Origin of the sequence: Hymenobacter sp. B1770 (genome assembly GCF_049896385.1) — a bacterium.
Lineage (GTDB): Bacteria > Bacteroidota > Bacteroidia > Cytophagales > Hymenobacteraceae > Hymenobacter.
This window is the reverse complement of sequence record NZ_JAFCUF010000008.1, coordinates 1-110,831: the sequence shown is the minus strand read 5'-3', so window position 1 is coordinate 110,831 and position 110,831 is coordinate 1. Positions and strand designations below refer to the sequence as shown.

Annotated in this window: 110 protein-coding genes and 4 tRNA genes (1 of these 114 running past the window's edge); 54 read left to right on the top strand and 60 right to left on the bottom strand. The window is 59.5% G+C overall.

Features of this window, described 5'->3' with window-relative positions; genetic code table 11:
• The 15 genes from ACP7AJ_RS16475 to ACP7AJ_RS16405 form a co-directional block, all read right to left on the bottom strand.
• Positions 1–232 carry the 5' portion of a GIY-YIG nuclease family protein gene (locus ACP7AJ_RS16475; protein WP_426061304.1) on the bottom strand. Its footprint begins 59 nt before the window's first position, so only the first 232 of its 291 coding nucleotides appear in the window; its start codon is at positions 230–232; its stop codon lies beyond the left edge, outside the window.
• A gap of 140 nt (positions 233–372) precedes the next feature.
• The gene (rpoC, locus tag ACP7AJ_RS16470) at positions 373–4,728 is read right to left on the bottom strand and encodes a DNA-directed RNA polymerase subunit beta' (protein WP_426061303.1); all 4,356 of its coding nucleotides are present in this window, start codon (positions 4,726–4,728) and stop codon (positions 373–375) included.
• A gap of 388 nt (positions 4,729–5,116) precedes the next feature.
• Complete coding sequence (gene rpoB, locus ACP7AJ_RS16465; protein ID WP_426061397.1) at positions 5,117–8,986, bottom strand: DNA-directed RNA polymerase subunit beta; 3,870 nt, start codon at positions 8,984–8,986, stop codon at positions 5,117–5,119.
• Between the two features lie 276 nt (positions 8,987–9,262).
• Positions 9,263–9,643, bottom strand: coding sequence for a 50S ribosomal protein L7/L12 (gene rplL / locus ACP7AJ_RS16460; RefSeq protein ID WP_068191708.1), 381 nt, complete (start codon positions 9,641–9,643; stop codon positions 9,263–9,265).
• A 68-nt stretch (positions 9,644–9,711) separates the two neighbouring features.
• Positions 9,712–10,260 (bottom strand): 50S ribosomal protein L10, encoded by a 549-nt coding sequence (gene rplJ, locus ACP7AJ_RS16455; protein ID WP_426061302.1) that lies wholly within the window; start codon positions 10,258–10,260, stop codon positions 9,712–9,714.
• 15 nt (positions 10,261–10,275) lie between these two features.
• Complete coding sequence (rplA, locus tag ACP7AJ_RS16450) at positions 10,276–10,974, bottom strand: 50S ribosomal protein L1 (protein WP_426061301.1); 699 nt, start codon at positions 10,972–10,974, stop codon at positions 10,276–10,278.
• 19 nt (positions 10,975–10,993) lie between these two features.
• A complete protein-coding gene (rplK, locus tag ACP7AJ_RS16445; RefSeq protein WP_426061300.1) occupies positions 10,994–11,437 on the bottom strand; it encodes a 50S ribosomal protein L11 in 444 nt (147 codons plus the stop codon).
• Positions 11,438–11,558: 121 nt separating this feature from the next.
• Positions 11,559–12,125 carry a transcription termination/antitermination protein NusG gene (gene nusG / locus ACP7AJ_RS16440; protein ID WP_068191701.1) on the bottom strand — a complete coding sequence of 189 codons (567 nt, stop codon included), beginning with the start codon at positions 12,123–12,125 and terminating at the stop codon, positions 11,559–11,561.
• Between the two features lie 12 nt (positions 12,126–12,137).
• Complete coding sequence (secE, locus tag ACP7AJ_RS16435) at positions 12,138–12,332, bottom strand: preprotein translocase subunit SecE (RefSeq protein ID WP_426061299.1); 195 nt, start codon at positions 12,330–12,332, stop codon at positions 12,138–12,140.
• Between the two features lie 63 nt (positions 12,333–12,395).
• A tRNA-Trp gene (locus tag ACP7AJ_RS16430) sits at positions 12,396–12,466 on the bottom strand.
• A 151-nt stretch (positions 12,467–12,617) separates the two neighbouring features.
• A complete protein-coding gene (gene tuf, locus ACP7AJ_RS16425; RefSeq protein WP_426061298.1) occupies positions 12,618–13,808 on the bottom strand; it encodes an elongation factor Tu in 1,191 nt (396 codons plus the stop codon).
• Between the two features lie 167 nt (positions 13,809–13,975).
• A tRNA-Thr gene (locus ACP7AJ_RS16420) sits at positions 13,976–14,047 on the bottom strand.
• 15 nt (positions 14,048–14,062) lie between these two features.
• Positions 14,063–14,135 (bottom strand) — tRNA-Gly (locus ACP7AJ_RS16415).
• Between the two features lie 17 nt (positions 14,136–14,152).
• A tRNA-Tyr gene (locus ACP7AJ_RS16410) sits at positions 14,153–14,235 on the bottom strand.
• 170 nt (positions 14,236–14,405) lie between these two features.
• Positions 14,406–16,994, bottom strand: a complete 2,589-nt coding sequence (locus ACP7AJ_RS16405; protein WP_426061297.1) for a M1 family metallopeptidase — start codon at positions 16,992–16,994, stop codon at positions 14,406–14,408.
• 97 nt (positions 16,995–17,091) lie between these two features.
• Here ACP7AJ_RS16405 and ACP7AJ_RS16400 point away from each other — a divergent pair, with 97 nt between their 5' ends.
• The 3 genes from ACP7AJ_RS16400 (at position 17,092) to frr (ending at position 19,101) form a co-directional block, all read left to right on the top strand.
• Entirely contained in the window at positions 17,092–17,595 is a 504-nt protein-coding gene (locus ACP7AJ_RS16400) for a biotin/lipoyl-containing protein (protein WP_426061296.1), read from the top strand.
• A 42-nt stretch (positions 17,596–17,637) separates the two neighbouring features.
• Positions 17,638–18,438: a UMP kinase gene (pyrH, locus tag ACP7AJ_RS16395; RefSeq protein WP_426061295.1), complete on the top strand. Its 801-nt coding sequence runs from the start codon at positions 17,638–17,640 to the stop codon at positions 18,436–18,438.
• 99 nt (positions 18,439–18,537) lie between these two features.
• Positions 18,538–19,101 carry a ribosome recycling factor gene (frr, locus tag ACP7AJ_RS16390; RefSeq protein ID WP_426061294.1) on the top strand — a complete coding sequence of 188 codons (564 nt, stop codon included), beginning with the start codon at positions 18,538–18,540 and terminating at the stop codon, positions 19,099–19,101.
• Between the two features lie 92 nt (positions 19,102–19,193).
• On the opposite strand, the gene nadD is transcribed toward frr, so the two are convergent.
• The 6 genes from nadD to ACP7AJ_RS16360 all read right to left on the bottom strand — a co-directional run bounded on the left by nadD (position 19,194) and on the right by ACP7AJ_RS16360 (position 23,533).
• Positions 19,194–19,778, bottom strand: a complete 585-nt coding sequence (nadD, locus tag ACP7AJ_RS16385; protein ID WP_426061293.1) for a nicotinate (nicotinamide) nucleotide adenylyltransferase — start codon at positions 19,776–19,778, stop codon at positions 19,194–19,196.
• Positions 19,775–20,359: a guanylate kinase gene (gene gmk / locus ACP7AJ_RS16380; protein WP_426061292.1), complete on the bottom strand. Its 585-nt coding sequence runs from the start codon at positions 20,357–20,359 to the stop codon at positions 19,775–19,777. The genes nadD and gmk overlap by 4 nt, the downstream gene beginning before the upstream one ends.
• A 29-nt stretch (positions 20,360–20,388) precedes the next feature.
• A complete protein-coding gene (locus ACP7AJ_RS16375) occupies positions 20,389–20,688 on the bottom strand; it encodes a hypothetical protein (protein ID WP_426061291.1) in 300 nt (99 codons plus the stop codon).
• Between the two features lie 87 nt (positions 20,689–20,775).
• A complete protein-coding gene (locus tag ACP7AJ_RS16370; RefSeq protein ID WP_426061290.1) occupies positions 20,776–21,420 on the bottom strand; it encodes a sigma-70 family RNA polymerase sigma factor in 645 nt (214 codons plus the stop codon).
• Between the two features lie 284 nt (positions 21,421–21,704).
• On the bottom strand, positions 21,705–22,772 hold the full coding sequence (locus ACP7AJ_RS16365) for a glycosyltransferase family 9 protein (RefSeq protein ID WP_426061289.1): 1,068 nt from the start codon (positions 22,770–22,772) through the stop codon (positions 21,705–21,707).
• Positions 22,769–23,533, bottom strand: coding sequence for a glycosyltransferase family 2 protein (locus ACP7AJ_RS16360; protein ID WP_426061288.1), 765 nt, complete (start codon positions 23,531–23,533; stop codon positions 22,769–22,771). The genes ACP7AJ_RS16365 and ACP7AJ_RS16360 overlap by 4 nt, the downstream gene beginning before the upstream one ends.
• A 135-nt stretch (positions 23,534–23,668) precedes the next feature.
• On the opposite strand from ACP7AJ_RS16360, the gene ACP7AJ_RS16355 reads away from it, so the two are divergent.
• From ACP7AJ_RS16355 to ACP7AJ_RS16345, 3 genes are all read left to right on the top strand, one after another.
• The gene (locus ACP7AJ_RS16355) at positions 23,669–24,865 is read left to right on the top strand and encodes a hypothetical protein (protein WP_426061287.1); all 1,197 of its coding nucleotides are present in this window, start codon (positions 23,669–23,671) and stop codon (positions 24,863–24,865) included.
• A gap of 129 nt (positions 24,866–24,994) precedes the next feature.
• Positions 24,995–25,225, top strand: a complete 231-nt coding sequence (locus ACP7AJ_RS16350; RefSeq protein ID WP_426061286.1) for a hypothetical protein — start codon at positions 24,995–24,997, stop codon at positions 25,223–25,225.
• Positions 25,226–25,331: 106 nt separating this feature from the next.
• Positions 25,332–25,859 (top strand): GNAT family N-acetyltransferase, encoded by a 528-nt coding sequence (locus ACP7AJ_RS16345; protein ID WP_426061285.1) that lies wholly within the window; start codon positions 25,332–25,334, stop codon positions 25,857–25,859.
• Between the two features lie 40 nt (positions 25,860–25,899).
• Here the strand turns inward: ACP7AJ_RS16345 and ACP7AJ_RS16340 are convergent, their stop codons facing one another.
• From ACP7AJ_RS16340 to ACP7AJ_RS16330, 3 genes are all read right to left on the bottom strand, one after another.
• The gene (locus tag ACP7AJ_RS16340) at positions 25,900–28,047 is read right to left on the bottom strand and encodes an IPT/TIG domain-containing protein (protein ID WP_426061284.1); all 2,148 of its coding nucleotides are present in this window, start codon (positions 28,045–28,047) and stop codon (positions 25,900–25,902) included.
• 169 nt (positions 28,048–28,216) lie between these two features.
• Positions 28,217–29,197: a glycoside hydrolase family 43 protein gene (locus ACP7AJ_RS16335; RefSeq protein WP_426061283.1), complete on the bottom strand. Its 981-nt coding sequence runs from the start codon at positions 29,195–29,197 to the stop codon at positions 28,217–28,219.
• Positions 29,198–29,225: 28 nt separating this feature from the next.
• Complete coding sequence (locus tag ACP7AJ_RS16330) at positions 29,226–29,672, bottom strand: hypothetical protein (RefSeq protein ID WP_426061282.1); 447 nt, start codon at positions 29,670–29,672, stop codon at positions 29,226–29,228.
• Positions 29,673–29,885: 213 nt separating this feature from the next.
• Between ACP7AJ_RS16330 and ACP7AJ_RS16325 the strand changes: the two genes are divergently transcribed.
• The 3 genes from ACP7AJ_RS16325 to ACP7AJ_RS16315 all read left to right on the top strand — a co-directional run bounded on the left by ACP7AJ_RS16325 (position 29,886) and on the right by ACP7AJ_RS16315 (position 37,080).
• Positions 29,886–30,680, top strand: a complete 795-nt coding sequence (locus tag ACP7AJ_RS16325) for a S1/P1 nuclease (RefSeq protein WP_426061281.1) — start codon at positions 29,886–29,888, stop codon at positions 30,678–30,680.
• A gap of 541 nt (positions 30,681–31,221) precedes the next feature.
• Entirely contained in the window at positions 31,222–33,954 is a 2,733-nt protein-coding gene (locus tag ACP7AJ_RS16320; protein WP_426061280.1) for a T9SS type A sorting domain-containing protein, read from the top strand.
• 297 nt (positions 33,955–34,251) lie between these two features.
• Positions 34,252–37,080, top strand: coding sequence for a M36 family metallopeptidase (locus ACP7AJ_RS16315; RefSeq protein ID WP_426061279.1), 2,829 nt, complete (start codon positions 34,252–34,254; stop codon positions 37,078–37,080).
• 94 nt (positions 37,081–37,174) lie between these two features.
• On the opposite strand, the gene ACP7AJ_RS16310 is transcribed toward ACP7AJ_RS16315, so the two are convergent.
• Entirely contained in the window at positions 37,175–38,674 is a 1,500-nt protein-coding gene (locus ACP7AJ_RS16310) for an amidase (protein ID WP_426061278.1), read from the bottom strand.
• Positions 38,675–38,894: 220 nt separating this feature from the next.
• Between ACP7AJ_RS16310 and ACP7AJ_RS16305 the strand changes: the two genes are divergently transcribed.
• Positions 38,895–39,251: a glyoxalase superfamily protein gene (locus ACP7AJ_RS16305; RefSeq protein ID WP_426061277.1), complete on the top strand. Its 357-nt coding sequence runs from the start codon at positions 38,895–38,897 to the stop codon at positions 39,249–39,251.
• A gap of 333 nt (positions 39,252–39,584) precedes the next feature.
• On the opposite strand, the gene ACP7AJ_RS16300 is transcribed toward ACP7AJ_RS16305, so the two are convergent.
• The 5 genes from ACP7AJ_RS16300 to ACP7AJ_RS16280 form a co-directional block, all read right to left on the bottom strand.
• A complete protein-coding gene (locus ACP7AJ_RS16300; RefSeq protein ID WP_426061276.1) occupies positions 39,585–41,066 on the bottom strand; it encodes a pectate lyase family protein in 1,482 nt (493 codons plus the stop codon).
• 328 nt (positions 41,067–41,394) lie between these two features.
• Complete coding sequence (locus tag ACP7AJ_RS16295) at positions 41,395–41,838, bottom strand: hypothetical protein (RefSeq protein WP_426061275.1); 444 nt, start codon at positions 41,836–41,838, stop codon at positions 41,395–41,397.
• Between the two features lie 97 nt (positions 41,839–41,935).
• Positions 41,936–42,805, bottom strand: coding sequence for a TolB family protein (locus ACP7AJ_RS16290; RefSeq protein WP_426061274.1), 870 nt, complete (start codon positions 42,803–42,805; stop codon positions 41,936–41,938).
• 38 nt (positions 42,806–42,843) lie between these two features.
• On the bottom strand, positions 42,844–45,381 hold the full coding sequence (locus tag ACP7AJ_RS16285) for a zinc-dependent metalloprotease (protein ID WP_426061273.1): 2,538 nt from the start codon (positions 45,379–45,381) through the stop codon (positions 42,844–42,846).
• Between the two features lie 463 nt (positions 45,382–45,844).
• Entirely contained in the window at positions 45,845–46,585 is a 741-nt protein-coding gene (locus tag ACP7AJ_RS16280; protein WP_426061272.1) for a helix-turn-helix domain-containing protein, read from the bottom strand.
• A gap of 74 nt (positions 46,586–46,659) precedes the next feature.
• Here ACP7AJ_RS16280 and ACP7AJ_RS16275 point away from each other — a divergent pair, with 74 nt between their 5' ends.
• The 11 genes from ACP7AJ_RS16275 to ACP7AJ_RS16225 all read left to right on the top strand — a co-directional run bounded on the left by ACP7AJ_RS16275 (position 46,660) and on the right by ACP7AJ_RS16225 (position 56,059).
• Positions 46,660–46,902 carry a hypothetical protein gene (locus tag ACP7AJ_RS16275; protein WP_426061271.1) on the top strand — a complete coding sequence of 81 codons (243 nt, stop codon included), beginning with the start codon at positions 46,660–46,662 and terminating at the stop codon, positions 46,900–46,902.
• A gap of 37 nt (positions 46,903–46,939) precedes the next feature.
• The gene (locus ACP7AJ_RS16270) at positions 46,940–47,323 is read left to right on the top strand and encodes a hypothetical protein (protein ID WP_426061270.1); all 384 of its coding nucleotides are present in this window, start codon (positions 46,940–46,942) and stop codon (positions 47,321–47,323) included.
• Positions 47,324–47,376: 53 nt separating this feature from the next.
• Entirely contained in the window at positions 47,377–47,967 is a 591-nt protein-coding gene (locus ACP7AJ_RS16265; RefSeq protein WP_426061269.1) for a hypothetical protein, read from the top strand.
• Positions 47,964–48,755 (top strand): hypothetical protein, encoded by a 792-nt coding sequence (locus ACP7AJ_RS16260; RefSeq protein WP_426061268.1) that lies wholly within the window; start codon positions 47,964–47,966, stop codon positions 48,753–48,755. The genes ACP7AJ_RS16265 and ACP7AJ_RS16260 overlap by 4 nt, the downstream gene beginning before the upstream one ends.
• 6 nt (positions 48,756–48,761) lie before the next feature.
• Entirely contained in the window at positions 48,762–50,150 is a 1,389-nt protein-coding gene (dnaB, locus tag ACP7AJ_RS16255) for a replicative DNA helicase (protein ID WP_426061267.1), read from the top strand.
• 102 nt (positions 50,151–50,252) lie between these two features.
• The gene (locus ACP7AJ_RS16250; RefSeq protein ID WP_426061266.1) at positions 50,253–50,522 is read left to right on the top strand and encodes a hypothetical protein; all 270 of its coding nucleotides are present in this window, start codon (positions 50,253–50,255) and stop codon (positions 50,520–50,522) included.
• A gap of 53 nt (positions 50,523–50,575) precedes the next feature.
• A complete protein-coding gene (locus tag ACP7AJ_RS16245) occupies positions 50,576–50,926 on the top strand; it encodes a hypothetical protein (protein WP_426061265.1) in 351 nt (116 codons plus the stop codon).
• Between the two features lie 5 nt (positions 50,927–50,931).
• Complete coding sequence (locus ACP7AJ_RS16240; protein ID WP_426061264.1) at positions 50,932–52,110, top strand: PfkB family carbohydrate kinase; 1,179 nt, start codon at positions 50,932–50,934, stop codon at positions 52,108–52,110.
• Between the two features lie 60 nt (positions 52,111–52,170).
• Positions 52,171–53,361: an adenylosuccinate synthetase gene (locus ACP7AJ_RS16235; RefSeq protein ID WP_426061263.1), complete on the top strand. Its 1,191-nt coding sequence runs from the start codon at positions 52,171–52,173 to the stop codon at positions 53,359–53,361.
• Positions 53,362–53,504: 143 nt separating this feature from the next.
• The gene (locus tag ACP7AJ_RS16230) at positions 53,505–54,473 is read left to right on the top strand and encodes a hypothetical protein (RefSeq protein WP_426061262.1); all 969 of its coding nucleotides are present in this window, start codon (positions 53,505–53,507) and stop codon (positions 54,471–54,473) included.
• Positions 54,474–54,568: 95 nt separating this feature from the next.
• Complete coding sequence (locus ACP7AJ_RS16225; RefSeq protein ID WP_426061261.1) at positions 54,569–56,059, top strand: ATP-binding protein; 1,491 nt, start codon at positions 54,569–54,571, stop codon at positions 56,057–56,059.
• A 338-nt stretch (positions 56,060–56,397) separates the two neighbouring features.
• Here ACP7AJ_RS16225 and ACP7AJ_RS16220 read toward each other — a convergent pair whose 3' ends face one another.
• A complete protein-coding gene (locus tag ACP7AJ_RS16220; protein WP_426061260.1) occupies positions 56,398–57,354 on the bottom strand; it encodes an HNH endonuclease in 957 nt (318 codons plus the stop codon).
• Positions 57,355–57,631: 277 nt separating this feature from the next.
• Here ACP7AJ_RS16220 and ACP7AJ_RS16215 point away from each other — a divergent pair, with 277 nt between their 5' ends.
• The 3 genes from ACP7AJ_RS16215 to ACP7AJ_RS16205 all read left to right on the top strand — a co-directional run bounded on the left by ACP7AJ_RS16215 (position 57,632) and on the right by ACP7AJ_RS16205 (position 59,794).
• Positions 57,632–58,105 carry a LexA family protein gene (locus ACP7AJ_RS16215; RefSeq protein WP_426061259.1) on the top strand — a complete coding sequence of 158 codons (474 nt, stop codon included), beginning with the start codon at positions 57,632–57,634 and terminating at the stop codon, positions 58,103–58,105.
• A gap of 36 nt (positions 58,106–58,141) precedes the next feature.
• A complete protein-coding gene (locus ACP7AJ_RS16210; RefSeq protein ID WP_426061258.1) occupies positions 58,142–59,440 on the top strand; it encodes a Y-family DNA polymerase in 1,299 nt (432 codons plus the stop codon).
• 93 nt (positions 59,441–59,533) lie between these two features.
• Positions 59,534–59,794, top strand: a complete 261-nt coding sequence (locus tag ACP7AJ_RS16205; protein ID WP_426061257.1) for a hypothetical protein — start codon at positions 59,534–59,536, stop codon at positions 59,792–59,794.
• A gap of 426 nt (positions 59,795–60,220) precedes the next feature.
• Here the strand turns inward: ACP7AJ_RS16205 and ACP7AJ_RS16200 are convergent, their stop codons facing one another.
• Positions 60,221–60,721: a DUF6252 family protein gene (locus ACP7AJ_RS16200; RefSeq protein ID WP_426061256.1), complete on the bottom strand. Its 501-nt coding sequence runs from the start codon at positions 60,719–60,721 to the stop codon at positions 60,221–60,223.
• Between the two features lie 353 nt (positions 60,722–61,074).
• Here ACP7AJ_RS16200 and ACP7AJ_RS16195 point away from each other — a divergent pair, with 353 nt between their 5' ends.
• Positions 61,075–61,491: a hypothetical protein gene (locus ACP7AJ_RS16195; protein ID WP_426061255.1), complete on the top strand. Its 417-nt coding sequence runs from the start codon at positions 61,075–61,077 to the stop codon at positions 61,489–61,491.
• 127 nt (positions 61,492–61,618) lie between these two features.
• Complete coding sequence (locus ACP7AJ_RS16190) at positions 61,619–62,038, top strand: hypothetical protein (protein WP_426061254.1); 420 nt, start codon at positions 61,619–61,621, stop codon at positions 62,036–62,038.
• A 15-nt stretch (positions 62,039–62,053) separates the two neighbouring features.
• Here ACP7AJ_RS16190 and ACP7AJ_RS16185 read toward each other — a convergent pair whose 3' ends face one another.
• Both ACP7AJ_RS16185 and ACP7AJ_RS16180 read right to left on the bottom strand, forming a co-directional pair.
• A complete protein-coding gene (locus tag ACP7AJ_RS16185; protein WP_426061253.1) occupies positions 62,054–62,482 on the bottom strand; it encodes a hypothetical protein in 429 nt (142 codons plus the stop codon).
• Positions 62,422–62,802 (bottom strand): sigma factor-like helix-turn-helix DNA-binding protein, encoded by a 381-nt coding sequence (locus ACP7AJ_RS16180; protein WP_426061252.1) that lies wholly within the window; start codon positions 62,800–62,802, stop codon positions 62,422–62,424. Before ACP7AJ_RS16180 ends, ACP7AJ_RS16185 begins: the two co-directional genes overlap by 61 nt.
• Between ACP7AJ_RS16180 and ACP7AJ_RS16175 the strand changes: the two genes are divergently transcribed.
• Positions 62,777–63,091 (top strand): hypothetical protein, encoded by a 315-nt coding sequence (locus ACP7AJ_RS16175; RefSeq protein WP_426061398.1) that lies wholly within the window; start codon positions 62,777–62,779, stop codon positions 63,089–63,091. The genes ACP7AJ_RS16180 and ACP7AJ_RS16175 overlap by 26 nt on opposite strands.
• A gap of 28 nt (positions 63,092–63,119) precedes the next feature.
• Here ACP7AJ_RS16175 and ACP7AJ_RS16170 read toward each other — a convergent pair whose 3' ends face one another.
• Positions 63,120–63,683 carry a GAF domain-containing protein gene (locus ACP7AJ_RS16170; RefSeq protein ID WP_426061251.1) on the bottom strand — a complete coding sequence of 188 codons (564 nt, stop codon included), beginning with the start codon at positions 63,681–63,683 and terminating at the stop codon, positions 63,120–63,122.
• A gap of 385 nt (positions 63,684–64,068) precedes the next feature.
• On the opposite strand from ACP7AJ_RS16170, the gene ACP7AJ_RS16165 reads away from it, so the two are divergent.
• The 5 genes from ACP7AJ_RS16165 (at position 64,069) to ACP7AJ_RS16145 (ending at position 70,575) form a co-directional block, all read left to right on the top strand.
• Complete coding sequence (locus tag ACP7AJ_RS16165; RefSeq protein WP_426061250.1) at positions 64,069–64,794, top strand: GAF domain-containing protein; 726 nt, start codon at positions 64,069–64,071, stop codon at positions 64,792–64,794.
• Between the two features lie 142 nt (positions 64,795–64,936).
• Positions 64,937–68,326, top strand: coding sequence for a PAS domain-containing protein (locus ACP7AJ_RS16160; RefSeq protein WP_426061249.1), 3,390 nt, complete (start codon positions 64,937–64,939; stop codon positions 68,324–68,326).
• Positions 68,327–68,330: 4 nt separating this feature from the next.
• Complete coding sequence (locus tag ACP7AJ_RS16155) at positions 68,331–68,756, top strand: response regulator (RefSeq protein WP_426061248.1); 426 nt, start codon at positions 68,331–68,333, stop codon at positions 68,754–68,756.
• A gap of 108 nt (positions 68,757–68,864) precedes the next feature.
• The gene (locus ACP7AJ_RS16150; RefSeq protein WP_426061247.1) at positions 68,865–70,067 is read left to right on the top strand and encodes a PAS domain-containing sensor histidine kinase; all 1,203 of its coding nucleotides are present in this window, start codon (positions 68,865–68,867) and stop codon (positions 70,065–70,067) included.
• Positions 70,068–70,155: 88 nt separating this feature from the next.
• A complete protein-coding gene (locus ACP7AJ_RS16145; RefSeq protein WP_426061246.1) occupies positions 70,156–70,575 on the top strand; it encodes a response regulator in 420 nt (139 codons plus the stop codon).
• A 15-nt stretch (positions 70,576–70,590) separates the two neighbouring features.
• Here the strand turns inward: ACP7AJ_RS16145 and ACP7AJ_RS16140 are convergent, their stop codons facing one another.
• Positions 70,591–71,355 carry a sensor histidine kinase gene (locus tag ACP7AJ_RS16140; protein WP_426061245.1) on the bottom strand — a complete coding sequence of 255 codons (765 nt, stop codon included), beginning with the start codon at positions 71,353–71,355 and terminating at the stop codon, positions 70,591–70,593.
• Positions 71,356–71,442: 87 nt separating this feature from the next.
• Positions 71,443–71,781, bottom strand: a complete 339-nt coding sequence (locus ACP7AJ_RS16135; protein WP_426061244.1) for a PAS domain-containing protein — start codon at positions 71,779–71,781, stop codon at positions 71,443–71,445.
• A 241-nt stretch (positions 71,782–72,022) separates the two neighbouring features.
• Between ACP7AJ_RS16135 and ACP7AJ_RS16130 the strand changes: the two genes are divergently transcribed.
• A complete protein-coding gene (locus ACP7AJ_RS16130; protein ID WP_426061243.1) occupies positions 72,023–72,751 on the top strand; it encodes a GAF domain-containing protein in 729 nt (242 codons plus the stop codon).
• A gap of 176 nt (positions 72,752–72,927) precedes the next feature.
• On the opposite strand, the gene ACP7AJ_RS16125 is transcribed toward ACP7AJ_RS16130, so the two are convergent.
• Positions 72,928–73,251, bottom strand: coding sequence for a PKD domain-containing protein (locus ACP7AJ_RS16125; RefSeq protein WP_426061242.1), 324 nt, complete (start codon positions 73,249–73,251; stop codon positions 72,928–72,930).
• A gap of 445 nt (positions 73,252–73,696) precedes the next feature.
• Between ACP7AJ_RS16125 and ACP7AJ_RS16120 the strand changes: the two genes are divergently transcribed.
• The 3 genes from ACP7AJ_RS16120 (at position 73,697) to ACP7AJ_RS16110 (ending at position 77,256) form a co-directional block, all read left to right on the top strand.
• Positions 73,697–76,126: a PAS domain-containing protein gene (locus ACP7AJ_RS16120; protein WP_426061241.1), complete on the top strand. Its 2,430-nt coding sequence runs from the start codon at positions 73,697–73,699 to the stop codon at positions 76,124–76,126.
• Between the two features lie 54 nt (positions 76,127–76,180).
• Positions 76,181–76,603, top strand: coding sequence for a response regulator (locus ACP7AJ_RS16115; protein WP_426061240.1), 423 nt, complete (start codon positions 76,181–76,183; stop codon positions 76,601–76,603).
• 113 nt (positions 76,604–76,716) lie between these two features.
• A complete protein-coding gene (locus ACP7AJ_RS16110; RefSeq protein ID WP_426061239.1) occupies positions 76,717–77,256 on the top strand; it encodes a BLUF domain-containing protein in 540 nt (179 codons plus the stop codon).
• 87 nt (positions 77,257–77,343) lie between these two features.
• Here the strand turns inward: ACP7AJ_RS16110 and ACP7AJ_RS16105 are convergent, their stop codons facing one another.
• Entirely contained in the window at positions 77,344–77,493 is a 150-nt protein-coding gene (locus tag ACP7AJ_RS16105; protein ID WP_426061238.1) for an ATP-binding protein, read from the bottom strand.
• Between the two features lie 422 nt (positions 77,494–77,915).
• Here ACP7AJ_RS16105 and ACP7AJ_RS16100 point away from each other — a divergent pair, with 422 nt between their 5' ends.
• The 3 genes from ACP7AJ_RS16100 to ACP7AJ_RS16090 all read left to right on the top strand — a co-directional run bounded on the left by ACP7AJ_RS16100 (position 77,916) and on the right by ACP7AJ_RS16090 (position 80,222).
• A complete protein-coding gene (locus tag ACP7AJ_RS16100; RefSeq protein ID WP_426061237.1) occupies positions 77,916–78,833 on the top strand; it encodes an isoaspartyl peptidase/L-asparaginase family protein in 918 nt (305 codons plus the stop codon).
• Between the two features lie 297 nt (positions 78,834–79,130).
• Positions 79,131–79,271 carry a hypothetical protein gene (locus ACP7AJ_RS16095; RefSeq protein ID WP_426061236.1) on the top strand — a complete coding sequence of 47 codons (141 nt, stop codon included), beginning with the start codon at positions 79,131–79,133 and terminating at the stop codon, positions 79,269–79,271.
• Positions 79,272–79,382: 111 nt separating this feature from the next.
• Positions 79,383–80,222, top strand: coding sequence for a cyanophycinase (locus ACP7AJ_RS16090; RefSeq protein ID WP_426061235.1), 840 nt, complete (start codon positions 79,383–79,385; stop codon positions 80,220–80,222).
• Between the two features lie 106 nt (positions 80,223–80,328).
• Here the strand turns inward: ACP7AJ_RS16090 and ACP7AJ_RS16085 are convergent, their stop codons facing one another.
• Positions 80,329–80,799 carry a M15 family metallopeptidase gene (locus ACP7AJ_RS16085; protein WP_426061234.1) on the bottom strand — a complete coding sequence of 157 codons (471 nt, stop codon included), beginning with the start codon at positions 80,797–80,799 and terminating at the stop codon, positions 80,329–80,331.
• Positions 80,786–81,085 (bottom strand): hypothetical protein, encoded by a 300-nt coding sequence (locus ACP7AJ_RS16080; protein WP_426061233.1) that lies wholly within the window; start codon positions 81,083–81,085, stop codon positions 80,786–80,788. Before ACP7AJ_RS16080 ends, ACP7AJ_RS16085 begins: the two co-directional genes overlap by 14 nt.
• Before the next feature lie 1,157 nt (positions 81,086–82,242).
• Here ACP7AJ_RS16080 and ACP7AJ_RS16075 point away from each other — a divergent pair.
• The 5 genes from ACP7AJ_RS16075 to ACP7AJ_RS16055 all read left to right on the top strand — a co-directional run bounded on the left by ACP7AJ_RS16075 (position 82,243) and on the right by ACP7AJ_RS16055 (position 85,131).
• On the top strand, positions 82,243–82,680 hold the full coding sequence (locus tag ACP7AJ_RS16075) for a hypothetical protein (RefSeq protein ID WP_426061232.1): 438 nt from the start codon (positions 82,243–82,245) through the stop codon (positions 82,678–82,680).
• Positions 82,681–82,962: 282 nt separating this feature from the next.
• Positions 82,963–83,184, top strand: coding sequence for a hypothetical protein (locus ACP7AJ_RS16070; RefSeq protein WP_426061231.1), 222 nt, complete (start codon positions 82,963–82,965; stop codon positions 83,182–83,184).
• Positions 83,185–83,274: 90 nt separating this feature from the next.
• On the top strand, positions 83,275–83,589 hold the full coding sequence (locus tag ACP7AJ_RS16065; protein ID WP_426061230.1) for a DUF3846 domain-containing protein: 315 nt from the start codon (positions 83,275–83,277) through the stop codon (positions 83,587–83,589).
• A 64-nt stretch (positions 83,590–83,653) separates the two neighbouring features.
• Positions 83,654–84,349: a hypothetical protein gene (locus ACP7AJ_RS16060; protein ID WP_426061229.1), complete on the top strand. Its 696-nt coding sequence runs from the start codon at positions 83,654–83,656 to the stop codon at positions 84,347–84,349.
• 113 nt (positions 84,350–84,462) lie between these two features.
• A complete protein-coding gene (locus ACP7AJ_RS16055) occupies positions 84,463–85,131 on the top strand; it encodes a PD-(D/E)XK nuclease-like domain-containing protein (RefSeq protein WP_426061228.1) in 669 nt (222 codons plus the stop codon).
• A 42-nt stretch (positions 85,132–85,173) separates the two neighbouring features.
• Here ACP7AJ_RS16055 and ACP7AJ_RS16050 read toward each other — a convergent pair whose 3' ends face one another.
• The 7 genes from ACP7AJ_RS16050 to ACP7AJ_RS16020 all read right to left on the bottom strand — a co-directional run bounded on the left by ACP7AJ_RS16050 (position 85,174) and on the right by ACP7AJ_RS16020 (position 94,024).
• Positions 85,174–86,001 (bottom strand): PIG-L deacetylase family protein, encoded by an 828-nt coding sequence (locus ACP7AJ_RS16050; RefSeq protein ID WP_426061227.1) that lies wholly within the window; start codon positions 85,999–86,001, stop codon positions 85,174–85,176.
• Between the two features lie 104 nt (positions 86,002–86,105).
• Positions 86,106–87,347: a glycosyltransferase family 4 protein gene (locus ACP7AJ_RS16045; protein WP_426061226.1), complete on the bottom strand. Its 1,242-nt coding sequence runs from the start codon at positions 87,345–87,347 to the stop codon at positions 86,106–86,108.
• Entirely contained in the window at positions 87,344–88,231 is an 888-nt protein-coding gene (locus tag ACP7AJ_RS16040; protein WP_426061225.1) for a sugar phosphate isomerase/epimerase family protein, read from the bottom strand. Before ACP7AJ_RS16040 ends, ACP7AJ_RS16045 begins: the two co-directional genes overlap by 4 nt.
• The gene (locus ACP7AJ_RS16035) at positions 88,224–90,548 is read right to left on the bottom strand and encodes a YcaO-like family protein (RefSeq protein WP_426061224.1); all 2,325 of its coding nucleotides are present in this window, start codon (positions 90,546–90,548) and stop codon (positions 88,224–88,226) included. The genes ACP7AJ_RS16040 and ACP7AJ_RS16035 overlap by 8 nt, the downstream gene beginning before the upstream one ends.
• Before the next feature lie 48 nt (positions 90,549–90,596).
• Positions 90,597–91,652, bottom strand: coding sequence for a Gfo/Idh/MocA family protein (locus tag ACP7AJ_RS16030; protein WP_426061223.1), 1,056 nt, complete (start codon positions 91,650–91,652; stop codon positions 90,597–90,599).
• A 74-nt stretch (positions 91,653–91,726) separates the two neighbouring features.
• A complete protein-coding gene (locus tag ACP7AJ_RS16025) occupies positions 91,727–92,677 on the bottom strand; it encodes a hypothetical protein (RefSeq protein ID WP_426061222.1) in 951 nt (316 codons plus the stop codon).
• Positions 92,678–92,680: 3 nt separating this feature from the next.
• Complete coding sequence (locus ACP7AJ_RS16020) at positions 92,681–94,024, bottom strand: inositol-3-phosphate synthase (protein WP_426061221.1); 1,344 nt, start codon at positions 94,022–94,024, stop codon at positions 92,681–92,683.
• A gap of 149 nt (positions 94,025–94,173) precedes the next feature.
• Here ACP7AJ_RS16020 and ACP7AJ_RS16015 point away from each other — a divergent pair, with 149 nt between their 5' ends.
• Positions 94,174–94,299 carry a hypothetical protein gene (locus ACP7AJ_RS16015; RefSeq protein WP_426061220.1) on the top strand — a complete coding sequence of 42 codons (126 nt, stop codon included), beginning with the start codon at positions 94,174–94,176 and terminating at the stop codon, positions 94,297–94,299.
• Positions 94,300–94,311: 12 nt separating this feature from the next.
• Positions 94,312–94,749, top strand: a complete 438-nt coding sequence (locus tag ACP7AJ_RS16010; RefSeq protein WP_426061219.1) for a PD-(D/E)XK nuclease-like domain-containing protein — start codon at positions 94,312–94,314, stop codon at positions 94,747–94,749.
• Here the strand turns inward: ACP7AJ_RS16010 and ACP7AJ_RS16005 are convergent.
• The 7 genes from ACP7AJ_RS16005 to ACP7AJ_RS15975 form a co-directional block, all read right to left on the bottom strand.
• Entirely contained in the window at positions 94,746–94,934 is a 189-nt protein-coding gene (locus ACP7AJ_RS16005) for a hypothetical protein (RefSeq protein WP_426061218.1), read from the bottom strand. The genes ACP7AJ_RS16010 and ACP7AJ_RS16005 overlap by 4 nt on opposite strands.
• Positions 94,935–95,064: 130 nt before the next feature.
• Complete coding sequence (locus ACP7AJ_RS16000) at positions 95,065–96,369, bottom strand: PAS domain-containing protein (RefSeq protein ID WP_426061217.1); 1,305 nt, start codon at positions 96,367–96,369, stop codon at positions 95,065–95,067.
• A gap of 41 nt (positions 96,370–96,410) precedes the next feature.
• Complete coding sequence (locus ACP7AJ_RS15995; RefSeq protein ID WP_426061216.1) at positions 96,411–96,809, bottom strand: hypothetical protein; 399 nt, start codon at positions 96,807–96,809, stop codon at positions 96,411–96,413.
• An 86-nt stretch (positions 96,810–96,895) separates the two neighbouring features.
• Entirely contained in the window at positions 96,896–97,618 is a 723-nt protein-coding gene (locus ACP7AJ_RS15990) for a GAF domain-containing protein (protein WP_426061215.1), read from the bottom strand.
• Positions 97,619–97,779: 161 nt separating this feature from the next.
• Positions 97,780–98,142 (bottom strand): hypothetical protein, encoded by a 363-nt coding sequence (locus ACP7AJ_RS15985; RefSeq protein ID WP_426061214.1) that lies wholly within the window; start codon positions 98,140–98,142, stop codon positions 97,780–97,782.
• 116 nt (positions 98,143–98,258) lie between these two features.
• Positions 98,259–99,005 carry a hypothetical protein gene (locus ACP7AJ_RS15980; RefSeq protein WP_426061213.1) on the bottom strand — a complete coding sequence of 249 codons (747 nt, stop codon included), beginning with the start codon at positions 99,003–99,005 and terminating at the stop codon, positions 98,259–98,261.
• 67 nt (positions 99,006–99,072) lie between these two features.
• Positions 99,073–99,549, bottom strand: a complete 477-nt coding sequence (locus ACP7AJ_RS15975) for a thermonuclease family protein (protein WP_426061212.1) — start codon at positions 99,547–99,549, stop codon at positions 99,073–99,075.
• Between the two features lie 178 nt (positions 99,550–99,727).
• Here ACP7AJ_RS15975 and ACP7AJ_RS15970 point away from each other — a divergent pair, with 178 nt between their 5' ends.
• Entirely contained in the window at positions 99,728–99,922 is a 195-nt protein-coding gene (locus tag ACP7AJ_RS15970) for a hypothetical protein (RefSeq protein WP_426061211.1), read from the top strand.
• 193 nt (positions 99,923–100,115) lie between these two features.
• Positions 100,116–100,454: a TfoX/Sxy family protein gene (locus tag ACP7AJ_RS15965; RefSeq protein ID WP_426061210.1), complete on the top strand. Its 339-nt coding sequence runs from the start codon at positions 100,116–100,118 to the stop codon at positions 100,452–100,454.
• A 19-nt stretch (positions 100,455–100,473) separates the two neighbouring features.
• Here ACP7AJ_RS15965 and ACP7AJ_RS15960 read toward each other — a convergent pair whose 3' ends face one another.
• From ACP7AJ_RS15960 to ACP7AJ_RS15950, 3 genes are all read right to left on the bottom strand, one after another.
• On the bottom strand, positions 100,474–101,838 hold the full coding sequence (locus tag ACP7AJ_RS15960) for a hypothetical protein (protein WP_426061209.1): 1,365 nt from the start codon (positions 101,836–101,838) through the stop codon (positions 100,474–100,476).
• A gap of 312 nt (positions 101,839–102,150) precedes the next feature.
• Positions 102,151–103,476, bottom strand: coding sequence for a phage integrase SAM-like domain-containing protein (locus ACP7AJ_RS15955; protein WP_426061208.1), 1,326 nt, complete (start codon positions 103,474–103,476; stop codon positions 102,151–102,153).
• Between the two features lie 3 nt (positions 103,477–103,479).
• Positions 103,480–104,244: an XRE family transcriptional regulator gene (locus ACP7AJ_RS15950; protein WP_426061207.1), complete on the bottom strand. Its 765-nt coding sequence runs from the start codon at positions 104,242–104,244 to the stop codon at positions 103,480–103,482.
• Between the two features lie 360 nt (positions 104,245–104,604).
• Between ACP7AJ_RS15950 and ACP7AJ_RS15945 the strand changes: the two genes are divergently transcribed.
• The 4 genes from ACP7AJ_RS15945 (at position 104,605) to ACP7AJ_RS15930 (ending at position 108,838) form a co-directional block, all read left to right on the top strand.
• The gene (locus ACP7AJ_RS15945) at positions 104,605–104,934 is read left to right on the top strand and encodes a helix-turn-helix domain-containing protein (RefSeq protein WP_426061206.1); all 330 of its coding nucleotides are present in this window, start codon (positions 104,605–104,607) and stop codon (positions 104,932–104,934) included.
• Positions 104,931–106,280, top strand: a complete 1,350-nt coding sequence (locus ACP7AJ_RS15940; RefSeq protein WP_426061205.1) for a DUF3987 domain-containing protein — start codon at positions 104,931–104,933, stop codon at positions 106,278–106,280. The genes ACP7AJ_RS15945 and ACP7AJ_RS15940 overlap by 4 nt, the downstream gene beginning before the upstream one ends.
• Before the next feature lie 195 nt (positions 106,281–106,475).
• Positions 106,476–107,162, top strand: coding sequence for a recombinase family protein (locus ACP7AJ_RS15935; protein WP_426061204.1), 687 nt, complete (start codon positions 106,476–106,478; stop codon positions 107,160–107,162).
• A 131-nt stretch (positions 107,163–107,293) separates the two neighbouring features.
• Positions 107,294–108,838 carry an IS1182 family transposase gene (locus tag ACP7AJ_RS15930; protein WP_426061203.1) on the top strand — a complete coding sequence of 515 codons (1,545 nt, stop codon included), beginning with the start codon at positions 107,294–107,296 and terminating at the stop codon, positions 108,836–108,838.
• A 59-nt stretch (positions 108,839–108,897) separates the two neighbouring features.
• On the opposite strand, the gene ACP7AJ_RS15925 is transcribed toward ACP7AJ_RS15930, so the two are convergent.
• Together ACP7AJ_RS15925 and ACP7AJ_RS15920 are read right to left on the bottom strand one after the other, a co-directional pair.
• Entirely contained in the window at positions 108,898–109,293 is a 396-nt protein-coding gene (locus tag ACP7AJ_RS15925) for a hypothetical protein (protein WP_426061202.1), read from the bottom strand.
• A 97-nt stretch (positions 109,294–109,390) separates the two neighbouring features.
• Positions 109,391–109,777, bottom strand: coding sequence for a hypothetical protein (locus ACP7AJ_RS15920; RefSeq protein ID WP_426061201.1), 387 nt, complete (start codon positions 109,775–109,777; stop codon positions 109,391–109,393).
• A gap of 242 nt (positions 109,778–110,019) precedes the next feature.
• Here ACP7AJ_RS15920 and ACP7AJ_RS15915 point away from each other — a divergent pair, with 242 nt between their 5' ends.
• Positions 110,020–110,442, top strand: a complete 423-nt coding sequence (locus ACP7AJ_RS15915) for a hypothetical protein (RefSeq protein WP_426061200.1) — start codon at positions 110,020–110,022, stop codon at positions 110,440–110,442.
• A gap of 120 nt (positions 110,443–110,562) precedes the next feature.
• On the top strand, positions 110,563–110,831 hold a 269-nt coding region (locus ACP7AJ_RS15910; RefSeq protein ID WP_426061199.1), incomplete at its 3' end, for a bestrophin family ion channel.

Sequence of the window (110,831 nt, the reverse complement as noted above, 5' to 3'; positions counted from 1 at the left end):
ACGCGTTTTTCTTTGCTCTAGTCCATCCTTTTAATTGCTTTTCGCGGGCAATAGCTTGAGTGGTGTCAGGCAGTAGTTCAAAGTAAACCAGTAAATCAGCTTGGTAGCGGCCGGTGAATTTACTGACATCTCCATTGGCAGAGCGATGTTCATACAAGCGGCGAGTAAGGTCGTTGGTTACACCAATGTACAGAACCGTACGGCCCGAGTTAGTGAGAATGTAAACGTACATATCAATCAGGCGTTCGGTTAACGAAGCGGTAAAGATGCTTCGGCAAGCTCAGCATGACGTTCTATGTGGTTTGGCTCGTTGAAATAGAAAAGCCGACCGGGTTACCCCAGTCGGCTTTTCTATTACAAACCTACGGCAGATTACTCTGCCGATACTTCGCGCTTGCCAGCGCGGCTGGGCCGCTTGGCAGGCACCACTTCTTCGGCGGCCTTGGCGGCTTGCTGCGCAGCCTCCATTTCCTCTTTCGAGCCTACTACCTGACGCGTGTACTCGCGCAAGCCAGTACCGGCCGGGATGAGGTGACCAACGATTACGTTCTCCTTCAAGCCCAGGAGCTGGTCGGCCTTGCCACGGATGGCGGCTTCGCTCAGCACCTTGGTCGTTTCTTGGAAGGAAGCGGCCGAGATGAACGAGGCCGTACCCAACGAAGCCTGCGTGATGCCTTGCAGCGTCGGACGCGAAACAGCAGGTTGTGCATCGCGCACTTGCACGAGGGCAAGGTCGCGGCGCTTCAGGCTGCTGTTCTCGTCGCGAAGCTTGCGGGCGTTCACAATCTGACCGGGCTTCATGTTGGTCGAGTCACCGGCTTCGGTCACGACTTTCATGTCGATAATCATGTCGTTCTCGGCCATGAAGATGATTTTGTCAATCACCTGGTTTTCTAGGAACGACGTGTCACCGGCATCCAGAATCACAACTTTCTGCATCATCTGGCGAACTACCACCTCGATGTGCTTATCGTTGATTTTCACACCCTGCAAGCGGTATACTTCCTGAATCTCGTTCACGAGGTATTCCTGCACGGCACCGGGGCCCTGAATGCTCAGGATGTCCGAAGGCGTGATGGCACCATCCGACAGCGGCATGCCGGCGCGGATAAAGTCGTTGTCCTGCACCAGAATGTGCTTCGACAATGGCACCATGTACTTCTTCTTAACACCGTCTTTCGACTCCACGTAGATTTCGCGGTTGCCACGCTTCACGGTGCCGTAGGTTACTACGCCATCGATTTCCGATACCACAGCGGGGTTCGACGGGTTCCGGGCTTCGAAGAGTTCGGTAACACGTGGCAGACCACCGGTGATGTCGCGGGTTTTGCCCACGGAGCGCGGAATCTTAGCCAAGATGTGACCGGCCTTGATTTTATCGTTGTTCTCCACGTTCAAGTGCGAACCTACGGGGATGCTGTAGCCCTTCTGACCTTCAACATCACCCTTTTTGCCGGGGCGAACGATGATGGACGGGTTCTGGTCCTTGGCTTTCGATTCGATGATTACTTTCTCGCGGTGACCAGTCTGTTCGTCCGACTCCTCACGATACGTAATGCCTTCGGTGATGGCGTCGAACTGAACGGTACCATCGAACTCGGCCAAAATAACGGCGTTGTAAGGGTCCCAGTTGTTCAGCTCCTGGCCTTTCTCCACTTCCTGACCTTCTTCTACCAGCATAAATGAGCCGTAGGGAACGTGGTTGGTAGTGAACACTTTGCCAGTGCCTTTCTCCACGATGCGAATCTCGCCCGAGCGACCCATTACCACAGCACCTTTCACACCTTCCGGCGTGGTGGTAGCCACGGTACGAACGTCTTCGAACTCAACCACACCAGCGAATTTGGCTTTGATGTTGGCTTCAACCGCAATGTTGGAAGCCGTACCACCTACGTGGAAGGTACGCAGGGTTAGCTGCGTGCCGGGCTCACCAATCGACTGAGCGGCGATAACACCCACGGCCTCACCACGCTGCACCATGCGGCCCGAAGCCAGGTTACGGCCATAGCACTTGGCGCAGATACCGCGCTTGCTTTCGCAAGTCAGTACCGAGCGAATCTCCACCGACTCGATGCCGGTAGCATCGATGCGACGGGTCGTGTCTTCCTTGATTTCCGAACCGGAAGTTAGGATTACTTCGTCCGTATTGGGGTCGATGATATCGTGAACCGTTACGCGGCCCAGAATACGCTCCGACAGTGGCTCTACGATATCCTCGTTGTCTTTCAACGCGAAGGTTTCGATGCCACGCAGGGTACCGCAGTCCGGCTCGTTCACAATTACGTCCTGCGAAACGTCTACCAGACGACGGGTTAGGTAGCCGGCGTCAGCCGTCTTCAAAGCCGTGTCGGCAAGACCTTTCCGGGCACCGTGGGTCGAGATGAAGTACTCGATTACGTCCAGGCCTTCTTTGAAGTTAGACAGAATCGGGTTTTCGATAATCTCACCAATCGAGCCCTGCAGCGACTTCTGCGGCTTGGCCATCAGACCACGCATACCGCCCAACTGACGAATCTGCTCGCGCGAGCCACGGGCTCCCGAGTGCATCATCATGTAGATGGAGTTGAAGCCCTGGTTTTCACGCTCCAAACGACCCATCAGCGTTTCCGTGATTTGGTTGTTGATACGCGTCCAGATGTCGATAACCTGGTTGTAACGCTCGTTGTCGGTAATCAGACCCATCTGGTAGTTCTGGGTTACCGCCTTCACGTCGTTCTGTGCTTGCAGAATCAGTTCGTCCTTCTCTTTCGGAATCTGGATGTCGCCCAGACCCATGCTCAAGCCGCCTTTATAGGCCGACTGGAAACCAAGGGTCTTGATGTCGTCCAGGAACTGCGCGGTGCGGGCCATGCCCGTGCGCTTGAACACCGTCGAGATGATTTGCTGGAGCTTCTTCTTGGTCAGCAGCTCGTCGATAAAGCCCACTTCTGCGGGAATCATCTGATTGAAAAGAACGCGGCCGGCCACGGTGTCAACCACCTTGGTTACTAAGTCGTCGTTCTCGTCGCGAATCTGCGTACGCACCTTAATGTAGGCGTGCTTCGAGAGTTGACCTTCGTTTAGGGCGATTACCACTTCCTCATCCGAGTAGAACACGCGGCCTTCGCCCTGAATCTTCTCGTCGTCGGTGCTGCGCTTGCCTTTAGTTACGTAGTACAGACCCAGAACCATGTCCTGCGACGGTACCGCAATGGGCGCGCCGTTGGCAGGGTTCAGGATGTTGTGCGAGGCCAACATGAGCATGGAGGCTTCCAGAATAGCAGCCGGTCCGAGGGGAACGTGCACAGCCATTTGGTCACCGTCAAAGTCAGCGTTGAAAGCCGTACAAACGAGGGGGTGCAGCTGGATAGCCTTTCCCTCGATGAGGCGCGGCTGGAACGCCTGAATACCCAAGCGGTGAAGCGTAGGAGCACGGTTGAGCAACACGGGGTGGCCTTTTAGTACGTTCTCCAGGATGTCCCAAACCACGGCGTCCTTGCGGTCCACGATTTTCTTAGCCGATTTCACCGTCTTCACAATGCCGCGCTCGATGAGCTTGCGGATGATGAACGGCTTGAACAGCTCGGCCGCCATGTTCTTGGGCAAACCACACTCGTGCAGTTTCAGCTCAGGACCAACGACGATTACCGAACGACCCGAGTAGTCGACACGCTTACCGAGCAGGTTCTGACGGAAGCGGCCCTGCTTGCCTTTCAGCATATCGGACAGCGACTTCAGGGCGCGGTTGCCTTCGGCGCGCACGGCGTTCACCTTACGCGAGTTGTCGAACAAGGAGTCAACAGCTTCCTGCAGCATGCGCTTCTCGTTCCGCAGAATCACCTCGGGCGCTTTGATTTCAATCAGGCGCTTGAGGCGGTTGTTGCGGATGATAACGCGACGGTACAGGTCGTTCAAGTCGGAAGTAGCGAAACGGCCACCATCCAACGGAACGAGGGGACGCAATTCCGGCGGAATCACCGGCACCATGCGGATTACCATCCACTCAGGGCGGTTTTCCACGCGGGTAGCGGCGTCACGGAAAGCTTCTACTACACGCAGACGCTTCAACGCCTCAGCCTTACGCTGCTGCGAAGTCTCGTGAGCGGCGGAGTCACGCAGCGAGTAGCTCAACTCGTCTAAGTTGATGCGCTCCAGCAACATGTGCAGGGCATCGGCACCCATGCGGGCGATGAACTTGTTGGGGTCCTCGTTGGGCAGCATCTGGTTCTCCCGGGGGAGCTTGTCGATGATGTCCAGGTACTCGTCCTCGGTGAGGAAGTCGAGAATCTGCACACCTTCTTCCGCCAAAGTACCGGGCTGAACAACGACGTACCGCTCGTAATAGATAATCTGGTCGAGCTTCTTGGTGGGCAGGCCCAGCAAGTAGCCGATTTTGTTGGGCAGCGACTTGAAGTACCAGATGTGAGCAACGGGCACCACCAGTTCGATGTGGCCCATGCGCTCACGACGCACCTTCTTCTCGGTCACCTCCACGCCGCAACGGTCGCAGATGATGCCCTTGTAGCGGATGCGCTTGTATTTGCCGCAATGGCATTCCCAGTCCTTAACCGGACCGAAAATCCGCTCACAGAACAAGCCACCCATTTCGGGCTTGTAGGTGCGGTAATTGATGGTTTCAGGCTTCACCACTTCGCCGGTGCTGCGCTCCAGAATTGCTTCGGGCGAGGCCAGGGAAATAGTGACTTTGGAGAAGTCCTGAACCAGTTTCTTGTTTTTTGCGAAAGCCATTTGATTGGTTTTAAGCTGTTAGCTGTTGGCTTTGAGCTGTTGGGCGCCTCATTCTTCGCCAGAAGAATGCAAGAGTTCCCAACAGTTTGACTCTTAGAAAAGTGCCGCTACGGACCAGATAGGTATGATGCGCAAAAGCCTTTTAGAAGGTCGGGTAATCTAGTTGCCGGGCCAGCGGACGGATGGGAAGGCCTTCAGTTAGGAAACTCAGAGAGTGAATTGCTGTCCTGACCATATCTCGGAACAACCTCTCCTTTATCTGTCACCGAAGCGTTTTCGCACCCTTCGTTACATGAACTGCTCATTTAGCAGCTCGTATGGCTTGCCGGCAATTAAGCCACTTGCTGCGTGCGAGGCGTGGGCCCCACAAGCAACAAGCAGCTCGTAATTATTCCAGGGTGATTTCCAGTGCCAGACCACGGAGTTCGTGGAGCAACACGTTGAACGACTCGGGGATATTCGGCTTGGGCAGAACGTCGCCTTTTACAATGGCTTCGTACGCTTTGGCACGACCCACCACGTCGTCCGACTTCACCGTCAGGATTTCCTGGAGAACGTTGGAAGCACCGAAGGCCTCCAATGCCCACACCTCCATCTCGCCGAAGCGCTGGCCACCGAACTGCGCTTTACCACCCAGCGGCTGCTGCGTGATGAGCGAGTACGGCCCAATGGAACGAGCGTGCATCTTGTCGTCAACCAAGTGTCCCAGTTTGAGCATGTAAATCACGCCTACCGTTACCGGCTGGTCGAAACGGTCGCCCGTTAAACCATCGTGCAGGTAAGCACGGCCCCAATCGGGCAAGCCAGCTTCGGTCAACTCACGAGCAACTTCGTCTTCGGTAGCACCGTCGAAAATGGGGGTAGCATACGTGCGACCCATTTTCAGACCAGCCCAGCCAAGTACGGTTTCGTAAATCTGACCGATGTTCATCCGGCTTGGTACACCGAGCGGGTTCAACACGATGTCCATAGGCGTGCCATCGGGCAGGAAGGGCATGTCCTCATCGCGCACGATGCGGGCAACCACACCCTTGTTACCGTGGCGGCCGGCCATTTTATCACCCACCTTCAGCTTGCGCTTCTTGGCGATGTAAACTTTGGCGAGCTGCACGATGCCAGCAGGCAGTTCGTCACCAACTTCCAAGGTGAAGCGCTGACGCTTAAATTTCGCGGTGATGGTGTTGCGGCGCTTGGCGTAGTTACGCACCAGCTCCAGCACCAGGCCATTCACGCGGGCATCAGCCGTCCAGCCTTCCAGAATCAGGTCCTTAAACAGGTTCACTTCTTCGGGAACGGCGTAGTTGCTTTCGTCCTTATAAGGGTTCTTCTCGGGGAACATCCCTTCGTTGATGTTCTTGCGGTTGAACTTCACGCCCTTGGCAATCATTTCCTCGCCGAAGCGGTGCTTGATACCCTGCGACGTTTTGCCTTCCAGCAATTGCACCAACTTGTCAATCATGATGGCTTTCACGCCACGCAGTTCCTGCGCGTAGGTCGCCTTCAAGTCTTCCACTTCCTTCTTCGACTTGGCCCGGAGGTTTTTGTCTTTTTTAGGACGCGAGAAGAGCTTGGTGCCGATAACAACACCCTGCAAGGAGGGCGGCGCCTTAAGCGAAGCATCCTTCACATCACCGGCCTTGTCGCCGAAGATGGCACGGAGCAGCTTCTCTTCCGGAGTCGGGTCCGTCTCGCCCTTAGGCGTGATTTTACCAATCAGGATGTCGCCTTCCTTCACTTCAGCGCCGAGGCGGATGATGCCGTTGTCGTCGAGGTTGCGGACGGCTTCTTCGCTCACGTTCGGAATTTCCGAAGTCAGCTCTTCTTCGCCGCGCTTGGTCTCGCGCACTTCCAGCTCAAATTCCTCAATGTGAATCGAGGTAAAGATGTCGTCGCGAACCACGCGCTCCGAGATGACGATGGCATCCTCAAAGTTGTAGCCCTGCCACGGCATGAAGGCTACCTGCATGTTGCGGCCAAGGGCGAGTTCGCCTTGGTTTGTGCCATAACCTTCGCAAAGCGCCTGGCCCTTGGTTACCCGCTCGCCACGCTTCACAAGCGGCGTCAGGTTGAGGCAAGTGTCCTGGTTGGTGCGACGGAACTTGATGAGGTCGTAGGTAATCCGTTCAGCATCGAAGCTCACCATGATGTCGTCCTCCGTGAGGTCGTACTTCACCACGATTTTGTTGGCGTCAACGTAGTCAATAACGCCTTCACCTTCCGACATAATGAGGGTACGCGAGTCACTGGCAATGCGCGCCTCCAGACCCGTGCCCACAATCGGAGCTTCGGGGCGGAGCAGCGGAACTGCCTGGCGCTGCATGTTCGAGCCCATCAGTGCACGGTTGGCGTCGTCATGCTCCAGGAACGGAATCAACGAAGCAGCAACCGATACAATCTGGTTCGGGGCAACGTCCATGTAGGAGTACTCCGAAGGATTTACCACCGGGAAGTCACCTTCAAAACGGCCTTTCACCAGCTCCTGAGTCAGCTTACCGTCCTCATCAAGCAGGGAGTTAGCCTGGGCGATGTGGTGTGTATCTTCTTCCTCAGCAGTCAGGAACTTCACGTTCTCGCTCATGTCCACCTTGCCGGCTTTCACGTCGCGGTAAGGCGTCTCGATGAAGCCCATGGCGTTCACGCGAGCATGAACGCACAGCGACGAAATCAAACCAATGTTTGGTCCCTCCGGCGTTTCGATGGTGCAAAGACGACCGTAGTGGGTGTAGTGAACGTCACGCACTTCGAAACCAGCACGCTCACGCGACAGACCTCCTGGCCCAAGAGCCGATACGCGACGCTTGTGCGTCACCTCGGCCAGCGGGTTGGTTTGGTCCATGAACTGCGACAGCTGGTTCGTACCGAAGAACGAGTTGATTACGCTCGACAGGGTGCGGGCATTAATCAGGTCGACCGGCTTGAAGTCCTCGTTGTCGCGCACGTTCATGCGCTCTTTGATGGTACGCGCCATACGAGCCAGACCTACGCCAAACTGGGCATAAAGCTGCTCCCCTACCGTGCGTACACGACGGTTGCTCAAGTGGTCAATGTCGTCGACAATGGCTTTGGAGTTGATAAGACCAATCAGGTACTTCACAATCAGAACAATGTCCTGATTGGTCAATACCCGCGACTCCTGCTCCATGCCAATCTGCAGCTTCTTGTTGATGCGGTAGCGGCCTACTTCACCGAGGTCGTAACGCTTATCCGAGAAGAATAGCTTTTGGATGATGTCGCGGGCGGTTTCTTCGTCAGGAGCCTCCGTGTTACGGAGCTGGCGGTAAATCTGCTCAACAGCTTCCTTTTCCGAGTTGGAGTTGTCCTTTTGCAGCGTGTTGTAGATAATTGCGAAGTCCGCAATGTTTACATTTTCACGGTGCAGGATTACCGACTTAGCGCCGGCCTCCAAAATTACGTCGATGTCAGCATCTTCGATGGTAGCATCACGCTCGAGCAACACTTCGTTGCGGTCGATGGATACTACTTCGCCGGTGTCTTCATCCACGAAGTCCTCTGTCCAGGTGCGCAGCACCCGGGCAGCCAACTTGCGGCCTACGATTTTCTTAAGATTTTTCTTGTCAGCCTTTACTTCCTCTGACAGACCGAACAAGTCAAGAATGTCTTTGTCGGTACCATAGCCGATGGCGCGAAGCAGCGTCGTCACCGGGAATTTCTTCTTCCGGTCGATGTACGCGTACATCACGTTGTTCACGTCCGTGGCAAATTCAATCCAAGAACCTTTAAACGGAATAATACGGGCCGAATACAGCTTGGTGCCATTCGTGTGCTTGCTCTGGGCAAAGAATACACCCGGCGAGCGGTGCAGCTGCGATACAATAACGCGCTCGGCGCCATTGATAACAAACGAGCCCTTAACGGTCATGTAAGGGATGTTCCCAAGGAACACCTCCTGCTCAATCGTCTCGAAGTCCTCGTTGTCTTTATCATTGCAAATCAACCGGAGCTTGGCCTTCAGGGGAACCGAGTAGGTCAGGCCGCGGTCGATGCACTCATCAACCGAATATTTCGGTGGGTCGACGTGATAATCGATAAAGTTGAGCACGAAATTTTCGCGCGAATCCGAAATCGGAAAGTTCTCGGCAAACACTTTGAACAATCCTTCGTTAGAACGACGCTCAGCAGCGGTTTCCAACTGAAAGAATTCTTGGAACGAGCGAACCTGCACGTCCAGGAAGTCCGGATATTCAATAACCTTCTTAATCTTGGCGAAATTGATTCGCTCGGCGGCCGTTTTCTTCAGGGCGGCCGTCTTTGCTTTCGGTGTAGCCAATGCGATGGGGGTTAAAAGATGGACACAGAAGCGTAAAAAAGGAAGCCGGGGTGGCGGCTGGTCAGCAATGCAAGGCAGAACCTAGCACTCCCTAACGCGCACGTAAACAGTGACGTTAGCTGACGCAAAGAAGCGCGAACTAGAAAGCTCGCGCTTTTGACACACTACAAACAGGAAAAGACCTGGCTAAGTTGCCAGGTCTAATCCTTATTCGAAGCGAGTCCGGAGATGCTTCAGGAGCAGAAATTACTTAACTTCTACTTCAGCACCGGCTTCCTCGAGCTGCTTCTTCAGCGACTCAGCCTCGTCTTTGGTAACGCCTTCTTTCAGGGGCTTAGGAGCACCGTCAACCAGTTCTTTGGCTTCCTTCAGGCCGAGGCCGGTCAGGTCCTTCACCAGCTTAACTACAGCCAGCTTGGCACCACCAGCAGCCTTCAGGATAACGTCGAACGACGTCTTCTCTTCAGGAGCCTCGTCAGCAGCAGCAGCGCCGCCACCAGCCATCATCACGGGAGCAGCAGCAGCGGGCTCGATGCCGTACTCGTCCTTCAGGATGGTTGCCAATTCGTTTACTTCTTTCACCGTCAGGTTTACAAGCTGCTCAGCGAATGCTTTCAAATCTGCCATTTCTGTAGATTGTTAAAAAAATGTGTTGTTGAAAATTTATTGTTGAAGTCGAAAAAGAGAAGTGGCGCTTAGGCGGCCTCTTTTTCGGAAAGCGTTTTGAGGATACCGGCCAATTTGTTGCCACCGCTCTGAAGAGCCGAGATAACATTTTTGGCGGGCGATTGCAGCAGGCCGATGAGTTCACCGAGCAGTTCCTGCTTGCCTTTGATGGTGGTCAAACCTTCGAGTTGGTTGGAGCCAATGTAGATGCTAGCATCTACATAAGCGCCTTTCAGCACGGGCTTGGGCTCAACACCGCGGGGATAAGCCTGAGCTTTGTAGAAGTCACGCAGCAGCTTGGCGGGAGCCGAGCCGCTCTCTTGCGAGAACAACACGCCCGAAGAGCCTTTCAGCGCAGCATCCATCTCCGAAGTATCGTGGCCGAGGGTGTCCAGCGCCTTACGGATAAAGGTGTTTTTGTACACCTTGTATTCCATACCGCGGTTGAAGCACAGACGACGGAAATCGTTGATTTTCGCTACCGTCATTACCGAAGCATCGACGATGTAGAACGAGTTGTGCGATTGGAATTTTCCGCTCAACTCATCCACGAGGGCTTGTTTTTCTTCCCTGGTCATGTTTGGTTGGGTTAATTAGTTAGCGGAATTGACTTGGCTGTCTACCGGAACGGCAGGCGACATCGTGCTGCTGAGCGTGATGCTCTTGATATAAGTGCCTTTCGAAGAAGAAGGCTTCAAGCGGCCCAACGTCTGGATTACCTCCAAGGCGTTTTCAGCCAGCATCTTTTCGTCGAACGATACTTTGCCCACCGAGCAATGAATGATACCAGTCTTATCAACTTTAAAGTCGATTTTACCGGCTTTCACTTCCTGCACAGCCTTGGCTACGTCAGTAGTAACGGTACCAGACTTCGGGTTCGGCATCAGACCACGGGGACCGAGCACACGGCCCAGGCGACCTACCTTAGCCATTACGGCGGGCATGGTGATGATTACGTCGATGTCGGTCCAGCCTTTCTCGATTTTAGCGATATAGTCGTCCAGACCCACGAAGTCGGCGCCGGCGGCCAGAGCTTCGGCCTCCTTATCGGGAGTAACCAGAGCCAGAACACGCACAACTTTGCCGGTGCCGTGGGGCAGGGTGGCCACGCCACGAACCATCTGGTCCGCTTTGCGGGGGTCCACGCCGAGGCGAACGTCGATATCGACTGAAGCGTCGAACTTGGTGTAGGTAATGTCCTTCACCACTTTGGCGGCCTCAATGAGGCTGCGCACTTCCGTAAGGTCGTGCTTGGCAAGGGCTTCCTTGCGCTTTTTGCTGATTTTTGCCATCTGTCGTTTTTCCTTTTAATTATTCAGCAAAAGGAGAGTCGCCTTTGATGGTAATACCCATGCTGCGGGCCGTACCTGCCACCTGCTTCATAGCTGCTTCCACCTTGAAGGCGTTCAGGTCAGCCATTTTGGTTTCGGCGATGGTGCGGACTTGGTCCCACGTCACGGAGCCTACCTTGTTGCGGTTGGGCTCTTTCGAACCGCTCTGCAGCTTGGCAGCTTCCATGAGCAACACCGGAGCCGGTGCTGTCTTCACCACGAAGTCAAACGACTTGTCGGTGTACATGGTGATGAGTACAGGACAAATTTGGCCGGCTTTATCTTGGGTGCGAGCATTGAACTGCTTGCAAAACTCCATGATGTTCAAGCCTTTGCTACCAAGTGCAGGTCCTACCGGCGGCGAAGGGTTCGCGGCGCCTCCCTTTATCTGCAGACGCAGATAACCTCTGATTTCTTTGGCCATTTGATTGAGTTGGCTGTGGCTCCTGCGTCGTAACTCGCGCTTGCCTCAGTTTGTATAAACTCCTGTTTGGAAGCCCCGCCGACCCGGAGCAATTAGCCGGCGTGGTATAATCGATGGAGGCTTAAACCTCTTTTTCTACTTGGGTATAGCTGAGTTCTACCGGCTGCGAACGGCCGAAAATCTTCACGACTACATTGAGCTTCTTACGCTCCTCGAATACTTCGTCCACATTGCCGGAGAAGCCGTTGAACGGACCATCTACTACTTTAACGAGTTCGCCCACTACGTAAGGCTTGTCGAGGGTAGCGGTAGTCTGCTGCTCGGCTTCGTCCACAATGCCAAGGATGCGATTTACTTCGGAGATGTGCAGGGGGACGGGCTTGTTGTTGGCCGCGTCCTTCTTGTCTTTGTCGCCGAGGAAACCAATCACACCAGGCGTGCTAGTAATGATGTGGTCGACTTCACCATGGCCGAGGTCGGCGTGGATGATGATGTAACCGGGATACAGGTTCCGCTCGCGCACGCGCTTCTTGCCGTTGCGCATCTCAAACACCTTCTCAACCGGAATCAACACTTGCGGAACAAGCTCGGTCAGGTTGTGCCGGCCGAGCTCTGTTTCGAGGTAGTTTTTAGCTTTCTTCTCCTGGCCGCTCACTGAGCGAACCACGTACCATTTCAATTCGCCCATCTTGATTGCTGATTAGCGAAACGAGTTATAAAAAGCTTTGAGGACAGTTTCAAAGCCAACATCCATAATGCCTACCACCACGGCAAACACGAGCGAACCAATCAGCACGAGACCGGCGCTTTTTTGCAGTTCCGTCGTCGAAGGCCACGTTACGTTGTAGCGCATCTCCTCGATGGTAGTGCGGAAATAATTGCTCAGTTTGTCCATTGGTTAAAGAAAAATCAGCGGTGCCGCTGGAAACTTATGGAGCGGGCCAACTGGCCCAAATTGCACGAGTGGAGAGATTCGAACTCCCATCAAAGGTTTTGGAGACCTCTATTCTACCCTTGAACTACACTCGTTTGTTAACACTCCCGCTTAACGCATTTCGCCAAAGGGAGTGCAAAGGTAAGAGAAACAGCGGACAAAACAAATATTCCCTTCTGTTTCAGCGTAAAAAAGCCGCCCCCGAGTTGTCGGAAGCGGCCTTTTTTTTAACTGCTAAGCCGAAGCTTAGTCAAGTACTTCCGTTACCTGACCAGCACCTACCGTACGGCCACCCTCACGGATAGCGAAACGGAGGCCTTTCTCCATTGCCACCTTGTTGATGAGTTCAACGGTGATGGTGATGTTGTCGCCGGGCATTACCATTTCAACGCCCTCGGGGAGGGAGATGATGCCGGTAACGTCGGTGGTACGCAGGTAGAACTGCGGACGGTAGTTGTTGAAGAACGGCGTGTGACGGCCACCTTCCTCTTTCGAGAGAACGTACACCTCAGCCTTGAACTTCTGGTGGGGAGTTACCGAACCGGGCTTGCAGATAACCATGCCGCGACGGATGGCTTCTTTTTCAATACCACGGAGCAGCAGACCTACGTTGTCACCAGCTTCGCCACGGTCGAGGATTTTGCGGAACATTTCCACACCCGTAACCGTCGACTTCAGGCCGGCAGCAGCACCCATACCGAGGATGTCAACTTGCTCACCCGAGTTGATGATGCCGCGCTCGATACGACCAGTAGCAACAGTGCCACGGCCAGTAATCGAGAACACGTCCTCAACAGGCATCAGGAAGGGCAGGTCGGTCAGACGAGCAGGAATCGGTATGAACGAGTCAACCGCTTCCATCAATTCGTTGATTTTGGGAACCCAGTTGGCATCGCCGTTCAGGCCGCCGAGGGCCGAACCCTGGATAACCGGAATGTTGTCGCCATCGAAGTCGTAGAACGAGAGGAGTTCGCGGATTTCCATTTCCACCAGCTCGAGGAGCTCGGGGTCATCCACCATGTCCACTTTGTTCATGAACACCACCAGCTGAGGAACACCTACCTGACGAGCGAGCAGGATGTGCTCACGGGTCTGGGGCATTGGGCCGTCGGTAGCAGCTACCACGAGGATAGCGCCGTCCATTTGAGCGGCACCTGTTACCATGTTCTTTACATAGTCGGCGTGACCGGGGCAGTCAACGTGAGCGTAGTGACGGTTAACCGTCGAGTACTCCACGTGAGCGGTGTTGATAGTGATACCACGCTCTTTTTCTTCGGGAGCATTGTCAATCGAAGAGAAGTCACGCTTTTCGGCCAGGCCCTGGTTTGCCAACACCATGGTGATAGCAGCGGTCAGGGTCGTTTTACCGTGGTCGACGTGGCCGATGGTACCGATGTTTACGTGCGGCTTGGACCGGTCGAAATTTTCTTTAGCCATTGTAAAGAGTAAAAAAGAGGTGGTGAAGTGAATTTGAGGATAAATCCGACCCTACAACAAGAAAGCGAGACTCAGCCCCTACGAAATAGAAAACTGTGCGTCGCTTACCTGAGAGAACCGTGCCCGCAGCCCGAGAATATGAGCTGTAGGACTTGTAATGTAATCTGAGCCATTTATGGGATTTGAACCCATGACCTCTTCCTTACCAAGGAAGTGCTCTACCACTGAGCTAAAACGGCTTATGCTAAAAAATGAGCGGGAGACGAGGTTCGAACCCGCGACCTGCAGCTTGGAAGGCTGCCGCTCTACCAGCTGAGCTACTCCCGCAGTTGGCCTCAAAAAAGTGGGGAGAGAAGGATTCGAACCTTCGAAAGTTTACACTAACAGAGTTACAGTCTGTCCCATTTGGCCGCTCTGGAACCTCCCCAATTTGTTGCTTGCTGGCCGATTACCAGAAAGCGTTTCCCTTTTGTTTTGCCAGCTACCGAAGCAGTAGTGTTTCGTAAGGAGTCGCAAAATTAAGGGTTTTCTGACAAGGAGCAAGCATTAAAGCGAAAAAAGGTTAGACTTTTTTCTGAAAAAACTGCTCCCGCGCTCTTACATAAGGTTATAGAACGCCTTAAGCCGGTCGTCGGTTTCTTTGTCGCGGATGTTTTGGAGCACGGCTTTTAGGGTGGGCGTGGTGGGGGCAAGCAAAGCGAGGCCGCGATAAGCACCTAATCGCACTTCAAAGCGGGGCGCAGTGCGAGCGTATTCTTCCAGGACTTTCAGCCCTTTGTCACGCTCTACGGGGGGAATATGACTCATGAGGGTGCCGAAAGCCTGGAAGTAGGCGTACAGGTCTGCTTCCGCTACGTCGGGTAGACGGCGAAGGAACCAGCTGTATTGGTCGAGGCTGCCATTGGTGGCGTAGTAATTCGCCACTGCAAGGACGAGCGTGCTGCTGGTGGTATTATCGAGAGCAGCTACCTGCTGCCGGGAGTTCTCGCTCGGCTTTTTGGCGAGGGCTTCTACCGCCGCTGCCGCTACCAAGGCAGAACTGTCGTTGACAGCCGTGCCAAAAATGGGGCCAAAGGTGGCATCTGAGAAAGTAGCCAACGTGGTGATGGCCTGGGCCCGGACCCGGGGATTGGGGTCGGTGGTGGCGAGGCGCTGAATGTCTTTGCGCATCGCATCCGGCTCGGGGCCACGGTAGCGGCGCACGTGGTCGAGGGCGGCACGTCGCACGGCCCAGAACTTATCATTCATGGCGTTGCGCAGCATGCTACTCACTGTCAGCTCAGTGGTTTTGTTGTGGAGAAGCTCCATGGCCTCCGACTTCTGCTGGTAGCCGCGGGCGTGGTAGAACTGGAATATCAGTTCGTCTTGGGTCCGTTCTTCTTCAAACTGAGCCAAAAGCTGGCTTTCATTGTCGAATTTAACCAAGTTGGGCTTCTGGTTAGCGGGCAGCACAAAGGTCTGATTGGCCTTGGTGACCGTGATACGGTGCTCGGTTGGCTGGTTATTGTTGGTCCAGACTGCCACGGTGACAGGCAGGCGGTATACGGGCTGAAACAGGGTATCCTGCACCTGCTGCACGCGCAGGGTTACCTGGCCGTTGGTGTACGAATGGCTGATGCGCAGCTCCGGGTGGCCGCGCTGCATGAACCACTGGTTGAAAAACCAGGTGAGGTCCTCGCCGGTAATTTCCTCAAACGCGGTACGCAGCTTGGAGATTTCGACTGCGCTGTGCTTGTTCTGCACTAAGTAGCGGTTCAAGGAGGCGTAAAAAGCTTCGTCGCCTACCAATTTGCGAAGCATGTGCAACACGCGCCCGCCCTTATCATAGGAGTGGCGGTCGAACATATCTTCCCGGTTGTTGTAGCGGTAGCGGATGAGCGGTTCTCGCTTGGACAGTGCTTCTTCGAGATAGTTGTTGATTTTGGTTTCCTGCACGAGGCCGGCTTCATCGGCACCCAGCTTAAACTCGGCCCAGAGGAATTCGGAGTAATCAGCGAATGACTCGTTCAGGGGCAGGTTGGCCCAGGATTCGCTAGTGACGTAGTCGCCGAACCAATGGTGAAACAGCTCGTGGGCAATCGTTGACTCGCCGGATTGGTAGTTGGCATCAATCAACTCGCGGCGGGTAAGCTGAATGCTGGAGCCATGGGTAGTGGCCGTGGTATTTTCCATGGCGCCGCTCACGTAGTCGCGCACGGCCACCTGGGCGTATTTATCCCAGGGGTATTCTATGCCGAGCCGTTTAGAGAAGAAATCCATCATCTCGGGCGTGCGGCCGAAGATGATGCGGGCGGTGCTGGCATATTGAGGCTCGACGTAGTAATCGACGGGCTTGCCGTGCCAGGAATCATTCACCACGGTGAATTCGCCCACCACCATGGTGGCGAGGTAAGGCGCGTGGGGCTCGCTAAGTTTCCAAGTGTCGGTACGGGTGCCGTCGGCATTGGCTTTGGAGGAAGTCAGGGTGCCGTTGGAAAGCGTTTTAAACTGCTTTTCCACCGTCATGCTGATTTCCTGGGTCATCCGCTGGTTGGGCTTGTCGATGGTGGGGAACCAAGCGGAGTTAGCCTCGGTCTCGCCCTGGGTCCAGATTTGTCGGGGCTTATTTTTCTCCGTAACTAAGGGGTTGATAAAGTAGAGGCCTTTATCAGAGGTGATGGCGGCGGAGCCACCCTGGGGCAGTTCGTTGGGCTTGGCCACGTACATGATGCGCACCTGATAGGGAGTGGTGCGCGGGTACGGGCGGTCGAGGGCAATGACGAGCTTGCGCTTGTTGTAGTTATAAGTGAGGGTCTTGTTCTTCTTATCGCCAACTAGCTCGACCTTTTGAATATCGAAGCCTTTGGCATCGAGGGCAACTTCCGTTTGCGGGTAGAAATGAGAGCGCAACGTGAGGATGGCAGTGCCCAGGAGGTATTGCTTTTTGTAATCGAAGCGAACATCAAGCTTTGTGTCGAGGACATCGGTGAGGATGGTGGCGGCAGGTTGCAGCGGCGCTTCGGCAGGCAGCCACGAGGGCACTACTAGCCCAGCGACACGGGGTGCAGACTCAGCCGGCGCATCTGCCTTTTTATGCACGGGCGCCTTGGCCGCAGGCTTACGCGCACCTTGCCCCGACGATTGGGCCGCAGCCAGCAAGTGAACAAATAACAGCAGGCTGGTGAAGCCCAGGACCAAATATCTCATGCAAACGATAATAGGCGAAAAACGCCTCAATTTCTGAATTAATTTGAGATTTGACCTACCTTTAACCCCCACTTTCATCCCACCCCATCCGCTTCAGATGCTACAAATCAGCACCGGCCCCGAGCAACTCTGGGAAGTTGACTTCCGCGCCGCCGATACCATTACGCTCAACGGCGAGCCTTTTGCTTGGGACATAGCGAATCTGGGTGAAGGCCGGTTTCACGTGTTGCACGAAGGTCGTTCGTATAATGCGGAAGTTGTGTCAACCGACTTTGCTGCCAAGAATATTGTGCTGAAGATAAACGGACAGCGCATCGAACTAAACGCCAAAGACCGGTTCGACTTGCTGCTTGAGCGCTTGGGCATGAGCAACGCAACCGCTGCGAAAGTTAACGAGTTGAAGGCCCCAATGCCCGGTCTTATCGTAGACATCAGGGTAGAGCCCGGCCAAGCTGTACAAAAAGGCGACCCATTACTGGTATTGGAAGCCATGAAGATGGAAAATATCCTGAAAGCTCCGGCCAATGGCACTGTTGGCAGCCTCAAAGTGAACCTGCGCGACAATGTGCAAAAAGGCCAGGTGCTGGTGCAGTTCTCGTAGCACCCGTTATTAAATTATTCCGAACTACTCACCCACTTCGAATTGAAATACAATCGCATCCTTCTAAAGCTCAGCGGCGAAGCGCTAATGGGCCAGCAGCAGTACGGCATCGACGCCGAGCGGCTGATGCAATACGCGTCCGAAATTAAATCCGTGGCGGCTACCGGCGTGCAAGTGGCCGTGGTGATTGGCGGGGGCAACATCTACCGCGGCGTAGAAGCCGAAGCATTTGGCCTCGACCGCGTGCAGGGCGACTACATGGGCATGCTCGCGACGGTCATCAACTCCATGGCCCTGCAAAGCGCCTTAGAGAAGCTGGAAGTAAGCACGCGCCTGCTGTCGGGTCTCACCATTCAGCGGGTATGCGAGCCGTATATCCGGCGGCGTGCGGTGCGGCACCTGGAAAAGGGCCGCGTGGTCATTTTTGGGGCCGGCATTGGCTCGCCTTATTTCACTACGGACTCGGCGGCCTCGCTGCGAGCCATTGAGATTGAAGCCGACGTAGTGCTGAAGGGCACGCGGGTAGATGGCATTTACACGGCCGACCCGGAGAAAGACCCCACCGCGACTCGCTACGATGAGATTACCTTCGACGAGGTGCTGAGCAAGAATTTGAACGTGATGGACATGACGGCCTTCACGCTCTGCAAGGAAAATAATTTGCCCATCATTGTGTTCGATATGAACACGGCAGGCAACCTGCAGCGTTTGCTCGACGGCGAATCGATGGGCACGTTGGTGAGCGATGGCAACTCCAACATTCGCAACGCCCGCAAGCCCTTGCTGGACCCTAAGCAAAGCTTATTGCAGCCCCTGCTAGGCAATCAGCCAGAGCAAGCATAATTTTTAGTTGTCAGTTGCTGGTTGTCAGTTGTTAGTTTGTACTGAAAACTGGGAATCGGCCTGACAACTGACAACCACCAACTGACAACTAAAAACAAAATGGACGAAGAAATTCAGTTTTACCTCGACGAGCTTGCTGAATCGATGAGCAAGGCGCTGGCGCACGTAAACGTAGAAATGAGCCGCATCCGGGCGGGCAAGGCCTCGCCGACCATGCTCGACGGTCTGCGCGTGGACTACTACGGTACGTCGACGCCGGTTAGCCAGATTGCTACCATCACCGCTCCGGATGCCCGGTCGCTGCTCATCAAGCCCTGGGAGAAAAACATGATTGGCGAGGTATCCAAGGCCATCAAGAACAGCGACCTGGGCTTGAATCCGGTGACGGATGCTGAGGGCGTGCGCCTCAATATCCCGGCCATGACCGAGGAGCGACGTCGTGAGCTGGTGAAGCAAGCCAAAAACGAATCGGAAGCCGGCAAGGTGCGGGTTCGGGGCATCCGCAAGGATGTGAACGAGGCCCTCCGCAAATTGCTGAAAGAAGGAGCTTCGGAAGATGCCATTAAGAGCGCTGAAGAGAAAGTGCAGAAGACGACCGACACCTATATTGCCGAGGTTGATAAGACGCTTAGCAAGAAGGAATCGGAGATTATGACCATCTGATTTGATTGGTTTGAAAATAAAAAAGCCCCGGCTGCATCTGGCAGCCGGGGCTTTTTTGTGTGTCGGCGTTTCTCGCTGAAGTTCACTGAGACTTACGCAGAGGTTCGCTGGGTGACCAGCGATTCTTCGACGGCTGCAGGCACCAGGTAGCGGATGCTGCGACCGGTGCGCAGGCTTTCGCGGATGTAGGTAGCAGAAATATCCAGCAGGGGGGCAGCTATTACCCTGACACGCGGAAACGAGGACAGTTCGGGCAGTTCGGTGCCGGGACGCGGGTAAACGTAGATGTCAACCTCAGTGAGCAAGCGGGCAGACTCCTGCCACCGTGGGAGGCCCGGGAGGTTGTCGGCGCCCATCAGGAGCACGAAGTCGTGCGTGGGATGGCGCTGGCGCAGGCCGTCGAGCGTGGCAATGGTGTAGCTGGGACGCGGCAAGCTGAACTCTATATCCTCGGCACGGAGACGCTGGTTACCGGTCAGGGCCAGTTCAACCAGCCGCAGCCGCTCGGTGTCAGGCAGCAAGTCGGTTGCCTCCTTGAAAGGGCTGTGCGGCGACACGACGAACCACACTTCGGCCAAGTCGGTACGCGTGGCGAAGTGTTCGGCCAGAATAAGGTGGCCGATGTGCACGGGGTTGAACGAGCCGAAAAGCAGGCCTATTCGAACTCGGCCGCTCATACGATGGCCGGCTCGGCGCTGATGAATTGGCGCACCAGCTTTTCGGCGTGGGCTGTGGCCTCGTCGAGGTCGTCGTTGACTACGGTTACGTCGAACTCGTCTTCAAAACCGAGCTCAAAGTTGGCTTTGTATACCCGCGAAGAGATGCTGGACTGGGAGTCGGTGGCACGGGCCTGCAGGCGCTGCTCAAGGACTTCAATGGACGGGGGGCGGACAAATATTGCCAGGGCACGGTCCTTGTAAAACTCTTTGATGCTGAGCCCGCCTTTCACGTCGACATCAAGAATGGCGTGCTGGCCGCTATCCCAAATGCGCTCAATTTCGGATTTCAGCGTGCCGTAAAAAGCACCTTCGTACACTTCCTCCCATTCCACAAATTCGTCGTGACGAATTTTATCCTGAAAGTCCTGAACGGAAATAAAATAGTAGTCCTTTCCATTGGCTTCGGTGCGGCCGCGACGGTCACGGGTGCACGCTGAAATAGAAAAGCTTAGCTCGGGTATCCGCTCCATGAGCCGATGCACGATAGTGGTTTTTCCGGCGCCTGACGGCGCCGAAAACACGATGATTTTGCCTTGCATCACGCAAAGCTAACCAGTAGCAGCCGGTATTAGGCCACCTGGGCCCCTACGCGGGCCAAAATGGACTGCTGCAAGTTAGCTGGGCTCGACCGGCGAGATACGCCCTGATTCAGGAAGTTGATGAAGATGCGCTGCTTCTTGATGTCGTCGAAGCAGGGCGAGCAGTCGTTGGCGTGGTCGTAGAGGTAATCCTCGTCTTCCGCCGTCACGGGCTGGCCTTCGATGAGTTGGTCTAATACAATATTCACGCGCTCGCAGTCGGGGCCATTGTCAGGGGTGATGGCAATGGGAGCCGACGTATTGGTTTTAGTAGTAGTGGATTGGTCCATAGTTGTAATGTGCGAGTGACGCGAGAAAAGGGTGATAGACAATGACCTGCAAAGCAAAGCTACACGAGTGTGTGCTTTCTGGGGAGGTTAATTATTTTCAGGCTCGGTTAGTTCCGCCTCGTCGTCTATTGCTTCATTGCCATATCCCATTGATTGGGCATACCTCTCTAACTTATCCTTGAGGAAATTTCGGGCCCGGTGCAAGCGCGAACGGACGGTACCTATCGGAATATCAAGCACTTTGGCCATTTCCTCATATGTAAATCCTTCTAGGTCGCAGAGGATGATTACGGTGCGAAAATCTACCGGCAAAGAATTTAAGGCGCTGGCCACTTCGTCGCCAATTAAATCGCGGGCTGACTGCTGGCGCATATCGGACGACGAGGCCCCAATTTCTCCTTCGGCCTCTACATCGTCAGGGTTGTAATAGCCTTCTATCTCGCTGTAATCGACCTTGGCGGGCTGTTTGCTCTTCTTGCGGAAGTCGTTGATAAACGAATTCTTGAGAATGCGAAAAAGCCAGGCCTTGGCGTTGGTGCCGGGCTCGAAGTACTCGAAAAAGCGGTACGCCTTGAGGTAGGTTTCCTGCACCAAGTCGTTGGCATCATCCTCATCGAGGGTGAGGCGATAGGCAAAGTTGTAGAGCGGGTCGAGCACGGGCATGAGCTCGGCCTGAAAACGCCGGTCCTTTTCCTCTTTGCTCAGTTTAACCCGTTCGGGAGAATCGCTCATACAGGTGGCGGGGGAAATTGTGGGTCGAAACCTACGAAATAATAGCTGATTAGGACAAATCTGGCGAAAACAACTACACGGCCAAGGTGGCGAGCAAACGACTCATAGCATTCTATTTTCGTTGCTATAAACCGCTACTAACTGCCAATTGAGAAGCTTTCATCGGGCAGATACCTGCCCGTTTTGGCTCCTCTTAGCACGTGGAGTAATGCCCGATGTACGGATTTTGGCGCTGCGTAGGTTGCATCCTGCGCCTCGCGCAATAGACTAACGGGACAGAATAGCTATTGTTCGTTGCCTGAGGGCAATTCTTCATCTTTCGAAGCCAGCCGCTTCCAGGTCAGTACCCGCGCAGCTACTGCCAGTGGCTCGATGGCGCGAATGCAGCTGCAAGCAGCTGGCTGGGTACGGCAGGCTTCGCAGTTTGGCTTATCGAACACCATAAAGCCAGCATGGGGCCCCAGCGGCCCCCAACGCCCCGGGTGCATCGGGCGGATGGGTGGGTATAAGCCTACCGCATGGCGGCCTAGCGCAGCGGCCAAGTGGAGGGGGCCCGTGCTGCCCGCAACCAAGCCATCGGCGGCGGCAATGAAGGACAAGAACTGCGGCAGGACAAGCTGGCCCGTCATGTCGGCAGCGAGAAAGGCGGCGTGCTGCTTCAACCAATCGGCTAGCTCCTCCCCTTCTGCGGCGGTGCCCGTGACGAATACGCGATGCCCTGCTCGGTGGAGCAGCTGGGCAAGCTGGCCGAAGTTATCGAGGCCCCATTCGCGGGCGCTGCCACGGCTGCGGGGGTGCAGCACAACGTTGAGCTGACCCGTTTGGCGTGCTTGTAAAAGCTGCTGGAATTGTGCCGCTAAGGGCTCAACTGGCTCTAGACGCACCAATATGGCAACATCGAGTGGGCTGGGCACCTCCTTGAAGCCGAGCGGCTGGAGAAGCTGCAAGTTCAGCTGTGCTTCGTGCAGGGGCGAGTGGCGGCGACTTAGGGCAACCAAGCGGTTGCAGGTCAACCAGTGCTGCCAACGGTTGCGGGTGCCGATGCGGACAGGGATTTTGGCCTTCTGGGCCAAGCGCGCAAGGGTTTTATTGGGGAAGACATGTATGATGGCGGCGGCGGCATAGGCTTGCAGGGCTGCCAACTGCTCGGCTTCGGGCTTTTGAAGCAGCTCATCCAGATTCAGAAAATCATCGACCCATGGGCAGGCTGCCGCCACGGGTGCAGTGTAGGTGCGACCAATCAGCACTACCCGCGAACCCGGAAAAAGCTGCTTTAGCTGCCCAGCTACTGGCAGCGTCAGCACCACATCGCCGATGGCATCGGTGCGGGACACGAGGAAGGTCTGGCTCATGCTACGGCGCTTTCGGTGCGGGTTTTTAGCTTGGCGAATTTTAGGAATACGCCCCAGGCCGAGATGCCGGCGATGCAAAGGCCTGCGAAGCCATCGAGAAAGCCCAACCGGAAGAAGTAGCCGTGCATGAATTTCCAGAGCGGTTTCAGCAGCAGGTGGAAGAGGCTGACGTTGGTTTTGCCGCGAAGGGCCAGTTCCTGAGCGGTGATGCTGGTGAATTTGTTGAGTTGGCTGACGTGCTGCGCAATGGAGTGGTAGCTGTAGTGCAGGGCATCGCCGGCGAGCTGACCGGTGGTTTGACCAGGGCTCACTTCGTAGCGCTCGTGCAGGAGCAGGCCGGTCCAACGGCCCAGGCGGCGGTCGTAGAGGCGCAGCTTGCGGTCGGGGTACCAGCCGCCGTGGCGCACCCAGTGGCCGCAGTAGTTGGTGAGGCGAGCCAGGCTGTAGCCCGCGTACTGCCAGTGCTGCTTGGCGGCACGGATGGACTGGCGCAGCTCGTCGGTCAGCACTTCGTCGGCATCGAGCTGAAGGACGTGGTCGAACTGGGCCTGAGCGGTAGCATAGTTCTTTTGCTCTACGTAGCCAGCGAAAGCGTTTTGGATGACGCGGGCGCCGTGCTGCTGGCAAATTTCGACGGTATTATCGGTCGAGAAGGAGTCGACTACCAACACCTCATCCGCGACGTCGCCCAGCGCCTGGAGGCAGCGGGCGATATTAGCCGCTTCGTTGAAGGTGATGATGACGACGGAGAGGGAGACCACGCGGAAAAGCCAAAGGTGGGAGCAAGTGCCAACAAAGGTACACGGGTGATGCAAGGGAGGCGTCCATCATAGTATCTTGTGCGGCTTTGTCTCCGCAGGCCAACATTTCTTACTCCTACGTCTTCCTCCAATCCAATGCTGGCTCCTTCGCTGGATACCACAACCCAAGAATACCGCACGGCCAAAGGCTATCGCATCTTTATATACCTGCTGATGCCACCGCTAATAGTCCTTTTCCTAGCGTTGCCATTCCTACTCATGCGAGGCAAAAACCCATCGTTAGGCTTAGCAGTAGGGTTCGGGGTGCTCGGACTGGGTTTGGCGGCACTCCTGATGTATGGTTTGGTAGAAACGATTAAAGACCGGCTCATAATTCAGGGCGAAGCCGTAAGTCAGGTAGGAGTGTTCAAAACCAATACACTGGCGCTGGGTGAAATCAGCGGTTATCGAACCGATGATAAGTATACCCATATCTACCCACATGATAAACAGAAGCCGACCCTCAAAATCGGCTACACCACCGAGCGGTACGAGGAAATTCAACTGTGGCTAGCCGACCGGTACCCCGACCTCGACCAGGTAGAGACCGAGCAGGCGACGGATTTGCTTCTGGAAGACCACGACCTGGGCCGCACTCCCGAGGAACGGGCCGAAGCTTTGGCTCAGGCTAAGACGAAAGCGCGCGTGCTTAATGTTGCTGGAGTTGTGGCGGGCGCGTGGGCCATTTTTTACCCGCAACCCTACCAATGGGCGATTGGTGCGAGTATCTTATTTCCGGTAGCAGTGACAGTTGTGGTTTGTCTTTCTTCAACCACGCTGCGCATCGATGAGCAAAAGAATACGGGTTATCCTTCGGTGCTATACGCCCTCGTGGGTCCAGTCTTTGGCTTGATGATGCGGGCACTATTCGATTACGAATTGGTGAGCTATGAGCCACTATGGCCGCTAGTGGGCGCCACTACTACGGGTGCCGCTTTAATGCTGGCTATAGGAAGCCGCATTTTTTTGTTTCGCCGCAAATCGGCGCTGAGCGTAGGCTTTACCATCTTGTTTCTGGCGCTGATTTATGGCTACGGGGCCACTTCCGTTGTGAATGCAGTATACGACGAAGGGGAAGTGACAACCTACACGCCGCAGGTGCTGGGCAAGCATTACTCATCGGGCAAGCACACCAGCTACTATCTGAATGTGACGGCCTGGGGCCCGGTTGCCACAGCCGAGGATGTGCAGGTGAGCCGCGATTACTACCAGCAGGTGCAGGAGGGCCAAAAAGTTACCATTGCGCTAATGCCAGGGCGCTTGGGTGTGCCGTGGTTTACGGTTCTGGAATAGTCCGTGCTAGGCTCTTATTTACCAAATGGCTCAACTGCAATGCAGAGGGCTTCGTAGGAAAGAGTACAATTCTGCGTATCGCAACCCGGTCTCCGTGCGTAACTTGCGCCCATAATCGTTTTCCCACACATGAAAAAAACGCTCTTCCCTGGCCTGCTGGCCGCCGCTCTGATTGCCTTCACGCTGCCTTCGTGCGGTCCTTCGACGGGTGATACCAACGAAGACCTTGTAACCACCAAGCTGCCTCCCCTGCCCGCTGCCCCCGACACCACTGCCGGTGCCAAGCAGCCCGAAGCGTACCGGGAGCTAAATTCAGTGAATGCAACCGAAGACATTAAGAGGATGCAGCCGCAAATGTAATTCGCGGTTTATTGAACGTATTCAGGTTTACAGGTTGGGCCGTTGCTGCTGAGGCGGTGGCGGCCTAATTTCTTTTGGTGCTGCTTGGTCAGCACATTTTTTGTTTATGGAAAACAATATTGTGTTGCGCCGCGGGGCAGAAACTGACTTGCCGCAGGTACTAGCCCTTATTCAGGAACTGGCCGAATACGAGCGTGCTCCCGATGCCGTAACTAATACTCTGGCGGCCATGCAGCGGGACGGGTTTGGCCCCTCCCCCATCTTCAGCTTTTTCGTGCTTGAGAATCACGCGTCCGAAATCATTGGCTTGGCCTTGTTCTATACCGCGTACTCGACTTGGAAGGGCCGCATGTTGTACCTAGAAGACTTGGTGGTAACCGAGGCTGCCCGCCGCGGCGGCTTTGGCCGCCTCCTGTTCGATGCCGTGGTGGCCGAGGCCCGCGCTACCGGCGCTGTGCGCATGAAGTGGCAGGTGCTGGACTGGAACGAGCCCGCCATCGCCTTCTACAAGAAGCTAGGCGCTAACATTGAAGACGAGTGGTTGAATGGCAACTTGGACGAAGCCCAGCTGGCCAGCTACAGGATAGCCCCGGCGGCTGCGGTGGCGGCCACCCCAGCCGTCCGCAGCCTGTGAATGTCGATTTCCGGAACTGATTAGCTCCGGAGACGACGCGCTACAGCCGCACAAATTTGCCACTGCCGCTGGTGCCGTGGGTGTCCTGCCAGTTGAGTATGTACAGGCCCGGAATCAGGCTGCCAATTGGCAATTCAAGCACATTCAGGCCAGCTATAGTGGCCAGGCTTTGGGTAAGCACCCGGCGGCCCACGGCATCATAAAAGCGAAAAACGACTGCTCCTTCCATGGCGGCGGGGTATTGCAGCTTCAGGCTTTTGTCGGTGGCGGTGGCGGGGTTTGGGAAGATGGAAACGGTGGGATTACCGCCTTCGGTAGTGAGCACCACGGGCGTCACGCTATCGAGCGAGCCATCGGGCCGGGTTAGGCGCAGGCGGTAGTAAAACAAACCTGCGGGCACTTGGGCATCGAAAAACTGATAGGTGTTTGATGGCGGCCGGGTAGCAACTGTGCCAACCCGCGTCCAGGCGGTGGTGTCGCCGCTCACGCTGCGCTCTACGACAAAATTGGTCACGAAGCACTCGTCGCTGGTAGCCCACGACACGATAACGCCAGCCCCGCGCTCGGACCGGGCGCTAAAGCTGGTGAGTGGTGCCGGCAGCATGGGCGGCAGCGGGGTGCCTCCGGTGCAGCTAAAGCTTTTGAAGCTGCGCATCCGCAGTACTTGCCGGCCGCCTACCACGTCGCTGGCTGGGTTGAGTGACCGGGTGTTTTGGCCACGGCCAATGGCGTAATGCATCACGGCGCCGGGCAAAATAAGGTGGCTGAGCTGCTGGGCGTGGCCCAGTTCGTGCACGGCCACGGTTTCGAAATCAATTTGATTGAGCGCCCCCAACGGCGGCGCAGGCCCAAATTGAAACACAGCAGCATCGTCGTACTGCATGTCAATTTCTTTTACCCAAAATACTACCTCGCCGTTGCCTATCAAGCAGCCGCGGTAGTAGCTGGTGGTGCGGCCAAGCACGCGGTCGGGCAACTGGGTACCCACGTCAAAAGCTATCACGTTCTGGTTATCGTCGGCAATGGCATTGGAGGTAAACGTGGGGCCTACTTCCCAGTTGATGCCCGTTTGGCAGCGCCACGTGGCAATGGCACGCTGCTTGGCCGCAACGGCGGCGGCGTTGGCTGTGAAATTGGGGCTGAACCGAAACGTGATGCCCCCGGTGCTATTGAGGGCAATGTGGTTGGGCCGCTGCAGATAGGCACCGTCGGTACTTTCCACATTGGTGAGGGCATAGTTGATGGTAACCGAACCCGAGCTCTCGCCAGATTGTTGGTCGTTGGTGGTGACGCGCACAGTGCCGGAGCCGGCAGGATGTCCGTTGCTGGCCGGCTGGCCACCATTGGCCGAAGAAGGTACCCGCACTTGAATGCGCGTGTTGGTCCAGGAAACGTAGTCCCGCTCGCGAGCCTTTACACGGGTAGCGCCCCCGTCGTCGGCATTGCGGAATTCGACAAACCCATTGCCGCGGCTGCTGCCAAACCCGTCGCCGTTGATGGTAAGGACAGCTTCGGCGCCCGCGGGCAGGGTTTGAGGCGTGAAGTTGTTAACGACAGGGGCCAACGTGCCACGCTGCAGAGGTGCAGCAACTACGTCGGCGGGGCTGGCTTGCAGCACTCGCCGCGCCTGGCCCGTGAACCGGCTTACCTCCCGGTAGAAAGCTGCATCGATTGTTGGATAAGTGCGGAAAGGCTCGGAGGCGGTGCGCTCGGTCAGGTCGTATTCAATGAAGCCCTGCTCGCTGCCGTAGGGCGTCCAGCTGCGGCCTCCGGCCAAGGGCAGGCCGGCCCACGGGGCCCGGGCCAAAAAGAATACGCCCATCTGGCCAGGAGCCAGCCGCAGGGTATTGCTGAGTATCTGCTGGTCGAGGCCCAAGCGGCCACCTTCAGTGATTAGCACCAGCCCAGTGGTGTCGGCTACCTGGCCTTTAAGCAGCGAGAACACCCGCAGGTGGTGCCTAGTGAACAGCCGGGCGTGGCCAGCGTCCCAAAAGCTTTGCGCATCCAACACCTGGGCTTCCACCACCAGCCCCGACTGCTGCGCGCGGCGGGCAGGCTCCAAGGGTAGCATGAGGCATTGGGATTCGGGCAGGGGCACCTGCGCCAGCACCGGTTCAGCCGCAAGCAACCCTAAGACCGAAAACACTCCCAGCCGTTGGCCAAGAAAACGAAAGAGCGATAACGCCATCTGCATAGAAAAGGAAATAAAACGCGGGCTGCCGAAGGTACGGAAAACAGGCAGCCATTGGCTTGATTGAAAACAACTTTTGGCACCCGGGCCTTGATTTCCAAGACTGCACCTGGCAGCGGGCTGGGCGGAAGGGTGTTTCTGGGCAAGCAACTCACAGTTTGTCCGCTCACAGTTTGTCCGCGGGGGCGGGCATTGGTTGCCGCGAGGGCGAGCCGGCTACCACCACGGGCCAGCCATCGGCATACTCCAGCTTGTCGAGCAGCAAGATGCGGCGTGAATAGCCCTCCGAGTCGTCGATGGCGTCGAAGGTAAGCTGCCGGGGGTCGATGGCGTGGTATGCCAGCCAGTCCTGGCCCGCGGCGTCGGTTACCACGCAGTTGTGGCCCGGGGCCTGCCAGTGGGAGTTGGCCGCCAGCAGGGCGGCGTGGGGGTTGGCCGTGGCGGCGGCATAGGTTTCGAAGGGGCCGGTAGCGTGCCGGGCACGGGCGACCAGCACGGCGTAGTGAGCTTTGGCGCCACAGCAGTTGTCGCCCGAAAAGAACAGGAAGTACCACCCCTGACGGTAGTGTACCCAGGCAGCCTCTACCAGGCGGTGGTAGTCGTCCGGGTCGTCGGATACGCTGGGGTACATAATGGGCTGCGCCTCGGTGCCTGGCCGGAAGTGCAACCGGTCATCAGCCAGCTCGCGCACCCAGATGGGGCCAAACCCCGAGCCCCAATACAGCAGCCGCTGGCCGGTGGTGGGGTCGTCGAAGGCCATGGGGTCGATACAGGTGAACCCTGGACCCGGGAGCAGTGGGCGGCCACTGTCTACGAATGGCCCGGCGGGAGCCTCGGCCACGGCCACGGCCAAGCTAAGGTAGTCGGCACCATTGGGCCGGGCAGAGTAATACAGGAAATAACGTCCTTGGTGCTCGCTCACGTGCGGCGCCCATATTTTCTGGCTATCGGTGGCCCAGGCCGGCTTGTGGGGCAGCCCCTCGCCCAGGTGCTCCCAGCTGATTAAATCCTGAGAGCGCGCTACCTGAAGGTTGATGATGCGGCCGGCACGCTTGGTTTGAGTACCGTAGGCATAGTACCACCCGTCGGACGCGTGGATGATGGTGGGGTCCGGAAAGTTCTCGTCGATGACAGGGTTTGTATACATGCGGCGCGATGAGTGGCAACTATTATTCCTACTCCAGACGGCGCCTTACTGTTTGCTGTTTAGAGTACGTGCTCAGCGCCACCTGCTGTTGCTGTAGCCAGACGTAGGCCGAAGCGACGTCGTCGAAGGTGCCTACCCGGGGAGCTTCAATGGCATGCACAGTACTCTCGACGGATTGGCGGGCCAGCAGGTTCTGGGGCAGCACCCAGGCAATGTACTGCAGGCCGGCCAGCCGCATTTGTTCTACCCAGCGCACGCCCCACTGCGTGAGCTGCATATTGATGTGAGTAATGTTGGAGTTGTCGTTCAGGATTTTGGGGCAGGGCATTGCCCGCAGGCAGTCTAGCATCAACTCGCAGGCCGCCTGTGAAGAGAGCTGGTTATGCTCTCCTTTCCAGTCCACATATAGCCAACCATTTTCTGTATCGTAGCCAATAAATAGCTCGGGCAAGTCTAGAATAGCGTCCAACTGCATACGGGCACGGGGTCACCCACTGGATAGGGGTACATGAGCAGCCAAATTTACGCTGGCAAACCACCACCCTTGCAATCATTTTGTGGGCCTGCCGCAAACAAGTCCACGCATCGGAGGCAGCCAGGGCCCGGGAGCCCTAGCTTTGTGGCCCTGCTTTTGGGTAGCAGGCCGAACTTATTGGAAAGTCGTTCGCTCCTCCCTCATTGCCTCCTCATGCTCAGAAGATGTATTGCCCTGCTCGTTTGTTTTTGCGCGCCCATTAGCGTGTTTGCCTGGGGCACCATTGGCCACCGGGCCGTAGCTAAAATTGCCGAAAACCACCTCTCCTCGTCGGCCAAGCGCGAAGTAGCCCGCATTCTGGGCACCGAAACACTGCCGCTGGTGAGCACGTGGCCCGACGAGATTCGCTCAGACCCGCAGTACAAGGAAACGGGACCCTGGCACTACCTCAACGTAGTGCCCGGCCTCGATTTTCCGGCTTTCACGGCGCAGCTCACCGCCACTCCGGCCACACCGCCAGCCAATGCCTATACAGCCTTGCTGCAGGTGCGTCGGGACCTGAAAGACCACAAGAAGACAGCCGCTGAACGGCTATTTGCTTTGAAATTTCTGGTTCACCTAGTGGGTGATGTGCACCAACCCCTGCACGTGGGCCGCGGCGAAGACCGGGGCGGCAACAGCATTCAGGTGAGCTGGCGTGGCCGCGACACGAACCTGCACAGCATCCTGGACGGCGACCTAGTGGAATACCCTGGCTTCACTTACTCGGAAATGGCCATGGCCTACGACCAAGCTACCGCTGCCCAAATCAAGCAGTGGCAGAAAGATGACGTGGCCACGTGGCTGTTTGAGTCTTACCAGCTGTGCACGCCCCTTTACGCCGCGGCCGCTACCAACCCGAAGCTCGACTACCAATTTTATCCCGCCTTCGGCCCGTCCGTACAACAGCAGATTCTCAAAGCCGGTATCCGCTTGGCGGGCGTACTCAACGAGGTACTTGGCAAGTAAGAACACCAGACTGGCAACACCGCCATGCAAGTAGTCGACTAGTAATAAGCATTATATAAAACGGCTAGCAGAACTCCCCGTTTCCATGCTAATGAGCTCACCGAGCTGCTCAGCATGGAAACGGGGAGTTTATGATTTTAGCCAGCTATCGCCAACCATAATACAGCTTCTGCCCGCTACGGGTGTTTATGACAAAACCGATAATTAAAACCGGTTCGAGTGACAATGCTCCTCTTAGGCCCAACTTCTCTTCATGAGATAACTCTTAATCCAAAAAATGCTATAGCAGCACTTTTATTGAATAACCTTTCTAACAAGAGCGCACAAAGAACCTCTTAGCAAGCGGCGCTGTAATGTAAAGCTGCAGATTGAATTATCTATATCAATCCTATAGCCATTTAGCACAGATAATACTTGCTCTAACGCCCATTCTTTTGTTAAAAAATCGAGATATTGCAAGTCCAATGTTCTGGTCGGAATTCAACTTAATGGCAAAAGCACCGACTATTAGTGCTTTCTTCTTTTCATCTTTTCGTTTTTCATGACAAACTCCTACAATCAGGTATTCAAGGCTGGTAGTTTCCAAAAGCTAGGCTTGGTGGCCCTGCTACTGAGCGGAGCGGCTGTGGCTGCGCAAGCGCAAACGCTGAACTATGCCCCCGCAACTGCCACCAACGTAGCGGGTACCTACACCGACCTGGCTGCCACAGGCACGGCCATTGCCACGGCCAACACAGACGACGCCAACTCTGCAGCGCAGCCCATCGGGTTCACATTCACGTTCAACGGCACGGCTTTCACCGAATTTGTGCTGAATACGAACGGATTCATCAAGTTGGGAGCAACGGCCCCTTCAGTTGCCAACCTATATTATCGCACGGAAGTAACCATTGCCGGCGACCCTTTCACCAGCACCAACGCGGCCGATGTGAACATCGTCTCGCCTTTCAACGTGGATTTGCAGAGCGGCACCGGCACGGCGGAGTACCGGGTGTCCACCACCGGCACTGCTGGCAGCAGAGTTTGCACCATTCAGTGGAAGAACGTGAAGGACAAAGCCCTCACTAAAGCCGCGCAGTACGACAATTTCAGCTTTCAGGCCAAGCTGTACGAAAGCACCAATATTATTGAATTCGTGTACGGTCCAACGGTAGCTGCCACTACCGGAGCCGAGGACTTCCGTTTCGCCGCTGTCGGCATTAAAGGTGCGGGCAGCGGGGCTGGTCAAACGGTTTTGGCCAATAAACCGGGTTCTCTGGCGGCGTGGTCAACCACCGTTTTCATTACCGGGAGCTATAGCAGTTCGGCTCATAATTACCGTCGCAGCGTCCCCGCCGATGCCGGCCGTACTTACCGCTTCGCGCCGACCCCCAACAATGACGCGGCGGTACGGGCCATCTATACCTTGGGCAAAATTGCTACTCCTGCAGCCTTGCCTCAGACTGTACGAGCGGTGATAACCAACACGGGCCTCGCGGCTAAAACCAACTTGGACGTTACCCTGAACATATCCGGCGCCAACACTTTTACCGACACCAAGCGCGTGGCTTCGCTGGCGGCAGGCGCTTCAACTTTGGTTACGTTCACGGCACTGCCAGCCACGCTGGCCCTGGGCACCAATAGCGTAACCGTGACGCTGCCGGCCGACGACATTGCCTCCAATAATACCTCCACAGTTTCCCAGCTTGTCACCTCCGACCGCCTTAGCTACATTGAGCCCGGTAGAGCTACCAACGGTGCCTTCAGCGGTTTTGCCAACTCGACTACAGCTTTTGCTGTGAAGTATGCCGTTTCCGGCACGGTAGTGCTCACCGAGGAGGTACTCACATTCGCTGCTCTTAACCCAGCAAGTACCGTGGCTTTCCAGGCCGTTGTCTACGACGCAAGCGGCTCAGGCGGCCTTCCCGGCAAGTTGCTTTATACCTCGCCCACGCAGAACCGCCCAGCTGCTAGCGGCACGGTAACCGTTGCGCTGCCCTCCTTGCAGGTTACGGACGCTTTTTATTTAGGAGTAGTTGAAGCCGGCACCACTGGCATCGGCATTGCAACGCAATCGGAAACTCCCATCCGCGCTTCGACTTTCTATTTTTCGGCAGATGGTGCGACTTCTTGGACTGACTTTACGACGCAGACATCTGCGGGCCGACTGGCCATTGAAGCGGGCCTGGCGCCAGCCCCCAACTGCGCTCCCCCTACCGCCTTGGCCGTAACAAGCTCAACGCCCACCACAGCCACTGTAACGTTCGCCGACGCCAGCAATACCGGCAGCTACCAGCTCATCTACGGCTTGGTGGGCTTCCAACCGGCTACCAGCGGCACCACCGTTACGGCTACTGCCTCGCCCTTTACCCTCACGGGCTTGCAACCCGGCACCAACTACCAGGTGTACGTGCGCACCAACTGCAGCGCGGGCGGCACTAGCCTGCTCACGGGACCGATTAACGTCGGCACGCCTTGCGCCACGGTCACCTCCGTCGCCACCTTCCCCTATACCGAAAACTTTGACAACCTGCCCGCTGGCCTAGCTCTTCCCTGTGGCTACACCATCCTCAACGCCAACAACGACGGGGCTACTTGGGCGGTTACAAACACGAACCCCAACTCGGGGGCTAACACCATTCGCTACCGCGGGTTTACCTTGAACAATGTTGCTGCCGATGACTGGTTCTTCACTCCAGCCCTAACTCTGGCTGCCACCTCGCGCTACCAAGTAGCATTCCGCTACCGCGGCGAGGGCATCACCAACAGCCCTTCTACCTTCACTGAAAGCCTGGAAGTGACATCGGGCACGGCTGCCACCGTGGCTGCCCAAACCAATGTGCTGTACACGAACGCGGCCATCACCAACACCTCGTATGCGCTGGCCAACGGCGCCTCGACCCCCGCGGTAGCGCTGCTGCCGGCCGGTGCCAGCATCCAATACGTGGGCTTCCACATCAAGAGCGCAGCCAACCAGGGCAACCTCTACATCGACGACATTGCCATTACGGCCACCGCCGTCACCGCCAATTCGGAGGCGCTGCTGCGGGCCATCAGCGTGTTCCCCAATCCTTCGACCACGGGCTTGTTCGACCTCGAAATTCACGGGGCAAATGCCAAAGGCCGCCTTGGCGTGCTGGTGACTAACACCCTCAGCCAGCAGGTATACACTGGTTCGGCCCGCGACAACTACAACAACAAGCTCGACCTGAGCAGCCTCGCTCCGGGCATCTACTACCTGCAGGTGCGCAACGGCGACGAGCAAATGACCAGCCGGGTAAGCATTGTGAAATAACACGGGTTGCCGCAAAGCAACCCTGCTTGTTAAAAATATTGGTACCAAAGCCTTTTCAGCTTTCAACTGTAGGTGTTTCCCTTTTGCATAATCCCACCGGGACTACTCCCGGCAGGGCTCTCCCAGGGAGGAATGCTACAGTTAAAAGGCCTGCGCTTCGGTACCAATATTTTTAAACTCAAAGACTATTATTTTCTCAATAGAATAATCGGAATTTTTTCCGCACGCTTCCCGTCTTTCCTGGCAATAGCCAAAAGGACTGTTCCTCATGCTCCTTTTTCTCACTTTTCACTTTATATGACATTGATTCTTACTAATTTGGGCTACCGCAAGCTGGCCTTGGCCATTGCACTGGCCATGCCTGGTTTGGCGGTAGCACAACAGGGCACGCCAGTGGCCGAAGCGCTGGCTTCTTTCTCGGCCAGGGCGAAAGGGCAAAGCCACCTGAGCGCGGCCGACGTGGCCAACCCCTACGTGACCAGCTCCTATTTTGACCCCAGCACGGGCCTCACGCATACCTACCTGCAGCAGCGGGTAAATGGCCTGACCGTGTTCAACGCCAACGGCGCGGTGCATACCGACCGGAGTGGCAAAGTGGTATTTTTCAACCAGGACTTTTTGCCGGGTGCCGCAACCGTAGCTCCCTCAGCTACGCCCACGCTCACGCCCGAGCAAGCCGTGGTGGCCGCGGCCAAGAGCCTGGAGCTGCCTCGCCCCGTTGCGCTGCAGCGGCTGGTGGAGGCCCGGGCCGCCGACGGCATCGTGTTTAACAAAGGCGGCATCTCGGAAGAGAACATTCCGGTGCGCCTGATCTATATGCGCGTCGACAACAAGCTGGTGCTGGTTTGGAACGTAACCATTGCCCAACTCGACCAGCAACACCACTGGAACGCCCGCATTGATGCCCAAACCGGGCGCTCTGTAGACCGCAACGACTACGTGGTGAGTGAGCACACCTCTTTCCAGCAGCACGTGCTGGAAAGCAAGAAGCCGCAGCGCCAGCCAATGGCTACTTCGGTGGCGGCCCTTGCAGCCGATGCCAAGCGCTCGGTGCTGGGCACTAAGGGCACATCGGCTGCCAATAGCATGACCGTTATTCCGGTTCCTTTCGAAAGCCCCGACCTCTCGCCCCGGGTAGTGGTACCGTTTAGCTCGGCCAACCCGCTGTATTCGCCTTATGGCTGGCAGGTAGGCGAAGGCAAAGCCCCCAGCAACTTCTTTGCTGACACCTACTCGCTGCTATCGAGCGGCAAGCAGCTGACGCGCGGCAACAACGTGGCCGCTTACGATGACAACGCAACTACTGCGAGCGGCAACGGAAGCCTCACTTCCACCACCAACTCCCCCGATGGTGGCGCTACGCTGGACTTCGACTTCCCCTTCAACCAGAGCCTGGGCGCCCGCAATGCCGGCAACCTGGCGGCGGGCATCACGAACTTGTTCTACTGGAACAATATGCTCCACGACGTGATGATGAGCAAGGGATTTGATGAAGTATCGGGCAACTTCCAGTACAAGAACATTACCAACCTGGGCGCGGGCGAGGACCAAGTGCTGGCCGAGTCGCAAGACGGCAGCGGGCGCAACAACGCCAACTTCTCGACCCCGGTGGACGGCCGGCCCGGCCGGATGCAGATGTACCTGTTCGACAACCCGGCGTTAAACAACCTCGCCATTACGGCCCCGGCCAGCGCTGCCGGCAACTACAAATTTGCTGGTGCCAGCTTCGGGCCGATAATCCAGACGTTACCCAACGGTTTATGCGGCGATATCGTGGCTGTCAACGATGGCGTATCGGCGGATGGCGGCATTAGCTCCTGCGCCACACCTTATGTGAACGCGGCCGCTATGCAGGGCAAAATAGCCCTGATTAAGCGCGGTGGTTGCACTGCCCCTGCCACCAACAACTTTAGCGATAAAGTTAAATTTGCCCAGCTTAACGGGGCTATCGGCGCCATTATTTACGATTCAAACCCTACGGGCACCATCCCAGTGGTTCCAGGAGGCACGGATGCCACCGTTACTATTCCTACAATCGGCATTAGCGGGGTCGATGGAGAACGGTTAAAAGCCGCACTGGCAAATAACGCCGTAGCAACGGGCTGCGCCACCGTTGGCCCCGACTTCGACGGCTCGTTTGACAACGGAGTAGTATCGCACGAGTTAGGCCACGGCATCTCGAACCGCCTCACCGGCGGCCCGGCAAACTCCAGCTGCCTCAACTCGGCGACGGGCAACCAAACCATGGGCGAAGGCTGGAGCGACTTCTTTGCGCTGTGGATGACCACCCGCCCCGGCGACGATGGCCGCACCAATCGCTACATGGCAACCTACGACAATGGCCAGCCTTACGCTGTGGGTCCCGGCTTCCGCCGCAAGCCCTACAGCACCGATTTTGCTAAGAACAACTACACGTATGCCCAGCTGGGCAACGCTACCGACGCAACCGGCGCCTCCACCGGCAAGTACGACGCCACCCACTCCGTGGGTGAAGTATGGGCTACGGTGCTGTGGGATTTGAACTGGCAGTTCATTTACAAGTATGGTTACAATGCCGATTTCTTGAGCCCCAACGGCGGCAACAACAGGATGCTTAAGCTGGTGCTAGACGGCTGCAAGCTGCAGGTGTGCAACCCCGGCTTCCTCGACGGCCGCGACGCGCTGCTGCGCGCCGACTCCGTAACCAACCGGGCCGCCAACGCTGCCCTGATTTGGAACGTGTTTGCTCGTCGCGGCATGGGTGCCAGCGCCGTTCAGGGCGACCGGGTAAACGGGGCTCCCCGCGTCACGGGCATTGTACAGAGCTTCGACCTGCCCCCCGGGGCCCAAGTTATTGCCCTGTCCAATAAGAACGGCAACGTCGTGAGCAACACACTCGAAGCCTATCCGAACCCGGCCCAGGACAAGCTGACCGTGCGCACGCAGCTCAACAGCGCAGTGCCCATGCAAGTGACCCTGGTTGACCTGTTGGGTAAAGCGGTGCTGCGGTCCGCTTCCATCCCAGCGGCTCGGATGCAGCAGAACGGCCTGGAGCTGAACACCAGCTCGATTGCCACCGGCGTCTACGTGGTGCGGGTAACCACCAGCGAAGGCACGTTCACCACCAAGGTGAGCATTCAGCACTAAGTGCTCAACTAGCCTGATTATAAAAAAGCCCGGTCAAGACCGGGCTTTTTTTATGCTCTTCTGTTGCAAACCTGGGCTACTTGAAACGAGCTAATCACCCACTTGGCAAGGCAGGGCGCTTGGCAAACCACGGCTGGGCTTGCTCCAGCTGCCCAGCCAAGCGAAAAAGCACGTCTTCGGCCCCCAGCGGAGCAATGAACTGCACGCCGCAGGGCAGGCCGTCGGCGGTCCAGTGCAGGGGAACCGACATGGCCGGCTGCCCTGTGAGGTTGGCCACTTGGGTATAAGGTGTCTTTTCGAGGCTTTGCTCAGCCAGCTTCTCCACAATGCCGGACCGCCGGATGAGGCCGCCCAGGCCGAATGAGTTGACCAGCTTAAGCAGGGTTTGCTCAAGGGGTTTGGGTTGCAGCGCGCCTATGCGCACGGGCGGCGTGGCCAGTGTGGGCGTTAGCAACAGGTCGTAGGTGTGGTGGAAGCGACCCATGCGGCGGGCGCTGTCGTTCCAAGTGTGGCGAGCGGCGGCAAAGTCAGCGGCAGTGTAGGTGCGACCCAATAAGCCCAGCAGCCAGGTAGTGGGCTCCACATCGCTGGGCCGGGCGGGCCGGCCCAGCACTCTGGCTAAGGCGGCAATGCTGGCGCCTGTCTCGCCAAAATAGAGCATAAGGAAAGCCGCGGCCACCGCGCGGCCATCGAAGGGCAAAGTGACTTCCTCCACGGTGTGCCCCAGCGACTCGAGGAGTGTAGCAGCACCTCGCACGGCTGTGGCGCACTCCGGATGCAGGGCGCTGCCTAGCGGGTGCTCCAGGCTAAAGGCGATGCGCAAGCGGCCAGCCGGCCGGCTGACCTCTTCCAAAAAAGGCCGCACGGGGCTGGGCAAGAAATACGGCGCTCCCGCATCGGCGCCGTGCGTGGCATCGAGCAGGGCGGCGCTGTCGCGCACCGAGCGGCTGAGCACATGCTCTACGGCTGCACCTTGCCATTTCTCGCCCTGCTCGGGGCCAGTGGGGACCCGCCCCCGACTGGGCTTCAACCCAAATAAGCCACAACAGGCTGCCGGAATCCGAATGGACCCGCCGCCATCGCCGGCGCCGGCCACAGGCACAATGCCTGCTGCTACGGCTGCCGCCGCGCCGCCGCTGGAGCCGCCCGGCGTGTGGGCCAAGTGCCAGGGGTTGCGGGCCGGCCCGAATAGCGCCGGCTCGGTTATGCCCATGAGGGCAAATTCGGGGGTGTTGGTTTTGCCCATGATGTTGAGCCCCGCCACTTGCCAGCGGCGCACTAGCTCGGCATCAGCGGCGGGCACAAAATGGCGTAGCGCCCGGCTGCCCGAAGTGTGCGGCACGCCAGCATACTGCGCCCCAAAGTCTTTCAGCAAAAAAGGTACGCCTCCGAACGCGCCGGCCGGCAGCCCTCTGCAGGCTCGTTGCCGGGCAGCCTCATACAATGGCAGGACCACCGCATTCAGCCGAGGATTTACTGCTTCGGCGCGGGCAATGGCGGCCTCGCATAAGTCGGAAGCTGTGAGCTGGCCGGCGCGTACCAAGGCAGCCATTGCCAAGGCATCGAGCTGGGCGTATTCGGAAGCGGAAACCATGTCCTAAATGTAGCGAGGTTCTGGGCCAGCCTTTTTACGACTCCTGAAGATGAACCACAACAATTTATTCCGCCTTTATCTAAAAGGCAGATATTTAATACTTGTAACCAAGCTGTGCTTAAGCCATCGTATAAGGTTAACATATAAAGGTTATATACTATCGTACCTGGAATTGAGTACTACCTTTAATAACTTCGAAGATTCCACTTTCCCGACTCATATGGTAACACCTATATTCCACGTTTTTGACTATCAACAAGCTTACGAATTTTACATTGAGTGGCTAGGGTTTCACCTCGACTGGGAGGACCGGCCCGCCACCGGGCCACTGTACATGCAGGTATCGCGGGGCGACGTGGTGCTGCACCTTACCAGCCATCACGGCGACAGTTGCCCCGGTTCGAAGGCAATTGCTGAAATCAATGGGCTGGTGGCGTATCACTACAGGCTGGTGCAAAAAACGCATCCCTTTGTGCGCCCGGGGCTGGAGAAAACCAGTTGGAGCGAAAAGGTGATGCAGGCCGAAGTTATCGACCCCTTCGGCAACCGCCTGGTTTTTGTGGAGGCCTGCGCTTAGGGACTCACAGGCTGAGCAATTCCCGAAAGCGCACCGACTGCTGCCGCGAAACCTCTACCTCGGGTCCGTCGAGCAGGGTGAGGCGGGGGTGTTGCTGAACCACGGCTCGATGCTGGCAATCCACTTCAGGTTGATAATCTACTGGCTATTAACCCGGGCCAGGGCCGCGGCCGAGGAAACCTGATTTCAGACAAAGGTTACTCAGCCTGCTGAGCGGTCGGAAAACCAGTTGCATGGAATGCGGCAGACCACCCCAGAACGACACCGGCCCCCAAGGCTTCCGAAGAAGCCCTGAGAGCCGGTGGAGTGTGGGACGGCCGCGCTTAGTGCAGCTTACTTCTTTTTGGTTTTCGGCGCGGGTGCTTTCTGCACACCGGCTGCTGCCGCTGCCCGGCTATTCAGGTAGTTTTCTAGGTTAGTGTAGCCGTTGGCAGCAATGCTCTGGCGGTCGGCGGAGCTCTTAGGGTTCAAGCCGTTGGCTGTTTCCCAGGCATCGGGCATGCCGTCGTGGTCGGTATCGGTGGGGGCAGGCGCAGACTTTAACACGGGCCATGCCTGCTTGGTTATGCTGTAGGGGGTGCCGTGGGGGTAGTGGCCCTGCACGTCGATGATGGTGCCAGTTCCCGCCCGCACCTCACGCACAATGCGCTGGTCGAGCGTGTCGCGCCGCGGCCGAATGGCACCGGCGCCCTGCAGCACCGCCTCAAACGCCTCCGCTGCTGGCTGCAGCGCCAATTGTCCAATGGCAAAGGGCTGGTCGACTTTGGAAAGCACGGTATCGGCGGGGGTGCCGCCGTTCATCACCATGCCGCGCCAGTTGCGGGCCGTCACGGCGGGGGAGCCGGCCACGTAGTTGCCGGTCAGGTAAAACTTGCCATAGGGCAGGCGGCCTAGCTCCTTGTCTATCTTGTAAGGGTTCAGCACTTGAGCGCGCACTTTGGGGTCAGTGTTCGGGCCGGGCTTGTAGTAGTTATTCACCACGTTGTAATTGCCGCCCTCGCCGGCGTACACGTTGTTCTCGCCCCAGTTGTAGATGACGTTGTTGGCAAAGTCGCAGTTCTCAAACCCTGCCGGGTGGGTGTAGCGGCTCCCGTTGAAACGGGGCGTGCGGCTTTTGCAGTGCGCAAACAGGTTGTGATGAAACGACGCGTGCTGCCCCCCCCAAATGCCGCCAAAGCCGTGGCGCTCGAAGTCTTCGTCGCCCCTCTCGAAATGAAAAGAGTAGTTCAGCGGCTCCGCAATCAGGTTCCACTGCAGGGTGGTGCTGTCGCCCTCGTACACCGACATTGCTTCATCGGTGCTCCAGCTCATCGAGCAGTGGTCGACGATGAGATGTTTAATCCGCTGCGCCCCGAAGGCATCGTCGCCGCCCGCACCGTGCACAAAGCCTTGGTTCTGGTTTTTGTCGCCCATGCGGAAGCGAATGAAGCGCACTATAACATTGTTGGCTTTCACCGACACTGGGTAGTCGGCCAGGCAGATGCCGTCGCCGGGCGCCGTTTGCCCGGCAATGGTGGTATTGGGCTTGTTGACTTCGAGCGGAGAAGCCAAGTGAACGGTACCCGACACTCGAAACACCACTGTGCGAGCCGCCGCGGGCTGGCTTAGTGCATACCGCAAGCTGCCGGGCTTGTTGTCGTCCTTAAGGTTGGTTACTTCAAAGACCATGGTGGGCACAGCCACTGAACCCCGACCGCCCGAAGTGTAGCGTCCCGCACCTTCGGCCCCGGGAAAAGCCACCAAGCCTTGTGCCTGGCTCAGCGCCGGAGCCAGGCCCACCAGCGCCAGCGCATAACCCGACAATTTTGAACTCATGACCAAAGGGAAATTAATAGAGACACCTGACATAAAGCAGAAATAAATGAGAATTTACCATAACCGATGCACACCCATGGCTCGGTGGTAAAGCTCAACAAATAAAAACCGCGCCAGCTAATTGCGGCCAGCTTTCTTTCTGCCCTCCTAGCTCGGCTAGCTCGGCGAGCGTGGCAGCATGCAGGCTCCAGCGTTTCCTGCCGCTAGTTGCGGCTATTTTCGGAGGCGCTGTTTAGGACCGGGGTATGCCGGCAGCACCTGCTTCTCGGATAAAAAAGCACGCCATCAACACGCGATAAGGCTAACAAACCGGAAGACTAGAGCTTCGCTAGGCCCCAGCGCCGGCCGTGCGGCTGGTACGCAGCCACTCCATGGCGGCCTGCTCATCTGTGAAACGCTGCACTTGGTAGGGGCGGTGGTCAAAGTACGTGAGCGGAGGCACGGCCGCATCCTGCTCTATCTCATACAAGTGATTGGGCATAAACAGATAAGACATAAACACGGGCTTTCCCAAGTGCTGTGGTAACAGTGGCAGAAACGTTTCCATCATCCACGGGGTGCTTTGCTGACTGGCGTGGGAGCGCCGGCGGGCGTCTACCAGCCAGAAGCGGGCGTTGTAGGCTTGGGCCATTTCAAGCAAGTAGAAATATCCCTCTTGCAGTTCGGCCTCGGTAGGCTGCCGCAGCCAGCGGCCCACGAGCACGTCCAAATCGGGACGATACTGGCATTGCAAATAATTGAGGGCGGGTTTCGCAAACGCTGCGGGCTGCATAATAAACAATAACTAGGTCAGGTACTCGAAAAGCACGCTTTTTACCAAACTAAAATTAAAAAGTGAAATTAATATATTACAGCAATAATATTATAATTTAATCAGCAACCACCACTGCTAGTTTATCATTGGCGGCGTTGGTGGCCAGCCGACTCATTCTTTTTAAGGCTGGTGCTGCCCCTTTTATGGTAACGGGCTGCCAGCTTTGGCTGCTGCCGGGGCGTCGGCAGTAAATCTGCTCGCCGTTGCTCATCAGCATCAGGCCGTTGCGAGTCCAGGCTACATCTTCTGCTCCGGCCAGGGCCGGGCCGAGGGTTGTAACAGCCCGGGTTTGGGTGTCGAACCGCCGGATGAGCCACGTGCCTTCCGGCGTCTGCTCCAGAAAGCTGATAGCGGACTGGTTGGGGATGCGTTTGAGCGAGCGCCCGATGTTGCGGGCAACGACGGTGTCGAGCCCCGTCGCGAGGTCATGGTAGTGCAGCTCGTTCACGGGCGTCGCCAGCACGAATAGCAGCAGGCGGGTCTGGTCAATCCAGGCATGATACCCCACTTTGAGATTATCAATCAGCACAATGGGCGGGCCGCCCGCCAATGGGTATTTGCCCAGGTCCTGCTGCCCGTTGTCGCGCTGAATAATGCAGGAAAGAAACTGCTGGTCGTCGGTAAGTATCGGCGAATACTCCCGATCGGGCGTGCTGGTAAGCTGCTGGGTCAGGGCCGTGCGGTAATTGTACGACTTCAGGTCGGTGCGCCCACCCTCGCCGCTGGAAGTATAGTAGAGCACCGGCTGGCTGACGTGAAAAAAGGGTTGGTTGTCGTAGCCCGGGTGGGGCGTGACGTTGCGCGGCTTGGAAAGTACCACGGTTCCTGCTTTCACGGTCAGGTCAAAGAGGTAAATGTCCGTACTCGGCTGGGCCGCTGCGCACAGGGAAAGCAGGCAACAGCAGAAAACAATAAGTCTTTTCATAGTGAAAGGGGCAGTAACAAGCAGAAACAACGCCTGGGCTAGTCCACGAAGCCCAGGCCTGGCATCCCAATGGGGGCGCCGGGGGGCATATCCACCACTGGCGCTGGTGTAAACGTGGATGGGTTGGCCCGGAATCGCTCAATCTGCGACAAGCCGAACAGCAAGTTGGCTTGCTGGGGCGCTTTGCCGCGCTTCGCCTCTTTGAGCATCCACCGCTGTAGTCCTTCTACCGCGAGCAAGGCCTGCCCGCGCACGCTGGCCGGCGCTTTCGCATTGGCGGCAAGCTGCAGCAAGTGCTGCAGGGTCAGGTTGTTTACCACCGTTTGCAGCGCTCCGGCGTAGCCGGTTTCCGGCCGGACGCGCCACGTACGCGCCAGCAGCTGCTCCACCACCGGCAGAAAACCGGGTTGCCTGCTGTCCCGGGCCTGGTATTCAATCAGGCGGGCTGCCCGCTGTGGGTTCAGAATCGAGGCAATAGTGGGACCAGCCGCCGCCTCGGCAGCCGCCAGCGGGTCGAAGGTGGGCCCGGTGTAGCGGCCGAAGGTTTCCAGTGTAGCCGGATAGCCCGACGGCCGCGGCGGAATCTTGGCAATCAACGCCTCGGGCAGTTGCAACGCGGCTGGCGTTATGGTGGTAAGCAGGGCATCGAACGCCTGCCATTGCACGGCCGGGTCCACCATCTGCGTGGGAGCTTGGCCGTCATTTTTCACCGCGTGGGTGAAGTACTGCCCGCCAAGGGATTTGGCCACGGCTTCTACCTGGTAGCGGTGCAACAGATAAATAGGCACCAGCACTTCTTCCAGCGTGGCCATTGGCGCATCCGGGCGAATGGCTTTTTCGGAAAACTTATCGAGTATTTCCCGGCGCACCGTCATCAGCGTAGCCAGTTGCGCAACGGGGTTCTCGCCTTCGTCCCACTGGTTAGCGGCTGGGTGCGCGTAGCCGCCGATGTCGGGGATAAAGCGGTGCCCCTGCTGCAGAGTTTCCTGCATGATGCGGTCCAGCTCCTGCTTTTCGTCGGTGCCCTTCGGGAAGTCGGCGTATCCCCACAGCACTGCGCGTTTGTCCCAGCTGCCGATGCCGGTCGCGTAGGCCTGCGACACGTCGAGGCTACCATCGGGCTGCCTGGTGAAGCGCGGAAACGGGTAGTCCATCACCGAAGCCCGCTCTTTGGTGCTGGCCGTAAAATTGTGGTGCATCCCCAGCGTGTGACCAATTTCGTGGGCCGACAATTGACGGATGCGCGCCAGGGCCAGCTGCTCCATTTGGTCGGTCACGGGCTTGCCGTCCTCGTAGGGCTGTAGCAGGCCTTCCGCAATCAGAAAGTCCTGCCGGTGCCGGTCAGCGCCTAATGACACCACCCCTTTGAGGATTTCACCCGTGCGTGGGTCCACGTAATTGTATCCGTACGAATAAGCCCGCGGGCTACCAGACCGGTTAATCCAGTTAACCATGTTGTAGCGAATGTCCATGGGGTCGGCCCCAGCCGGCAGCTCTTTGATTTGGAGGGCATCCTTATACCCGGCTGCCTCAAAGGCCTGGTTCCACCAAGCACCGCCTTCCAGCAGCGCTTTTTTAATAGCCGGCGGGGCACCCCGGTCCACGTAGTACACTATGGGCTTCACCGCTTCACTAATTGGCGCGGCCGGGTCTTTCTTCTCAAGTCGGTGCCGCACAATAAACCGTTGCGCCAGGGGCTGGCTCATGGGAGCGGCAAAGTCTAGGTAGCTGAAATTCTGAAAGCCCGACCTGGGGTCAAACTGGCGTGGCCGGAAGTTCTTATCTGGCAGCTCAATAAAGGCCTGGTGCATCTGCACGGTTACAGCATTCGGGTCTGGAGCCAAAGATGGGTCGGAACCTCGGCCTGGAGTACTCGTGAACGTGACCATGGCCTCGAACTCCGAGTTTTTAGGAAAATTACGGGTGTTCTCCAGGTACACGGCCGAGCGCGATTCATCTACTCTATAGCTGCTTGCGGGGCCGCTTCCGGGTCCGCCCATCAGGCTGGCGCCGGGCCCTTGATAACCACTTCGGCCCAATCCTTCGGCGATTTTCTGGCTATCGCGCACCAGAAACGGTGTCAGGTCCACTAGCACCTTTGTGCCTTCGCTAGCCACTGGCACAAACCCCCAGATGACCGACTTAGCAAAAGCGTTGTCGACTGCCTGCTGTTCATCCGCATTGCCGTTCACGGCCCGGTAATCGTAATTGGGCTCAATCAGAAACACCTTCCCGCCCACCCGGATAAATTTGGCAATGGCCGCGTTGCTTTGCCCCCGCTCAATGCCCTTGCCTATGCTGCTGGCCAACGACCCGAAATACAAAAACTCTTGGTCAAACCGGTCTACTTCCAGCAGCACCTTGCCCGTTTTCTGCTCGTAGTAAAAGGGAAAGTAGCCGTCAAACTTCTGCATCCCTCTGGTCATTGTTCCCACCGTGCCCATGGTCTTGCCCGCAGCCGCATTACGGGCAGCTGAGGCAGCAGGCACCGCTCGTTGAGCAAGGGCCACAGGGCTAAACAGAGTTAAAAAGCCGGCTAGCACCGGAGCATATGGGTTTAGTAACATGTGTTTCATGCACGAAGGAGTAAGGAACGCAGCTAGGCAAGATTACAATACATTCAGCAATGAACCATGCCTAGATAGATTTGACTAGAATGCAGGCTCATTCTGTCGCTACAAGTAGCTGCTTGAATCTCACCCTTGGTGGCCTTCATCCCTCCTCCGGTTCAATCAACATTCTGCGCTTCGTGCAGCGCGCCTCCATCCCGCCCCTCCTCACCCTTTTGGCTTTGCTGTTAGTCAGGAAGAGCAAAAACGCGTAATGGTTGCGGCATAGCTGAAACTCAACGAGTAATGATGGCTGCGTCAACCCTGGTAAGCACAAAAAGAGAAAAGCCCCGTGAACAATATGTTCACGGGGCTTTTCTCTTTTTGTAGCGCTCCCTCCTGAGACCGCGTAAACCGCCCAAAGCAGCTTAAAAGGCATTTTCCACAATAATTGTCCCGGTTTATGTCCCGGTCTCACCCGCTCTCTCAATTATTCCACTCGTCCCCGAATAATATCCACCACCTTCCACAGCCCGCGAATATCCTCCCCCGCCACCGTCAGCATGCCGGCCTTGGGGTTGTCAGAATGCAGCACGAGCTGCCGCTTGGTGAGAAGGTCATTATCCTTAATCCGCTTCACCGTGAGCTGGTGCCCGAACGTGGCTACATACACCCCGCTCACCGTGTACTTAATATCCTCAAAGGGAATCGGCGTCACCGCCACCAGCATGCCGGCGCGTAGCTGCGGCTCCATCGAGTCGCCATCAATCTCAAACACCAGTGTCCCGGCTTTGCGCAGCTCAGGGCTCGGCTTGTAAATCCGCATCATCTCGAACTGGCCGTAGTCGCCCTCGCTGGCCACCAGCTCCACAAACCCCGCACGCACCGGTACTGGAATAAACGGGCAGTCGATGTACTCGGCATCCGCAAACTTGCCCAGCAGGATAACATTGCCGCCAGGAGCGCCGCCATCTTCCATTGGGCCGCTGTTAAACCACAGCCAGTCGCGGCTGACATTTAATTCCGTCACGATGGTTTCCAGCACCTCGTTACTCGGCTGGTGCCGCCCGCCTTCTAGCTGAGCTACGGTAGGCCGCGCCACATTCAGCAAGTCAGCCATTTGCTGCTGCGTCAGCCCACGCGCCTGGCGCACAACTTTCAGCCGCTCCGCCATGCTCAGTTCCGGCAACGGACTAACTGAGCTTATTTTTTTGCGTTCCAGTGTAGCCATTTTGTAACATTTGGTAACTATTACCTACATTTGAGTATTGACACCGTACCCAAAGGTAACAGAACAAAACTAAAATGCAACCACTTGAAACCATCCCTACGCCGGCCGACCTGCGAACGTTGCTGCCCCACGGCGCCATTTCCAGCATCGCCCGCTCGCTGAATATGTCCCACGCGGCCGTCTCGAAGGCCTTGCAGAAGGCCAAGCCCGCTCACCCTGCCGTGGCCCATGCCATCCGACTCATCAAGGAATCTGGCAGCCAGGCCGTGCAGCAAGACTTGGCCCAACTAGCCAGCCCCAGCGTCGGCTCTAACTGAGCCAGCAGCAGCTACCCATGCCAAGCCAGCCCCATCCATGACCGAGCTAACTACTACCACCCCCGACGGCCTGCACATCACCGTCCGCATGCCCGACAATCACGCGTGGGTCCGCGAGTCCCTGGAGCGTGCCTGCGCCGCCGAGGCCCGCCGCCAAATCGAAGAGGCACCCGCCCCGGACCCTGCCTACGCCGTGCCCCGCGCCGCTGACCTCCTCGACCTCCACCCCGAGACCCTGCGCGACTACATGCGCCTGCCCGACCATCACCCGCGCCGCCTACACTATGTGCCCGGTGAGTCCAGCCGCGGCGACCGCATTCTGCTTTCGCAAATCCACGACTGGCAGCGCCGTAACCGCACCGATGCCCCGCCGGCCGCCATTCCCGCGCCCCGAGTCCGCGGTCGCCGCCCCACTGCCTAGCAGCTCCCCATCAAGCTTTCCGGCCAACCCATCACCCCGCCCCTGCCACAACTATGTCCCAGCTACTCCCCATCGTAGGCCCCAACAGCCCAGAGGCCACCCCCTCCATCATCACCATCCAGCGGGCCAAGCTCAAAGACCAGCAACTTTCCTGCGAGTTCACCGAGCAGCGCACCGACGACGCCCCACCCCGCGCCTTCGCCCTCACTTGCGCCGAGCACGTCCACCCCGACCTTACCCACGCCCTTAGCCGCCTGGTCCCCCACCTCTGCCTGCTCACCGAGCAGCTAACCGAAACCGCCGACTACTGGCCCGACGAAGCCGAAGAACTCCCCGCCCTCTTCGAAAGCTTCAAAGTCACGGGCTTCTCCATGGGCCGCCACCAAAGCGGCGTCACGCTCATCGGCCAGCGCGAGCTCACCGGCGGCCGCGTGCTCAACCTCACCACGCCCTACCAGTCCTTCGACGACGAGCAAGGGAGCTACCCCTACACCGGCCTACTCGAAGCCACCCTGGCCACGGCCCTCGCCGAAGTCGAAGCCGCCCTGCGCGGCAAATGCACCGACTACCGTCAGCTCGACCTATTCGAGCAGCCCACCACGACCACCATCCTCCCATTTGTGCCCTCGCCACCGCTGGCATGAAGCTTCCCGCCATCCAATTCTACCCCGGCGACTGGCACAAAGACCAGGGCGTCCAGGCCCTCGACCTCGCCCAACGCGGGGCCTGGTTCGAGCTACTGTTGATGATGCACGACAGCGACGAGCGCGGCGTGCTCCTCGTCAACGGCCAGCCCATGCCCGATGCTGTCATCGCCCGCCGTCTCGGTTTGGATAACCAAACCGCCAACCAAATTCTAACCACCCTCCTAACCTACGGCGTGGCCAGCCGCCGCACCACCGACGGCGCCCTTTTCTGTCGCCGCATGGTCAAAGACGAGAAACTACGCCAGATACGCACCGAAGCCGGTCGCAAGGGCGGCAACCCCTCTTTGCTTAACCAAAACCCCAAGCAAAAGCCAACCACCCGGGTTAAGCAAAAAGCAACCCCTTCAATTTCATCTTCAATTACAACTTCAATAATAGAGAGAGGTGCGGCTGACGCCGCCACGCCCGCGCCTTTCTCTGAAAAGTTAGGCAGCAAGGCCACCAAAAAACCAGCCGCCGCACCGCCCACTCTTGCCGAAGTCCAGGCCTACGCCGCCGAGCAGCACCCCGCCAGCGCCGACGCTCAAACCGAAGCCGCCGCCTTCTTCGACCACTTCCAAAGCAACGGTTGGCGCGTCGCCGGCAAAACGCCCATGGCCGACTGGCAAGCTGCCTTCCGCAGCTGGATGCGTCGCCGCCCCCAATTCCAGACCGCCGGCACCACAACCACCCCAGCCCGCGCCCGCACCGCCCCCAAACCCGCCGACCCCACCCGCTGGAGCTAAGTCCCCATGTCCCAACAGCCACCACGCTTCCCCACTTCAGCAAGCACCAAGCCCAGCCACCTGCCGCCCCAGGCCCTGGAGCTGGAAGCCGCCGTACTCGGTGCCGCCCTGCTCGAAGCCGATGCCCAGCGTACCCTGCTGGCCACCCTGCCCACCGAGGAAGTATTCTACCTCGCCGCTCACCAGCAAGTCTACCTGGCCATCCGCGACCTGGTTCAGCTCGGTGACCACGCCGACCTGCTCACCGTCGTGCAGCAATTGCGCCAACGCGGCACCCTGCAGCGCATCGGCGGCCCTGCCTTCGTGGCCCAGCTCACTTCCAAAATCAATTCGGCCGCCCACTTTGAAACCCATTGCCGCCTCCTGCAGGAGCAGCACGCCCGCCGCGTCATCATTCGCGTCGGCACCGAGCTGGCCACCTACGCCTACGACGACAGTCGCGACCCACTTGAGCTGCTAGCCACCGCTCAAACCCACCTCACCGCCCTCCACCGCACCCTCGAAACCAAGCCCGGCCAAACCGCCGCCGCAGCCTTCGAACCCACCTTCGAACTCCTCAGCAAAGCCGTCGGCCAGCACGGCCTCACCGGCGTCCCCACCGGCCTCACCCAGCTCGACGGCCTCACCGGTGGCTGGCAGCCCGGCGACCTCATCATCCTCGCCGCCCGCCCCTCGATGGGCAAAACCGCTGCCCTGCTCCACTTCGCCCGCACTGCCGCTCTAGACCACGGCCAGCACACCGCCATTTTCAGCCTCGAAATGCCCACCTTGCAGCTCATGCAGCGCATGGTGGCCAGCGAAGTCCCCGGCTACAGCAACTCCGACCTGCGCCGCGGCAACCTTCCCGGCGGCCTCGAGCAAGTAGGCCACATCCGCCTCCAAGCCCAGCGCCTCCAAACCCACGGCCACCAGCTTCACATCGACGACACCCCCGGCCTGAGCATCCAGCAGCTGCGCGCTAAGTGCGCCCGCATCCACTCCCAGCACCCCCTCAGCCTGGTCCTGGTCGACTACATACAACTCATGCGCGGCGACACGAAAGGCAACCGCGAGCAGGAAGTCGGCAGCATCAGCCGCGGCCTCAAGGAACTAGCCAAGGAGCTCAACGCGCCCGTCATTGCCCTCTCCCAACTCTCCCGCGACGTAGAAAAGCGCGGCGGCGAGAAGCGCCCTTTCCTCAGTGACCTCCGCGAATCCGGCAGCCTCGAACAGGACGCCGACTGCATCGTCTTCCTCTGGCGTGGCGAATACTATGACATCACCGAGTACGAAGACGGTACCCCAACTACAGACACAGTCCTTTTCGACGTGGCCAAACACAGAAATGGGGCAGCTGATGAGGTCATAGCCGCCTGCTCCATGCGGCGTGGGTTATTCTCGGATTTGACTCAATAATTAAACATCATGGGACAGCTTATACCTGCCAATTCCCCTGCTGACCGCATACCATGAGCATGTATCAGTCGTATCATTGCACCCCACAAACTAAGACAGCATATGGCAAAGTCTAGACTTTCAGCACAGAACCTAACTGACGAAGAGGTTTTGAAAGAATTTGTTCGTCGGTTTGAATGTGACGGTGCTGTCTTAATCTATCTTGATTCAGGTGCAGAATTAGGAACCGCTGAGTGCGGGTTTGGTCGGTGGCGCAATTCAAAAGGGAAGCATTGGGTAGATGGTCTTTTTAAAAGAGTGAAGCAAGAAGTAGTTGTGCCTGCTGACAACTACGAACTTGACGGTGGAACAAGGATAAGTTTATCTGTATAGAATCAAATAGCTGTACTACCTTAACCGCTCTTTTCACTTCTACCATTCTTTTCATGAGTAAGCGCGGTAATTTCGACTCATATACTACTTACACTTCCTCCGGCATCCCTCCTGCCGATGGCTCAACCGATGATTGCGGGAATCTGAGCTTTCCAGCTGAGCTAAAAAGCCCACAGCAACCAGCCCTCAGTAAGGCGCAAGAGGGTGATGTATTTAAAATACAGTTGAATGCCGCAAGAATTCCTTGGGTGCTCAATAATGACGGGGAGCCATGTGGCATTGTTGTATCTCTGCAAAGCCAATCACTAGTCGATTGCCTGAGCAAAGGCAAACTCTTTAGTGCAGCCATTCTTAAAATTGATGGAGATGCCTGCTCTGTGTTAGTTCAGCCTGCCAAGCAGTAGACTGGATGCTTACCATTGTTGGTGGCACCTACTTGGAGCTATGTCAAGAACCGTCTTGGAAAGAACTGTATGGCTCTGGCTTGCGAGCTGCAGCAGCTTTAGCCGGTAACGTACCAAACATCAACTTTCATAGTTGCGTGGGCGAAGACTTTGCTGCCACAGCAGAGTTCAGTGCCGCCGCGTACGGTTTTAATGCCGTATTCGAGCGGATTCCTAAAACTGTACAATTCAGTTACCACCACCCGCTTGCGCAGCCATTGATTTATCCAGCAAGTGTCTTGGTGCAACCTAAGACGCAACTGCCTACTATCAGTGCTGATACAATATTGGTATATGGCCAAGTTGAAGCTAGCGTGAAAGTAGTCGGTAATTACGTGGTATATGACCCACAAAATCATATCCCATGGGGCGAGACCCATTCTACCGCCGAGCATTTAGCTTTAGTGCTAAACCGAAAAGAAGCATGGCTTATTTCAGGTCTGGAAGGGGAAAGTGACCTGCCTAAAGTGGGTGCGACTCTGCTCGCCAGCGAGAGAGCCGACGTTGTAATCATCAAGAACGGCTCACAAGGTGCTTGGGTCGTCGAGCGTTCGGGTGCTCAGCTTATTCCTGTATTCAAGACCAGCTCTGTTTGGTCCATTGGCTCAGGCGATATATTCTCAGCTGTTTTCGCATGGAAATGGGCGGTAGAGAGGTTAGCTGCATCCGAAGCTGCAATGTTCGCTTCAAAGTATACCGCCCAATTTTGTCAGAATAAGGTACTTCCTTTATCTGCCCAGCCGTTGAAATTGGAAGCTCTGCAACCAAAAGCATTCGAGCAGCTGGTCTACTTGGCAGGGCCGTTCTTCACAATGGCTGAACGTTGGTTAATCAACGAATTGCGGAGCAAACTCCTGGAGTTCGGCAATCGTGTTTTCTCTCCCCTTCATGACGTCGGCGAGGGCCCACCACACCAAGTTGTGGAACCCGACTTGGCTGGTATTCGTGATGCTGATGTGGTACTTGCTGTAGCTACTGGTCTCGATTCAGGCACCATTTTCGAAATCGGTTTTGCGAGAGCGTTAGAGAAGAGGGTGGTGGTGCTGGCGGAAAACACAACTGAACACGATTTGACCATGCTCATCGGGTCCGATTGCGAAATCACTAATGATTTCACTACCGCCGTTTACCAAACTTCTTGGTAAGCAACGACAATAATTTACGCCCAAGGAAAAACCACGCCGCACGTACTGGCTAACTGAGTTATGGAGAGAAAAGCCTATGTGGTAGTAGGATTGGGATTTGGTGACGAGGGAAAGGGCCTAGCAACGGATTATCTGTGCTCCTACGTCACAAATCCTCTGGTAATTCGCTTCAATGGAGGCCATCAAGCGGGGCATACTGTAGTTACTAAAAGCGGCCACAAACACGTTTTCTCCACACTAGGCGCTGGCACTTTGCGCGGAGTTCCTACTTACTGGTCCTCTTACTGCACCTTCTCTCCTGCTATTTTGCTACCAGAGTATAGCTCTCTTGGTATTCAAGCAAAGTTGTTCGTTGACAACAACTGCCCCGTTACAACCCATTATGATGTGCTCTACAACCGAGCCATGGAGGCTACCCGTGGCCTTGCTCGACACGGTAGTTGTGGCCTAGGATTTGGGGCAACAATAGAGCGCCATCAGTTACCAGAGTTACAGTTATTTCCGGCTGACCTTCTTTCCCCTGCCCTATACAAGGCAAAGCTTCAACTTATTAGAAGCCATTATCAAGCGAAAGTAGACCAAGAATCCAGCTATTCATTCAATCGATTTGACCACGATGCAGCTGACCATCAATTCGGTGTCGAAGCGGAAGAAGTAAGAAAACTATGCCAAGAAGGGACCATTCAACTCGTCAATGAAGACGAAATGTTTGCTCAAAATGCCTCTTGGCAATCCTTTATTTTCGAAGGTGCACAAGGCATTTTGCTTGATATGGATTTCGGCACTCCTCCTCACATCACCCGAAGCAATACTACCTCAAAGAATGCGCTCGAAATACTAAAGCGACAACTGCCAGCAACAACAGCTGAAATCATGTATGTCACACGGTGCTATCAGACCCGACATGGCGCAGGACCTTTGGCATCTGCTGATGAATCCCTCGAGCTAGTCAATAATGATTGTGAGTCTAATCAATACAATGAGCACCAAGGCCAGTTTCGGGTAAGCAACCTAAACCTTGATTCTTTAAACTACGCACTTAGTAGTGATGCTAATTTTTCCCGAGGATTAAAAAAGCATTTGCTGATTACTTGCTTAGACCAACTTGGGACTTCAGAAGTGCCCTTCTATTTAAATGAGACTCCTAACAGGGCACATTACACTCACCTTCCAAGTCTTCTACACTGCCAATTCGCCTCGCATAGATTCAGCTTTAATAGTTGTGCCGATTATCTCTCATCTGAGGGATAGCACTCAAATGGTTTTACAAAAAAGCAGCCTAAACAAGCTGCTTTTTTTCTGCTTTGCACCTACCAACCAGCAACCCATATTCTCTGAAGAGGGGTTACTCGAGAATACGCACCATTGCTCACTTAACCCTCTGCCAGTCAATAATGTCCTCCTTATCTGACCTAAAGCCAACAGTAATGCCTTTCGGGGTGTATGACTTTTTAGGCTATCTGCTTCCCGGCTTATTCTTTCTACTCATCATGCTTTTTGAGTACGACATGGGTAGGGCCATTTCGTCCTATTTAGACCACGCCCGCAGTTTTGATTTTGTGGCTAAAGAAGCAAGTCTATACAAGCTGCCCTATTTGATGAAGCTATTGGCATGGGAGCAAACCCCAAAAGACTTTAAGCTTATGCCTCTTCTATTGCTGTTGGTAGTGTGCTACTTATTTGGTCATGGGATTTCGGCTCTCTCAAGCGTCGTTATTGAAAAGATTGTGCTGTCTCGGACGTTCATGTACCCGGATAATAATTTATTTAGGCCCCTAATGCGCCGACAAGAACAGCACAAGCAAGTACGGCTCAGGCGCATGGGTACTCGGAAGGGATGGCAGGCGCGATGGGCTATGGTGCGCCTTAACAAACGCCAATTCATGTTCGGATGGAGAAGGGGCTGCCGGCTGTTTGCCTCCAGATACTGTCAGGACTTTGACAGGCCATTCATCACCGAATTTAAAAAGGTTGTGAATAAGCGTTTCGGCTTTGCCGTTAGAATTAATGATTACTACTGGCTCTGTTATAGTGATGTAGTCCACCATTTGCCAAACGCTTACCAGCGTGTTCAGCACTTTGTGAATTTGTATGGCTTCACGCGCAATGTCTGTATGACTTTTGTGCTTTATATCGTCGCACGTTTGTCATCAGTTACAGTATACGCCTACTTCAATATACCCTATGACCTTCGCGCTGCCAACAAGCTGATTCTATTAATCTATGGCTTTTTTGCCGTTGTGCTTTTCTGTTCTTATCTCAAACTCTACAGACGCCAGACAATAGAATTGTTCTACGCATTCTTCTCTTTGCATACTCTAACAAGTCTGCCAGCTTTGACTCCTGCAGCAGAAGGTGAATAGCACTAGCATAAGAATATCACATACTTCGCCTGTCTGCACTTCCTCTCCCGCTAGCTGCTTGACAAATGATGCTGTAGTCCAAACCAACTAAGATTATGTCCGCTGACCGCTCTCCAGAATATTTAGCAAGTCTCGTTGCTGAGCTACGCAAGCAGCCTCGGGAAACTGAGTGGTTGGAGTTCAAAACCAATAACTCAGAGCCGGCCGAAATTGGAGAGTACCTGTCTGCTTTATCCAACTCTGCTGCTCTGGCAGGAAAAACAACTGGCTATCTAGTATGGGGGATTGATGACCAGACCCACGACGTAGTAGGCACCAACTTCCAGCCCCAACAACGGAAAATCGGTGGCGAAGAGTTAGAAAGTTGGTTGCTTCGGATGCTCACTCCCAAAATCCACTTCACTTTCTATGAAGTACAGCTCAATGGACATGCAGTGGTAGTGCTCGAAATTGAACGAGCCTTTCGCCATCCGGTACGGTTCCAGAGCGAAGAATTCATCCGGGTAGGCTCTTACAAAAAGAAGCTAAAAGATTTCCCTCAAAAGGAGCGTGAATTATGGCGCATCTTTGACCAAACCCCTTTTGAGCAGGGTTTGGCAGCAGAACACATCAGCGCTGATGAGGTGTTACGCCTACTTGACTATCCTGCCTACTTTGAGCTACTGAAGTTACCGTTGCCAGGAGAGAAGCACGGTATTCTTCATGATTTACAGGAAGACAACCTCATTCTTCCTTCCGAGGCTGGATTGTGGAACATCACCAACATAGGGGCTTTGCTCTTTGCGAAACGGTTGAAGGATTTTCCAAAACTGAGCCGCAAAGCCATTCGCGTTATCCAATACCGGGATAATAGTCGCTTGGATACAACCCGTGAACGGGAGGGAAACCGCGGCTATGCTAGTGGTTTTGAAGGCTTGATTGGTTTCATCAACAACTTATTACCTGCTACCGAAGTCATAGGTCAGGCCTTGAGAGAGACGGTACCCATGTACCCCGAGTTGGCGGTTAGAGAGCTTGTTGCTAACGCACTTATTCACCAAGACCTCTTCGTTACTGGAGCTGGCCCAATGGTGGAAATATTCACTGACCGGGTCGAAGTCACTAACCCTGGTGCCCCTTTAGTCGATACCCAGCGCTTCCTAGACACGCCGCCCAAGTCCCGCAATGAAGGCATTGCCTCCCTCATGCGCCGCCTGGGCATCTGTGAAGAGCGTGGCAGCGGAGTTGACAAAGTAGTTGCTCAAACGGAAATCTACCGGCTTCCTGCTCCTCTCTTTGAAGCCCCACCTGAAGCCACCCGCGTTGTTCTCTTTTCACATCGTGCCCTGCGCGACATGGACCAGGCCTATCGTATTCGTGCCTGTTATCTGCATGCATGCCTGAAGTATGTCAATAGAGAATTCATGACAAATACTTCCTTACGCGAACGGTTTGGGATAGAGCCTCGCAATAGTGCTACTGCTTCTCGTCTTATCCGGTCTGCTCTAGATGCTGGTGCCATCGCCCCCTTTGACGCTACTGCTCCCTTCTCTCTTATGAAGTATGTTCCCTGGTGGGCTGCTCCTCCCTTACCCCGCCCCTCTTGACGGGCATTTGATTGGGACTCTTCTCTAAACTTCTAAACGTTCGATTCTACTCTACTAGACCTCATTCATATGGTCTAATAGTCTTGACACGCATTTGACAGATAGACTAGATAACACAGCCAGACAACTGACTTACTCCTAGTATACAAGTAGTTACCCTATTGATACATACTTGACGGGCATTTGACAGATATACTAGATACCTTAGACAGATAAAGTATCTAGTCTAAGTAATTAGACTTAAAAGAGCGAAGAGAGCAGTTGAGTCTATTAGCTTTCATATGGCCCCATGTTTTGGTTAAAGGTGAAAAACACCGTTGGATGTTTACCTCTATCTGCTAACCACGTTGCGCCGCCAAGTTCTCCACCCGCGGCCACCACGCCCGCACCTTCGGCAGCCGCAGCTGTTTTCCATTGAAGCGCTGCACCCCGTAGTCATGCCCGCCCAGCTCACCAAACCCATCCGCCACGCGTACCCGGTACTCATCATCAACCCAAAACAGGTGCCGGTCAAAAGCCCGGTGCAGGTTCGGGCATAGCGACAACCCATTGCCAATCGTATCATCGTGGCTCACCGACCAGGGCACAATGTGGCAGGCATCCAGCAGCGGCGCCGCCCCCGTGGTGCTCAGCAGCTGCAGCTCCGACACCGCACAAGTCGACTCATACGCCCGCAGCACCTCTCGTCCAAATACCGCGCTGCGCACCAGCACTTCCGTTTCATCGGCCACGTCCACCGTTCGGTTGTACACAGCCGCTGGCTCCTCAAGCATCTGCCGGCCCAGTTCGTCCAACTTTTCTTCCCCGGCCCGAGGCCGGAAGTAATGCCGCGTCAGCGGGAAGTAGCGCGCAAGCAAGGACTGCCTAACCTGTTCGCGGGCCACCGGCTGCTGCAGCAATTCCCATAAGGCCGCATCAAGCGAGGCATAAGCAATAACGTCGCGCAAGTGCCCAAAGCTGCTTATCGACTTTGACGACGTCAGCACCAACTCCCTCCCCGGCCGTGGGTTCAGGTGCCAAAATCCGCTACTCCTTAAGTGGAAGAACGGCATATGGAACGGACAAGCAGCATACTCCGGGCCTGGGCTTAGCAAACGGCAGTATGCTTTAAAAGCGGCAATCAGCTCCGGCGTAATCTCAATGCGGTTGTCCCGAATACCAGCCTCCTCAATCCCCTCCAGCACCGCCAGCAGCAACGCCGGCTTGTACGGCGACTCCAGTCGGACACCCCCGACAGTACGAATGTCTACTTTGAGTCTGGTGAGCTTCGGTAAATACTGCGGCAGGTAATCCACGAATAAAACGGGTAGATGATGGCCAAAAGTAACTGGGGCAGCGCTTTGCTCGCTGCACAACTTTAGTCACCCTCACCAAGAGCGGGCCCGGTGGCCCGCTCTTTTTTTATCCACATTTTTTCCACCATAAAAACCCCAGCCATTCGCTCCATTGGTGTCTCCTTACAACTATCCACATTAGTTACTAACATCGTTAGGTCAATATCTACTAACATTATTAGTAAGCGTGACGTTACTTGCAACCAAGTAATACTTCGTTCACTACTCTTAACCTCTTATGGATACCGTCGAAATCCTCCAAATTATCCGCGAACCCGTCTGGCTCCTGCAATGCGAAACCCCCATTCCCGCCGGCTTCCCCAGCCCCGCTCAGGACCACATGGGGCCCAAAATCGACCTCAACAAAATTCTGCTGCCCCACCCCGATTGCACCTACTTGGCCCGCGTCCGGGGCAACAGCATGGATGGTGCGCCCTCGCACATCGCCGACGGCTCCCTTATGGCCGTCGACTGCTCGCTCAAGCCCCAGCCCGGCAACATCGTCGTGGCCGCCGTCGACGGCGAGTTCACCCTCAAGCGCCTCGAAAAGCGCGGCAGCGTCTACTGGCTGGTACCCGACAACCCCGCCCACGAGCCCGTCGACACCAGCCGTCTCGGCCAGAGCTTCGAAGTATGGGGCGTCGTCACCCACGTCATCACCGAAATGATAAACGGCAAACTCCACGAGCACACCCGCACCCGTCGCATCTAGCCCACCATTCCCCGCACGATAAGCCGCTCCCCGCCCATGTTCGCCCTTGTCGACTGCAACAATTTCTACGTCAGCTGCGAGCGCGCCTTCCAGCCCAAGCTGGCCGGCCAGCCCGTTGTGGTGCTCAGCAACAACGACGGCTGCATCGTTTCCCGCTCCGCCGAAGCCAAGGCCCTCGGCCTCAAAATGGGTGAGCCCCTGTTCCAGGTGCGCCCCCTCATCGAGCAGCACCAAGTCAAGGTGTTCAGCAGCAACTACGCCCTCTACGGCGACATGAGCAGCCGCGTGATGAACTACCTCACCGACGTCGCCCCCGAAGTCGAAGTGTATTCCGTCGATGAAGCGTTTCTCGGCCTCCACGGCATGCAGCGCTATTTTGGCTCCCTGGAGAAGTACGCCCGTAACGTCCGCGCCGAGGTCCTTCAGCGCACCCACATTCCCACCTGCGTCGGCATCGCCCCCACCAAAACGCTCGCCAAGCTCGCCAACCGCGTCGCCAAGAAAAACACCTCCCTCGACGGCGTGCTCAGCCTCGAAGAACCCGACTGCCGCCAGTGGGCCCTAACCCAGGTACCCGTGGAGGACGTGTGGGGCATCGGCCGCCAGTACGCCACCAAGCTCTACGACCAGCGCATCACCACCGCTGCCGACCTCGCCCGCTGCTCCGAGTCCTTTGCCCGCAAGCACCTAGGCGGCGTCGTTGGCGCCCGTTTAATACGCGAGCTGCAGGGCTTCCCCTGCCACCAATTGGCCCCCAGCGAAGACGGCACCCTGGCGCGCAAAAGCATCGCGTGCACCCGCACCTTCGGCCGCCCCCTGCACCGCTTCGACGACCTGCTGGCCGCCGTCGCGGCCTTCACCTCCCGCGCCGCCGAGAAGCTGCGCCACCAAGGTTCCGTGGCCCACGTCCTCACCGTTTTCCTCAGCCAAAACCGCTACGGCAACACCCCGCCCCCGCACACCCGCTCCGCCCAAATCACCCTGCCCGCCGCCACCAGCAACACCCTCGACCTGGTGAGCTACGCCCACGCCATCCTGCTGCGCATCTGGCAGCCCGGCACCATTTACGTCAAAGCCGGCGTCGTTTTCGATGGGTTCGAAGCCGCCGGCCAGCCCCAGCTCAACCTCTTCGAGAAAGCCCCGGAAATCACCCGCCCCCAATCCGCGGCCCTGATGCAACAGCTCGACAAGCTCAACTCACGCTACGGCCGAGCCACCGTCCAGGTAGCTGCCGCCCTCTCACCCAAAGGCCAAACCGCCCCCTGGCAAGGCCAAACCCGACACCGTACCCCCGCCCGCACCACCTCATGGGACGAACTATGGGAAGTAGGCTAGCCCTAGCCAAACACCAAAAAAATGTCATGCTGAGCGTAGCCAAGCATTTCTACTGCAGCAGTAATCCATTACCCAGCACTTACCAACCCCGCCATGCAGCCCGAAACCAACGTCCGATTCCTCCTCGCCGTCAAACTCACTGCTCCCACCCCCGACGCCATCACCTTCACCTTCCAGCGCGACTTCCACGGCCGCGACCTTTATCCCCTCACGGTTCCCAGCCAGCAGCTCCACCTGCTTGGGATGGATGACTTCCTCGAATACGTCGCCGACACCTACCTCGCCCAGCAGCCCGCCGAGGCCTTGCGCGTCACCCGCTCCACCATCTTATTTGCCCTCGTCCACAGCACCTAACCCAGCACTTCAACTGCCCCCCGTGCAGCTCCGCGCCACCGTCGCCAAAGCCGGCGTCATGGCCGATGACGTCGAGCGGGAGTTACGCAGCACTGCTAAATAATTGTTGCCAGACTTCTAATATAAAAGCCCCGAGCACGTGTGTACCCAGGGCTTTTTATTGCAAAATTTCTGCACTTACTGTCGGTGGTCAAGAACCGCAGGTGCTTCTTACTCCGCTCCTAACTGTCCGAATATCCTTTGATAGTCAGCTATTTACACATCCGTACAACGGGTTAAAGTCGCTAATCTGCGCTTGAGCTGCCCACGCCACTAGATTGCGTTGAGCAAAGGTGGGCTCGGAAAACGCGGCCCCTACCTTCTTGAAGCAGAAAAGCCCGCATTGCCAATCAGGCAATGCGGGCTTTTCTGCTATGCGGCAATTCGTTATTGCACATTTACGCTGAACCTTCCATTGGAAACGGTTTTGGTAGCAGCGGAGCTAAGGTGTTGGGCTGTGAATTTGAACGTGCCCTTCATGGTGCCTTTGGTATAACTATCGACCGTAACGGTGCCGCTGCCGTACACCGTTCCGGCTTTAATTCCGGCATAGTACTTTTCCGTAGTGTTGTTTTGGGTGTTCGTCCCCGAGCCATACGTTGCGAAGCTAGCGCTACCAGCCGCCGGACTGGTCAGGTTGTAGGTGCCCACTGCCTTCGGGAATTTTAAACTGATGCCCAGGGAAGGAGCAGGCGCGGGCGGATAGATGGAAGTTCTTACGTAGATGCTATCGGGTAATGGAAATGCAGAAAGGTTTGCGGACCCATCATACACCGAGCCGTCAAGCGTAAAGCGCATGGTTTTCGCGGGAGCTGGAGTGCCGGAGCAGCTCAGAAAGGCATCCAGCAGAAAAGAACCCAGGTAAAAAGTGAGTAGTAATAGACGCATAGCAAATGAGAAAAGGGAGAATCAGGTAAAAATACGAGAACTGGTATCCACTGGCGCCCATCAACGAGCTCAACTCAGACCATACCCGTTCGGTCGCAGACGCTAATTACGGGCTGCTCCGCCATTACCTGAGCCCCGAGCAGCTTCGCGCCGCCGTCGCCAGAGCCGGCGTCATGGCCGACGACGTCGAGCGGGAGCTTCGCAACCGTGCCGCTTAGCTTCCCGTTACAGCCACACCTTTCTATCTATACCTTAAAGAATGCCCTTTCCCCATCGAAAAGGCTTTTCTTTTGCCCGGGCTCGCCATCCCTTCGCACCTTTGCCGTCGGCACCGCTACCTCTTTCTCTTCTCATTGTCCCCAGTTTTCCCTCGGCTTTACTTCGAAAACGCCGTGGGCCGCCTCTACGGGCACCCCGACGGCTACGCGCTGTGCCGGTTCCATACCGGCCCGCGCAAGTTCTCCGAGTTGCAGACGCTACTCACCCAAGTCCGCCGGCTGCTGGAACTCAACCGCTGGAACCGCTTCCTGACCGACCAACGCCTCCTCGCCCCCTATACCCCCGAAGAAGTCGCGTGGATAGTAGACCATTGGCGCAACGCCTCGACCGACCACCCCAATGGGTTGTACGGCGCCGTGGTCATGGCCACCGACGTCTTCACCCGCCTGGCCATGGGCCAGGTGGTGCAGCAGGTTAACTCCGCCGCCGTGCACTTCCGCCGCTTCGAAACCGAAGCGCAAGCCACCGCGTGGCTCCTGCAAGTAGCCTAAACCGCCCGAGCTTCGGCACCGTCTTAACTTCTGCCTGGCCCAGCCGTATTTTTGTAACCTATCCGCCAGCTATGCCAGCCGTAGCCTAGCTCAGTCTAAGCAGCCCGCCGGCACCGTTACCTCTATTATGATTCCACCCGCTACGCCGAAAATATACTTTGAAAACTCGACCGGCCGCGTGCTCGAGCACCCCGACGGCTTCGTCATTTTCCAGTACCACTCCGGCCCGCGCACATTTCACCACCTGCAGGCCCTGCTCACGCACACCCGCAACCTGCTCACGCGCCGCGGGTGGCACCGCATGCTCGGCGACCAGCGCCTGATGGCCCCCTTCACCGAGGAAGAAAGCCTCTGGATAGTAAACCACTGGCTCGACCCCGCCCAGCAAGGCCCCCGCGGCCTCTACGGCGCCATCCTGCTGGCCCCCGACGAGTTCGCCCGCCTTCCCAGCGCCCAGGCCCTGCAGGAAGCCAAAGCCGGGGCCTTGACCTACCGCGTCTTCGCCTCCGAAGAATCGGCCGTGGCGTGGCTGACGCAGGTGGCTTAGCCGCTGCGGGGCTCCCTAGCCCAGCAGCGGACTCAGCCAGCTCATGGCGCCCCCTTCATCGGCAAACAGCTGAATGTCGTACGGCCGCGCCGGGTCTGTGCTGTAGGCCACGTGCTGCTGCAGCTCTGGGTCGGTGCGAAAGGCCGCCGTCAGGGCCGGCGAGTTCAACACCGCCACGCGCAGCCGGCGCGGGCTCAGCTGCGCCACCGCTCCCGGGTAAAACGTCTGGCTCACCCAGGCGCTGCGCTCCACCGCGGCCCTATCCCGGCGGCGCACGTCCAGCAGCCAGTTGGTAAACCCGCTCGCCTCAGCCGCCGCCAGCATCGCGGCATAATCCGCCTGCACCACCGCAAAATCGGCCTGGGTGTGCCAGCGCACCACCATCACCTGCAGGTCCGGGCGAAAGGTAATGGTGCGAGAGGGAAGATTGATGGGGGAATGCATGGCCGCAAAAGTAAGCGGCCCCACCGTCCTTCCGCGCTTCCCTGCAGCAATTCCGCCCGCAACGCCCGCGCCCGGTGCAGATGGGCCTTCACCGAGCCCAGCGGTAGTTGCTGCTGCGTGGCCACTTCCCCGTAACTCAGCGCCTCGAAGTAGCGCAGCCGCACCAAGGTCACGTATTTGGCCGTTTGGAAACCAGGAGTGAATCGGAAGTGGTAGGCATAGAAGTAAGGGAAGGCTAGCCCGCAATCCAGCTTGTCAAGGGACCTGGCTCTTTTTTCTGGCACCCATAGCCGAGTGCAAAAAAAAGCCACCCACAGCATGGATGGCTTTTTTCGGCGTCAGGGGCCCGGGGAACCGTTGCTTATTTCCACAAAAGCCGTCTCCCCCGCTGAGGCCGTTCCCGTACTACGGATAAATAAGCGGCCGGTAGCCAAAGATGCCTCCCGCCAACGTCCCGAAGGCCTTCTCCGCGCCGTTCTACTGGCCCACGACGTCCTTGCCCGGCTCTCGATGGCACAGGTCATGCACGAAGCCAAAGCGTCCGTGCTCTCGTATCAATTCTTCGACACCAAAGCCAAGGCCGTGGCTTGGCTTCGGGAAGTGGCCTAAACGGAGGCCGTGGGCCCGGTTGGCTTTGTTAAGCCTGCTTCCGGGACAGCTCCAGTTCCCGTTCCAGCTCGGCTACCCGGCGCGTGCTGGCTGCCGTGGCCGTGCGGGCCGCCAGGCGCAGCTCTATCTCGTCCATGGCAATGGCGGCCAGGTCCTGCAGCATCCGCTGCTGCTCCTGGTTCAGGTAGCGGGGCCTCTGGTCGATGAGGCAGAACGTGCCCAGGCGGTGGCCGTCGTGCGTGGTCAGGGGCGAAGCGGCGTAAAAGCGCATCCCCATTTCCCCCACCACCATCGGGTTGGTCAGCGTGCGCGGGTCGCTGCGGGCATCTTCCACAATGTAGACGTCCTCCGACAGGATGGCCGAGTCGCACAGTCCCCCGCCCCGGTCAATCTGCTCCGCCTCCAGTCCGTGCAGCGACTTAAACCAAATCCGGTCTTCATCCACCATGCTGATGATGGCAATGGGCATGTTGAACATCTTCGAAGCCAGCGCGGTGAGCCGGTTCATGCTGCCGTCCGGCGGGGTGTCCAGGATGTCGTAGCGCTTCAGCGCCGCCAGCCGGGCGGTTTCGTGTGAGGTATCAGTTGTCATAGCAAAATTGATTAGTGGAAAGGAGTGGAGGGGCCGCAAAAATAATGCGAAACGCGTGCGTGCGGACACGCCGCCTCGCGAAACTATCGCTTTTCGCCCAGGCCAACTAGGCTGCGCTCCCCTAGGACGCCGCCTCATCGGGCATGGTTCATTGCATGCAGGCCCGCCCGCTCCCCCCTGCGCCCTCTATACCGACCACTTACTCAACACGCTAACGCAACCCCAGGCAACAAGCTACCCGGTTCCACGGCAGTTAGCCGGCGCTGACTGGTGGCCCTTCGTTCCCCAGACCCTTGGTAGCAAAACAACAAAGGGACGTCCCCCGGGTTGTGTATTTTGGCCGGTTCACGGTCGCTCCCTTCGCCCTCTTTTTTCTTTTCGCTTAATGGCTACCTCTCATCATCTGCTTGCTTCCAACGAAGCCCAGCGCCTGGCGGCCCTGCAAGCCTACCGCGTCACCGGCGACGCCCCCTTCTTCGATGAGTTTGTGCGCCTCACCGGCAAACTGTTTCAGGTGCCCATTGCCCTGGTTTCATTAGTGGAGGCCGACACCGTCTGGTTTCGCGGCAATTCGGGCCTGAACAAATCCCCCGAGCGGGTACCCCGCAACGAGAGCCTCTGCTCGGTGGCCATCCTGAGCGAGGAAACCACCGTGTTTGAAAACCTGGCCGACCAGCCCTGCACCCTCATCGACCCCACCGCCGTCGGCGACCTCGGCCTGCGCTTCTACGCCGGCTCCCCCCTGCAAACCGCGGGCGGCGCATCCGTGGGCACCCTCTGCGTCATCGACCGCAAGCCCCGCGTGCTGGCCCCCGACGAAACAAGGCTGCTGCGCGAGCTGGCCGACGTGGCCTTGCTGCTGCTCGACCTGCAGGCGGCCCTGGCCAGCACGTCAGCCCCCGCGCCGGCGGCGTTGTGGGCCGACGTGTACACCGCCATCGGCACGTCCCTCAGCCGCCTCGACACTCTGGCCGAGCTTCTGCAGTGGGAAGACGCGCCCGATACAACCGCGGCCCTGTCTTATCAGGTCTCCCGCCGGGAAGAAGCGGCTGTCGTAACCAAAACCCTGCAACAACAGATTCAGGCCGCCATTGAGCAGGTCAAGCGCTAACCCTAACGCGCACCTTAAAGCGGCCTCCCTTTCCCTAAACCAAAACGAGCGGACCCTCTAGTCCGCTCGTTTCTTTTTGCCCCAGCACCAATCATATACCTTCAATTCCCGTATTGCCAACCTCGACCCTATTGCTGCCTCAATGCCACCGCCCGACTCCCTGTCCATCTTTAACGCCCAGCCCGGCGCCACGCTGCTGCTCTCGCCGGACTGGGTGATTCTGGGTGCCAGCGACGACTACCTGGCCGCCACCCTCACCGAGCGGGCCGTCATCGTGGGGCAGTACATCTTCGACGCCTTTCCCGACAACCCCGAAATCCCCGAGGCGGATGGCGTAACCAACGTGCGGGCCTCGCTGGAAACCGTGTTGGCCACCCGCCGGCCCCACGAGATGGCCCCGCAGCACTACGACGTACCCGACCCGGCGCAGCCCGGCCGGTTCGTGGAGCGCCACTGGAAGCCGCGCCACACGCCCGTACTCGACGCCCACGGGCAGGTGCAGTTCATCATTCAGTCCGTGCAGGACATCACGGCCAGCCGCCTGGCCGAGCGGCAGCTGCGCGACAGCCAGGCCGGCGAGCGGGCGGCCCGCGCCGACGCCGCGCAGCAGCGCACCGAAATCCGGCACCTCCTCGAGCAAGCCCCCATGGCCGTGGCCGTGTACCACGGGCCCGAGTTCCGGGTGGAAATGGCCAACGCCACCACGCTGGCCATTTGGGGCCGCCCCCTCGACGCCGTGCTGGGCCGGTCCGTGTTCGAGGTCCTGCCCGAGGCGGCCACGCCCGAGGTCGTGGCCTTGTTCGAGTACGTGTACCGCACCGGCAACCCTTACACGGCGTCCGAGCAAGCCACCCGCATTCACCGCCACGGCCAACTGGAGGACGTGTACTGGAACTTCGCCTTTCTGCCCCAGCACGGGCCAGACGGGCGCATCCGCGGCCTGCTCACCGTCGGCACCGAGGTCACCGAGCAGGTGCGGGCCCGTCAGCAACTCCAGCAGCTCAACCAGGAGCTGGAAACCCGGGTGCAGGCCCGCACGCAGGCCGCGCTGGCCCTGCAAGCCGAGCTGCTGGCCGCCGCGCAGCAGCAGGTGCAGCAGCGCGACACGTTCTACCGGGTGTTCGAGGAAACCCCCGCCGCCATTTGCCTGCAGCGCGGTCCCGACCACCGTTACGAATATGTGAACGCGGCCTATCAGGCGTTTTTCCCCGGCCGCGCGTTTCTCGGCCGCCCGGTGGCCGAGGCCCTGCCCGAAACCGTGGACAGCGGCGTCGTGGCCCTGCTCGACCGCGTCTACCGCACCGGCGAGACCTACTTCGGGGAAGAGCTGCCCCTGCGCGTCGCGCAGCCCGACGGCGAACTCAAGCAGCGGTACTTCACCTTCACGTACCAGGCGTACCGCGAAAACGGCGCAATTGTGGGCATCTCCACCTTCGCCACCGACGTGACCCAGCAGGTGCTGGACCGCCGGCACAACAAAGCCCTGCAAGCCCAGGTGCTGGCCACCACCCAACGCCAGGTCCAGGAGCGCGGCACCCTGTACCAGGTGTTCTCCGAAACCCCCGCCCTTATTTGCATCCTGCGCGGGCCCGAGCACCGCTACGATTACTTCAACGCGGCCTACCAGCAGCAGTTCCCCGGCCGCGAGCTGCCCGGCCGCGCCGTCGCCGAGGCCCTGCCCGAGACGGTGGAGCAGGGCTTCATCACCCTGCTGGACCGCGTCTACCAGACCGGCGAAACCTACTTTGGCCAGGAGCTGGAACTCACCATTGAGGCCACCGCCGGCACCATGGCCCGGTCCGACTACTACAACCTGACCTACCAGGCCTACCGCGAAGACGGCCAAGTGGTGGGCGTGTGCGTCTTTGCCTATGTCGTCACCGAACAGGTGCTCGCCCGCCGGCACAGCGAAGCCCTGCAGGCCGACCTGCTGGTCGCCGCCCAGCAGCAGGCCGACCAGCGCGCGCTGCTCTACCAGATATTCGAGCAAACGCCCGCCGTGGTGGCCCTGCTGCGCGCCCCCGCCCACCGCTACGAGTACGTCAACCCCGCTTATCAGGCCCTCTTCCCTGGCCGCGAGCTGCTGGGTCGGGACGCGGCCGACACCGTCCCGGAAATGGCCGCACAGGGCTACATCGCCTTGCTGGACCAAGTGTACCAGACCGGCGAGACCTACTTCGGGCACGAGCAGCCCTTCGCGGCGCAGCCCGCCCCGGGGCACGAGCCGCGCCCCGGCTATTTTAACTTCACCTACCAGGCCTACCGCGAACGCGGGGAGGTGGCCGGCGTCTCCGTCTTCGCCTTCGACGTCACCGAACAAGTCCTCGCCCGCCAGCAGCGCGAAGCCGAGCGCCAGCAGCTCCACGCTCTGTTCATGGAGGCGCCGGCCCCCCTTGTCATCCTCGACGGCCCCCAGTTGGTGTACCAGCTCGTCAACCCGGCCTACCAGCGCATCTTCCCCGGCCGCGCCCTGCTGGGCAAGCCCCTGCTCGACGCCCTGCCCGAACTGGCCGATGCCCCCCTGCTCCTCGGCCAGTTGCAACGCGTGTACGACACGGGCGAAACCCTCGTGGCCCAGGAGCTGCCGCTGATGCTGGCCCGCCACGACGGGGGCCCCCTGGAGGAAATCTACTGGACCTTCACCTACCAGGCCCGCCGCGACGCCCGGGGCGAAGTGGACGGGGTACTGGTCTTTGCCCACGAAGTCACCGACCAGGTGCAGGCCCGGCGCGTGGTGGAAGAAGGCGGGGCGCAGGCCCGCGCCTTGGCCGCGGAGCTGGCGGCCTCCAACCAGCAGCTCACCCGCACCAACGTCGACCTGGACAATTTTATTTACACGGCCAGCCACGACCTCAAGGCCCCCATCTCCAACATTGAAGGCTTGCTCTACCTGCTGCAGGAAGAACTGCCCGCGGCCGTGGCCCACGACGCCGCCGTGGGCCCCACGCTGACCCGCATGCTGGATGCGGTCGAACGCTTCAAGCGCACCATCGACCACCTCACCGAGGTGTCCAAGCTGCAGAAAGAGCACGCGCCCGCCACCGCCCCGGTCAACCTGGCCGCCGTCATCGAGGACGTGCGGCAGGACCTGGCGCCCTTCCTGCACGCCGCCGGGGCCAAGCTGGTGGTCGACGTGCCGGCCTTGCCCGCCATCGAGTTTTCCGAAAAGAACCTGCGCAGCATCGTCTACAACCTGCTCAGCAACGCCGTCAAGTACCACTCGCCCGACCGCCCGCCCCGCGTCGACGTGCGGGCCCACGTGCGCGACGGCCACACCGTGCTCGAAGTCCACGACAACGGCCTCGGCCTCGCGCCCGCCCACGTGCCCAAGCTCTTCGGCATGTTCCAGCGCTTCCACGACCACGTCGAGGGCACCGGCATCGGCCTCTATATGATTAAGCGCATGGTCGAAAATTCCGGTGGCCGCATCGAGGTGCACTCCCAGCTTGGGGCCGGCACCACCTTCTTTGTGTTCCTGCCCCACGCCGCCAGTACCGACGGCGCCCCCTTCCCAGAATTCGTCCCCTCCTAAGTCCATGGCGTCCATTTCCTGCACCCTGCTCGTTGACGACGACGACACCACGAACTACCTCAACCAAGCCCTGCTCCGGCGCATGGCCGTCAGCGACGAAGTGCTGGTGGCCGTCAATGGCCAGCAAGCCCTCGACCTGTTGCACGCCCACTGCGAGCGGCCCACCTCGTCCACCTGCCCGGCCCTGGTGTTGCTCGACATGAACATGCCGCGCATGAACGGCTTCGAGTTCCTGCAAGCCTACGCGCAGCGGCCCGCATGGGAAAATCCCAAGGTGGTCATCATCATGCTCACCACCTCCCTCAACCCCCACGACGTGGCGCTGATGCAGGGCCTGCCCATCGCCGGCTACCTCACCAAGCCCCTTACCCGCGACAAAGTCAATCAGGTGCTGCAAGAGCACTTTTCACCGAGCCCGGCCGCGCAGTAGGTCCGCCGGCAGCTTACTTGCGGTAGCATGCTGCCCGAAGCGTTGGTCCATCCTACGCCCCGGGGTTTGCCGTTGCCTAATCCATCCCCTGCACACTGTTCCCGCCTTATGCCCAAAGCTTCCACCCCCGCCCAGCCTTCTGCTACGCCCGCCCCTGAAAAAAAGGCCGCGCGCCAGAAGCCCGACGCCCCCAAGCCAAAACGCACGACCCCCAGCCCGGCCGATGAGCGCTACCAGCAAAGTCAGGAGCGGTTCCGCACGGTGTTTGAAAACGCCCCGCTCGGCCAGAAAATCATCACCCCCGACCTGGTCATCCGGCAGGCCAACCCGGCCGTGGTCCAGATGTTGGGCTGCGCCAGCGTGAAAGACTTGGTGGGGCGCAAAATCATGGAGTTTTCCCACCCCGACCACCGCGCCGACTGGCAGGACCTGCAAAGACGCCTATGGGAACACAAACTGCCGGCCTTCACGCTTGAAACGTGCATGATACGCCAAGACGGCTCCTCGTTCTGGTGCCAGGTGCACTCGGTGTTGTTTCCCGACGAAGACGGGGAGCTGGGTTACACCATTCTCGAGGATATTTCCGACCGCAAAAACCTGGAGGAAAAGCTCAAGCGCGTCTACGACGCCCAGGAAACCATCCTGCAGCTGGCCACCCACGACCTGAAGGGGCCCATCGCCCACATCGAGCTGCTCACCGACCTGCTCCAGCGCGAAGTGGACAGTCGTGCCGGCCAGGCGCCCCCGCCCCCGGAAATGGTGCACTACCTGGGCCTCATCCGAAGCTCCTGCGCCCACGCCCACGCCCTGCTCGAAGACGTGCTTTACGTGGGCGACCTCGACGAGAACGGCCTGCAGAAGCGCCCCACCGACCTCAGCGCCTACCTCACCACGCAGTTGGACCTGCACCGCCTCGCCGCCCAGGAAAAAGGCATCGCGCTGGCCTTGGACCTGCCCCCCGAGCCTGTGCAGGTCAGCCTGCACCCCGAAAAGTTTGGCCGCGTGCTCGACAACCTGCTGCACAACGCCCTCAAGTTTACGCCCACCGGGGGCACCGTCACCGTGGGCGTCAATGAGCACGAAGGCAAGCTGCGCCTTACGGTGCAGGACACGGGCATCGGCATCCCCGGCAAGCTCCACAACAACCTGTTCGACAAGTTCAACCCCACCCGTCGCGCCGGCCTCAACGGCGAAGTCACCACCGGCCTCGGTCTGTTCATTGCCAAGCAAATCGTCGAGCTCCACGGCGGGGCCATCTGGCTCGAAAGCCGCGAAAAGGAAGGCACCACCTTTTTCATCGAACTGACCTAACCCGTGGGGCACTAGTTTTGCGCCCCGGGGTTAACCCACCCGGCGCCGTCCGGCCCACCTTTCCGGGACCCCGCGCTTCGCTCTGCCCATGATAAAACTCTCTAGCGTGCTGCTGGTCGACGACGACCCGCGCACCAACGACCTCAACGAACGCCTGCTCAAGCAACTCCAGGTCGCCGACCGCTACTTCGCCGCCACCGATGGCACCGATGCCCTGGCGGCCCTGCAAGACCTCGCGGCCGAGGCGCACCCCACCAGTCCGGTGCTGGTCTTGCTCGATGTGAAGATGCCCGGCATGGACGGCATGGCCTTTGTCGAGGCCTACCAGAAACTGCCAGAGGAACGCCAGCAGGCCGTGGTCATCGTCATGCACACCGCCTCCATGAACTCCGTCGACCTCGGCCGCATCGAATCCCTGCCCATTGCCGGCCTCGTCAGCAAGCCCCTCACCAAGGAAAAGCTCGATACCATCCTCAAGCTCCACTTCCAGCGCCAGTTTCGGGCGTAGCCCGCTTCGTTGAACTCAGTTCAGATCCATAAAAAAGCAGGTGCCCTCGCCCTCTCGGCTTTCCACCCACAGCTTACCGCGGTGCCGCTGCACTATCTGGCCGGTGATGAACAGCCCCAGCCCGGTAGCCGCCTCGCCCCCCACGCCGGCCCGGGCCGCGGGGCTAAACTTCTCGAACAGGCCGGGCTGCAGCGCCGCCGGAATGCCAATGCCGTTGTCCTGTACCGTCAGCAGCACGCGGCCTTCTTTTTCCTGCAGCCCCACGGTCACCCGGCCTCCGGCCGGGGTAAACTTCAACGCGTTGCTCACCAAGTTGTCCACTGCCCGCCCAAACAGGTCCCCGTTCAGGTTGGCCGGCTGCGGTGGCAGGGCCAGGGTCAGGTCCAGGCTTTTGTCCTGCGCGGCTAGGTGGTGCACCTGCAGCCGCGCAGCCAGGAAGGCGCCCAGGTCGGTGGGCTCCTTTTCCAGCGGGTGCGCCTCCAGGGAGCCCAGCAGCAGCACGTCGCGGAGCATCTTGTTGGCGTCGGAACAGGCCCGGCGGATAAGGGCCAGGTACTGGGCCGTGTCTTTGGCACTGTCCGTCACAAACGTAGCCGCGTCCACCTGACGCTGCAACAGGTCGGCCAGCAGCTGGATGTTTCCAATGGGCGCTTTCAAATCGTGCGTCACCACGTACAGAATGGTTTCTTGCGCGTCGTGTAGCCGCCTCAGCGACAGTTCCAGGGCCTTGCGGTCGCTGATGTCCTCCAGCTGCGTATAGCCCAGCTCCCCGTCCGGCAAGCGAATCGAGGTGACCTGGCACCAGAACGAAGTTCCGTTTTTGCGTACCAGGCAGGTTTCCAGCGTGAAGCTCGGCAGCTGGTGGCTCTACAGCCGCTCCTGCAAAAATGCCCAGTCCGCTTGGTAATCGGGGTGGGCAAACTCCTGAATTTTGTGCCCGACTAGGTCCGCTTCGCCGGCACAGCCCAGCATCTCCAGCACCGCTCGGTTGGCCTGCCGGATGGTCAGGTCTGGCGTAATGATTTTCTGCCCGAACGGCGAGTTCTCAAACACCGTCCGGAACCGTTCCCGCTGCTGCTCCTGGTCGTCCGACTCGGCCTGGTGCGCCCGCGCCACCACTTGCCCGGCCCCCAGCCGCCGAATTTCTTCGCGCAGGGCCGCGTTTTGCGCTTCCAAGGACAGAATTTTCTCAGCAGGCAGCGACATGGCAGGGGTTAAGTATTGCGCTATGGGCAGGGCGGCGCAAGTTACGGATTGTTAAATCCGTTGTCTAACCCGCACACTGCATTCCCCTCCTACGCCCTCACCGGTGGTCGGCAGCCCCCTGGCCGTTGGCGAGTCGCCCGAAGCAAACGCGCATCGGCCGAACAATCCCGGCTTACCCCCGGTATAAGTCCCTCCGTGCGGTCATTTCCCAGTACGGGTGGCCTGCCTCCCGCTTTTCTTTATGCCCACCCCTTCCCACCTGTTTGCCCCCAACGAGGGCCAGCGTCTGGCTGCCTTGCAAGCCTACCAAGTAGCTGGCGATGCCCCTTTCTTCGACGAGTTCGTGCGCCTCACGGGCAAGCTGTTTCAGGTGCCCATTGCCCTGGTTTCGCTGGTCGAGTCCGATACGGTCTGGTTTCGGGGCAACTCGGGCCTGGAGGGCGTCCCCGAGCGGGTGCCCCGCGACGAGAGCCTGTGCTCGGTGGCCGTTCTCAGCGACGAGACCACCATGTTCATGGACCTGGCCGACCGGCCCTGCACCCTCATCGACCCTACCGCCGTGGGCGCCCTTGGCCTGCGCTTCTACGCCGGTTTTCCCCTGCTCACCACGGCCGGCGAAGCCGTGGGCACCCTGTGCGTCATTGACCGGCAGCCCCGTTTCCTGGAGCCCGAAGAAGCCGTGCTGCTGCGCGAGCTAGCCGACGTGGCCTTGCTGCTGCTCGAGTTGCAGGCTGCCTTGACCGCCACGGCTGCTCCCGCCCCGGCGCTGTGGCCCACCATCTACGTCGCCATTGCCGATTCAATCAGCCGGCTCGACACCCTGGCCGAGCTCCGGAAGTGGGAAGAGACCGCCGACACCCCTGCCGCCCTCAACTACCAGGCCGCACGCCGGGAAGAAGCGTCCATGGTAGCCAAGACCCTGCAAAAGCAAATTCAGGCCGCCATTCAGCACCTCAAGCTCCAATTTTAACCGGCGGCTTGTCACTACCCACTTCTCCGTAAACGAGCGGACCATCTGGTCCGCTCGTTTCGTTTCCACCCTATACCTCAAAATGCGGCCGGTCCTTGAACCCCATTGAGCAACCTCGCCACATGCAAAAGGCCCGCTTTATGAACGGGCCTTTTGCATCTCGTTTGGTGGCCGGGTTAGGGCACAATGGTCACCTGCTTGCTGGTCGTCGATTCCTTGCTGTCGTTTTTAGCAGTCAGCTTAAGCGTGAACTGCCCCACGGCGTTGTACTTGTGCTTGGCCTTGGCCCCGGTCGTACTGAAGCCGTCGCCGAAGTCCCACACATACTGGTCGGCGTCGGTGCTGCAGGCCGCGCTAACCTCCACCTCGTCATTTATTTTGGAGCTGGGCTGGCCTTTTTCAATGGTAAAGCAGGCATCCGGCTTTTTCGAACAGCCGGCCAGCGCCATGCCCGCCAGCAGCAACACCACTGAAGCATTGCGGAGGAATAGGTTTTTCATGAGAAGCAATTGAGAATGGGAATTTGATTGGACAAGTTAAGGCCTCTGTAACAACTACCCGGTCACTTGGCCTTCAGGCCATATCACTTTATTAAGTTGACTGGATTGCCTTAGCCGACTTAATTAAACCAGAAGCCGACTTTAATCAGTTAAAACGTCCAATCTAGTTAGCCATAACCATTGCCTTGTTCTTTTCAAGTGCTGGTACTATTCCCATACGGCCGTTCCTAGCAAAAACGAGCAGACCATCTGGCCCGCTCGTTTCGTTTCCACCCTCAACCTCCAGACGCATCCAGTCTCTGCCACCCTCTATTTCCACCCCGCACCCATCCCCGGCCGCAACCCAGTCCCGCCCTACTCGTTTTCACCGCATCTTCGTTTACCAAAAGTTGCGCGCTGACCAACCGCCTCTCGTTTTGGTTGTCTCACCCCGCCGCTGTTGTCCATGCTTTCTCCCGCCGCTGCCGCCGTTGCCCCCGACTCCGTCCTGTTGCGGGAGCTGCTCGCCGTCTCGCTCACCGGCATCATACTCTACACGCCCGTCTACGACCCAGCCGGCTCGGGTGAAATCGTCGACTTCACGTTCGAGTACCTCAACCCCGTGGCCCAGCGCATGATGGCCATGCCGGAGGTGCCCACCGTCACGCACAACCAGCAATGGCCCCACAGCATCGCCCACGGCACCTTCGCCTTCCACGTCGATGCCTTTGTCAGCGGTGAGCCCCGCGAGTACAACATCAACTACCAGGCCGACGGGTACGACAACTACTACCGCCTGGCCGCCCGCCGCGCCGGCGACGGCCTGCTCGTCAGCTTCACCGACACCGCCGACCAGCCCCGCTCCCCCGTGGAAGAGGCCTTGCGCGCCGCCCAGGCCGCCGAAAAAGCGGCCCGGGCCGATGCCGAGGAGCAGCGGGCCGCGCTCGGCCGCGCCTTCGAGCAGGCCCCGGTTTCCATCGCCATTCTGCGGGGCCCCGAGTTTGTCGTGGAGCTGGCCAACCCCTCGCTCGGCGTGCTGTGGGGCCGTCCGGTCGGGCCGGCGCTCGGCCGCCCCCTGTTCGAAGCACTGCCCGACCTGGCGGGGCAGGGGCTGGAAGAACTGCTAACCCAGGTGCTGCGCACCGGCGAGCCGCTGCTCTTTCAGGAGCGCCCGACGCGGCTGGCCCGCCATCCGGGTGGCCCGCCGACGCTGGGCTACTACAACTTTACCTACCAGCCCCTGCACGACGCGCAGGGGCTCGTCACGGGCCTCATCACGGTGGGCCTGGACGTCACCGAGCAGGTGGTGGCGCGCCAGCAGGTGCAGCAGCTCAACCAGGAACTTGAAGCTCGCGTGCAGGTGCGCACCCGCGAAGCCCTGGCCTTGCAGGCCGACCTGCTGGCCGCGGCCCAGCGCCAGGTGCAAGAGCGGGAGCAGTTTTATCAGATTTTTGCCCAAACCCCGGCCGCCATCTGCGTGCAGCGCGGCCCGAAGCACCGCTACGAATACGTCAACCAAGCTTACCAGGACTTCTTTCCCGGCCGGCAGCTCCTGGGCCGCCCCGTGGCCGAGGCCCTGCCCGAGACCGTGGGCAGCGGCGTGGTGGACCTGCTCGACCAGGTGTACCGCACCGGCGAGACCTACTACGGCTACGAGCTGCCGCTGCTCATCACCCAGCCGGAAGGTCCGCCCAAGCAGATGTACTTCACCTTCACCTACCAGGCCTACCGCGAAAACGGCGAGATTGTTGGCATTTCCACCTTTGCCTACGACGTCGCCGAGCAAGTTCTGGCCCGGCAGCGCCTCGAAGCCTACGCCGCCGAGCTGCAGGAAAGCGAGGCCCGCTTCCGCACCATGGCCGACGCCGCCCCCAACATGGTGTGGGCCGTGCACCCCAATTCGTCCATCCGCTACATCAACCGCGCCTTTCTCGACTTTGTGGGCCTGCGCACCGAGCAGGAGTACATCACCACCGGATGGGGGCCCTACCTTCACCCCGAGGAGTTGGAGCTCACGCAGGGCACCCTGACGCAGGCCATCGCGCAGCGCCAGCCCTACATCCTGGAGCACCGCCTGCTCCGCCACGACGGCCAGTACCGCTGGCTGCTGGCCCAGGGCGCGCCCAGCTACCTGGCCGGCGGCGAACTCTACGGCTACGTGGGCTCGGCTATCGACATTACCGACCTCAAGCAGGCCAACGAGCAGCTGCAGCGCACCAACGTCGACCTCGACAACTTCATCTACACCGCCTCCCACGACCTAAAGCAGCCCATTGCCAACATCGAGGGCTTGTTGCAGGGCGTGCAGCACGCGCTGCCGCCGGCCGGGCGCGTGGGCGAGGTGCCGCGCATGCTCGACCTGATGCAGGGCGCCGTCGAACGCTTTGGCCGCACCATTGCCCACCTCACCGACATCTCCCGCCTGCAGCACGAGTACAACCAGCCGGCCACGGCCGTTCTGTTGGCCCGGGTGGTGCAGGAAGTGCAGCTCGACCTGGCCCCGCTTATCACCCAAACCCAAGCCCGCGTGGCTGTCACCGTTCCGGCGGATGCCACGCTGCACTTCTCCGAAAAAAACCTGCGCTCGGTGGTCTACAACCTGCTCAGCAACGCCCTCATGTACCGCCACCCCGACCGCGCCCCGGCAGTGTCCGTCGCCTACGAAGCCCAGCCCGCCCACCACGTGCTGGCCGTGCGCGACAACGGCCTCGGCCTGGACCTGGCCCGGGACCAGGACATGCTCTTTGGCATGTTCAAGCGCCTGCACCCCCACGTGGAAGGCTCCGGCATCGGCCTGTACATGGTCAAAAAAGTGGTCGAAAACGCCGGCGGCCGCATCGAGGTTGAAAGCACGCTCGGCCAGGGTTCGGTGTTCCGCGTATACGTCCCCCGTTAATCCCTGTGTTCCATCCCCTCGCCGCGCCGCGCCGCCAGGGCCTGCTATGAAGCCATGCCACCCCTTAAAAGCGTCCTCTTGGTCGACGACGACGCGACCACCAACTACCTCAACAAAATACTGCTCACCCGCTTGGACGTGGCCGAGCAGCTGTTCGTGGCCGAGAACGGCCGCGAGGCGCTGGATACCCTCACGCGAGTGTGCGAGGTGCCCACCCTGGACTGCCCGGCCCTGGTTCTGCTCGACATCAACATGCCCGTGATGAACGGCATCGAGTTTCTCGAAGCCTACCAGCAGCTTTCCCTGCCGCAGCGCGAGGCCATTGTCATCGTGCTGCTCACCACCTCGGCAAACCCCCAGGAGCTGGCCCGCGCGCGGCAGCTGCCCATTGCCGGCGTCCTCACCAAGCCCCTCACTCCCCAGAAAGTCCAGCAGGTGCTGCACGAACACTTCGGCCACGCCGCGTCTGCCAATTAACGGGCGGTAGCGGCCTACTTTCCCTTCCAAGGCAGTATACAATCGGTTAAATCCGTATTTGCCTCGCCAATCTCCGGGTATCTACCGCCACGCGGCCGGCGTATTTACCTGGCATGCCCCACCCCTCCCTTGACCCCGTTGCCCAACGCCCCCGCTTGGTGGCGTGGGCCCTCTCCCTGACCGCCAACACGGCCCTTGCGCCCGGCCGCTACGAACGCCAGCTGCTGGCCCGCTACGAGCAGGGGGAATTGACCATCGACCAAGTCCTGGACCTGCTCGACGCCGCCACCTACCAGCTGCTCTACCGCAGCCACGCCACCACTGCCCCGACCCCCGCCGACTTGCAGCACCTGCTCGACCAGGCCCGCGCCCACAACGCCGGGGCCCAGCTCACCGGCCTGTTGGTTTACCGCGACGGCCGCTACGTGCAACTACTCGAAGGCCCCCAGCACGAGGTGCGCGCCCTCTACGCGTGCATTCTGCGCGACCCGCGCCACACCCGCGTCGTTACCCTCAGCGAGGGCCTGGAACCCGCCCGCCTCTTTCCCTCCTGGCGCATGGGCTTGGCCAACGCGGCCCAGCCCGCCGTCACCCGTCTGCTCGATGCCGCGTTGGCCCATGCCCCCTCGCCCGGCCACCCCCTCAACGACTAACTGCTGCCGCAGTTGCTGGACGCTTTCGCCACAAGTCCGGAATTTCTCCTGCCCGAGGTGGCCTAAGCGGCCGCCAGCACGGTCCCCTCAGTGCAGCTCCTCAACAAAGCACGCCCCTTCGCCTTCCCGGCTTTCCACCCACACCTTGCCCCGGTGCAGCTGCACTATCTGGCAGGTGATGCACAGCCCCAGCCCCGTGGCTTGCTCGCGGCCCACGCCGGCGCGGGCCGCGAGCAAGCCACGGGGCTACGTCTTAAAATACCGGCCGCAACAAACCCGTGGTGGCCGTCGCCGCCGGCCAACGGTAATTGTGTTCCGAGGTGGGGTTGAACATGCTGAACCAGGTGCTGGCCGCAGTTCCTGACACGGTGCCAGCCGCCGTAAAGCCCGGCGGCCTCACGGCGCGTGAGCACGCCGGGCTTTACGGCAAACACCTGTGGGCGTTCTACCTGCTACATCCATTGTCGCGCTGCGCGAGCCCAGTCTTTCTACTGCCTGCCCCGCACCCTGCACACCGGTTGTTTTGCTGCCTCCAACCGCTACAATAACCGCGATGCGCCCGTCCCAACCGGCCCCAGTGCCCTAAGCTCGACCAAACCCTTTTCTCCCTTCGCAGTAGAAGCTGACATCATTCTTTTCATTCTTTTCTTCTTCACACCATGGGAAAATACGTCATGCTCATTCACGGAGGGGCCGTTACCACCGACCCTTCTTCTATTACCCCCGAAAAGGAAGCAGCCCTGAAAGAAGGCCTGGAAGCTGCCTTGCAGGGCGGGTGGGAAATCCTGAACCGCGGGGGCACCGCCCTCGACGCCGTCGAAGCGGCCGTGATGAGCATGGAAAACAACGAGCTGTTCAACGCCGGCCGGGGCGGCATGTTCACCCTCAACGGCGACGTGGAAACCGAGTCGTCCATCATGGACGGCGCCACCCTGCGGGGCGGCGCGGTGAGTGGCCTTAAGTTCATCAAAAATCCCGTGGCTCTGGCCCGCCTCGTGATGGAAAAGTGCAAGCACACCTTCCTCACCGCCGAGGGCGCCCACGAGTTTGCCCTGGCCCAGGGCCTAACGCTGCAGGACCCGAGCTACTTCAAAACCGATGAGCAGCGCGAGGAATGGTTGGAAATTTTGCAGGATGCGGAAAAGAAAAGCGCTAATGGCCACGACACCGTGGGCGCCGTGGCCCTCGACCAGCACGGCAACCTTGCCTGCGCCACCTCCACCGGCGGCATCGAAGGCAAGCTGCGCGGCCGCGTGGGCGACAGCTGCATCTACGGCGGCGGCTCCTACGCCAACAACGAGGTGTGCGCCGCCTCCTGTACCGGCGACGGCGAAATCATCATGCTCGCCGCCTGCGCCCACGAGGTGTACGCCCTGCGCAAGTACCAGAAGCTCTCGATTGAAAAGGCCGCCCGCGGCGCCGTGGAGGTGTACGCTGACAAGCTGCAGGGCGACCGCGGCATCATCGCCCTCGACCCCGAGGGCAACATCGCCCTCGAATCCAACACCAACGTCTTCCGCCGGGCCTACCGCGTCGAGGAAGAAGAGCCCTTTGTGGACATCTGGATGAAGAAGTAAGCCCGCCTCACGAAAGCCCGCGGTGCGCTCCTGCTACGCCGATACACGCGAGGGAAGGGGCCGCTCCCTGCCTTGCCAGACTACCCGCCGACGCCCTGCGTAATTATACAGACGCGCCTGCAGTAAGTACGTAAATTAAGCCGGCAGCCATCTTTTGCTTGTCCTCTAACTGGACTATTAACGTTTAGAGACCGCGCCCCGGGCCTTGTGTCGGGGGCGCGGTCTCTCTTTTTCTTCACCCCCATAAAAGGTGCGCCAAACGCATCCCGCCCTGCCCAGCAAGCCGACCCCCGAATTGTGAAGAAAACCCGTCGCGCCAACGCAGCTTACGCCTCCTCCGGCGGGCTGTTTGCGGCTTGGGACGAAGCCTACCTGCACCGGCCGGGCCCTACGTCCCAAGCCGCGCGGGCCCTGGAGTTTGGTCGCCCCGACCTATAAGGCGGCGGCGCTTTCCCGGCCAGCCCGGCGTATGCCGTCGGCGCCACCCGCAACCCAATGATGGCCAGCGCACAACCGCTGGCTAACACCTTACCAAAACGCTTTCCTTACATGCCCACCCGTACCCCAAAAGGCCGGCTGCTGCTCATCGGCGGCCACGAACAGCGCCAAACGCCCCAAGAAGGCGATGCCCCCGAACAAGCCCCCGACTTCATTCTCCAGCGCTTCGTCAACGAGCTCGCCACGAAGAACACCGTCCTGGTCATCCCCACCGCCTCCGAGGAGCCCGCCGCGGCCGCCGAGGAGTACGTCACCTTATTCACCGAGCTGGGGATTAAACACGTCGAAGTGCTGGACATCCAGCACCGCGAGCAAGCCAACCACCCCGACACGCTGGCCCTGCTCGACCGGGCCAGCGGCGTCATGTTCACCGGCGGCGACCAGCTGCGCCTCACGGCCCTGCTCGGCGGCACCGCGTTTCTGCTCCGCCTGCGCGAGCGCTACCAGCAAGAGCACTTCGTCATCGCCGGCACCAGTGCGGGCGCAGCGGCCATGTCCACGGCCATGATTTACCAGGGCCGCAACGACGCGGGCTTTCGCAAAGACGAAATCCACCTCTCGGCCGGCTTGCAGCTGCTGCCCGACACGGCCATCGACACCCACTTCGTCACCCGCGGCCGCATCGTGCGCATGGCCCAGATTATCGCCGCCAACCCCGGCTGCCTGGGCATCGGCCTCGAAGAAGACACGGCCATCCTCGTCACCAAGGGCCGCGAGTTCGAAGTTCTCGGCAACGGCATCGTCGTGCTCGTCGACGGCCTGAGCTGCACCGGCAACACCCTGCCCCAGGTCAAGCCCGGCGAGGTCTTCTCCATCCGCGACCTGCGCGTGCACCTGCTCTCCCGCGGCGAATGCTACTGCCTGCCCGAACAAATGGCGGCCGGGCTGTAGCAGTCGACACACGCCCCCATATGTTGCCCCAACCGGTCGCTTGTAAAGGCCTCTATTCTCCAACCAAAACGAGCGGACCATCTGGTCCGCTCGTTTCCATTTCACCCTACACCTCAAAGTGTGGCCGGTCCTTAAACCCCGGCCAGTCGCCGCCCCATCTTACCCGCGCATCGGCTGCCTTCATCAGCCGGGCAAACTTGCTCAGCAGCAACCCCGACCACGACACCTCCCCATCGGCCAGCAGAAATGCCACGTCCAGCGCCCGCGACGGCCATCGGTTGTGCTTCGACTCGCCGCCGCGCTTGTACGTCACAATCGGCCCCGGCTTGGTACGCCCCTGCGCATACAGCTCTTCCTGACGCGCCGGGTTCCGGTAGCACTCCGTCACAATGGGCACCCCGGCCAGCCGCAGCACCGGGTCACCCATCCACTGCGCCAACGCCTGCGCATACGCCGAGCCTAAGCTTGGTTCCGCCTGCGCCAGCCGCGCCACCTGAATGCGCTGCTGCACGCTACTCAGCCTGGGCACCACCCGCACCGGTGCCACCGCGGGGCCCACCAGTCTAGTCGTTTCCATTGCCAGACTTTCCCGCCAAGGGAGCTACAGATTCACCGGCCGCAGCAGCTTCAGCCACGGCTACCACGCCATCCGCCGGCAGTTTTACCACCGCCTCCGGACGCTGCAATGCCTTCCGAACCGTCGCCCAGATGGTCACCAAAGCCACCAGCGCCTGTATAATCAGGTGCCCGTATTGCTCAACCTTGTCTGGGTCCGGCGGTACCAATCCCTGACTAGCCAGCTGGCCTACCAAAGCCGTGACCATGATGTGGGCAAAGTGCCCTGTTTTCGTGCTACTGAACATGACGTTAAATTGTGTTACAATGTTTGTTATTGTTACAAACATACGTATCAAATAGTAACACCGTTCAAACAAAACCAATAAGCAATATTGCACTATTTAGGGCAGCCCCTTCGGGTCGGGCTGTCCGCCACTTCGCTTCGCTCCGGCCCTGCGGTCAGCCTCCCGCTGGTCGGCTTGGCTCCCATCCCTGCTGCACCTCCTGCTCCGCCAACCGCACGGCCAGCCGTTAGTTGCGCTGTCCTTCGGTTGCCAATCCGTAAAGTCGCCGCCTTCCGTTGGTCGGCACCTCCGATACGGGGCCCCGGCGGCCTCCCCACATGGCTCAACCGCTCCGCCAACCCGCTGACTCCAGCGCCGCCAGCCCTCCAGGGCAGGCCACGCTTCCGGCCCTCCCAAACCATCCCGCCGGCTCAGCACCTCCACTCCGCTCAGCCGCCAAAGCCGGGCTGCTGCGTTCCAGTCCCCGGTCTCTTGCCTGCTCCCTGACGCCCGCCTACCGCGTCAGCGGCCCCGCAGCCCGGCCACCAAACCACGAACCACCCCACGCCAGGCAGCGTGTCCGCCCCCACCCGAACCAGTCACCCCGGGGCCAGCCGTCGCCTCCATTCCCTACGCTCCCTCCGCCACGCTGCGCTACGTCCGCTCGTTGCTTCAGCTACGCCTGCGCTCCTCTCTCCCTACGCTTGCCAGGCTCCGGTCGCTCCGGTCATTGCGTCGCCGTCCCGCCCCTCTCCCCACCGCACCAAGCGGCCCGCTTCGCAGAGTGTCCGTTGGGGGCAGCCCCCCAAACCCCCGTTCATCATGCCCCGGCTAACGCCGTGTCATCCTCCTTGGGCCCACCCGCACCAGTCCCGCCCCTCGCCCTCACAAGGCGCCCTCCGGGCCGCGTCCATTGGTGGCTGGCCGCCCCCAAACCCCTGCCAATAGGCATTTAAGCATGTCCAAGTCGGCCACAGCCGGTAGCCAGGCCATTTATTGCACTTTTATCATTAAATGGGCAAGCAAAAAAGCCACAAAACCGACCAAACATTTGTTACATCATGTTTGAATTGCAAACATTTGTTTGTATCTTTAGGTAGCAAGTCGGGAAAGGCCCGGCTGCCCGCCCTACCCGGAGGCCTACGGCGCGGGGCACCTCACGGCTAACCCATACAGCCATGCTCACCCCATTCCAGTTTTCTCAGCTCGCCGCCACCGCCTGGTGCGGCCCAGCCCTCACCTGTCACTTCGCCGGCGTGCAGCGCTACGTGGCCAGCAGCGGCTACACCACCGAAAGCTACCAGGTCAGCTACCACGCTGGCGCAACCCAGGAGCAGGTTTACCAGGGCAGCGCCCCCTGCCCTTTTGAGGCCATCCTCCAGGCCGTGGCCGCCTTCGCCCAGCGGTGCACCGTTCCGCTACTCGGGGCCACCGTGCAGGGCCACGCTGCCCGCATTGTGTCCGCCGCAGAGCAGGCCTTTAGCGGGGCACCCACCCCGGCGCCCGTTCTAGTGCCGGAGGTAGTCTGCGCCGTGTGCAGCGAGGGCCGCGATGCCCTCGGCCAGTGCCGCTGCTGCTATGTGCCAGCCCCTCACCTAGTCGCCAGTGCAGCCTAGTGCTACCCGGCAGGCCGTTCCCGCAGTGGGGGCGGCCCTGCCCCCGGCACACCAGCTGGCCCGCGCCCAGTCGGCCTACGCCGCCGCCAAAGAAGCCCGTTGGGCGCTGCGCGATAACTACGCCGATGCCCGCCGCCCCGGCCGCTTCGTCCGGCTTCGGGCCACAGTTGCCGCCGTGCAGGCCACCCGCGCCGCTTTTGCTGCCGCCTCCGCAGTGTACCACGCCAGTCCCCACGCCGCCGCGCTCCGGGCCGCTAGCTCCGTCATCCTCACCTGTCAGCCATGCCCCCCACCCTCACCCCCAGCATTGCTCAGGTTGCCGCGGCCTGCTTCCCTGTGCCCGGCGCTCAGTTCAGCGGCTACGCCTTCGCCCGCGGCACCCGTTTCAATTGCCAGTTCGACGTGCCCAGCCCCAGCACCGGGGCCGTGGTGGCCCACTTCCGGGGCACCGGCGCCACACCATTTGAGGCCATAGCCGCCGCCGTGCAGCGCCCAAATGCTTGAAGCGCATTTTCCACGCCAGCGCCCACGCCTTCCCCCATTTCTAGCCACCAGGGGCCGCCTAACCGGGCGGCCCCACTAGCTCACCTCATCATGCCCAAAACTGCTACTTCCTATCAGCCCCATTTGCTCGACCCACACAGCGCACAGCCACAGCCAGTCAGCCCTGCCAATGGCAAGAGCTTCAAGCTGGCCGAATTGTACCAGCTGCTCGATTGCCAAACCGTCGACGTGGTACGCCTCAGCCCCGAGCTCATTCTCATCATCGACGACGAGGGCAAGTTCCGCCACCCTGCCTACCTCAACCTCATTGCCACCTTCCTCTGGTACCAGCACCAGCCCGAGGCGCGCGGCCAGGACTCCATTGTGGGCCGCGCCATCCTCTGCCACGACAAGCATTTCCGCTAACCGGCGCAGGGGCCGGCCAATAACTGGCCCCACTTTTTTTCACTCCCAACAACCCTTTCCACTTATGGCAACTGCCACCACCAAGCAAGCCGCCGCCAAGGCCGCACCCACCGCTCAGGCTACCGAGCTAACCCTCACCCCCAGCACCCGCCCCGCTTACCTCGTCGCCGGCGTCGACGAAAGCACCGGCGAAGAAACCTGGTCGAACCGCTTCCGCTACCTGCCCGGCCACCCGCGCCAGGTGCGTTTCGACGCCAAGGCCGGCCAGTTCAATATCAACGGCGCCGTACCGCTCGGCAATTCGCTTTACTTCATTCCGCTGGCCTGGCGCGTATTCCAGGACGACATTCTGAACATGGGCCGCAAGCTGTGGACCGAGCTATTCTTCGCCGACGACAAAGGCGCCATCTGCGCCGTGCTTTTCCACGGCTACAGCGTTGAAAACCTCTACCGCCTCATCGAGCCGCTGTTCTACGACGACCTGACCCTGGCCGACGTGACGGTGAAGGTCACCACCGAGAAGAAGCAGACCACCAAGGAAGGCAAGACGGCCACCTACTACATCGCCCAGTTCAGCTACGACGCCGCTGACGCGGCCGAAGTAGCCGCCCGCCGCGACTACGCCCGCGACTTCCCCATCTGGCGCGCCGAAACCTACACCAGGGCCGCTGACCTGCGCATCCAGCACGGCTACACCGTGCCCGCCGAGGACGGCCCCGAACCAGCTGCCGCAGCCACCGCACTGCCCATGGCAGCCTAGCCGCACCGCCCACCAGCCGCCTGCTTCATTCCGGAGTGGGCGGCCCCAGCGGGTCGATAATAAACTCAATTCTAGCCCTAATTGTAATTCCTGGCTTCTAATTCTACTCACCCATGTTTCACGCCCTTACCCATCACCCCGACCTGACGCAGGCTCAGCACCGCGCCCTGCCTCAGGTTAGCAACACCGACCTAAGCGCCCTCAAAAACGAGCTGTTGGGCCAGCCCCGCCAGCTCAACCCAGTGGCCCTAGCCTACGGCAGCCACTTTCACACCGCCGTGCTGGAACCTTCGCACTACCAGCGCACCGATGAACGCGGCATCCGATGGGCCGACCTGGAAACGCTAGCCCGCCAAGTGCGCCGCCAACGCTACTGCCGCGACTTACTCTACCGCGGCCAAGCCGAGCAGTCCTACACTGCTACCCATACCGCCACTGGGGTAGGAGTAAAGCTGCGCCCCGACCTGTTGGTGCGCAGCCGCGCCGGCCGCCAGCTCACGCTCGTCGACTTCAAAACCACCAGCAGCCCCAACCTTGCCCACTTCCTGACCACCATCGTGAAGTACGACTACGACCGCCAAGCCGCCCTCTACCTTGACGTGTTCGGGGCCACCCGCTTCCTCATCATCGGGGTGCAGAAGAAAGCCCCGCACGAGGTTTGGCTGTTCGATGCCACCGCCGCTCCCGGATTCATCGAGCAAGGCCGCAAGAAATACAGCACGCTGCTACGCCATGCAGCCCGTGCCCTCCCGTCGCGGGCCTTAGTAATGGCCATATTCTAAAGGAATTAGGTTGCGCTCTGCCTCTGTGGTTTACCCACATACTTAGTCCGAGAATGTATCGCTGAGCTGCCGCGGCTGGACAACCTCGATGCTCCCTGGCAGGGCGGCCACCGCAGCGGGTGCTACGGCAAAGCGCTCCGCTGCGTGCGCCTTGCCAGCCGCCTTACCTTCTGCTTCGGCTAGCTGCGTAAGCTTCGTCAACACCCGCTCGGTTCCGCCAAACTGAAAGCCAGTCTGCGAAGCGTAGGCTTGCGAAGCAGCTACTTTCGCCGCCAGTGCAGCTGCCGTTAGGGGAAAGGCTACCTCGGCAAGACCGGCGGGTAGCTCCGGTGCGGGTTGGGCATCGGGCTGGCGGATGATATAAGGGGTGTCGCGGTACCAGAGCACCGGCAGAGACGGCGGCACCACCGCGCACAACGCCTGCATGACCTGGCGGTGGTCGACGTGCAGCCCAAGGCCTTGCGGGGCAAAAACCAGCTTTGGGGCAGTGGCCGACAGCTCTGCTGCTAACAACGGCACCAGCGCCTGACTAACCGCGTCGGTGGGCAGCAGGTCGGTAAACAAGGCTGCCGGGCTGTGGTAGCCGCGGTGCGGCGCTTCGGGCAGGTCCAGCCAGCGTGCTTTCGCTGCGCCCAAGTGATGCCCCGCGCGGGTATCTTCTTGGCGGCGCAGCGCGAGGTAATCCACCTCTGGCCCAAACCCCTTATCGGTTTGGCAGGCCAGCGCAAAGCCCGTAGGGTTGGGCACCGAGCGGGTAAACACTGTAAGGAGTATGCACTGCCAGCCTGCCTGAGCCAGCGTGGCGAACGTGCCGCCGCAGGAAAAAGCCACGTCGTCCAGGTGGGGCGAAATAAATAAGGCAACAGGCATAGCGCGATGATTTATCGTTGGTTATTGCGGAGGGTCGCCGAAGCCGTGGGCCATAAGGCAGTTGCCTACGGGATGAGATAGGGCACATCAATTCGAGTTATTCACTACAGCAAATGCGGGGCTTCGCGGTAGCGGCAGGGCTCGGGCCCGACCAGGTCTTCGGCCCAGTCCAGGTCGGGCGCGGTGCCGGCGAGCTGCCGGTAGATGCCATCAATCTGACGGCCAATGAGGGGCCAAGCGTAAGTAGTACGCACCTCGTGCAGCGCGACGGTGGCCAGGCGGGCGCGCAGGGCTTCGTCGTCGAGCACGCGGACCAGGGCCGCGGTGAGGGCAGCCACGTCGCCGGGCGGCACTAGCAGGCCGTTGTCGTCGTGGCGCAGGCAGTCCACCACGCCCACCGCTTCGGCTGCCACGCAGGGCAGGCCGCTGGCCATGGCTTCGAGCAAGGTGTTGGAAAAGCCCTCGGCGTAGGTCGGCGACACGAACACATCGGCCCGGTGGTACACCTGCGGCACTTGGTCGTAGTCGACGTAACCCGCCAGCTCCACCTGGGCCTGCCAGGGCGCGGACGCCACCCGGCGGCGCACCTCCTCCAGGTCGGGGCCGATACCGGAAATGAGCAGGCGCAGCCCGGGCCGGGCCGGAGCCAATTGGGCAAAGGCGTCGAGCAAATCCAGCACGCCCTTGCGCCGGTCCACGCGGCCGTGGTAGAGCAGCGTGGGGTGCATCGCCTCGACCCACTGCCCGGCCTGCCAGCCCGCACGCGGCTGAAAGCGCTGCACCTCGACGGCGCCGGGTACCAGCGTGAAGCGGCCAGCCGCGGTGCCATGGTGGCCGATAACCTCGTCGGCAAAACTCTGGCAGCCGATGAGCACCGCACCCGCGTGGTCCAGCACCCTGCGGATGGCCCGCTGGTGCGTGCCGCAGCAGTCCACGCCCACCCAGTGCCCGTCGCCGCCCTGGATGCTGACGACGTTGGGTACGCCCAGCCGGCGGCTCAGGTGCAGGGCCGCCAGTCCGGGTGGGTAGCCGTACTGGGCGTGCAGCAGGTCGAAGGGCTGGGCGGCGTGCCGGCGCTCCACCGTGTCGATGATGGCCTGGATGTCGTCTTCGAACCGGCCCCCGGCTTGTTCGCCGAGGGCTTCGAGGCCTATTACGTGCACGCCCGGCACGGGCGGCGGGGGCCCGCCGCCGTACACGCCGCGGCCGAGGGCATCGCCCCGGTACTGCGACACCATCGTGACGTCGTGACCCAGCGCCACCAACTCGCGCAGCAGGTTTTGGGCGTACACGCTCATGCCCGAAATCGCCGGAAAGTAGCGGCGGGAAATAAAGCAGATTCTCACGCAGTAGGCAGTTGAAGGTGGTGCTCGGCCTGGCGCAGGTAAGCCAGGGCTTGCGGAATCATCAGGTGCGCACGGGGCGACTCGCGTGAGAGCTCCACGCACACCAGCCCTGGAAACCGGATGGCGTGCAGGGCCTGCAGCACGGCGGGCACGTCCATGTCGCCTTCGCCAAAGGGCAGGTGCTCGTGCATGCCGCGGCGCATGTCTTCGAGGGCTACGGTACCAATCTGCGGGGCAAACTCGTGCACGGCGGCGGCGGGCTCCCGCTCGCCGGTCACCAGCAGGTGGCCGGTGTCCAGGGCCAGGCGTAGGCCCGGCACGGCGGCTTGCACGCGCCGGTAGTCGTCCACGGTTTCGACCAGCATACCCGGCTCCGGCTCCAGCGAAGCCACCACGCCACGCTCCCGGGCGGCGGCTTCCACTTGGCGCACCCCTTCCAGCAGCCAGTCCCAGGCTTGCGCCGACGCCACGCCCGCCTGCGGCACACCGGCCCAGAACGACACCGTTTCGCCCTGGCAGGCGGCGCACACGTCGAGGCAGCGAGTGAGAAACTCCACCCGTTGCACCCGGCCGGCGGCGCTGGGCGCTAGCAGCGTGGGCTCGTGCTTCTGGCGCGGGTCGAGCAGGTAGCGGGCTCCCGTTTCGATAACTAATCCTAGATTCAACTCACGCAGACGGCTGGCCAATTGCGCATTACGGCCCGCGAAGTCCGGCGCAAACGGGTCGTGGTGGTGGTGGTCGAGGGTGAGGGCCACGCCGTCGTAGCCGGCTTCGGCAATAAGCACCAGGGCATCATCGAGGCGGTGGTTGGCGGCCCCGTTGGTGTTATAAGCGTAGCGCAACCGGTGGAGACCAGCAACAGGTGGAAGTACAGACTCAGACATGGGCGGGCTCGGGAGCAGATTCAGGGGTGCTGAAATAGTAGACGTGGCGCTCGGGCTCGCGGTACAGCGCGTACAGCTCGCCCACCAGCTCGCGGGCCAGCTGGGGCTTGAACCAGGCTGGCCCGCCGAGAGCAGCTTCGTCGGCCGCGGGCAAGGGCACGCGCTGGGCCCCGGGGGGCGGCGCACCCAGCCCCACCAGCGGACTGTGCCGGGCCAGCAGCTTGGTTAGGTTGCGGCGGCCGAGGCGGTCGTAGGTCATGGTTTCCACTTCCAGCTCGGGCACTACCGCCTTAAGGGTGCGCACCGGGCCGCTGGGGTCGGTAAACTCCACGTAGTAAATGGACAAGCCTGCTGACGAGAGGCGTTCGTGGACCACGCGCAACAGGTCGGCGGGGGTAGCCAAGGAGTTGAATGGCACGGTGGGCAGCTCAGAGAATTTTACCGTGCGCTTCACGCCAAACACCGAATCTTTCACCCGCGCAAACAACTCAACCGGACTCAAATCGAGCCACTGGCGCATGGCGGCGGCGGCGCGGGGCTCCTGGTTGGCCAGCACGGGCGGGTCCTGCCGCACGTTGGCCAGGTATGCGGGCGCTACGGTTTCCAGCCAAGCCAGGTCGCCGTGCTCGAAGCGCTTGCGCACCCGGCTCGAGGCAAATTCCCGCAGGGCCTTGGCCAAGGCCACTTCGCGGTCGGGGTGGGCAGCCTCGCCGCAGCCGGTGAGCATTAACGCGTGCGGTACTTTATTCAAGTCTCGTTCGTAGCCAACTACATACAAACTCGTAATACCAAAGTCCGTGGAGGCCAGCTTCACCTGCATTTCGAGCCCGGCCATGTCGTACTGACGCAGCAGCTCGCGGGTGGCGGGGTCCTGCACCTCGTCGAGCTCGATGCGTACGCCCTGGTCGAGGGCGCGGTAGCTGATGGCGTTGCCGTCGCGCTGCAACAGTTCGAGCAAACCGTGCGACAAGGCCCGCTCCAGCGACTCGCCCGCACCCATGCCGTTGGTGATGGGCGTATACAGCCACTCGTGCTGCTCCTGCCCGTGCCAGTCGCCGGGCCAGGTGGCGGCCGTTTCGATGGGCACCCAGATGATGTCGCCCGCCGGGTAAGTGCGCGCCTGCGTCCACAGCAGCTCGGTGTCGAGTGTGTACGGCGTGCCCACCGGCAGCCGGTCGCGCAGGGGGTCGAGGCAGGCTGCGCCTTCCGTTTGCAGCTGCCGGTAGGAAGCGCGGCGCCGCGGCATTTGGGTCAGGTACAGGTTCACAAAGGTTTCCTCGGTGATTTCGCCGTAGGCCCCCGTGCGGGCCTGCGCGTCGGTGGCGCCGTAACCCGTGCCGGTGCTCATGCCGCCGGGCAGCCACTGGGCCAGGCTCCACACGGGCACGCCGAGGTAGTCGAGGCTGGTGAGCGGGATTTCGTACACCGGGGCGGGCGGCAAAGCGCTTTTGTACAAAGCAACGGCGGCGGGGTCGGGCTGGGGCTGGAGCATGGGGAAAGAAGGTAACTGGAGAAAATCGGCGAACGGACGCCCGGCCAGCTGGGCAGTAAATAGCTGCGCGGCCGCGGCCTTGCCGCCGCCGGCTACTGGCTCCCAGGGCGTGAGCACGCCGTCGAAATCCAGGGGCAGCAGCACGGCCTGGTAGTGGCGCACGTCGCCGTGCGAGAGGGGAATGTGGGCATCGTAGGCCCGGTGGGTGCTGATGTGGGTAGCGCGGCCTAGCCCGTCGAGCTTGAACTTAAGGGCGTCGCCGCAGCACAGCAGCCGGCGCTCGGGTAGGTGCAGCACGGCATGGCCGGGCGTGTGGCGGCCGGTGTGGTAGAGCACGGCGCCGGGGTGCAGCTCTGCGTGGTCCTCATAAGGCCAGCTCACCCGAAAAGCTTGGCAGAAAGGCAACTCCTCCTGCTGCATCACTACCTCGGGCGCAAAAGCCTCCACCAGCTGCCACAAGGCCCCGAACACGTGGCAGTGCGAGGCCGACAGGTAGCGAATGCCGCCCAGTGTGCGGATGAAGTCCAGCGCCGCCGCGTCGTAGTAACCGGCGCCTTCGAAGGCCACATTGCCGTGCTCAGTATCCACAATCAGGTAGCCGCGTGGTCCGATGCCCACCTGGGGCTCGTTCCAAAACTGCCAGATGCCGGGCAGCACCTCGGCCCACCGCACCGCCACCCGCCCGGCCACTTCGGCCAGGGTGCTGAATTGCCAACCCGTCGGCGGCAGCGGGTGGCGGTAGTCGCGGCACACCGGGCAGTCGGGCGGGCCCGGCGCAAAGTAGCGCTGCCAGAAACCGCAGTTTTCGCAGACGTAGTGGGGCATTCGGCAAGTCAATGATTAAGATTGAAACGGCTACTTCCACCACCTGCCTCACCCGGCCGCTGGCTGCTCTACCGGCCGCTCGGCGCTGCGGGCCGCCGCGTCGAGCAGGTGCATGGTGTGCAAATCTTGGGCGGCGGAAAAGGGAAACGGCTGCCCGCTGCGCACGGCCTCCGCAAAGGCCTCTACCTGGCGCTGAAAAGGCGAGGCGTGGGGGTCGAAAGCAACTTCTTCCACCCAGCCGTCCGGATGGGTCAGCGTGAGCGAGCCGCCGGGGGTTTGGCCCATGGTGTTCAGGGCCAGGGCCCGGCCCCGGTCTCCGATGACTTCCAGGGTGCGGCGCGGAAAAGAGTCGGGGCAGTTGTAGGCCACGGCCTGGGTAAACAGCACGCCGCTGGCCGTGCGCCCGATGAGCACAGCCCCGTCATCCACGGCGTAGCCGTGAACGCGCTGCTGCGTGAGGGCAGCCACGTCCGTGAGCGGCTCGTCCAGCAGCGTTTGCACCAAATCCAGGCCGTGCGGGGCCAGGTCTATCATGGCGCCGCCACCGGCTTGCTCGGCCAAAATACGCCAGTTCTGATAGGTGCCTTGGTCGGTTTCGGGGGCCCAGTCGGCGGGCGTCCAGCAGGCATAATGAATACGCACGCACGTCACGCGGCCCAGCCGGCCGGCCCGAATCAGCTCGCGCAGCCGCACGTGGGCCGGGTGGAAGCGCTGGTCGAAGGCGGTGGCAAGCAGCGTGCCGGCTGCTTCGGCCGCCGCCACCATGCCGGCGGCCTCAGCAGAGTTGCGGGCCAGGGGCTTTTCGCACAGCACCGGCAGTCCAGCGGCGGCCAGCGCCTGCACTAGGTGGGCATGGTGGACATTGGGCGTGGCCACGTACACGGCCTGCAGGCCCGGTGTCTGCACAAAATCGGCGAGGTGGGTAGTGCGCAGCAGCGCGGTGTCGGTGGGCTGCACGGCGGCCAGGGCCTGCTCGTTCACATCGCAAAGCGCCACCAACCGGCCGTTAGCGGAAGCCGCAATGGCGGGCGCCACATAGTCGCGGGCCACCCAGCCGCAGCCGACAATCCCCCAGCCAACCGATTCTGCTTGATTTACAGACATAAGTCCTAAAAAATAAGTATCAACCTACACCAAGCCCTAAAGCAAGCGGGCGGGACTTAACGTAGCAACCTGATTCATGAATCGATGGGAAGCAGCCCGGCGGCGGCCAGGACCTGCCAGTGAAACTGCTGGGTGAAGCCCGCGTGCACGATGTTTAAATCATCCAAGGCCTGGTGCAACCGAAACTGGGCGCTCTGGTCATGCCAAGCCATTTCCAGCACCCGGTCCAGAACATCGGCGGCGTGAAAAGCCTGGGCAGCCGGCTCGTCGAGCGCACGGGTGCGGCCGAGAGCCGCCTCCACCTCCGGCTGCAGCGCGGCGGGCAGCTGTTGCACCGCCTGCTGAGTGGCCGCCGTCATCAAACCTGTTAAGTGCTCCCCAAGCAATTCGTCGCCTGCATAGCCGGGGTCGGGCAGCACGGCATTGTGCAGGTGGTGGGCCAGGCCAGTCAGGAAGGCCGCGCCGGGCTCGGCCCCGAAGTAGGGGCTGAGCAGCACCGCGTACACGGCCACCAGGGCACAGTGGTCGGCGTGGCTTTCGGGCGGCCACAGCATAATGCGCGAGCGGCTGGGGTGCGTAGCCCCCGCCCGCGGCTGTTGCGCCAGCTGCGCCACAAACGCCGGCAGCCGGCCCGGTTGCAACTCGGCGGCCCCCGCCAGTGGCACCAGCTGCGCCACCAAGGCCAAGTCCAGGGGCTGGGCCGCCCCGCGCAACGCTTGCTGCAGCACTTGCGCCGCGGCCTCCTCGTCTAAGCCCAGTGTACGGAGCAACTGTTCGTTGTAGCCGGGCAGGCGCACGCCGATTAAAGCGCGCGCTGTTTGCCGAAGCGCCACCGCCGTGGGAGCCTCGCCGGCCACCAGCGCCGCCCAGGCCCCGGCAAAAAGCTGCTCGGCCAGCGAGCCGTCGCGGCCGGCTACCCGCCCGCGCTTCAAGTCGTTCAGTTCGCGCAGCAACGGCAACACCGCCGCCAGTTCAGCCAGTGCCTCCGGCCTAGCCGGGGCACTGACGGTTGCAGGCGTCGGCACCAGCTAAATCGCGTGAGAGTCGGGGCTGAACGAAGCCAAAGCAGGCGACAAAACACCTTTGACGGTTTCTACAGCGGGTTGCGGCTGCGGGGCCGTCACGCCGGCCGCCAGCCAGTTGAGCAAAATGGCTTGCTGCTGCTCGAAGCCGTGAATGGGCACCATGCTCGGGTCCGGCACCATGGGCGACTTGAAGAACGCCCCCAGGGCTTGGACCACGCCGCCTTCTTGCCGACGTTTAGCCAAGTCGGCAAGGCGGGCCAGTTCCAGGGCCAGTGGAGCGGCCAAGATGGAATCGCGGCAGAGAAAATTCACCTTGATTTGCATCTTCTGGCCCAAAAAGCCTTCCACGTCAATGTTGTCCCAGGCCTCTTTGTTATCGCCGCGCGGCTTGTAATAGTGAATGTGCACCACGTGGTTATCCACCTTGTAGCCCACTATCTGGTCGAGCACCGAGCCTTTCGTCGTGATTTTGGAAGCCAGCGACTCGGCGTTGTCCAATGCCAAACCGTCGCGGTTGCCGAGGATGTTGGTCGAGAACCAGCCGTCGATGTGCAGATTGCGGGCATGCAGGGCGGGCGCCAGCACGGTTTTCATAAACGTTTGGCCGGTCTTGCCGTCTTTGCCGGCCACGGGCACGCACCTTTGCTCGGCCAGGCGCAGCAACGCCGGGGCATCGGCCGCACACGACGGGGTAAAGTTCATGTAGGGCACGTCTTCCAAAATGGCGGCGTAGGCGTAGAGCATCGCTGGCGGAATGCGCTCGTCATCGGCCTGCACGGCGGCCTCAAAGGCCTCTGGGGTTGCGAACAAGGGCAGCGATAAGTCCGGCATTGCCTCAGTCGAGGCCAGGTTGACGACCACGAGCCGCTCAACTCCCTGCTCTTCGCGGAAGCGCAGCAAATCGGCGCGTATGGCCTCGACAGCCGCTGCGTGCGACGCCACCGGCAGCAGGTGCTGACCCGTGACGTTGCGACAAAAGCGCACGTTGCCTACCGCGGGCCAGGGCTTCAGGGCACTTAGTTCAACTTCGGCCGAGGCGAGCTGGTGTGGCTCCAGCACGCGGTGCTGGCGAGCCGCGCTGGCTAGGTCGTCGGGGCACAGGTCCCAGCCGCCAAACACGAGATTTTCGTAGCGCACCAATTGGTCGGTGAGCGAGGCCGGCAAATTAGCCAGGGGCAGACCGGTGGTGTTCATCGCCCCGGCGCGCAGCAAGGCCACGCCGGCGACGGCGGTAGTCGCTACCGCACCACCCAGACCAACAATGGCCACGCCCAAGCGTTCCGTTTGGGGAGCCCCCTTGCTGGGCACTGTAGTGTAGGAGTCTGCATTAAGAAGAGCTTCGGTCATAAAAACAGTGGGTTAGTTGAGTGGGGGGTATATCTTATGTACGCATAATTTACTCAACGAAATTCTTTATCGTTTGTTTATATAACCTATTACTAATGAATCGCTAGTGTTGAGCTTGTCGTGCGTAACAGTTGGTCTAAGCAGCACTGTTGTGCCAGCTGCGCCAGCCCAACCCCATAGCCCTGGCCTTCGGCTCGCACTTCCACGCCGCCACGCTGGAGCCCCATGGCTATGCCCGCACCGAAGAGAAATGCCAGTGGAACCTACTCGAGTAGCTGGCCTGCCAGGTGCGCCGCCAGCGCTACTGCCGCGACCTATTACACCGCGGCACCGCCGAGCTCACCCACACGGCCACGCACACCGCCACTGGCATCCAAGTCAAAATCCGCCCCGACCTGCTTGTCATCAGCCCCGTCGGCCGCCGCACCACGCTGGTCGACTTCAAAACCACCAGCTGCCCCGACCTGGCCCATTTCCTCACCACCATCGCGAAATACGACTACGACCGCCAGGCTGCCCTTTACCTCGACGTAATCGGGGCTACGCGCTTCCTCATCATTGGCGTGCGGAAGAAGGCTCCGCACACCGTATGGCGCGTCGAGCTAACCGCCACGCCCGGCCTCCTCGAGCAGGGGCGCAAAAAGTACACCCGCCTGCTCAGGGCCTTCGCTGAGCTTCCCTCCGCCACCAGCCCCCACAATTACAGCAACAGAGCGCGGTGCTAAGCTGCTGCTCCCAACGGCCCCGTCTGCTGCCCCAGCTGCTGCAACACCGTCACCAGCTGCTCGCCCAGGCGGTCAATCTGCGTCAGGCACTGGCGGGCTTCCTCTATCTGGCCGCGGCGGTACTGCGCGGCCAAATCGTGCCCCGTGCGGAGCATGTCCTGCAGCAGGCGCTCGGCTTCCCGCACCTCGGCCCGCAGCGGGAACCTGGGCTTGATGACCGTGCTCAGTCACTGCCCCAGCGCGTTGCCCTGCGGCGAAAACAAGGCGTCGTCGGCCTCGCGCACGCCGTAGAGCACCGAGCGCAGCTGCGACGGCTCAAGTCGTGGGGGCATCGTTGAGCAGCTGCTCCAGCTTCTGGCGCGCCTTCACCAGCTCGGTCACTTCGAAGGCAAACACGGAGATGCCCACGATAGCGCCGTGCTCGCGCAGCGCCTGAAACGTCACGTTCACGAATACGTCTTCCACCTTACCGGTGTCGCGGCGGTTCAGCTGAAACAGCACCTCGCGGCCCACCCACGGCTCGCCGGTCTGGTACACCTGGTTCAGCAGGGCCACAAAGCCCTGCTCCACGGCTTCGGGTACGGCTTCGGCCACGGTTCGGCCCACCAGCTCCCGGTCCGGAAACAGCTCGTAGTACGGCGGGTTCACAAAATCGTACCGGAGCTCGGCGCCGCGCAGCACCGAAATCAACGCCGGGGCCTGCATGAACAGCGCGTAGAACGATTCGCGCTGGCTCACGGCCAGCTGGTGGGCCTGGTAGGCCTGGTCCGAGAGGGCGGCTTGCTCCTCGTTAGCTTGCAATAACTCCACCACCAGCTGCTTCTGGTCGTGGATGTCCACGCAGCAGCCCACCCACATGCTCACTTCGCCCGCGGCGGTAAGCCGCGGAATGCCGCGGGCCAGCACCCAGCGGTAGCCGCCGTCGGCGCCGCGCAGGCGGTACTCGGTCTGGTAGGTTTCGCCCGATTCGTAGGCCTTCTGCCACGCCGCCGCGGCGCCGGCGCGGTCGTCGGGGTGCACGCCGTCCAGCCAGCTGAACGCTATTTCCTGCGCCATTTCCCGGCCCGTAAACGTGAGCCAGCGCTGGTTGAAGTAGTCGGCCCAGCCGTCGGCGCGGGTGGTCCATACCATCACCGGCAACGACTCCAGAATGAACTTGGAGCGCTCCTGGCTCTCCACCAGGTCGCGCTGCATCGCCCGGGCCTGCTTTTCGGCTAGTTGCTGCTCGGTCACGTCGCAGGTTTTCAGCAGGATGGCCTGCACGTTCCCCTGTGCGTCCAGCTGCGGGTAATTGGTGGTTTCCCAGTACCGCTCCTCCAAGCCGCCGCCCTGCTCGGCGGTGCGCTGCATGTCGTAGCGAATGCGGGGCATGGTGTGCGGCTTGGCCTGTTCCCGCACGTAATCCAGCGAATCGGCAAACACCTTCCAGTCGTTTTGCTCGCCGCGCGGAAACACATCGAATACATCCCGACCCACGATGGCATCGCGCTGTTTCATAGTCACGGCCAGGTACCGGTCGCTGGCGTCCAGAATCGTGTAGTCCGGGGCCATGAGCAGGTAGTGCTCGGGCAGTTGCCACAGGGTATAAAAGGTGCCGGGTGCGGAAAGCGAAGGAGTCATAGCAAATACAAAATTAGAAGTTGTGATGCCACCGCCGGCACTTACATGCGCTGCAGCCACTCGGCCGCGGTGTCCAAATTCTGAAAGGTCATGATGGTAATACCGGCCGAGGTGCGCTCGGCGGCCAGCTGCGCCGACAGTTGGCTGAAACGTTCCGGCGAATACACCCAGGAAAAGTACCGGCACCCCGCCTCGTACAGCATCGGGAAAAACACGTCGCTGCCCCATTTGGCCGCGTCAGCCCATAGGCCCGTGATGCGAGTATTGTCGTTGAGCACCTTGTGGCAGTTCTCCTGTTTCAGCAGCTCCAGCAGCTTAAGCGCCCCCGCCATCACCGCCTCGTCGCTCAGCGCGCCGTGCCAGTCCATATAGAGCCAGTTGTTGACGTGGTCGTAGGAGATGGTAAGCGTGGGCGCGTCGTAGAGGGTTTGCAGGGCCATGGGCAGTGAATTTCTGTCAACAGTACGCGCCGGGAAAGCGTAGGTTTGGAATCCCCGCACCCCGCGTCCGGCTCCGCGTGCCTTACTTAGCCCAGGTGCTTGCGGATGCTTGCCAGCTCCGACTGCAGGGCCTGCAGCACCCGCTCCGCTTCCTCGTCCACCGCGACCCGGTAGCGCCGCGCGGCCTCCGTCTGGTCCGATTCCTCCCACTGCGCCAGCTCCCGCAGCGTGTCGATGCGCGTAAGCGACTCCTCGATGCTGCGGTAAAGCAGCAGCCAGGTGACCACGCCCGTGGCCGGCTGCTGTTCCAGCAGGGCCCGCAGGTCAAAGAGCTGCACCACTAGGCCGGCCAGCGTAGCCAGCCGCTCCCGCTCCGGGCCCGTCACGGTCCTAGGCTTGCGGTCCAGCACGCAAAGCGCCCCGATGTTCAGGCCTTCGAGCGTGGCCAGCGGGTGCCCCGCGTAAAAGCCGGAGTTGTTTAGCTCCGCGGCCGCCGGGTTGGTCAGCAGGCAGGGGCTTTCGTGCAGGTTCTCAAACACGGTCGTTTCGGCCCGCAGCACCGCCACCGAGCAGATGCTGTCGGTGCGAGGCACCTGCTGCACCCCGCCCATCCCAAAGTTGGCCTTGAACTCCACCCGGTCCTGTTCCACCAACGAAATCAGCGCCACAGGCACGCCGAAGAGCTTGGCCGTCAGCCGCACTATTTCGTCAAACACCCCGTCCGGGGAAGTCCCCAGCACGTTGTAGGCGCGCAAGGCCGCCAGTCGCTGGCCGTCGTTTTCGGGAATAAGGCCGCGGTAAATATCCATCAGTCAGTAGTAGGGGTAATAAGCAACGTCTGCCCGGCCACAAACACCGCCAGGCCGGGCGATTGTTTCGCCTACTGGCTCCCGAAAGCGCCGCCCTTGGCACGAAAAAAGCCCCGCTTGCACACTGCAAGCGGGGCTTTTCATTTTAGAGCAATTCATCGCTATGCCTGCAGTACGTCAACCTGCGGAGGAGATATAATCGGTGTGCCCGCCACCAACTCGCCGAACAGCGGATTATCCGGCAAAGGCTGCCCACCGTTGCCATCCGGCACCTGGTTGAAGATGACGGTTTCCTCGCCGGGCGTACTTCCCGCCAGGTGGGCCACCAGCGCCTGCCGGCCATTATTGGCCTGTAGCTCCTGCGTGAGCAGCGTGTAGGTGCTCACGTCCACGTTATAGAGTTGGTTCAGCGCATTCATCTGTGCAGCCGCGTCCTCAGCCACACTAATGGCATCAGCCAGCAGTTGGGTGTAGCGCCGCGCCTTTTGGTCCGCTCTGGCGCGAAGCTTAATGGCGCGTTTCATGCGCCGCTTGAATTGGGTTTGATAGGCCGTAAGTGCCATGGCATTGAGTAGTAAAAGATGAAAGAAAAACGGCCGGCCTGCAGCGGCTGGCCGTTCATTGCCAGATGTGTTTGGCCTTAAGCCACGTACTCAATGGCCAGCGGGTTCGTGCTGTTGTTATTGAGGGCGTAGAACTTGCCGTTAGTCTGCTGGTAGAAGTTGATGCCTACCACGCCCACCACCAGGTTAGCATCGGCCGGAGCCGCGGGGAACGTGGCCACCACCGTCTGATTCACCAGCGGTGTGCTATTGATGGGCAGGATGCCCAGCGGAGCGGCCACCACGCCATTCGTGAACGTCAGCAGCTCCATGTCCACGTCCGAAGCGGCAAACACCACCTCGAAGTGCGTAGCGCCCTGCGGAGCCGCAATGTCGCTGGCCGGGTTCAGGGCTGGAATGCTCATGGTTACATCAGCACCCGCGCCCGTCACCTCGTAAGGGAAGTACATGGTCTGGCCAATGCCGGCCCCCGCGTTGAAGTTGAAGCCGAGCAGCGGCGCCGAGTTGCTGGCGTCAAACACCCGCAGGCCGCGGTCGTTTGTGTCGTCGAGCCCGATGACTTCGCGCATCACCTTTGTGAGACGCGAGGCCAGCTGGCTGTCGCTGGCCGAGGCAATGGCCACGCGCAGCGAGTCGCGCAGCACCTTGCTGTATTTAGCCGCCAAGCCGAATTCAGCCGCGTTTTCGCGGGTACGTGCCCGGCTTGGGGCGCTGGCAAAAGCCGCCTTGTCGCTGGCCGGCTTCTGTGAAATGTTTCCGTTTTTGCTGAACACCAGGCCCCCTACGGTACCCTGGATGCCAATAATGCCCGTCTGACGTGCCATTGTTGTAAATAAATTAGAAGTTGAAAAATCCGTTTGCCTTGTGGCTGCTTGCGCTTATGCGGCATTGCTACCAGGTGCAGCCCACCCCGTACCGCCGCTTGTTTTTGTAGTTAAATCGCCGCCATTGCTGCGGCGTGAGCACGCCCACAACCCCGCACTTCCATAGCCCACGCCGCTTTTCCGCAGCTGAGGCCTGTTGTGCTGCACGGCCGGCCACCTTATGCTTCGGGTCCCAAGCCCAGGCCCACCCACGCACCACCAGCAGCGAATCCAGCGCCAGCGCGGGCCTTCCCGCCACCGGCATCCGCACCGCACCCAGCACCCTTCCATACAGGTCCACCCCGTACCGCGTCAGCAGCACCGGCTGCGCAGGCCGCAGCAGCCGCGCTACCGAGTCCGCCGCCTGCTTCCCAAAAGGTTGGTTCCGCTCCGGCGCGTCCACGCCCAGCAGTCGCACCCGGTGCGTTATGCCCCCCGCCAGCACGTCGTACGTGTCGCCGTCTACCACGCGCACCACGCGCCCGGTCTCGGTCGCCAATGGCACCGTGCCCGCACCGCTTCCCTCACGGCCCAGCGTCGGGACATAGCTCATCCCGAAACTAGCCGCAACCGATAGCAACCACCCACTGAAATACAGTGCTTTATGATTCATGACACGAACCTACAGACGGGTTTTAGCCGTTGTATATTCGTCCATCCCACTTGCCCCAACACGCCCCAAGATGCCCCAAGTTTGCCTCTATCCCAAGGACGTTGCCCAACTCACCGGCACCGGCTACGACGCCGGCAAGCGCCTCCTCCAGCGCATCCGCACGAAGCTGCGCAAGCCCGCCCGCGCCTACGTCTCAGTCGCCGAGTTCTGCGATTACACCCGCTTGCCCGAAGCCGAGGTAGCTGCCGCCCTAAACCGTAGTTGAAGGCACCCTGTAGGCAGTCTGGAGGCACCTCATAGCCAGGCAGCCAGCAGGGGATACCGCGCCAGCACCCCGTCGTACATTAGCTGGAAGCCTGTCGAGCCTACGAACGATTTACAGTTCAGCTAACCGCTGACCGACAGACTAAGCTCAAACCAAATAGACCTAATAAGACTTTAATTACGTCCCATGTGCAATGGCTTCTACCCCGCAATTTGTCGAATTTGTCGTTGAGCAGTTTAACGGCTCCGGTCACGTTACCGCCAGAAAAATGTTCGGGGAGTACACCCTGTATTGGGACAGTAAGCCCTTCGCCCTGGTTTGCGACAACAAACTATACGTTAAGCCTACTGCGGCGGGGCGGGCTTTCTTGCCGGAAGTAACCGAGGCCGCGCCTTATCCAGGCGCAAAGCCCTGCTTCCTGGTTGAAGAGCAGCTAGAGGACCGGGAGTGGCTGGCAAATCTAGCCCGCCTGACGGTGGAAGAATTGCCGGAGCCCAAACCTAAAACCAAGAAACAGCGCGGCGGCCAGTAGGGTAAATGCACGATGCCGCTTACCGCGCTGGCTCCCCGTCGTACCACTCGCCCAGAATCTTCTGCCAGGCTTCCAGTACGGCCGGAGCTAGCAGCCGGGCCTTGTCCTTGGCATACCGGTCCGTTACGTCCTCGTCGGCGTGCCCAAGCACTAGCTTGGCCAGCGCCTTGTTTCCGTTGCTCACCTGCTTGAGCAAGGTACCGGCCGTGTGCCGCGCCGTGTGCGTGCTGATGACCTGCCAGATGGGCCGCCAGTTGTGCACCACCTTGCCGCCCGTAATCAGCCGGTCGTCCCATTCCCGGGTCAGGCCCGCCCCTTGGGCTATTTCCTTAATCCAGTCACCGCGCTGCTGCCAGTTGCGCGCCGGAAACTGCCAGCCCCACCGCTCGCCAATCTTCAAGGCTATGGGTGGCAGCGGTACCGCCGCGTCATTGCCCGTCTTGCCCTGCGCATGGAGCAGCGCCGGCACTTGGCTGCCATCGGCCAGCGTCAGCATAATCCGCTCGCGCTTGTCAAACCTCTCCAGGTCCTCGTACCGCCGCCCGCTGAACAACTGAAACAGCCACCGGTCACGCTCCTCCGCCAGCTGCTCGGAAGTTGGCCGCCACCGAATCAGCTTGCGCACCTCCTCCATCTCCAAATCCAGCTGCGGCGCGTTCTTGGCCGTGTACTGCAGCCACGCCATGTCCGCCAGCAGCCCAAGCTGCTCCAGGCATTTGCGGATACCCCCAAAATGCACCTTGATGGTCGCGTCCGACTTCTGCAGGTCCAGCAGGTGCTGCTGGTATTCCTTGGCCACCTTCTGCGTCACCTGGTCGGGCCGCAGCTCCGGCCGCCAGCTCTCCATCATCGTAGCCAGCTGGTCGTATTTGCGCAGCGAGTCCTTGGCCAGGTTGCGGTTTTCCGCCTTCCATTCCTCCAGCACCTGCCGGAAGGTGCGGCTAATCGCCGGCACCGCCTTTGATACTTCCCTTACCTTATCGGGCCGCAGTTCCGCAGCCAGTACGTCTTTGGCTATTCTCCCCGAGCCTTGGGCATCAAACAGCTGGTTGAAGGTGTCCTCAACCCTTTTCTTGAGCATCATCAGATGCGCGTTGATGTTGGTGGCCGTTTGCGGGTGCGTGGGAACGACGGCCATTTCTTTCATGCTCAGCTTCCGCCCATCCATCGCTCGCTGTGCCTTGACGTCCCATAGCGCCTCAATGCCCTGGCCGTTGGGCCCGGGCCGCTCCGGCAGCACCAAAACCCCGGCATCCAGTTGCAATTCCTGGCCGTGCCACCGCAACGTCATGCGGACCGGGCAGTACCCGCGCCTATTGCGGGCAGCCAGCCGTAGGTAAAACTGCACGCTGATGGTGCGCTTGTAAAAGGTCGGAGCTAGCATCTTTTTGGCTGTTATGCCGGGTTCTGTCCCGGTATGTGTCCCGGTTTATGTCCCGGTCCAAGCCAAAGTTAATCGGAGATACCCGAAGAGGCAAACAGCAAATACGCCCTGAATAGCCTGAAAACGAAGAATGCCCGCCGGTTAGGTCGGGCATTCTCGGTATTGGCGCTCCCTCCTGGGAACAGTCATTTGCTGGTTCCTGCTGCTAACTGCCGGTGCTGCTGCTGCTTTGGCACTTTTGTCTGACGCTTCCTCCCACTAGCCGGCACGATTTGGCGGGGATATTCATAAAAACCGGGGGCAATTTTGGTTTTAGCCCCCGGTTGACTCCAAGCGCGTTCGCCCCAGGGCAGGGACCGCGGTGGGGACCGCCACCAGCAGTACACGCTCCCAGGCTTGGAGCAGTTGCGGACCGTAGCGTTCCAGCGTATCGTAGCCATACACGCTGTCCGACACGTGGCCTAAAGCAATCTCTTTTAAGGTCTGGTCGCCTTCGCCACCCAGGATGAGCATATCGGCACCAGTGTGGCGCGCGGCGTGCGTGCTGAGCGCTTTATACACAGGCAGCACTTCCTCGGTGCGCACCTTGCCGGAGAAGCCAACGTCAACAAATTCGCGGTTAAGGCCGGCCACCCTGCCTAGCTGCTTCAGTCGGCGGTTGCGCTCCTGCTGGCTGGCTAATGGCAATTGCCCACCATACCGCTGCCAGATGCCTGCCGCAGCTGGAGGCAACGGAATCAGCACTGGCTCGCCGGTTTTGTTCTGGTACAGCTCCACACACAGCGTCGGCCCGTAGCCGGGCAATTCTCGTGGCGCGATGTGGTGCGGCCGTAGGCCTCGCAAGTCGGTGTCGCGCAACAGCAGGAACATTTGAAACAGGAACACGTCGCGCTCCGCGGCTACATCGTCTTCGACCGGGGCAGTCATTAGCGCCCGCACTTCGCCCGCACGCAACGAGAGGGCTCGACCGTAACGAACCGTCAGCTTATTCAGCCACCCGGGAATGGGTTTATTCACCTGACGTAGACAGTCGCGGAAAAACTTGTAGTGCCGCTGCACCGTCGAGTCGCGCAGTCCTTGCGCATAGAGCCAAGCTGTGTACTTGGCCAGCTGTTCGCGGGTAAGCGTGGCCAGCCGTAGCTTGGGGTCAAACTCTGCCAGAGCGCTCACCACCTGGTTGGCCCCGCGCAGATAACTCGCGCTGAGCATCTGCTTATTCTCGGCTTGCCACCGTTCGGAGAATTCAGCCCAGGTGGCATTGGGTGTGAGCGGGGCGGGGCCAGCCACCGAGGGCACTGGCGCAGCATTGCGACGCTGCCCTCCCACCCCCACACTACGTACAGCTTCCTCAATTTCATCTTGAGATACTTCGGCTTCAGCTCTTCTGGCGGCTTCAGCGGCCAGAAACACGCCCTGCACAGCGGCCAGAAGCCGGGTGAGTCGCAGGTTGAGCTGGTTGGCATTGGGTGTGCTGGTGTGAATGCGCTTGGCTTTAGTGGGGTGCCAATGCACCGGCAGCACTTTCACACCTGTCGGCATTTTCCAGCGGTGACCACCGGCCCAATGCAGGTCCCCAAAAATATTGGCCCGGCCAGCCTTGTCGGGCCGGTCTAGCCGCTGGCGGAATACGAGTTCCATATTCTATAATTCCTCTGGAGGAAGATGTATGGCTTGGCCGAACCTCCATAATGCGGCTATGTCCCCTACCTCAACGGTAGTCTCGTCACCAGTAGCATCAGACTTAAGGGTAATAGTCCCTTCTTTATTTGATGTAATCCGTTTGATTAAAAGCTTTTTGCTTTTCAACCATATTGCATGTACGCCTGTGGCGTACTGCCAATGCTCTTCGTACACCGGAAATAAAACATAGCGCGAGCCTTCCGGATACCGTGGCGCCATGCTACTGCCTTGAACCTCGAGAACCACAGCTTGTTGATAATCAATACCAAGTAAAGGCAGAACGCTTACCTGGTATTTCTGAGTGTTTTTTAACAACACCGGATTGGACTCTAGAATAGAGTTAATGAACCCCGGCTGATTATACATAACCAGGCCGACAGTATTACTTAAATGATTAGGATATGTTGGGGTAACGCAAGATAGATTTTCAGGTCTACGACTGGTTAATGGAAAACTAGTTAGAGTCACTCCATTCAATAATGCTTCAAGGTCGTCCGCACTGCCGTGCCATTTTAGCCTCTTAGGTTCCACCTCCAATGTTGAGAAATCGAAGCCTAAAACTTGAGTTAACTTCTCTACAGTTTCTGCAGACGGTTTACTTGTTCCATTCTCAAAGTGCGAAATAGCGGCCCCTGAAACGCCAACACTTTCAGCAAGCTGCCACTGGGTCAGTTTCGCCTTCTTTCGAAGCTGCAAGATTGTAGAACCAATTGTATGTTTTTCCATTGCAAAATTATCTCATTGATAATGAGAAGGCTTAGATAAGCACAATATATTATTTAACTTAAATTAAGTTAAATATCATGTCTTTTATCTAGGTTTGTTTCGTAGAGTCTCAAAAGTAAGGGGATTTAACTAAACTCGCTTAACAATGGAATCATTAGTAGCAGTAAATATAAAGCGAATGTTGCCTCATGGGGCAATATCGGAGATTGCTAAGCGGCTAGGCATATCCACGCCAGCAGCAAGCCGAGCACTTAAAATCGGCAGGCCAGGAAGCCGCGTGGTGCAGGAAGCCTTGCGCATGGCCAAGGAAAGCGGAGGCATTGCTGCCGCACACACCCTATCTACCCTTATTCCTTAACGATGGTACGTTTCGACCTTCCAACCGGTACCATTCAGTTCGAAGATGCCGCTACCACAGCTCGCTTGTTAGAACACGCTCAGACTTCCCGCTTGGCTGCTGAGGCTGAACAAACCGCGCTATCAGCAGTGTATTGCCTGAGCGGGTTGCCGGACCCTTCACTTCCCCACGGTGGTCTACTTACTCATCGCTTGCGAATTTCGGAACGCACTGCCTATGATTTAGTCCGCGATGGCAAAATCCGCTACACATGCGCTGGCAAAAAGAATTATCGGGTTAGCGAGCTAGCTGTTCGTGAATTCTTAGGCGATAAGCAAGCACGTGCTGTATGAATGCCGCTAAATCGTCTTCGTTACTAACCTTTCCTACTTCCGTTTTTCCCAAACCACTACGAGAATACATTGAGCACGGGTCTTCACAAAATTATCCCGACGACTTTGTTGGTGCCGCCCTCCTGGCCTGCCTCGCTACTGCTATCGGTGCCAGTCACGAGTTGGAGGTAAATGCGAACTGGCATGAACCAACAACGCTCTTTATAGCCATCGTAGGCGACGCTGGCGTTCGCAAATCGTCGTCCTTGAATTATGCTATGAAAGCCATTCGGACACGACAAAAGCAGCAAATTCAAGCCCACATGCTTGCGATACAGCAATACGACGAGCAAATGCGACAAGCCAAAGCTAATAAGGATTCATGTGCCCTTCCAGAACTACCTAGTGGCGAACAAACCATCGTCGAAGATGCTACTGTAGAAGCCCTTATCGGCCTGCTGGCCCAGAATCCGCGGGGCTTATTGAATTTCAGAGACGAGTTAGCTAGCTGGACGCGCGACTTGAACCGTTACCGTGCGGGGTCAGACGAACAACGGTGGCTGTCGCTCTGGAGCGCCGGGTCCATCACCTACAATCGCAAAACGCAGGCTCCATTATTTGTCGAAAGACCGGTAGTGTCGGTACTCGGCGGTCTACAACCCGCTGTGCTCAGCGAAGTGTTTGGACAAGGTAAAAGTGAAAACGGCTTCTCAGACCGCGTACTCTTTGCCTATCCGAACCCCATCGCACGGTGCGTGGTGAAGGTCAGCGTTCCCATAACCATTAGAGAAGCTTACGCGAGTGTATTCGAACGGCTTTTCGCGCTATCGCACATTAGCGACGGGGACAGCGAGTACGCGCCACATCTGATTCCATTGGACCACGAAGCGCGAGCGGCATTCGAACAATGGAGTGAGGATTACATCAACCGCAAAATTAATGACCCCAACACCCCAGCACGAGAAAAAGGAGTCTTGTCCAAGCTGGAAGCTTACCTGCTGCGCTTCGCCCTCATACTGCACATCACCGCTTACGTCTGTAAAGAAGAAGGAAGTTGCGAGGCCATCAGCGCGAGCAGCATTTGCCGGGCTATGCGGTTGGTTGAGTATTTCAAAAGCCACTACGACAAAATTGCTGCATCCAGTAGCCCTCTTCCCGATACCGACAAAGTAATCAATTGGATTCGGGAGAAGGGAGGTACGGTTACCAAGCGCGACATCTATCGCGCCAAAGTAGGAGGCCTGGATACGCAGGCAAAAGCCACCGCATTCATCCTAGACCATGTAGGCTTAGGAGTACTGGTTGCCGAGGAAGTTCCACAAAAGCATGGTGGCCCATCCCAAACAGTAGTGCATTTACTTATTTGACAGTCGACAGTCGACAGTCGGACTACCAAGTTAGGAGATATCAGGTAAAACCAAGCGGCTGTCGACTGTCGATTGTCATTTCAGTTATTGCATGTCAAAGAATGGGGTCTAAAAGAACTAATACACCTGTTTCTTTAATTTGAAGCATTTGTCAAACGCCCGTTCAACAAATGGAACCCCTTACAACGCAATTAAATGAGCACTGCCTTTAGCTATGTTGCTTACTACCGGGTAAGCACTCAGAAACAAGGCCAATCCGGTTTAGGGCTGGAAGCCCAACAAGCGGCTGTTTATGCTTTCGTGGGTTCCTCCACGGGGTTATTGGCCGAATTCACCGAAGTGGAGAGCGGACGCAACAACCGACGGCCGCAACTTCTCGCCGCCGTTGACTTGGCCCGCGAGCATGGGGCAGTGTTGTTGGTGGCCAAGTTGGACAGACTGGCACGCAACGTGGCCTTTCTGGCTACACTTATGGAGAGCCGGGTGCGCTTCAAGGCCGTGGACGTCCCTCAGGCAGATGAGTTCACCATTCACATCCTGGCGGCTGTGGCTCAACGCGAGGCCGAAGCCATCTCCCAACGTACGTGCGCGGCGCTGGCCGCAAAAAAGGCCCGCGGTTTTCAGCTGGGTACCCCTCGCAACCTCACTGACAACGCGCGGACCCGCAGCTTAGCCGTGCGGCAGCATAATGCCCGGGAACAAGTCAGTATAAAGCAAGCCCGACGCGTGTGTCAACTTTTGCGGGAACAGGGCGCCAGTCTACAACAAATTGTGACCGAACTCAACGGCAGTGGCTACCGGACGCGGCGAGGCCGGCCCTTCTACAAAACAGCCGTGACCCGGCTGTTAAATCAGGTATTGCAGACCACTATCACTAACTAAACCGTTTTGTTCTCGGACTACATTCAGAGCGTTTTGAAACCGATTTAAAACCATTTTAAGCTTCTAAAATTCACGGTGCGCGTTTACCTTGGGACCGTGGCTGTTGCAGAACCCGGGTTCGTAGAGAGAAGATGCAAGGCAAGAAGCAGTACCTCGACAAGGAGGTGACCCGCTTTCGGCTCTCGGAGCGGGTCCCGCCGCATAATTTGTACCGCCGGCTGGCGGAGTTGGTCGACTGGTCGTTTCTCTACGAGGAAACGCGGGCGCTCTACAGCCACACGGGCCAGCCCTCGCTCGACCCGGTCGTGTTTTTCAAGCTCGTGCTCGTGGGCCGGCTGGAAAACCTGGTCAGCGACCGGCGCCTGGTCGCGCACTGCGCCCTGCGGCTCGACATCTTGTTCTTCCTGGGCTACGAAGTCGACGAGGAGTTGCCCTGGCACTCGACGGTGAGCCGCACCCGCCAGTTGTTCCCGACCGCGGTCTTCGAGCGCCTGTTTGACCACGTCTTTGCCCAGTGCGTGGCCCGGGGCCTGGTCGCGGGCGACACGCAGGCCGTCGACTCGGCCCCCGTCAAGGCCAACGCGGCGCTGGAGGCAGTCCTCGAAAAGCAGCCCGCTGGGGCCCGCGGCCCGCACGTGGCCGGCAGCCCCGAGGAAGCGGCACGGCCCGCCGCGGCGGTGCTGAGCGCGCCGGCCCACCAGCTGCGGAATCTGGCCACGTCCCAGGCCCGGCGGCAGGGCACGCAGACCGGCGCGCTGGGCGCGCGGCACGAGCAGGCGCGCTTGCTGAGCAACAAGACCCACTACAGCCCGACTGGCCCCGACGCGCGCATCTCCGTCAAGCCCGGCAAGGCCCGGGCCCTGAACTACCTCTGCAGCCTGGCCGTGGACACGGCCCACGGCGTCATTAGCCACGTGCAAGCCGATTTCGCCGACCAGCGCGACAGCCTGCATTTGCCCCGCCTGCTCGCCGGCCTGCAGCGGCGGCTGCGGGCCAATGACTTGCCTCTACGCGAGCTGCTGGCCGACGCCGGCTACGCGAACGGGTCGAACTACGCCTTGCTCGAAGCCGCACACATTACGGCCTGGATCCCTGTTTTTGGCCAGTATAAGGCCGAAATTGACGGCTTCACGTACCACGCCCCCACCGACGAGTACACCTGCGCGGCGGGCAAGGTCCTCCCGTTTCGCAAGTACGACACCCGGGTCGACGGGGCCTGGCTCAAGCTTTACTGGGCCACCTGCTCGGACTGCCAGCAGTGCCCGCTCAAGTCCACCTGCGTGCCCGGGGCCAAGCGCAAGCAGCTGACGCGCACGATTTACGACGCGGCCTACCGCCGGGCCTGGGAGCGGCAGCACACCCGGCGCGGGCAACGCAAACGCCGGGTCCGCCAGGGCACGGTCGAGCCCGTCTTCGGGAGCCTGCTGCACCACTACGGCCTGCGCCGGCTCAACGTGCGCGGCCTGGCCGGGGCTCACAAAACCATGCTGCTCACGGCCGTGGCCTTCAACCTCAAAAAGCTCTTAAACCACTGCCCCCAGCGGCAACTGAGCCGGGCCGTGGCCCTGCCACGGCCTCTGTTAGCAGCCAATTGGCGCGCCGGGCGGCGAAACAGGCACTCCGAAGCGCCCACTCGTACACGCGCCCAGCCGCGAACCAGAAAGTCAACCGCCTAACCCGAGTTCTGCAACAGCCACGACCGTTTTCGTGAAATACGAAAGGGGCTTATCACTGCTTAAAACATCAGGATTGAGCCGTAGTCTTTCACCAGCCTTTCGTAATCTGGAAAGCTGGGGTCTAGTTCTATTGACGCCATGCGGTCATAGGAAGTAAACACGTCGTGCTGGTCGGCGTGGATGACGAAATGCACAAACTTGAGTTGAATGTCATCGTGCAGGGCCTGTTGCACTAAGAACGTGCGGCTCTCGGGCGTCAAGGCTATTATCCAATCCTCGTAGTTGTTTTCGCGGACCACCCGCATCCGATTTCCCAGGAGAGCGGGCAATTCATCCCATGAGTCGTTCGTGATGTATAATTCGGCCCCTTCTGGCGCCAGGTGCAAGAGTTCAACAAAGAGTGCCTGCTGGAGGCGCTCTTCTTCGGTCTGTTCAGAAGGGGAATCGGGAAGCATACCAGAATCGAAAACAAAGGCTAAGTGATTCGAAGTAACGCTCCTATTTTTGAACGGAGCGCGTTTAAGCCACCACCGTTTCACTGAACAGTAACAACTAAATACTAAGGCCAACCCCTCCGGTGGCCACCCACAACAAGGCCGCTCCTGTCATCATGCAGCAAAAAATACCCGACACCACCAGGCACGGCAGGGCGAGCAGCACGGGGATGCGGGCGGGGTGGAACAGGGCCGCTGCGGAATGCCAGCACACCGCCCACCACAGGGCGATGTGCCAGCAGCTGACAACCGCACCCAGCCCGGGAATGGCTTCTAACCAGGGCATCGGTACATTGAACACCATCAGCGCCAGCCACGCGGTGGTGCCCACCAATAGGTAGTACCGGCCCGCCAGGCCCAGGTGCTCCTTGAGCGCGTGCAAGCCCCAGCCCGTGAGCCCGAACACAGCGGCAAACAGCAGCGGTTTGAAAAAGACAATCGGCATGCGCGATAAGTGAGGCAGAAGGGGAGCCACGCGTACGGAATCCCTAGGGTGCAGGAGTTGCCCTTTCCATTTGATTCGTGTCCCAGACCGGTCGAGAAAAGAGTGGCACCGTTGACAAACTTACCCTCCTTATTCTGAACAGAGCGCGTTTACCGTCGGACCCTTTCATTGAACCGAGGGTGCAAGTCTTGCTAATTGAAGAAACAATACACCTTGCGGGCCTCATACGGGTATAGGGAGACATGCAAGAAAAAGAAACGCAGCCCACCCAGGGCAAGAGTACGTTCGGCGGGGTGGTGCTATTCCTGGTGGCGGCCGTGTTCATGGTGTATTGGATACTCCCCAATACCGGGGTGCTCATCGACCGAACGGTGGTCAAGGGGACAATAGAGAAGACCCACAATAATGCCCTGTCGGTCTCGTATGTGAATCCGTTGGACCAGCAAACGTATTACCTGAGACGAAAAATTGATTCCCGCGTGGAGCAGTACTTGAAAAGCCGCCCCGAGACAATTGAGGTCGCCTATTCGAGGTATTTCCCCGATAACGCCACCCTGCCCGCAGTGGAAAGTGACCGTTCGGTGTTCTCGGTGGTGGCCATCCTGGTTATACTGACTACCGCCTTCTTCATCGTCAAAGACGACCTGATAAAACGGCTGTTATAAATAGACCCTCCTTCGACTGTACGGAGCGGGTTTACCTTACTACCGTTTCATTGAACGCTCGTTTTGGCTACTGGCCGTTCGGGCACGTACAGGAAGGATTTCCCGTTCTTCGCCCTGCCTATGCTGCTTGACGCAAAGCTGCCCGCTCGCTTTATTCTCAGACAAATTCTGCCCGATGTGGCGGTGTTGCTGCTGATCTCGGTGGTCTTTGAGGTGCTCAAGGTGTTCGTGGGGCAGTACCTGCCCCCCATTCCGCTGGCGTTGCCGGCCATTCTGGGCAGTTCGATTTCGCTGCTGCTGGCCTTCGCCTTGAGCCAGTCGTACGACCGGTGGTGGGAGGCGCGCAAGGTGTGGGGCGCGATCGTCAACGATTCGCGCTCGCTGGTGCT

What these genes read in the sequence shown, in the direction of transcription:
- ACP7AJ_RS16335 (WP_426061283.1), bottom strand. Translation starts at nt 29,197, where the DNA reads ATGTATACAAACCCTGTCATCGACGAGAACTTTCCGGACCCCACCATC.
- ACP7AJ_RS16325 (WP_426061281.1), top strand. Translation starts at nt 29,886, where the DNA reads ATGCTCAGAAGATGTATTGCCCTGCTCGTTTGTTTTTGCGCGCCCATT.
- ACP7AJ_RS16210 (WP_426061258.1), top strand. Translation starts at nt 58,142, where the DNA reads ATGTTCGCCCTTGTCGACTGCAACAATTTCTACGTCAGCTGCGAGCGC.
- ACP7AJ_RS16355 (WP_426061287.1), top strand. Translation starts at nt 23,669, where the DNA reads ATGCTGGCTCCTTCGCTGGATACCACAACCCAAGAATACCGCACGGCC.
- ACP7AJ_RS15955 (WP_426061208.1), bottom strand. Translation starts at nt 103,476, where the DNA reads ATGGAACTCGTATTCCGCCAGCGGCTAGACCGGCCCGACAAGGCTGGC.
- ACP7AJ_RS16315 (WP_426061279.1), top strand. Translation starts at nt 34,252, where the DNA reads ATGACATTGATTCTTACTAATTTGGGCTACCGCAAGCTGGCCTTGGCC.
- ACP7AJ_RS15920 (WP_426061201.1), bottom strand. Translation starts at nt 109,777, where the DNA reads ATGCCGATTGTCTTTTTCAAACCGCTGCTGTTTGCCGCTGTGTTCGGG.
- ACP7AJ_RS16150 (WP_426061247.1), top strand. Translation starts at nt 68,865, where the DNA reads ATGCCCAAAGCTTCCACCCCCGCCCAGCCTTCTGCTACGCCCGCCCCT.
- ACP7AJ_RS16130 (WP_426061243.1), top strand. Translation starts at nt 72,023, where the DNA reads ATGCCCACCCCTTCCCACCTGTTTGCCCCCAACGAGGGCCAGCGTCTG.
- ACP7AJ_RS16090 (WP_426061235.1), top strand. Translation starts at nt 79,383, where the DNA reads ATGCCCACCCGTACCCCAAAAGGCCGGCTGCTGCTCATCGGCGGCCAC.
- dnaB (WP_426061267.1), top strand. Translation starts at nt 48,762, where the DNA reads ATGTCCCAACAGCCACCACGCTTCCCCACTTCAGCAAGCACCAAGCCC.
- ACP7AJ_RS15985 (WP_426061214.1), bottom strand. Translation starts at nt 98,142, where the DNA reads ATGAAACGCGCCATTAAGCTTCGCGCCAGAGCGGACCAAAAGGCGCGG.
- ACP7AJ_RS16000 (WP_426061217.1), bottom strand. Translation starts at nt 96,369, where the DNA reads ATGACTCCTTCGCTTTCCGCACCCGGCACCTTTTATACCCTGTGGCAA.
- ACP7AJ_RS16040 (WP_426061225.1), bottom strand. Translation starts at nt 88,231, where the DNA reads ATGTCTGAGTCTGTACTTCCACCTGTTGCTGGTCTCCACCGGTTGCGC.
- ACP7AJ_RS16225 (WP_426061261.1), top strand. Translation starts at nt 54,569, where the DNA reads ATGTCCGCTGACCGCTCTCCAGAATATTTAGCAAGTCTCGTTGCTGAG.
- ACP7AJ_RS15965 (WP_426061210.1), top strand. Translation starts at nt 100,116, where the DNA reads ATGGCTTCTACCCCGCAATTTGTCGAATTTGTCGTTGAGCAGTTTAAC.
- ACP7AJ_RS16265 (WP_426061269.1), top strand. Translation starts at nt 47,377, where the DNA reads ATGTCCCAGCTACTCCCCATCGTAGGCCCCAACAGCCCAGAGGCCACC.
- ACP7AJ_RS16365 (WP_426061289.1), bottom strand. Translation starts at nt 22,772, where the DNA reads ATGAGCCAGACCTTCCTCGTGTCCCGCACCGATGCCATCGGCGATGTG.
- rplA (WP_426061301.1), bottom strand. Translation starts at nt 10,974, where the DNA reads ATGGCAAAAATCAGCAAAAAGCGCAAGGAAGCCCTTGCCAAGCACGAC.
- ACP7AJ_RS15935 (WP_426061204.1), top strand. Translation starts at nt 106,476, where the DNA reads ATGAGCACTGCCTTTAGCTATGTTGCTTACTACCGGGTAAGCACTCAG.
- ACP7AJ_RS15950 (WP_426061207.1), bottom strand. Translation starts at nt 104,244, where the DNA reads ATGGAAAAACATACAATTGGTTCTACAATCTTGCAGCTTCGAAAGAAG.
- ACP7AJ_RS16305 (WP_426061277.1), top strand. Translation starts at nt 38,895, where the DNA reads ATGGTAACACCTATATTCCACGTTTTTGACTATCAACAAGCTTACGAA.
- rplJ (WP_426061302.1), bottom strand. Translation starts at nt 10,260, where the DNA reads ATGACCAGGGAAGAAAAACAAGCCCTCGTGGATGAGTTGAGCGGAAAA.
- ACP7AJ_RS16260 (WP_426061268.1), top strand. Translation starts at nt 47,964, where the DNA reads ATGAAGCTTCCCGCCATCCAATTCTACCCCGGCGACTGGCACAAAGAC.
- ACP7AJ_RS15990 (WP_426061215.1), bottom strand. Translation starts at nt 97,618, where the DNA reads ATGGATATTTACCGCGGCCTTATTCCCGAAAACGACGGCCAGCGACTG.
- ACP7AJ_RS16300 (WP_426061276.1), bottom strand. Translation starts at nt 41,066, where the DNA reads ATGAGTTCAAAATTGTCGGGTTATGCGCTGGCGCTGGTGGGCCTGGCT.
- ACP7AJ_RS15925 (WP_426061202.1), bottom strand. Translation starts at nt 109,293, where the DNA reads ATGCTTCCCGATTCCCCTTCTGAACAGACCGAAGAAGAGCGCCTCCAG.
- ACP7AJ_RS16055 (WP_426061228.1), top strand. Translation starts at nt 84,463, where the DNA reads ATGTTTCACGCCCTTACCCATCACCCCGACCTGACGCAGGCTCAGCAC.
- ACP7AJ_RS16250 (WP_426061266.1), top strand. Translation starts at nt 50,253, where the DNA reads ATGGCAAAGTCTAGACTTTCAGCACAGAACCTAACTGACGAAGAGGTT.
- ACP7AJ_RS15940 (WP_426061205.1), top strand. Translation starts at nt 104,931, where the DNA reads ATGAATGCCGCTAAATCGTCTTCGTTACTAACCTTTCCTACTTCCGTT.
- frr (WP_426061294.1), top strand. Translation starts at nt 18,538, where the DNA reads ATGGACGAAGAAATTCAGTTTTACCTCGACGAGCTTGCTGAATCGATG.
- rpoC (WP_426061303.1), bottom strand. Translation starts at nt 4,728, where the DNA reads ATGGCTTTCGCAAAAAACAAGAAACTGGTTCAGGACTTCTCCAAAGTC.
- ACP7AJ_RS16100 (WP_426061237.1), top strand. Translation starts at nt 77,916, where the DNA reads ATGGGAAAATACGTCATGCTCATTCACGGAGGGGCCGTTACCACCGAC.
- ACP7AJ_RS16240 (WP_426061264.1), top strand. Translation starts at nt 50,932, where the DNA reads ATGCTTACCATTGTTGGTGGCACCTACTTGGAGCTATGTCAAGAACCG.
- tuf (WP_426061298.1), bottom strand. Translation starts at nt 13,808, where the DNA reads ATGGCTAAAGAAAATTTCGACCGGTCCAAGCCGCACGTAAACATCGGT.
- gmk (WP_426061292.1), bottom strand. Translation starts at nt 20,359, where the DNA reads ATGCAAGGCAAAATCATCGTGTTTTCGGCGCCGTCAGGCGCCGGAAAA.
- ACP7AJ_RS16155 (WP_426061248.1), top strand. Translation starts at nt 68,331, where the DNA reads ATGGCGTCCATTTCCTGCACCCTGCTCGTTGACGACGACGACACCACG.
- ACP7AJ_RS15915 (WP_426061200.1), top strand. Translation starts at nt 110,020, where the DNA reads ATGCAAGAAAAAGAAACGCAGCCCACCCAGGGCAAGAGTACGTTCGGC.
- ACP7AJ_RS16120 (WP_426061241.1), top strand. Translation starts at nt 73,697, where the DNA reads ATGCTTTCTCCCGCCGCTGCCGCCGTTGCCCCCGACTCCGTCCTGTTG.
- ACP7AJ_RS16400 (WP_426061296.1), top strand. Translation starts at nt 17,092, where the DNA reads ATGCTACAAATCAGCACCGGCCCCGAGCAACTCTGGGAAGTTGACTTC.
- ACP7AJ_RS16245 (WP_426061265.1), top strand. Translation starts at nt 50,576, where the DNA reads ATGAGTAAGCGCGGTAATTTCGACTCATATACTACTTACACTTCCTCC.
- ACP7AJ_RS16030 (WP_426061223.1), bottom strand. Translation starts at nt 91,652, where the DNA reads ATGTCTGTAAATCAAGCAGAATCGGTTGGCTGGGGGATTGTCGGCTGC.
- ACP7AJ_RS16340 (WP_426061284.1), bottom strand. Translation starts at nt 28,047, where the DNA reads ATGGCGTTATCGCTCTTTCGTTTTCTTGGCCAACGGCTGGGAGTGTTT.
- ACP7AJ_RS16185 (WP_426061253.1), bottom strand. Translation starts at nt 62,482, where the DNA reads ATGCATTCCCCCATCAATCTTCCCTCTCGCACCATTACCTTTCGCCCG.
- ACP7AJ_RS16065 (WP_426061230.1), top strand. Translation starts at nt 83,275, where the DNA reads ATGCCCAAAACTGCTACTTCCTATCAGCCCCATTTGCTCGACCCACAC.
- ACP7AJ_RS16370 (WP_426061290.1), bottom strand. Translation starts at nt 21,420, where the DNA reads ATGAGCGATTCTCCCGAACGGGTTAAACTGAGCAAAGAGGAAAAGGAC.
- ACP7AJ_RS16145 (WP_426061246.1), top strand. Translation starts at nt 70,156, where the DNA reads ATGATAAAACTCTCTAGCGTGCTGCTGGTCGACGACGACCCGCGCACC.
- ACP7AJ_RS16215 (WP_426061259.1), top strand. Translation starts at nt 57,632, where the DNA reads ATGGATACCGTCGAAATCCTCCAAATTATCCGCGAACCCGTCTGGCTC.
- ACP7AJ_RS16290 (WP_426061274.1), bottom strand. Translation starts at nt 42,805, where the DNA reads ATGAAAAGACTTATTGTTTTCTGCTGTTGCCTGCTTTCCCTGTGCGCA.
- ACP7AJ_RS16075 (WP_426061232.1), top strand. Translation starts at nt 82,243, where the DNA reads ATGCTCACCCCATTCCAGTTTTCTCAGCTCGCCGCCACCGCCTGGTGC.
- ACP7AJ_RS16235 (WP_426061263.1), top strand. Translation starts at nt 52,171, where the DNA reads ATGGAGAGAAAAGCCTATGTGGTAGTAGGATTGGGATTTGGTGACGAG.
- ACP7AJ_RS16205 (WP_426061257.1), top strand. Translation starts at nt 59,534, where the DNA reads ATGCAGCCCGAAACCAACGTCCGATTCCTCCTCGCCGTCAAACTCACT.
- ACP7AJ_RS16170 (WP_426061251.1), bottom strand. Translation starts at nt 63,683, where the DNA reads ATGACAACTGATACCTCACACGAAACCGCCCGGCTGGCGGCGCTGAAG.
- rplK (WP_426061300.1), bottom strand. Translation starts at nt 11,437, where the DNA reads ATGGCCAAAGAAATCAGAGGTTATCTGCGTCTGCAGATAAAGGGAGGC.
- ACP7AJ_RS16135 (WP_426061244.1), bottom strand. Translation starts at nt 71,781, where the DNA reads ATGTCGCTGCCTGCTGAGAAAATTCTGTCCTTGGAAGCGCAAAACGCG.
- ACP7AJ_RS16310 (WP_426061278.1), bottom strand. Translation starts at nt 38,674, where the DNA reads ATGGTTTCCGCTTCCGAATACGCCCAGCTCGATGCCTTGGCAATGGCT.
- ACP7AJ_RS16080 (WP_426061233.1), bottom strand. Translation starts at nt 81,085, where the DNA reads ATGTTCAGTAGCACGAAAACAGGGCACTTTGCCCACATCATGGTCACG.
- rplL (WP_068191708.1), bottom strand. Translation starts at nt 9,643, where the DNA reads ATGGCAGATTTGAAAGCATTCGCTGAGCAGCTTGTAAACCTGACGGTG.
- ACP7AJ_RS16275 (WP_426061271.1), top strand. Translation starts at nt 46,660, where the DNA reads ATGCAACCACTTGAAACCATCCCTACGCCGGCCGACCTGCGAACGTTG.
- ACP7AJ_RS16060 (WP_426061229.1), top strand. Translation starts at nt 83,654, where the DNA reads ATGGCAACTGCCACCACCAAGCAAGCCGCCGCCAAGGCCGCACCCACC.
- ACP7AJ_RS16270 (WP_426061270.1), top strand. Translation starts at nt 46,940, where the DNA reads ATGACCGAGCTAACTACTACCACCCCCGACGGCCTGCACATCACCGTC.
- nadD (WP_426061293.1), bottom strand. Translation starts at nt 19,778, where the DNA reads ATGAGCGGCCGAGTTCGAATAGGCCTGCTTTTCGGCTCGTTCAACCCC.
- ACP7AJ_RS16320 (WP_426061280.1), top strand. Translation starts at nt 31,222, where the DNA reads ATGACAAACTCCTACAATCAGGTATTCAAGGCTGGTAGTTTCCAAAAG.
- ACP7AJ_RS16330 (WP_426061282.1), bottom strand. Translation starts at nt 29,672, where the DNA reads ATGCAGTTGGACGCTATTCTAGACTTGCCCGAGCTATTTATTGGCTAC.
- ACP7AJ_RS15930 (WP_426061203.1), top strand. Translation starts at nt 107,294, where the DNA reads ATGCAAGGCAAGAAGCAGTACCTCGACAAGGAGGTGACCCGCTTTCGG.
- ACP7AJ_RS15970 (WP_426061211.1), top strand. Translation starts at nt 99,728, where the DNA reads ATGCCCCAAGTTTGCCTCTATCCCAAGGACGTTGCCCAACTCACCGGC.
- ACP7AJ_RS15960 (WP_426061209.1), bottom strand. Translation starts at nt 101,838, where the DNA reads ATGCTAGCTCCGACCTTTTACAAGCGCACCATCAGCGTGCAGTTTTAC.
- ACP7AJ_RS16230 (WP_426061262.1), top strand. Translation starts at nt 53,505, where the DNA reads ATGTCCTCCTTATCTGACCTAAAGCCAACAGTAATGCCTTTCGGGGTG.
- ACP7AJ_RS16115 (WP_426061240.1), top strand. Translation starts at nt 76,181, where the DNA reads ATGCCACCCCTTAAAAGCGTCCTCTTGGTCGACGACGACGCGACCACC.
- ACP7AJ_RS16190 (WP_426061254.1), top strand. Translation starts at nt 61,619, where the DNA reads ATGATTCCACCCGCTACGCCGAAAATATACTTTGAAAACTCGACCGGC.
- ACP7AJ_RS16160 (WP_426061249.1), top strand. Translation starts at nt 64,937, where the DNA reads ATGCCACCGCCCGACTCCCTGTCCATCTTTAACGCCCAGCCCGGCGCC.
- ACP7AJ_RS16125 (WP_426061242.1), bottom strand. Translation starts at nt 73,251, where the DNA reads ATGAAAAACCTATTCCTCCGCAATGCTTCAGTGGTGTTGCTGCTGGCG.
- ACP7AJ_RS16295 (WP_426061275.1), bottom strand. Translation starts at nt 41,838, where the DNA reads ATGCAGCCCGCAGCGTTTGCGAAACCCGCCCTCAATTATTTGCAATGC.
- ACP7AJ_RS16180 (WP_426061252.1), bottom strand. Translation starts at nt 62,802, where the DNA reads ATGCTGTGGGTGGCTTTTTTTTGCACTCGGCTATGGGTGCCAGAAAAA.
- ACP7AJ_RS15945 (WP_426061206.1), top strand. Translation starts at nt 104,605, where the DNA reads ATGGTACGTTTCGACCTTCCAACCGGTACCATTCAGTTCGAAGATGCC.
- nusG (WP_068191701.1), bottom strand. Translation starts at nt 12,125, where the DNA reads ATGGGCGAATTGAAATGGTACGTGGTTCGCTCAGTGAGCGGCCAGGAG.
- ACP7AJ_RS16020 (WP_426061221.1), bottom strand. Translation starts at nt 94,024, where the DNA reads ATGACCGAAGCTCTTCTTAATGCAGACTCCTACACTACAGTGCCCAGC.
- ACP7AJ_RS16280 (WP_426061272.1), bottom strand. Translation starts at nt 46,585, where the DNA reads ATGGCTACACTGGAACGCAAAAAAATAAGCTCAGTTAGTCCGTTGCCG.
- ACP7AJ_RS16110 (WP_426061239.1), top strand. Translation starts at nt 76,717, where the DNA reads ATGCCCCACCCCTCCCTTGACCCCGTTGCCCAACGCCCCCGCTTGGTG.
- ACP7AJ_RS16070 (WP_426061231.1), top strand. Translation starts at nt 82,963, where the DNA reads ATGCCCCCCACCCTCACCCCCAGCATTGCTCAGGTTGCCGCGGCCTGC.
- ACP7AJ_RS16405 (WP_426061297.1), bottom strand. Translation starts at nt 16,994, where the DNA reads ATGAGATATTTGGTCCTGGGCTTCACCAGCCTGCTGTTATTTGTTCAC.
- secE (WP_426061299.1), bottom strand. Translation starts at nt 12,332, where the DNA reads ATGGACAAACTGAGCAATTATTTCCGCACTACCATCGAGGAGATGCGC.
- ACP7AJ_RS16165 (WP_426061250.1), top strand. Translation starts at nt 64,069, where the DNA reads ATGGCTACCTCTCATCATCTGCTTGCTTCCAACGAAGCCCAGCGCCTG.
- ACP7AJ_RS16285 (WP_426061273.1), bottom strand. Translation starts at nt 45,381, where the DNA reads ATGAAACACATGTTACTAAACCCATATGCTCCGGTGCTAGCCGGCTTT.
- ACP7AJ_RS16050 (WP_426061227.1), bottom strand. Translation starts at nt 86,001, where the DNA reads ATGCCTGTTGCCTTATTTATTTCGCCCCACCTGGACGACGTGGCTTTT.
- ACP7AJ_RS16350 (WP_426061286.1), top strand. Translation starts at nt 24,995, where the DNA reads ATGAAAAAAACGCTCTTCCCTGGCCTGCTGGCCGCCGCTCTGATTGCC.
- ACP7AJ_RS16085 (WP_426061234.1), bottom strand. Translation starts at nt 80,799, where the DNA reads ATGGAAACGACTAGACTGGTGGGCCCCGCGGTGGCACCGGTGCGGGTG.
- ACP7AJ_RS16345 (WP_426061285.1), top strand. Translation starts at nt 25,332, where the DNA reads ATGGAAAACAATATTGTGTTGCGCCGCGGGGCAGAAACTGACTTGCCG.
- ACP7AJ_RS16375 (WP_426061291.1), bottom strand. Translation starts at nt 20,688, where the DNA reads ATGGACCAATCCACTACTACTAAAACCAATACGTCGGCTCCCATTGCC.
- ACP7AJ_RS15980 (WP_426061213.1), bottom strand. Translation starts at nt 99,005, where the DNA reads ATGGCACGTCAGACGGGCATTATTGGCATCCAGGGTACCGTAGGGGGC.
- ACP7AJ_RS15995 (WP_426061216.1), bottom strand. Translation starts at nt 96,809, where the DNA reads ATGGCCCTGCAAACCCTCTACGACGCGCCCACGCTTACCATCTCCTAC.
- ACP7AJ_RS16035 (WP_426061224.1), bottom strand. Translation starts at nt 90,548, where the DNA reads ATGCCCCACTACGTCTGCGAAAACTGCGGTTTCTGGCAGCGCTACTTT.
- ACP7AJ_RS16200 (WP_426061256.1), bottom strand. Translation starts at nt 60,721, where the DNA reads ATGCGTCTATTACTACTCACTTTTTACCTGGGTTCTTTTCTGCTGGAT.